We start from the raw sequence: 115,343 nt of genomic DNA, 5'->3' as shown, positions 1-115,343 counted from the left end.
TTTTTGCATTTTTAGAGTCTTTTGCAGCTAGGTAACGGTAAGAGTTCAACATATTGTTTGTAATAGAGAACTGCTTAACGAAGATAAAGAACGCCCAAATACTAAAGATGCTTAAGTAGTTCAGGTTGTTACCTGCAACAAAGCTCCCACTTTCTGCGACTGGGAAGTTAGAGATAATTTCAGTAACGCCACCACCTTGAACAATAGCAACGGCCGCACATGTGATCGTTACCGCCATGATGATGACCATTTGCATGAAATCGGAGGCGATAACCGCCCAAGAGCCGCCAGTTACCGACATCGCAAGTACAACTAAACCGGTAATCCAGATGGTTGCTGTCATATCAAAACCAAAAATACCTGAAGCTATAATAGCAAGGGCGTTAAGCCATACACCTGCAGAGACAACACTGTTTGGCATCGAAGACCAAGTAAATACTTGTTCGTTTGTTGTACCAAAACGCATACGAATGGCTTCTATGACAGTTACGACGCGTAACTGACGAAATTTCGGTGCAAAGTAAGCGAAGTTCATGAAGTAACCAAACGCGTTTGCAAGGAAAATAATAGCGACAGCAAAACCATCATTGTAGGCTTTACCAGCGGCGCCAGTAAATGTCCAAGCAGAGAATTGAGTCATAAACGCCGTTGCTCCAACCATCCACCAAAGCATGTTGCCGCCACCTCGGAAGTAGTCGCTTGTAGTACTAGTAAAAGTTCTGAACATCCAACCTATTGCGATTAAGAATAGAAAATAGATGCCCACAATGAGAGTATTGAGTTCCATCTTTAGACCTTTGAAGTAGTTTATTGTCCTAAGTAATAGTAACGTTCGCCCTTCTTATTTGTAGTACAATAACTCAAAACCGTGACCAGTAAGGCGTAATAAACCCTTTAATTAATCATACAAGTGATCGGTGTCAGATATTGCTTTTCTCTGAAGCTGCTAAAAGTGTAGAGTTTAGGTATGGGTTCTATGAATATACTTATAAAGAATCTTAAGTCCTCTAATAAGAATGGACGCGGATTTATGCATATCTGGCAGAGGGATTTAACATCGATTGATGTAGGATTGTTAAAAAAAAGCCCATGCAAGCCTGCACTGCATGGGCCAAACGGTACTAGTACCGCGAGCTGTCGGCTGAAGTTCGCAACAGCGGCTTTACATGATTACTAACCACTACAGATGACGTTCGAGGGGACATCACCTGAATTCGGTTGTTTATGTAACGCTGCTAGATCTTCGACAATCATTGCGCACATGCAATGCTAAGCTCTCTAAAATGTAGTTATGATATGGAGCAACTAATCAGTTTACACTCGCTCTGATGTTGGCAAGTGACAATGGCTATTCGCTGCATTTTGCTAACGTCGCCCCATTAATGATATTGTATTATTAATTAAGGTAAATGCTGATGATACCAAATTGTGACAGAGAACATGTTTAGCAAATAGGCCTGTGATCTGGATGATTACAGGCTAAGCCGATAAAGGGGCCCGACTGTCGCTTTTGTCTGAGGTGCGATACGGGTTTGTTGAACTAATAGTAACTCTGCAGTTGCAATTGCATCTGCAAGTGCATTATGGCCGTTGTAAGCGGGTAACCCGTAACGTTCCCTTGTCGCTGCTAGAGTCACATCTGATTCATCGGAAGCATTGATAGCTCTTTGTAACCTTTTTTCTATTCGCAAAGTGTCTATCCAAATGAGCGGCAACTCTTTTATGTTGAAAACTCGCTGTAAATATTGATTAATAAAGCTAGTTTCGACTATACATCCGTGCGCAACAATAACTTTGTTTTCTGCTGCTTTAAAGAATGTCCGCATTGCTTCATGAATAGAGATTCCATCAGTCAGCATTTGTTGGGTAATATGGTTAACAACTATGGTTTCGGGCTTAATTTTTGAGTCGCTATGTACATAAAGGTGTTGGCTTGTTGCTAAGTCAATATGGTCTTGTCGAATCTCTACCCAGCCCATGGAAAGAATGACTTCTTCCTCACTGTCTAAGCCAGTTGTTTCAAGATCTAGAACGATGAACTCAGTGTCAAAAGCTCGTTGATTTACGTCCAGATTTGGCGAGCGAAGCAGCTTTTTAAGATAAAGAGGGATGTGCTTCTTTTTACAGTGCTTTTGTCTCTGACGATTTTTTCGTGTCAATGGATGAAAGTACTCAAGTAAGCGCTTCATTATCGGCTCCCAAAACGGAGTTTGGCGACTTCTTGTAGATCTGCAATGATGCGGAACGCGTCTTTTAAATGTTGACGTTCAAAACTACCGAACGTATTGGGGTCAATGTGGTTATTTGGCTCATCTCCACTTTTTAGTGCTTCTAATTGATGGGCAAATCGAAACGACAAGATGAATTGATATGCGTTTATTATATTTTTGTACGCGTCATGGCTGAGCAGTCCTTTTTCGTTAGCTGCTTTAAAACGCTCATCAGTTGCAGTGAGGTCACATTCAACTGCCAGACCATAAATCCTTGCAAGATCAATGATTAGATTAATCGCGTATTTTTTTACGTCGAGCGTTTTCTTGTTCTCTCCCGATTTTTGTAATACTAGGCTATTGAATATTCCTAACGGTGGGTTTGTTTTCACCGCATCGTTAACTAACATCGTAAGGAATTCTCTATTAGCGTTGATGTTAGAGTGAAGCTCATCGCGAAGTATCTGTTCAAAGTCTTTGTTTCCATAAACGGTTCGGATTTCTAAAAAGACACTGATATTGAGGAGGCGCTCGTATTCAGGATTTGCCACCCATTTCTTATAGTACTTTTTCCAAACAGAGAGAGGCTGGCACCATTTAGGGGTCGCTGCCATAAACTTCCCTGGACACAATGGATAGTTACATTTATTCAGGCCATTACTTACTATCATTGCTAAATGTTTGAAGTAGATACGGTCGTTATCTGTTGCCGAATCATCTAATACGATGGCGCTATCTTGATCTGACAGCATATGTACTTCTTGGCGAGCATGAGAGCCTGCCACAATCCAAGAGAAGTCACAGGGAGGTGTTCCCAACTTATCAATGGCTATTTGTATTAACCTACGAGTGTACGCATCCATAATCATGGTCATCACTTTACCAATGATTTCTGGTGAAACCCGTCCTTCGACTAATGCTTCAAAAATAGCTTGGCGCTCAGACGTAAAACTAGACAAAGCTTTGACACTGCCAGCATATTTGATCTTTTCAATTAAAAATATTGCTTGGACTCGATGGTTTTGAACCAAGTGCGTTGTTGTCAAAACGCCAACGACGTTATTGTCTCTGACTAGGGGTAAATTTCTTATGTTGTGCTGCATCATAATGGAGGCTGCGTGCAGAACTAAATCGTCAGGATGAATTGTTTTAGGATCAGGCGACATGACTTCGACGACTGGTGTTGAGATGCTTAATCCTTTGGCGATGACTCGCTTTGTCATATCTCGGTCGGTAATCAGTCCAACTATTTTTTTATCACGATAAACGACAGCGCAGGGAGAGCACTTATCGATCATCTCGTTGGCGACTGACTGAATGGATTGCTCAGCGGTTACAATTGCAACTCGACCACTAGCAACTTCCTCTACACGCCGAATAAACAACCCTTTTTCTTTGTTAGACCACACGACATCTAATGCTGACTTTAGCCGTACCTGAGCTTGTGATGCAAAATGTTCAGCACATTCAGGATGAGAAGTGCACAACTTTTTCAGCGCAGCATTTGGAATTACATAAACTAATGAATTTTCGATTGCAATTGCTTTGTATTCTTTCCCGCTTTCGACTTCGTTACCAAGAAAAGTGAAGCCAAACAAATCTTCCGGACCAAGTTTAGCTCTCAATATGCCATCAGATTTACGCTGTTCGATAGAGCCAGTTCTAATAATATAAAGTGACTTTTCGTTCTTAGAAGAACATTGATCAACAACATCCCCCTTGCTTAAATAAGTGATCTTAACAGATGAAGCAAGCTCGCGAAGTGCACCTTTAGGTACCTTGTCAAACGGATCAATCTGGCTGATAAACTGTATGATATTTGGCAGTAGCGAGTCGGTCATAACACAACATTCTCAAAATACATTTGTATTACTATATATCAAAATATTGATGGTGTGCCATAAAGAATTGGAGGAAACGAAATTAAAAAAGCACGCGAGATGCGTGCTTTTGCCTAGTTATTAGATCGCCCAAGCCCTAAGCTTAACTGGCTTCGGGTAAGCGATGTTTTGACTCCAACAAGTGGTTAGCCGAAGCTTGACGTGCTTTTTCAGCATTGCCTGCCATTATTGCTTCATAAATCTCACGATGTTCTTCGATGCACGTATTGCCTTCCTCAGATGAGTGAGCAATAAAGTTAATGAACATTGTAGTCAGAACATGCCCAAACGGTAAGAAAAAGTCGTTTCCGGTTGAGTTAAAAATAATGCTATGGAAACGAATATCTACATCCATCCAGCGCGCTTTGTCCAGTTCGTCTGCTTTAGCGACTTCCAACATATCTTGGAATGCTTCTGATAGCTGAATTCGCTGTTCCGCAGTGGCATTTTTCGCTGCGAGTGCACAAGCTTCAGGCTCTATCGCGCGTCGTAACCCCAAAAATTGATGACAGAACTGATCTATCTCTGTTAGACCGTCCATCCATTCAATTAATTGTGGGTCTAAAAAGTTCCAGTACGCTCGGTTGATGACTCGAGTACCAACTTTTGGACGTGACTCGAGTAAACCTTTTGATGTTAAAAGTTTTACGGCTTCACGCAAAGCTGTGCGACTGATACCAAACTGTTCACACAGGGACATTTCTCCTGGAAGAATGGACCCTTGAGGGATCTTGCCTGACAAAATGCTACGAGCAATTTCGCGAGCTACTTGCACATGTAAGCTGCGCTTGGAACCGGAGATAGAATGAAATTCACCAGACATAAAATCACTTATCGTTAAAATTGTATTATTTAAGCTTGGACTATATCATCCAAAGTGTAGCTCACCAAGAAGATGTTTACGTAATAACAGTTGTCTTCACAAATCCATTTTGAATCTCCGACTGCTTTATGAAGCCTTCATGATTATAATACTTAGCGTATAACAGATGAGGCCACTGATTCTTACATCATTCCTTATTTATTTGTTAGCTCAATATGTTAGTTAACTCTAGTCGCGCCTACTTATTGTACTCACTGATTTTCAATACACAGCACACAATTTGAATAGAAGATCAGGTTTCTTGTTAAATAAAGTGATATTGTATTATTATATACTAAAGATCGGTGTGCATGATGTTACTACTCGACCATTCAATATTGAGTTTGGCCAATATACCTCGCGAGTAAAAATCATATTCATAAGATCGTTAGATTTTAGACGCTAAATAACAGTGCTTTACATTTACACAGAAAGTCTCCGCCTTCAAAGCGTGTTTCATTTGGCCTTTTCTAATTATTAGTTAAACAAGTCGTTTAGGCTGCTGGCAATGAGGAATATAGATGGCAGAGTTTTCACTTCTCGGGAATTCAAATCACAAGATACATGTACAAGTAGCAAGACAGATTTCTCGCAAAATATTGTCAGGAGAATTAAGTCAAAATGAGAAGCTCCCGAGTGAAATAGAACTGTGTAAGTTGTTTGGTGTTAGTCGGACAGCACTACGAGAGTCGACGAAGTTGCTGTCTGCTAAAGGCTTAATTATCTCTAAACCAAAAGTTGGAACTACGGTACTACCAAGAAACTATTGGCATTTTCTTGATCCTCAACTCTTAGAGTGGATCCAAGATTTAGAAGATACTAAGCCGTTTCTATCTCAGTTTTTGGGATTGCGTAAAGCCATAGAACCAGAGGCGTGTGCGCTGGCAGCCCAAAATGCCAATGCTGAGCAAAGAAAGCTGTTGTCAATTGTATTTCAAAGAATGACGATGGCAGCACGATGTCACGATTATGATGAGTGGATTGCTAACGATCATTTATTTCATCAAACGATATTCCTTTGTACCGATAATCAATTCTACGTTCCCTTCAGCAATATACTTTCGACCATATTTAAGGTGTTTATTGACAAGTCAGTTGAAGGAGGGAGGTTCTGCCTTAATGAGCACCGTGCAATTTATGATGCAATTATGGTCGGAAACTCATTTCAAGCTCGTTTAGCCTCTCAAACGCTGTTAAATGATGAGAATCAGAGGCTTTCCGACGCCGTGAATAGTTAAGAGCTTGCGTACATTTTTATTGACTAAAAAGAGTTTTCTGTCGTTTCTTTTTGTCATGAACTTTGCCTAATGACAGAGCTCTTTAGTTTAAACGTTTAACCTCATTACAAAGGTTTACTAATGTTTTCCCAACCATATATAAAGAAAAACTTATCTCTTGCTTGGCCGCTTGCTCTTAATGCTTTGTTGATGCAATCAATGCTTATGATTGATACGCTGCTTGTTACGCCATTAGGTGAAGTTTCACTTGCTGCTATGGGGATTGCTACAACAATAGTTTCTTTTGTTTTAGGTATCCAAATGGCTCTAGCAAATGGGTCTCAATTGGTACTTAGCCGTGCCGTAGGCTCTGGTCATTATCTATCGTTAAATAAAGGTTTCTGGGCTGCTTTAGTTATCAACGTTCTAGTCGCATCCTTATTCTGGTTGTTGATTACTGTCTTTGATGAAGCGTTAATCAGTAAGTTGACGGATAACGTTGATCTCTATGCGGAGACAAAATGCTACCTTGCAATTGCTAAGTTCATCGTCATATTCAATGCCATTACTCAGGTTATGATTGCGGTGTTCAATGCGCTTGGACGGACCAAAGTTCCATTTAAAGGCTATTTGATTGAATTGCCAGTCAACGTGGCGATGTCTTATGTTCTGATTCACGGCCTGACTAATTTTGAAGGTATTGGCGTTCAAGGCGCCGCGGCGGGTAGTTTGATTGCTATTAGTATTCGGCTGTTATATTTAACCATGTGCATTAAGCTTGATGATTCTATCATCTTGTCTATTAAGAAGCTTGATGCGTCATTGAAAAGCAATATACATAAGCATTTTAAAGAGATTTTCCCCGTCGCGGCGAACGTCACAATGTTACAAACTGGCGCAACGATATACATGTTGCTGTACTCGCAACTGACCTTAAATGCTTATGTCGCTATGACTATCGTGATGCCTTGGATCAAAGCGGGGACTCAGTTCATTACTGCTTGGGCGCATTCATCGGCAATCACGATTAGCCAAGCAATTGGATCAAGAAAAATGGATGAGCTGCGTAACAATGTCGATATTAGTATTGATATGGCCGTGATGATCTCGTTCGTTTCAGCATTTTTCTTTTTTGCACTTAGTTTCGTGCTTCCTGATTTGTATCCCGACTTAGACCCGAGTACTTACAAAGCGTTATCCGCGATTGCTCCACTTTACATACTGCTACCGATAGTACGTGGCTATAACACCGTTCATGGTCATATTTTGAGAGCGTTAGGTAAAACAACGGAGGTGTTTAAGATTAACTTTACCGGTCAGTGGGTAATCTCAATACCGTTATGTGCTTTGATGATTTTATACTTGGACCTTTCAGTGTTTTGGGTGTTTGCAATCATGCCGTTTGAAGAAATTGTTAAGGCATGGCCATTTAGGCATTTAGCACGTAAGTCTCTGAAAGATTTCGATATTAATAAGGCAGACAAGCTAATGTACGATTGATCCTATGACTTTCGGATTAGGTCGAAAAGATTCGTAGATGCTATGGACTAAAGAGGAGTATGTATAGCTTATCATTTTGGGGTTTATCGAGTTTATAAATTGTGATCAATAGAGCACATCATAACTTCTTTCCTCGAATCATTCCTTTGTAAACCTTATTATATGTATGACAATATTACATATAATAAGGTTTGAACATGAAACTCAATCTACTCGTAGCCGCAATGGCTGTTACCTTACCAACTCTTGCTATCGCTTCTGATTTAAATAATGGCGTTGATTATCCAGTCCCTGCCGATAAATTTGATATGCGAAACTGGAAGATCACTATTCCTTCCGATATCAATGAAGACGGAAAAGTGGACGAAATCGAGGGTGTGGCGATGCTGAGTTATTCACACAAAGACTTCTTCTTCTTGAACGAAGAAGGCAACTTGGTGTTTGAAGTGCAGAATAAAGCGGTAACGACAAAAAACTCGAAGAATGCTCGCTCTGAACTACGTGAAATGCCTCGTGGCGCTGACTTTTCTATTCAAACCGATGATTTAGCAAACCATTGGGCTTTATCGAGCCACCCTCAGGCTGCTAAACACAGTCGCGTAGGTGGAACGTTGGAAGCGACCTTGAAAGTGAACCATGTTTCTGAACACGCCAAATTTCCAGAAAAAGGGCCTGCTCATTCTGTTGTTGTCGGTCAAATCCACGCGAAAAAAATTGATGCAAGAATAAAAGAGGGTAAAGGTTATGGACATGGAAATGAACCCATTAAAATCTTCTATAAAAAATTCCCAGAACACAAAATGGGCTCTGTATTTTGGAACTACGAGCGTAACCTAGCAAAGGAAGATCCAAATCGTATTGATATTGCATATCCAGTATGGGGAAATACTTGGGATAACCTTGAAGAACCAGGCCAAGCAGGTATCGCTCTTGGTGAAGAGTTCAGCTACAAGATAGAAGTTCAAGGAACTATGATGAACTTGACGTTTGAAACAGAACGCCACGAGACAGTGACTTATTCCATAGATCTCAGTAAGGGGATTGATAGTAAGGACTTTGAGCATGGCTACACAGAAGACATGTTCTATTTTAAAGCAGGAGCTTATGGTCAATGTAGCGTCAGTGAGTCTCACCCTGTGTGGGGTACAGGATGTGCGGGCACCGGTGATTTTTCAGTCGACAAGAAAAACGGTGACTATAACAGCGTGACATTTTCTAAGCTCAAGCTAAATCAAAATTGAAACTAATAGAAAACTAAGAGCTACTCGATTTCTACTTAAGCCTCATCGATTTGATGAGGCTTTTGTTTTCAGTGGAATTCTTTAAAAGGTAAGAAACAAGATAGAGCAAGCAATCACTGGGACTGGCTTGAATTTAGAGTATTGTGTTGAATTTTGTTCTTCTTAAGAGGTAAAAAAATAAAGCCAGGCTCGAAAGCCTGGCCTAGTATCAAGTGCTACAAAATAACACTAGAGTTGCTTTGAATCGATGTTATCGAAATATGCTTTTGTTGAAGCACCACTTGTGTCCCCTACGTAAATAGTTAGCTGTGATGGTGTATTCGTTGCGTCTAAGCCTGTTTCGGACTGACTTGGCGCATCAACCGTTTTTCCATTAATAGAAACGTTAATCTCATCACCATCCCAAGCTAGGGACATTGAGTTCCAAGCGTCAGTCGTAATAGTGCCTATTTCTACGTCATCTGATCCTGCTTCTGCTTCAACTTTACCACTGCCCGAAATTCTCAATTCGTAGTAACGATCTGAGTTGTTTTTACCTGAGCCAACATTAATGTATGTAGTTTTTTCGTTGTCTGACGGAATGTAAACATCGAATGACACGCTACCGTTTGATGTTGCTCCGTTTGAAAACTCGCGCGTAACGTATGGTTTGTTGGTCGTATCTGTGTCGGATATTAGCAGAGAGTTAGCGCCGCTCTTTGATACGTCATCACTTACTACAGCCACGGACGTCAAGGTGGAGGAGTCATCAGCAACCGTATTGTATTCTTTCCAACTAGAGTTTGCTGAACTGATATTTGTTCCTACTGGGTATGAGTCAAAGTTTTCACTCACGTCTTCTGACGGTTTATCAGGATTAGAACTTCCGTCTGAAATGACAACCGCTTCGCTTGATGCACTGTTGTAAATTGTCGCGAGGTCTAAGCCTGGAATGTAGTTGTCAAAATCCTCTTCTAGAACCAACACTTCAGAGCCCGAATCACTAGAGTAAATCTTCAAGTTGTCTGCATTTAATTCAAAGTTTGTAGTGTTGCCATTATCACCTAGTCTCAGTGATACATAGGTTACAGCGGTGCCATCAGCGACAGGTAACATTTCACCTATTTGTTTACCGTTAACCGAAAAAGAGAAGAAGTTTTCTATCCAACTGACTTCTATCGCGAGGTTTTCACCTAACTCAAACGTGTCGCCTGTTTCCGTCAAGTTTCCACTTGCATCGCGGTATTTGATTTTGCCGTTTTCAAATGCCACTTCGCCATGCAAGTTGGAATTCGAGGTTTTTGCTGCATAAAATGAGATGTAAGCATTGTCACCAGAACCGTCGGCTTCCTGTTCTGTTTCTTCATGATGCTGGTAAGTTAGATCTACAGTTAGTCGGCCTGTTGAAATTTCTGAAACACTCGTTGAATCAGACAGCTTGATTCGTAACTCACCGGTGTCTTCTTCTGTTCCACCTTTATTGGTATCCAAAATTTGTACGACGTTGTTATCGCCAGCGTCATTATTTGCCGCTGCAACTGCATCTTTCACCGCATCGTTTTCTGATTCATCGTTACCGGTGAAGTTTCCGTCATTTGTTCCTGAGATGGTTAACATGCCGTTTGAAACTTCATAAGTCCCTGTTAACTCGGTAGGGTTACTTAGATCGCTCTCGTCATAAAGGTTGAATGTAAGCGTCTCTGTATCTTTATCTTCGGTATAAGTTGAAGTGTAGATTGTGTAAGTACCGAAGTTACCATCATCGTTATAATACTTTTGCGTACCGTCTTCAAAGACATAGACGTTTGGCAGGTCGTGCTCATCATCGGATTTCGCCACAGTGGCTGGTGTTGAAATATCCCACATACCTTGGCTCAACTCAGACTCAGTTTCTGTTGGTGGGGGAGCCGATGGTGCATCCCTTAAATCAGTGTTACATCCGGTTAACAAACCTGTGGAAATAGCAATTGCTGCTGCAATTTTTGTTACTTGCATGGTAGGTACTCACTTCTATGTGTTTTTATTTATGTAATATTGTTAGACAAATAATTTCTGTCATCTAGATGGTTTTATCAATAGAATGATCCGACTCACACTAGATACAATGATTGCTCACTGAAGTGATGAATAAGTCACACAAAATAGTTGAATATTAACATCAATAAGAGCTGAACCTTTATGAGGTTGACAGCTTTCTTTATAGAGGAACAGCAAAAACTAAAGGTGATTTAGGAAAGAAATTTGATTTTACATCAAGATTTTTTATTTTAAGTCATTGAAGTTATTGCTGTTTATATTTTTTAATCTTCTTCTTTATCATATGAAACGAGTTAAAACATTTCTCTGTAAGTGATGTCTACAAAGGTCGTTTTAGAATCAGACATAGCTAACACTTTCGAATATATAATAATACAAATTGTCAGTTAAGGGGCACTTACATGATTAATATCACAGAACTCTCATGATGAATTAACTAGTATTTGTCATACATTAATTCAATAGTGTTGAATCAAATCCAGGGATTTAAGTGGTATCCCAAAAAATATATACAGAGAGATATAATCATGAAAGCAGTTACAACAATGTCCCTATTCGTTGCTTCCACATTAATGGCGGGAGCGGTTTCCGCAGCAACTTTAGACTATCGCGCAGAATATAAGCATGAGAGTGAAACTTATGCCCAACGTATCAAAATTAGTGGTAGTTCTAAAATTAACGATCAGACCAAACTGAACTTTGGTGTTGAACAAAAATTCCATAGTTACGACAACTCGCATTTTTGGGATCAACTCGTTGCTGGTGATTCTGAGTTTGATTGGGGAGTTCGCTACCAAATAAATAAACAATGGTTTATCCAACCAGGGATGCCTATTACTTTTGGTGATGATGACGAAAAAACCACTTATAAACCACAAGTTCGTGTTGGTTACAAATCCTCTTTTGGCTTAAGTACCGCTTTACGTTACCGACACGAATTTCAAGTTTATTCAGATGGTGCAGGTAACAAAACACTAACGGATGGTACTTCGGTAAGCGTTGCTGGGAAAACAGTTGAACAAGGTAAGTGGACACTGACAGGCTCTTACGATATGCGTCAGTTTGATAACGAGTACCTTGATAACGTCAAGCTGAGCTATGAGATCAACTACAACAAAAACTATGACGAAGTGCGTTTATCTGATTGGAAAGATTCTGAGTGGGATGCTGGCTTAATTGTTGGTTACCAAATGGGAGATTTCCGTCCTTACTTTGAATTGTGGAATGTCAAAGGTAAGGATGGTTCAACCACGGATGACCGCCAATTGAGAACACGCCTTGGCCTTAAATACAGCTTTTAACCCGAGTGTTATTGCTTAATTGTTGTTACAGCAAAAGAGCTGTTAATTCATTTTTATATTGTAGGTGTTAGATTACATGAAGCATATTTTCTTCAAAAGCTTGTTAGCTTCTTCTATTTTACTTGCTGTGGGCTGTAATAGTACGGCGACCATGGTAGATCCATTTCCAAACAACCAAGAAACTGGTGCTGATATTCTGACTCCCGTTACGATAACGGCGAGTAGTCATGATGGTAATGTTCCAGAGCAGTTGTTTGACCAAGATATTATGACACGTTGGTCAGCAAATGGTGATGGTGAGTGGGCGATGTTGGATTACGGCTCGGTTTATGAGTTCGACGCAATTCAAGCCTCGTTCAGCAAAGGTAACGAACGCGTCAGCAAATTTGATGTTCAGTTTAGTACTGATGGTGAAAACTGGGTGACGGTTATTGAGGGTGCGCAAAGCTCTGGTCGCGCACTTGGCTTAGAGCGCTTCCAGTTTGAGCCTGCAGTAAAAGCACGCTATGTTCGTTACGTTGGCCACGGTAATAGCAAAAACCAATGGAACTCAGTTACTGAGTTAGCGGCAGTTAATTGCGGAATTAATGCCTGTCCGGCAAGTCACATCATTACTGATGACGTCGTTAACGCTGAAGCGGCTATGATTGCGCAAATGAAAGCGGAGCAAAAGGCACAAAAGGATTTACTCAAAAAGAATCGTAAAGGCGACTTTGGAGCACCAATCGTCCGTCCTTGTGAAACGACTGTGACGTGTGATCTTTCTAAAGCGATGCCTTACCCTACGTTACCGAAAGAGCCACTCGCGACAAATGCACCGGGTGAAAACTTTGACTTAACACGTTGGAAACTGACGACACCTTTCGACCATGACAAAGATGGTCGCGCTGATGATATTGATGAGTGGGACTTGGCTAACGGCTTCCAACACTCTGATATATTCTACACAGCAGATGATGGCGGAATGGTATTCAAGAGCTATGTGAAAGGCGCTCGAACTTCTGAAAACACTAAATACGCGCGAACTGAGTTACGTACCATGCTTCGTGCTGGTGATAAGTCTTACAGCACAAAAGGTGTAAATCCTAATAACTGGGTATTCAGTTCTGCACCAGTTGAAGATCAAAAAGAAGCGGGTGGTGTAGACGGTACGCTTGAAGCTACTCTGAAGATTGACCACGCAACCACAACTGGTCAGTCGCATGAAGTTGGCCGCTTTATTATCGGCCAGATTCATGACAAAGATGATGAGCCAATTCGTCTTTATTATCGTAAGCTACCAGACCAACCAACAGGTACAGTTTACTTTGCTCACGAAAAAACCAAAACTGGAACAGAGGATTACTACAGCTTAGTGGGTGATATGACTGGTGAAATCGGTGACGATGGCATCGCGCTAGGTGAAAAATTCAGCTACATCATTGATGTGAAAGGCAACACAATGACAGTTACGGTAAAACGTGATGGTAAAGATGATGTTGTTCAAGTCGTAGATATGAGTGACAGTGGCTATGACGAAGGTGGCAGATATATGTACTTTAAAGCCGGTGTCTATAACCAGAATATGTACGGTAATCCAGATGATTACGCACAAGCTACTTTCTATAAATTAAAACAATCTTTTGGTAAGTACCAAGGCTAGTTCTATCACTTTTAGTTGATTGAAGTCCTTTGCCCTCAGCTTTGTAGCTGAGGGCTTTTTTTCTATAGAAGAATAAAACAGCTCAAATATTATTTTAATTGACATAGATAAATTAATTTAAAAATTTATCACCATAGATAGGTAATAATTATTGATTGCTTTTATCTTCTGACAATGTTTATTTTTAAGTGCGAATGTATATTAGAGTAGTTTAATTGGTTAAATTTAAAATAACTCAGCGTTAGGGTAGATAAATATCTCATGAAACTATAGAAGCTGTTTTTAAGCTGCCTAAGTGGAGGTTGATTTATATATTTATCGTAGAAGGAAACACTATGCGTGAAGCGATTTGAATTGTGGTGTTCTAAAAGAAGAGGCCACGAGAAAATAAATTTCCCGTGGCGGCAGTATGAGCTTTGTTCGTTGCTTTAGAGCAAAGTAGCAAGCCTATTGCTAAGAGATTGAAATGACTATTGATGAAGAGTGCTCAAAGCACTAAAGCTCACATCAAAGATTTCTCCTCGATATGCATTATCAGGTTTAAACTGAGGGTAAATTCCGGCTTTGAAGTAAAACGCAATATCAGGCGACGCCCATCTTTCAGTAAGAGTATAGGACTTGTTGTTAGCGGTGTCTGAGTATGCTTCTCCCCACTTCAGTGTGTGCGAGATCATATTACTGCCATCTGCATCGTAGGTGGCTAAAAACAGTCCTTCCTTATCGGCACGGATCGTATATTGCCAGTCTTCGTTTACCGCGTAGGTACCAAGCTTAACGCTGAATGCGTTGCAATCAGTACAGTCTTTGTTGTTATCAAGTTTGTAGTTATCGTTCAGAATAACTCGGACTGGCTTATTGTCACCTTCCCAAAGTAGCTTCACGAGTGCTTGGCTGATTTTCCAACCATGTATCTGGCCTACCACGACTTTTGGTAATTGACCGTCGATTTTAGGGTATTCGTTGATTCTTAGTGTTGCGTTTAGCGTATGCGAAGTTGCACCGGTACGACTATCTTCAATATACCAACTTGTCTCTTCATCGCTGGTGCTGCAATCCGGGGAGTTAGTACTGATGTAGAGCTCTCGCAACTCTGAACGGATGTAACTGGAGTTGGCCGTTGACGTGCCGTAACCCATATCGGCGCGGAAATGCATGCTACCGTCAATAACATTGAAGTATGATAAATCAATCTCGCGTTGGTAAACGCTCTCTTCGTTAGACAGAGGATCTTTACTTGAATTACAACGCTCAGGCTCTAATTCAGCCGCGCTGTCACCGCCAAAACCATACCAATCATTTTTGCTTGCAGGAATGGTTAATTTCCAATCGTCAATATTCCAGGCTATTGAATCAGTATGGTCAGTTTTGGTTAGTCCTAACTGCTTAAATTGTACCTTTGCTTCACCGTTTTCAAACTGGTTGTAAACTCCGGCTTTAAAGTAGCTCAGGAGGTGCTGCCAGTAGGATACATCTACATTTACCTTTTGTTCATCGTTCACTTTAATGGTTAATGTGTTTTCTCCGATTTTTACTTCGAATCGCGTGAATGCGTTGAGATCGGCTTTTCCTAAGTCATAACGATCATATGATGTTGCATAACAATCTGATGCGCTAGAAGGTAGACTGCAATCTATGGCATTGTTCTTTACTACCGCCCAGTAATGACCAGTGATACTGTTTCGTTCTTGTTCCCAAACGATTCGTAACAAAGGGTGTGGGATAGCACCTGTACCAGAAGTATCTGTGCCTTTGTTATGAATTTGCAGGAAAGTGACTTCATCATGGTTTGCAGGGGAGCTAGCCATTGCAAGGTTAATCTCTGGTAATCGAACATCTGCATACAAAGTTCTAGAGACGCCTTGTTCTGAAATGTTGAAGTTTTCTCGCTCACGAACTTCTGAGCGCATTTTGTAGTTCGACATTTTAAAGACAAGGTAATTGGAATCCTTTTCTGCGTAAAAGTGGTCACTCTTATAATCCGAGAATGCTCCATTTTTGACGTCACTGGTTTTATTTCCCTCCTTCCCATCGGGATCTGATACTTGTAAATCTGAATTTCTCAATATGTTTTGAAATTTTGCTATTGAGTATGGTGCTACATGCTCTTGGTGCGGAATATTTGGTTTATCATCTTGGCTTGTAGTGGCGGTATTTCCTCCACAACCTATTAATCCAAGCCCAGAGAAGCTTATTAGAAGCAATTTAGTTGATTTTATAAACACAGTAGTAAGCCTCTTACACTATTTAATATTTGTAATACAATATCATTTTAGTGTTATTGGGGAGTAGTTTAGTCATAAGTTAAATAGTAAAAGTGTTAATTAAATCTCAGAAGAGTTCTATATCTATAAGTGGTGTCTTTGATAAGGCGTAAGGTTAAGTTATGTCTGTTTTTCCTAAGAGTTATTAACGGTTTTACTATGATTAAACGCTAATTGATAAGTTCATCTAGAGTCATGTAAACAATCAAAAAAAGCCGAACATGACGTCCGGCTTTGAATTAGTTCCCGATTTTTACATTAATTTTTAGTGACTAGCTAAAGATTAAATTTGTGCGAATGCGCCTTCCCAAGTGTAAGTCACACCGTCGAACTCAACGCGATGTGCCGCGTTCTGTTTGTCTTCGTCTAGGTTGCAGATTGCGAAGTGGTAAGCGTTGCCTGTTGTGGTTTGCAGACGAATCACGGTACCCACTTCGTTGTTACCAACGACGGTTACTGACTCTACTAGGCCACGAGCGCCAACCGATGCTTCAATAGACTCGTTGAAGTAACCGTGTGTCTCTAGCACTGAGGCAAACACGTGGTTCTGACCCGATTGACGTAGGATCAGTGCTGGTTCGCTCTTCAAGTTGAAGTCTGGATCATTTGCGCCAGTGCGAGTGAAGAACACTTTGCCGCCGTTTGTTGCGCTTGTGATTAGCGAGTAGTAGCTGTTGTCGTGCAACCAACTTACCAGTGAGCTGCCTTGAACTTGGCCTGAACCCACATTCCATAGATGTTGGTAGCCGTTGTCTTCGCCCATTGGGCGTAGCGTGCTTTCTACGTCGTATTCAAAATCCGTACGGATGATTTGACCAGAGTAGTGCACTGGTAGGTCGTATTGGTGCTCTTGATCTGCTTCGATGCGGTAAACATCAATCACAAGTGGTTTTTCGAATTCTGGCAATTCAGCAAGAATGATGCTGCGCTGCATGTCTACACCGTTGTAGTAACCAGAAATACGACCGCTCATGCCTTGCAGTTTTTCGTCATCAGCTTTGAAGAAGTGCTTAGAACCGTATTTTGATTCCGCTAGAGCCGTGTCGAAGTTGTTTTGCGTCTTTTGGTCAACCGTTACTGTGTTGTGCGCGACCGTCTGCTTACAGTAAGACTTGTTCTCTGGAATGTAACGACCGCCAAACTTAGGCTCAACGTTCACCCAGCGGCCAAAGCCGTAATCGTGCAGCACTTCATGACCGCGGTTAAACACGCTCAGGTGTAAGCCATCGTAGTGACCGTGGTCTAACGCTGAATGGTACTGGTGATCGGAGCCGTGCTGACCAAACCAGATAAGCGCCATTGTGTCGTCGTCTTGCTCGTCACGGTGACGAAGAATGCTTACGCCGCCTTTTTCGCCTTCTGGCCCGTCTGTTACGAATAGGCTACCCCAGTTGAATGGTTTGATGTTGTCTGTTGCTGCAACCGTGTCAGACAATGTTTTGCCTGAGATATGAACCCAAACGTCTTGCTGGTGGTCTGCCATGCCAAGTAGCGTTTCAGACTGCTCGTAACGGTGGAAACATACTGACGTTGCCATGATTACGCCTTCATCGTTAATCGAAATCGTCTTCGATGAATCGTTCAGTGCAGGCAAAGTGCCATCTGGGAATGCCGTCTTAAATACTGCGTAAGACGTGGTCTTGATGACCGAATCGTTGAACTCGTAAATACCAAGCTCAGGCTGACGACGTTCAATCGCTTCTGCGAATAGGTAGATTGGACGTAGCGAGAAGCGGTGGTAGTAAGGACCTTCCATGTAGTAGCCGTCTGGCGAGAACAATTGGTCTAACTGAGCTAGGAAGCCGCCGCTAACTTTGTCCAGTTTCAAGCCGTAAAGCGCTTTGTCTACTGCATCTTGATCGTTAATTGCGTAACCACAGATACCGACTGCTGCAACTGCCCACAGACCGTGGTTGTGTACGATGTCGAAGTCGTGACCGTAAGTAACTACGAACAGCTCAATCATTTGTTTGAACAGGTCGTTTTCAATCAGTGTTTTTTGCTCTTCTTCCAACGTGTGGTAAATGCAGCTGTACGCACAAGACGCGTATAACATCCACATGTTCTCGTTCAGAGTTTGGTGGAAGATCTTACCCGGAGGGTTAGAGTCACGGCTGGTGTTGCTCTCTAGCGTCGGGTAAACCTTCGCATAAGCCGTTAGCATATCGACGATGTAATCGCGGTATTTCTGTTCGCCAGTGATAAGGAATAGGCGACCCGCTAGATCAATGTGGATGTAGTTTTGCTTGTGGCGGTTGTGCTCGTAACCGCCGCCTTCGCCGTGACCTGGAACTTCAATGCCGACCTCGGCCATGTAAGCGTCAGTTTGTTTGATGTCACGTGCTAGTGCGTTTCCTAATAGGCTATCCGTGCCAAGTGCTTTGCTTAGTTCTGCCGCTTCTTCAAAGTTCATTAATAGTGGTTGGTAAGACTGGGTTTGGTAGCTCATTATTATTTCTCCTGCCCGAATGCGTTCACTTCTAGAGAGTAGAAGCCATTCCAGCTGTAGGTTTTACCGTTCAATTCTACTTGGTGTGGGGTTTGGTCGTCAGCGCCTAGAACATTGCTGATCATCACAGTAACCAGTGATTTTTCAGTCGTGATTTCTACGATGCTGCCAACGGCGTTGTAACCCACGACGCGGATATCTTTCACCTGACCACGTGCATTCACCGATTGCTCAAACTCTTCGTTGAAGTAGCCGTGTGTTTCTAGCACAGAAGCAAATAGCGTCGATTCGCCCTTGCTGCGTAGAATGAATGCCGGTTCGCTACGTAGGTTAAAGCTTGGGTCATTGGCGCCAGTGCGAGTGAAGATTACTTCATTATCGCCGTTCTGTTTCGCGCTGCTGCTTGTGCCTAACCAAGTGTAGTAGGTGTTGTTTTGTAGCCAGCTAACCAGCGCCGTATCTTGCACTTTGCCGCTTGCTACTTTCCAAAGGTGTTGGTAACCGAAGTCATCGCCAAGCGTACTCAGTTCACCAAAGCTTTGGTAATCAAAGTTAGTACGTACGATTTGACCATCGTATTGATGAGAGTAGTCGTACTGATGTTCGCCTTCACCTTCGATGCGGTAAAGGTCTAGCAGTAGCGGTGCTTCAAGCTCATCTAGGTTAAGCATGAACACACTGCGCTGCATGTCTGTAATCGGGTAATGGTCGTTCGCAAACGCACTCATACCGTTGATTTCAGTGCCTTCTACTTTGAAGAAGTGAGGCAAACCATGCACTGAATCAGCGCGGTCTACATCGAAACCGTTCTGACATTGCTCATCAATCGTTACCGCGTTGTGCGCGATAGTTTGACGTGCGTACGATTTGTTTTCGTCTAGGTAACGACCGCCGAATTTAGGCTCAACGTTTACCCAGCGACAGAAGCCGTATTCACGCAGCACTTCTTGACCACGGTTGAAGAAGGTAATGCCAAGCGTATCGAAGTTACCATGTCCCATGCCGTGTTGACCGTAGTTCATCACAAGCTGTGACACATCACCGGTTTTATCCTGCATACGGATAAAGCCTTGTGCTCCGTTGTTACCAGTTGGACCTTCGTTGAGCTCCACACTTGGCCAGAAAGGCATGCCGATTTCACGGTCAGCGATGGCTTTATCGTAGGCTTGAGAAAGCTCAAGACCACAAGGGTGCATCCAAACGGCGTTTTGAATCTTCGCCATGCCTAGGATGTTGTCATCCATACCGTAGTGTTTGCTGTAAACGCTCACTGCAACTTGAACACCCATGTCGGTAATGCTCATGGTACGAGATGCATCGTTTAGGGCAGGGAACTCACCATTCGGGTAAGCCGTTGCCAGCATCGCTTGTACTGTGTTGCCAATCACTTTGTCTTTGTAGTTGTAGATGTCTACTTCAGGCATGTGACGGTGTACTACTTCTGCAAATACACAAGTTGGACGAATCGCATAACGATGGTAGTACGGACCTTCCATGTAGTAACCAGAAGGGGCGAATAGCTGTGAGATTTGCGCTAGGAAGCCGCCAGTATCATCACGGTCTTGACCGTATACCGACATCTCTAGGTATTCAGGTTTACCAATAGCTAGGCCACAAATACCAACAGCTGCAACTGCCCAGATGCCGTGGTTGTGAATACGGTCGAAGTCGTGCGCGTATTTCACTGTGAACATGTCTAGCATTGGTTCGAAAATTCGCTCAACAACGGCTGTGCGCTCTTCTTCTGTCATCACTGATGCCACGCAAGAGTAAGCAAGGCTAGTAAACATTAACCAACAGTGTTCATTAAGGATCTGGTGGAAAAGACGACCTGTTGGGTTAGTGTTTTTCTGTACGTGGAAATCAAAAGTTAGGTACTTCTCTGCGTAAATAGCGAGAAGATCTTTAACGAACTGCGCGTACTTTTCTTCTTGAGTGATCAAGAACAAACGACCCGCTAAGTTCATGTAGGTATAGTTTTGTTTGTGGCGGTTGTGCTCGTAGCCGCCCGCTTCGCCGTGACCTGGTACGTCTAGAGGCAGACGCATGAAGGCTTCAAGTTCCTTGCGATTCGCTTCAATGGATTTGCCCATTAAGCTCGGCTTTCCGACTTCCTTTCTTAGTAGTTCGACTTCTGCTTCAGTCAACAAAATCGGTTGTGTAGTCATTTCTTTACCACCCTCAGATGAAGTGTGTTGTTTTCTTAAACTCCCTATAAAGTAATACAATATTAAGTTTGGGTGTAGTTTTTGTGGCAAAAAGGGAGAGTGAAATCACGCGAATTTAGCTAACCCATTGATTTATATTGTTGTGGTAATCTTTGTTGTGACTGATGTTTCGGCTTTATCAATCGTTAAGTGGAATGCTTTAACGAGCACCGTTTGATGAATATCACATATTTTTAGATATATTGTATTACAATTAAAATAGATCGGATATGCTCGTTACCAATTCGACAGCAGACCCTTTCGCTTCGCGTTTCACTTTTATCAATACGACGCTTTTTTAAGAGGACCTTTTAATTAAGAATGAAGTGCCGTAGGGTTCGCTTTAATAGAGACTTTTTAGGAGTATGACGATGAATTCTTTCTTTGTATTAGATGATAACCCGTGGGAAGAACTAGGCGGCGGTATCAAGCGTAAAATTGTTGCTTACACAGATGACCTGATGGCGGTTCACCTATGTTTTGATAAAGGCGCGATTGGCGCTCCACATACTCACGAAATCCACGATCAAATCGGTTACGTAGTACGTGGCAGCTTTGAAGCGGAAATCGAGGGCGAGAAGAAAGTACTAAAAGAAGGCGACGCATACTTTGCTCGTAAGCACATGATGCACGGTGCGGTTGCACTAGAGCAAGACAGCATTCTTCTAGACATCTTTAACCCAGCACGTGAAGATTTCTTAAAATAATCTATAGCGCAACCTCAGTTGCTAAGGTGACAACATGAAATCATTAAACATCGCGGTCATTGGCGAATGTATGGTTGAGCTACAGAAAAAGGAAGGTCAGCTAAAGCAGTCATTCGGTGGTGATACGTTGAATACCGCACTGTATTTATCTCGTTTGACCAAAGCTCACGATATTAAAACCAGCTATGTAACGGCTCTGGGTAACGATCCTTTTAGCCAAGAAATGCTATCAGCATGGCAAGAAGAGGGCATCGATACTAGTCTGGTTCTTTCCGTTAAAGAAAAGCAACCAGGTATCTACTACATCGAAACCGATGAAACTGGCGAACGTTACTTCCACTACTGGCGTAACGAAGCGGCCGCTAAGTTCCTATTCGAGCAAAACGAGTCTCCGCTATTAGTCGACAAACTTTACTCGTACGATGCGGTTTACTTGAGCGGTATTACATTAGCGATCCTTACTGAAGAAGGTAAGACGCAACTGTTTGGCTTCCTTGAGCGCTTCAAGGCACAAGGTGGTAAGGTTATTTTCGATAACAACTACCGTCCTAAATTGTGGGAAAGCCGCGAGAATGCCATGTCTTGGTACCTTAAGATCCTTAAGCACACAGATATCGCACTGCTCACATTTGAAGATGAGCAAATGCTTTACGGTGACGAGCATCTAGAACAGTGCATCGAGAGAACCTCTGCACTGGGCGTGGATGAAATCATCATCAAACGTGGTAGCAAAGATTGCTTGGTTGTGGCGAATGGCGAAGCGCAATACGTGGCGCCAAACAAAGTCGACAACGTGATTGATACAACAGCGGCTGGTGATTCTTTCAGTGCGGGCTTCTTGGCGAAGCGTTTGACTGGCGGCAATGCTGCGGAATCGGCTTACTCTGGTCACTGTATGGCTGGCGCGGTAATTCAACATAAAGGTGCCATCATTCCACGTGAAGTGATGCCAGATCTTCCTTTGTAATTCTTTTGCGGAGCGTTGATTAATCGGCGCTCCGCAGTGATTTATTGAACTCAAGTTAACGACGACGAGTACACTCTTATGACGACATTAAACGAACAACTAGCAAACCTAAAAGTAATTCCTGTTATTGCCATCAACAAAGCAGAAGATGCGATTCCTCTAGGTCGCACTTTGGTTGAAAACGGTATGCCTTGCGCTGAAATCACGTTCCGCACAGAGTGTGCTGCAGAAGCGATTCGTGCTATGCGCGCTGAGCTCCCAGAAATGCTGATCGGTGCAGGTACTATCCTAACTAACGAGCAAGTTGACCAAGCAATCGAAGCTGGTGTGGACTTTATCGTAAGCCCTGGCTTTAACCCTCGCACGGTTCAATACTGCCTAGACAAAGGCGTGGCTATCGTACCTGGCGTAAACAACCCAAGCCTAGTTGAGCAAGCGATGGAAATGGGTTTGCGTACACTTAAGTTCTTCCCTGCTGAGCCATCTGGCGGCGTTGGTATGCTTAAAGCATTAACGGCGGTTTACCCAGTGAAATTCATGCCAACAGGTGGCGTGAGCCTAGGTAACGTAGACGAATACTTGTCTATCCCTTCAGTACTGGCATGTGGCGGTACTTGGATGGTGCCAACAAAACTTATCGATGAAGGTAAGTGGGATGAACTGGGTACACTGGTTCGCGACGCAGTAGTTCACGTAGCATAAGTGTCGTAACACCCCGATACAACAAGCGAATAGAATGAAAAGCGAGCCTCAGGGTTCGCTTTTTTTGTTTGAAAGTTTGAAAGAAGCGAGATTGGAGAGGAGAGAGTTTACAGCGCTGAACTTTCCCTGCGTCATTCTCGAGAGCGACGAAGGCGCGAGTCGGGGATCTTGCTTGTTACATTCATCTAAATCCCACTTTCTATCCAATTCCTTCGAAACATCTCATTACGTTTCCTTCAAAGAAATGCCGCGCATTTTTGATCTTCAGACAAAGCGCGAAGAAGAAAAATACTCCATACTCAAATAAATTTCAATTAGACAATTTGTATTACAATATGTTGAGGTGTTCTGAGTGGCAATTATCTCCTAGAAAGCCATTGCCCTAAGAAAGTAAGGGGTTTTACGTGTTTTTTCGTTGAATAACTTATGCTTTAGATCACAGTTAAAGCTTATTGTAGTACAAATGAAGTTGTGAGAAGAGTAGTCTAGACATTAGAAAATGATCAAACTTGAAAGGCTGAAAAAATGACTATTGATACTCTTGTTGTTCTTGCCTACTTCTTCTTCTTAGTTGCAATTGGTTGGATGTTCCGTAAGTTCACTACCTCAACCAGTGACTACTTCCGAGGGGGCGGTAAGATGTTATGGTGGATGGTAGGTGCTACCGCCTTCATGACGCAATTTTCAGCATGGACGTTTACAGGTGCCGCAGGACGCGCGTTCAACGACGGTTTCGTTGTTGTAATCCTATTCTTAGCCAACGCATTTGGCTACTTCATGAACTACCTCTACTTTGCTCCAAAATTCCGCCAATTACGTGTAGTGACGGCGATTGAAGCGATTCGTCAACGTTTTGGTAAGACTTCAGAGCAGTTCTTCACTTGGGCTGGTATGCCAGACAGCTTGATCTCAGCCGGTATTTGGTTGAATGGTCTTGCGATTTTCGTGGCAGCGGTCTTCAACATTCCTATGGAAGCGACCATCATCGTTACGGGTTTAGTGCTAATGCTAATGGCGGTAACGGGTGGCTCTTGGGCAGTTGTTGCATCTGACTTTATGCAGATGCTGGTTATCATGGCAGTGACGATCACTTGTGCGGTGGCGGCATACTTCCATGGTGGCGGTATTGGCAACATCGTGTCGAACTTCCACGGCGACTTCATGCTGGGTAACAACCTGAACTACTTCAGTATCTTTATCCTTTGGGTTGTGTTCATCTTTGTTAAACAGTTCGGTGTCATGAACAACAGCATCAACGCTTACCGCTACTTATGTGCAAAAGACAGTGAAAACGCACGTAAAGCTGCAGGTCTTGCATGTGTGCTGATGATTGTTGGTCCTATCATCTGGTTCCTACCACCTTGGTACGTTGCGGCATTTATGCCTGATTTCGCAGAGCAATACGGCTCAGTAGGTGGTGATGCAGCATACCTAGCATTCGTACAAAACGTAATGCCAGCAGGTATGGTGGGTCTTCTGATGTCAGCAATGTTTGCGGCGACCATGTCTTCAATGGACTCTGGTCTTAACCGTAACGCGGGCATCTTTGTGATGAACTTCTACAGCCCGATTATGCGTCCACAAGCGTCGCAAAAAGAACTGGTTATCGTGAGTAAAGCAACGACTATCGTGATGGGCTTCATCATCATTGGTATCGGTCTATTCATTAACTCACTACGTCACTTGAGCCTGTTCGATATCGTACTGAACGTCGGTGCATTAATTGGCTTCCCAATGCTGATTCCTGTACTACTTGGTATGTGGATTCGTAAGACGCCGGATTGGGCTGGTTGGGCAACACTGGTTGTTGGTGGCTTTGTTTCTTACATCTTCGGTATCTCACTACAAGCAGAAGATGTAGAGCGCCTATTCGGTCTAGAGCAAGCGTTTACAGGACGTGAGTGGGCAGACCTAAAAGTTGGCTTGAGCTTAGCGGCACACGTTATCTTCACCGGTGGTTTCTTCTTGCTGACAACGCGCTTCTACAAAGGTCTATCACCTGAACGTGAGAAAGAAGTGGACCAATTGTTCGAGAACTGGAATACGCCACTTGTGGCTGACAGCGAAGAGCAGCAGAACCTAGATACAAAACAGCGCGGCATGCTTGGTAAGCTTATCAGCGTAGCGGGCTTCGGTATCCTAGCTATGGCTCTAATTCCAAATGAACCATCTGGTCGACTACTGTTTATCTTGTGTGGTGCGATTGTTCTCTCGGTGGGTGTTCTATTGGTGAACGCAGCCCGAGGGCCTAAAAGCCCAAAGTTAGCTAACGCGAAAAGCTAACCAAAGTTAAAGACTCTCAATGAAAAATCCCGCGGTGTTAAAGCCGTGGGATTTTTTGATCAAGCTGACTGAGAAAGCGTGGCGCATCGTTTGTTGTTATTCGTTGTATTGGGGAACTCCCAATAAGGTGCGACTATATTCACATTAGAGTCGTCAGCCTAAAGCGAAAAAGCAATCTAACTTTCTTTGCACGCCGTGTTTACACTTTACACCCCAAACCTGATGCTTTGTCTATTTAAATAAATATGTGTGCCTTCTTAGCAAAGAAAAAGCATTAAATCAGACGTAGCTTTAATGAGGCGTACGCCAGAAATAGGAGAGAGGTTTTGAAGTGTGAGTGGAAAATATATAAGAGAATTGGAAGAGGCTGCCCTGCAAAACTTTAAAGGAGTGGCTAGGGTATCAAGGAGTGATGAGCGTCTGGGGAAAAACAAAAAAGCCCAGCTACATTGGTTGCTGGGCTTTTAGTTGCAACTGAGTGTGACTAAGCTTCTAGCTCTGCAAAGTAGTCGAAGATGACTGGAACGTCATTTTGACCAAGGCCTTTATCAACTGCCGCTTGTAGACTCTTAGAAGTGCCCTCTGCAATTAGGGAAGTTGTACCAAGCTCTTCGCATAGAGCAAGGAAGTAACCGAGGTCTTTGTTTGCGTTTGCGACAGAGAAGCCTAGTTTTTCTTCGCCATCTACGGCGTAAAACTTACAGAATTGCATAAATGGTGAGTTTGATGGTCCTGCAGACATGATGTCGAATAATTGTTGGCCATCAACACCAGCACGTTTAGCAACAGCAAATGCCTGAGACATGGTTGCTACGGTTGTCATACCCATAAAGTTATTCACAAGCTTAGTTACGTGACCAGAGCCTAGTGTGCCAAGGTGGAATACGTTTTCACCTTGATCGTCCAGTACTGGCTTAACCTTATTGAATGTTTCGACGTCGCCTGCGGCCATGATGTTCAGTAAACCATCTTTTGCGTGGGCAGGTGTACGACCTAGAGGCGCATCAATCATACCAGCCCCTTTCTTAGCAAGGTCAGCGCCAATCTTCTTCGTTGAAGCTGGAATAGATGTACCGAAGTCGATGAGTGTTTTACCTTCTGACATGCCAGCTAGAACACCAGTGTCTCCGTAAACAACTTTTTCGACAACTTCAGATGTTGTTAGGCACAGCATCACGATATCACTTTTCTCTGCTAGCTCTTTACCTGAAGAAGCTTCAGAAGCGTTTCCACGAGCTAGTACTGCGTCAACAGCATCTTTATTGAGGTCCATTACAGCAACTTCGTAACCACGTTTCTGTAGGTTTTCAACCATGTTTCCGCCCATCAAGCCTAGGCCGATGAAACCAATGATAGGTTTAGTCATTTTAACTCCAAAAATACTATTGTATGATTATATTGCTTGTTGGTAATCATAATGACTATTGTGGCTTTTGCAATTGAAAATTGTGAGCATAGCGGGCTTGGGATGGATTTTTTCTAAAAGTGAGATGTAAGTAAGGTTTGTGAGGGTTTTATTCATCAGAGTATATAAGAAAAGCGGATTCCTCACGCTTCCATTTTTATCGTGAACAAAGCCTTTAGGAGGCTTAAATAACGTAAAAATAAAATTTATTGTAATACAAGTGATTTTGTTTCAGCTAGAGGAATACTGTCCATACCAAAAAATGGGTGAAACGTTACAGATGGGGTGAAAGGCGAGGTGGTATAAGGATAAGCCGCAGTACAAACATACTGCGGCCGTTATCAAATCAGTACTAAAGCGCACTTACTGATAAGTAAAAAGACTTATTGGTACTAAATGCCTAAAGCTTGACCACCACCAATTTGCAGTGTTTCTGCGGTAATGAATGATGCATCTTTACTTACCAGAAAAGAGATAGCAGAGGCGACTTCCTCTGGCTTGCCTAGGCGTCCAAGCATAATACTGTCTGCCCAAGAAGCAAATACTTCAGGCTTGGTTGCTTTGATTTGAGCATGGAATGGTGTATCGATAGTGCCAGGAGATACTGCATTGACTCGAATTCCAGCCGGAGCTAACTCTTTAGCTAAAGCGCGAGTTAATGCATGAACGGCGGCTTTTGATGTACCGTAAATACCTGCACCTGGACCACCTGCATTCCAAGCAGCGTTTGAAGTGAAGTTGATAATTGATGCGTTATCAGACTTTTTTAGAAATGGAATCGCTGCGCGTGATACGAAGAATGCACTATCGAGGTTTAAAGCCATGACTTTACGGAAAAAAGCAGTTTCCATACCTTCAATAGGACTACGACCACCAAGACCACCTGCGTTATTAACGACAACATCGATTTTGCCGTATTTTTCACCAATAGCATTGATGTTTTCATCGACGGCATGTTCATCTGTAACGTCAAAACCGTAGTATTCAGCCTCAATTCCTGCGTTATGTAGTTTGGAGACACACTCCGAACCTTTTTCATCTTCAATGCCGTTTAGAATGACCGTGTATCCATCCTGACCAAGACGCTTTGCTACTTGGAAGCCGATACCGCCAGTAGCACCAGAAATAAATGCAATTTTAGTAGACATAATGGTGTTCTCTCATGTTTGTAGAGTTGGAAAGGATTTTTTATTTAACATAGAGTATTATTGTAATACAAATAGTTTTAATAAACAGAGAAACACCAACAATGAGAAGTCGATCACGTACTTTCTTGAGATGCTGACTCATCCAGTGGTATATATCGACTTTTACGGTCGTGTATGGTTTGTAATTAGTCAGGATAATTGGGATGTATAAACAATTGAGCTTATAGCTGCAGGCTTAGCTCGTTGGGCTGAGGTTTGTTTCTAGTGGAAAGAAAGCTGATTAACCGTGGGTCTTTGTTGCCAAACTTATGATTTCATTTAGGCTTGCCAAGTGATGGTTGGAGAACTTTGTCGAGAGGTTGAGTTTTAAGCGGGTAGGGAACCTTTTTAGGATCTTAAGTCTTTCAAGGTCATTCTGAATAGCGAGGGACGAGCGTGATTTAGAATCTCTTGCCCGAGCACGCTGTTATGATATATGACGCCGTTTCGCCAAGCGTTATTTATCACCATTATTCTGAAGAGTCGAGTTAGGACCTATTGGATAATGATTTTGACTAAGCTGAGATAAAAATGCCCGCTAAATCAGCGGGCACTTTTGTTTGCGTCATTAATGATGCATGTGTTTTTCCATGTGGCCTTGTTTCTCAACCGCCATTTCCACTTCAACCTTACCTGCGTTTTTGAAGGTTAATGTCATAGGGAAGCGGTCACCCTCTTTAAGAGTTTGTGTTGGGTTAAAAATCATTAAATGGAAGCTGCCTGGTTTAAACAACACAGACTCATTGGCTGGAACGCGCACTTCGTCAATCTTAATCATTTTCATCACACCATCTTCTTTCTTATGCGTGTGAATTTCGACATGCCCTGCAATAGGGCTTTCTGCTGCGATCAATGTATCTTCACTGTCACCGTGGTTGGTTAGTTGAAAAAAACCACCGATAACAGGTGCGTTTGGTGGCGCTTCTCGGCTCCATGGATGGTCAATATGAATTTTTCCTGCTTCATAATCGTGCGCTAAACTCAGTGGGCTAGCGATGACAGCAATAAGCGCGATAGCGGCGGTTTTAAATGATTTAAGCATGTGTTTTTCCTTTTGAATGAATAGCTTCTCTGAATGGACAACAAACAGAGTCATCGTTATTTTTGGATAAAGTTGTTAATGATTAGATGCCTGTTAGGCAGGAAAAACACTCGGCGGAGAGTGCTTAGGCGCGATGTGTTTGTAAACGAGCTTATCGCATTTTGAAAAGTGATAAGTCGTCAGTGCATACTTTACTCGGCGCAGCCAATGGATGGTTGTCAGGTAAAGCCCAATCGCAACCAAAAGAAAGAATTGAACAGCTTGAAGAAGCGGGCATTCAAACTGAAAGCCGTCGTGTAAGTTAAGATCTTGGATGAGCTTAGAAGAAGATTGAGCGTTAGCCTCAATCAACGTATTGACATCCACCCATTTGAAACCATCTGCGGTACACAGTAAAACCTTTTCACTTTGGACTTTGTTGAGCCAAGTTGTGCTGTGAACTTGTGTAGGGTTAAGAGCGGCTGTGGACGCTAAATACAACTGAAACAACACCGCGATAATAACCGCAATAGCGTGCAAGCGATGGTGTTTGTGCTGTATTAGAGTGTTTTCCATACAATTGAGTGCTTATCTTCTTCGGCGCGGGATACTAACAAATTAACCAAACAATGTAATTATCAGTTTACTAAAAGGTGATGCAAGTGTGCATTATTTGTTTTATTGCCTATTTTTAACGCTTTAATGTCTTGATTAGGCTGACATTCACAACCTCCAATTCAACTTGTCAGTCTTGCCTAGTCGCTTTTGAAGATACCGAATTAATCTCTCTTATATGCCACTGAAGCTTCGGTTAGTGGGTGTCGTGGTGGTGTTTTTACGTGCTAGATTTGGCTGATATCGATTCAAAATGCACACCGAATCTTCACTTGTTTTCCATTAACGGAATTATGACAGTAATTTAATAAAGGATACGGTATTCTGCGCTCCTTTGTACATGCCAGAAACGTCCGTCCTACTTAGTAGGAGGGGCGATTAATCTTAAGAAATTTCTCAAATGAAATACGAACAACAGATTGGATATCGATACCCTAAAGGTCGATTTGCCATGGTGAGTGTATACGCATTCACTGGTGCTGCGATTTTAGCATCGACTATTTTTTCTCTATTGCTATTTTTGTCTATCGACGAAAATCCGATGATGCAAACCTTATTTGGTGGTTTAGCGATCATTTTTGAAGCGGGTAAATTTTACGCTTGGTATGAATACGGTGAGCGCCGAGCCCATCGCAACTACACAGGAGCAGCAACCGCTCTCGTGTTTTATTTAGTCTTAGCTGCGATTTCCATTGGCGGTAGTATTGGTGGCATTAATAGTGCAACCAATAGTGCACAAAGTCATATTTCGGTAGAGCAGGCGAAAGTGGAAGCGTTTAATCGTCAGATTGCGGCAATCGATAAGCAGATTGAGCTCAACAATATGGCAGCGCAGAAATACATCGAGATGGAGCGTATCGCGACTGGTGTAACTCGCATTCAGGATCAAAACAAAACCTTACGTGAAGAGCAGCAACGCTTGGCTATGGAGCGTGATAGTTTACCGCCGGTGACGCAAGGCTCAGTGATTGGTTTGATTGATAGCCTAGCCAACGCATTTGGTACCACCTCTCAACAAGCTCAGCTTGGCTTGGTTGTATTTCTTTCGATTCTTTTGGACTTCTTTGCTGCATTTTTTGTTGGCTTGATTGGTGAAGAGCAACGGTTCCGATATTTCTATCGCAGAAATGAGGGCATGATATTGAAAACAGTTCGCGATATAGACCCAGCGCCTGCGGGTTATCTTCCTCATATAAAAGAGGAAGAAGAGCAAGAAATACCAGTAGCGCCGGAGCCAGAAGAACCAAAGGAACCGAAAACCTTGTTAGAGCAAGTTAGCGATGCACTTAAAACGCATCAAATTACGTGCACCAAAAAAGCCGTTGCTAAACAGTTTAGGCTGTCTGCGGAAGAGGTAGACGAGGTATTTGAAGAATTGGCAGAGCTCGGTTTAGTGGGGAAAAAAGCCAACCACCATTATCATTGGATAGGTGAAGCAGAGACCGCATAATTGGTTATCTATTAGAGTTCGGAAAGAGCGTCAATCGGCGCTCTTTTTTTGGGGGGGAATTTTCGCTGCTAAAGTTAACTACAAGAAAGCGTATCAATCTTTATTGAGCTTTTTGGTTACGTCTTTCACCGTTTTCTTCTCTTTTTCCGGTGTCATTGCATCAACAGCTTTACCCGCCATCCCTTCATCTGGCAATTTGTCTTTTCCTGCATCAACTGCGGTATCTTTCAGTGCCTCTTTAGGCGTACAGCGACCACCAACACCAACCACGGCTTTTGTCGCAGCGGCTTTAGCTGCCTTTTCTGCATCGCAGTCAGGATCCATAACGCTAGCTAAGCTCGTGGCTGAACCAAAAAACAAGATTAACAAAATGAGGTTGCGTTTTTTCATAGTTGTCACCAATGTTGTGAAACATAGGTAAAGTGTAACGGAGAGAAAAGGCTTTGGCTGAGAATTTGTTGGTTTGAGCTTGGGAAGCAAAGTAAGGTGAAAAGAAAAAGTGCCATCGAAGTGACACTTTTTCTTAAGCGTAGAAGGGATTAGTTGTCGTAAACGTCTAACTCCACTTCACGGGCAATATTTTGGTCGTTAATGATCACACCTTCGACTTCGACACGAGCACCATTTAGGTTAAGTTCTTCAATGCCTTGGAAGCGTGTTTGTGCATCAATCACAACGGTCGTGTTGTTTAGCAATTGATCTGCGTCGTTTTCGCAACGCTCGATTTCAAATGTTCTTGCTTCAGCATCGTAGTTTGATACGTATCCTTCACATTCAAATTCTTTACCTTGCCATTGGTTGTTATCGTCAAAGTCTGGTTGCTCAAACTCAATAACGGTAGCGATGCGTTTGCCATTTTTCATGACAGACGTTACTTCCACTTCTTGGCCTTGTTTTAGGTTCGCTTTGCTGCCATCTTCAAATCGTGTTGCGTTATCGATGAAGAATGCACCTCGGTAGTTTAGTGAGAACTCACTGTAGTCATTTGCAACCCATGTGACGATGCCTTCCACATCGCTGTCATTGCTTATGACGTCGTAGCCTTCAACTTCTACCTCATTTGCCATGAAGATGCCGTTTTGCATTTCACCTTCTACTTCCACCCATTGGCCGATGCTAAGTTGGCTAATGTTGTCGTAAGATACGGTTATATTTGTACCAAGCTCAAACGTGCCAGCATTTTCATCGGTATTAGTAATGCGACCTTCCAGTTCGTAGTAGCTTCCAAGGGCTGGGTAATCGTTATCTACGTCGATTTCGACCACAGACAACACTCGATAACCCGCATCCGCAGTCGGCAAGGATGACACCATCACCCAGTCGTTGATCTCTATATCATCACTTAAACCGTCAAACTGCAGATCTACGCCGTTTACCGTAAATGTTTTCTTCACATAATCAATTGCTGTAACACGTCCAGTAATGGTTGGTTCAAGTGTGACTCGGACGCCATTGTCCGAAGCTTGCCGAATATCTGACCCCACGCGAACCACCATTTTTGGTTTTACATCGGCCAATTGCACTTGTGTGTCGTCATAAACCACCTCAGACACACGATACGTATGTCCATTGACGGTTAACGTGCTTTCTTCAGCGTTGACCGCTTCAACAGAGCCAATCGCTACACTTGGTTTCACTGCTGGTTGAGTTGGTGTGCTATCGCTATTGCTGCCACCACCTGAACCACCACAACCAGACAATGCCAAACCTACTACAGAAATAAGAGCGAGTTTTTTCATTGTATTAACCTCAATTTACGAGCGAGTTTAGGAAATTGCCTGTATCTTATTGGGCATATCGTGAAGAGATCGTGAAGAAATGTGATTTTATGAAAATTTTAATTGTAGATGACAACCATAACGTCTCGGAGACGATTGCAGACTATCTTGAGCTAGAAGGCATGATTATCGATTGTGCGTTTCATGGAGAGGCTGCGATTAAGTTAATCGAGGAAAATCATTACGATGTAATCATCATGGATATCATGATGCCAAAGCTCGATGGCATCAGCACGGTACAGAAGCTTCGACAAGATAAGTTATGTGGAACGCCAATTCTCTTCCTAACGGCAAAAGATACGCTAGATGACAAAATCGCGGCTTTTAAAGCGGGGGGAGATGATTATTTAATGAAGCCATTTGCGATGGAAGAGCTCAGTTTGCGTGTTCATGCTTTGGCTAATCGTGGTCCAAGACAAGATATCGGAACGCTCAAATTTGCAGATATTTGTTTAGATGCGCGTACAGGAAAAGTAACGAGAAAAGACAAAGAAATTAAGCTGAGTCGAATTCAAACTAAAATTTTAAAATTGCTCCTCCAACGTGCTCCAGCAGCGGTCTCGCGCACAGAAGTGATCGATAGTGTGTGGGGAGACGAACCACCCGGAAGTGATGCACTTCGTAGCCATATTTACGGTTTAAGAACCGCGCTAGACAAAGGTTTTGAAGAATCACGATTAGAGACTATTCATGGACAAGGTTACCGACTTAAAGCATAACGAATATCCAAGCATTTATCGCAAGATCCGTTGGGGTTTTGGGGTCATGACGTTTGTGATGTTTACTCTTTTTTGGTCGCTGATTTATGTGGCAGAAAACAAACTGGAAGTGCTGAGTTTACATCACTGGCTCGATACTGAAGCTGCGCTTTATAGTGAGAATTTCGAGAAACAGGGCTGGGATGCGCCATTGCCAAACGTATTGGAGTTCAACTCATATTGGAGTGAAGCTCCGACACCGGATTGGTTGCTCTCTTTTACTTCACCTGGTTTTTATGAATACCTGCTTGGTGAAGAAGATAAACACTTTGTTGTATTGAACCATCCCTCAGGGAAGGGGCTTATGTACATTGTATTTCAAGATGACTCAGATGATTACTTGGACGAATACGAAAGCTCGCTGCATCAGTTTACGCTGCTGCTCGGTGGTTTGTTTTCATTTGTCATGGTTGGGTATGGCATTTACATGGTGCGAATATTGTCTCGGCCATTAGCGCAAATTGAAGACAAAATTAGCCAAATGTCACCGGATCAACCCGCTTTCCAAGTTGAAACTAAGTTCAGCGAAACACGCCAGATAGAGCAGACTTTGCTGGATAATAAGAACGATATCGCGGGCTACTTCAAACGAGAACAAGAATTTAGCCGTTTTGCATCGCATGAGTTGAGAACGCCAATCATGGTGATTAAAGGCTCAACAGACATTCTGACGCGTCTTCCTGATCAACCTCGAGTTGCGCAAAAAGCCATCACGAGGATGCAGTCAGCTTGTGACGAGATGCGTGTACTGACAGAAGCGTTTCTCTTACTTGGTAAAGAGAAAATAGAGCCTCAACATTACGGAGAGCATCAGCTTCTCACTTGTTTACAAAAACAGTTGGAAGAGCTAGCGCCTTTATTTGCCAAGCAAGATTCGAATTACGCTTTGCACGAACAACATAGCGGTGTAGTGAAGGCACCAGAGAGTTTTGTGGCCATTGTTATCAACAATCTGATTAAAAACGCCTTTAGCTATAGTGTGGGAGATATTGAAATTGAGTTGAAAGGTCATGCGCTTAAGATCCTAAACCGTCACGATGGCAACGAGACGTACAACGCTGGTTATGGTTGTGGGCTTGTTATCGTACAACGAATATGTGAACGGATGGGGTGGGCGTTAGTACTGGACGATGATGGTGTTCGATTTAGTGCAAAAGTGGAGTTCTGCTCTTAGCTTTGCGCGTATTGATTCAAGTGAGAATTAACGCTCTGGATTTTTCTTGTCGTACGCATCTAACCCGCAGTCAAACAAGAAAAAACTGGAATTTGAATTAGACTGAAGTTAGTGAAGCGGAAACTCGAGGAACCGTTATGCTCTCTTATCAGGTCAGCCGAAGTATTGAAATTAATAAGAATCAAAGTGAAATTATTGGCTATCTCAAGAACTTCAATAACTGGCCCAGCTGGTCACCATGGGTCATTCTTGAACCAAGCTGCGAGCTGACATTCAGTGATAATCAGGGCCACGTTGGAGCTGGTTATCAATGGAATGGTCAGCGTATTGGGACTGGCGCGATTGTACTGGAAAGTACTCAAGAGCATCGATTAGATATGGAGCTGCATTTCTTTCGCCCAATCAAGAGCCATGGAAAGGTGACTATAATCGTGACGCCGTCACAAAATGGCTGTTTAGTCGAATGGCAAATGCAATCTCGCGTCCCTTGGTATCTGTTCTTTCTGAAAAGTATGTTTAAGTCGATGATAGAGATGGATTATCAACGTGGGTTACGCATGCTCAAAAGTAAGCTTGAAACCGGAAGAGTGCATTCAGACTTAGTCGAAATAGGTAACCGAACGTTGCCTCAAATTCATTACATTGGGATCAAGGGTGTGGCTAGCTTGCAGGAATTAGGTTCGGTAATTGAGAAGCATGTTCAGCAACTAGAACAGTTAATTAGTGACGAAACCCTATCCGTGAATGGTGAATTGTTTTGTTATTACCAGTCGATGGATATGCAGAAAGGTACATTCGAGTTTATCACTTGCTTTCCTCTTCATAACTCAGTACCAGCGCCTCAAGGGGCGGTTACTGGTACCATTCCTGAGAGTGAAACATTTGTCGTTGAACACCGAGGTGAATATCAGTTTTTGGGAAATGCATGGGCTTTAGCGATGAACTTGGTTCGTCAGAGTGGCATGAAAGTCAAAACCAGTCCTTTAGGAATCGAACGCTACCTGAATAGTCCGAAGGAAACCACGGAAGAAGAGCTAAGAACGGAAATTATTTTGTTTAAGAAATGACAGGCGCAGGCGAGTAGGGTGTTTAGGTATCATACTAGTTATGCGAAATGTTACTAAAGAATAATAGCGTATCTGTTCCTACCCATAAAAATGCCTCAGCAATCGCTGAGGCATGGTTTTACAGGCCAACTTCTCTTGTTAGAGAATTATTGTGCACGGTATTTACCGCTGTTTAGTTCAATTTTAGACGCTTTTACCCGGCTGTCTGCATTTAGGTAGTCGCTAATACTTAGCAGATCTTGATCTTGAGATGCTTTTAACACCGCTGATTCCCCCTCTGCGAAGATAACTTCTAATTTTAACTCTTTGGCGACTGCTTTCGCTTCGTTAGGATTGTTTACGGTGATGTAAACCAGTCCAGTGGCTTTGGATACGTTACTAAACGCATTCTTAAACACCTCATCACCCGCTTGAAGTTTTACGTCTTCAGATAGGGTTCTAACAGTGCCAGTTTGCACTTTTCGATAGTCTTGGCCATTAATCTCAACCGCTTCTGATGGCACAAACAGTTCTGGTGCAGGTTGTTGAGAGAGCTGTTGCTCTGCGTATACACTCGACGTCATGATAACGAGAGCCAGCATAGAAAATGATTTGTATTTCATGTTATTGACCCCTTAGTGTCCAAATATGCGCATCGACCAGTTCTTAATAACACCGGGTTGAGCGTTGTTTGCCATCGGAACGTCATAGATGGTGGAAGAGTTGAAATATGCAATGTAAGAATAGGCTTCATCGCCGTTCGTATCTATTGCTCGCAACGTCCATTCGCCTTTTGCATCTTCGCCATAAAATTGGTTAGACAACATTAATTGATCTTTGTAGCCAGTAATTGTTGGATCAAGAGATTGACCAACAAGACCATTGCGCGGTGTTTGCAAAACAGAACGAGTCCCTGATGGCGAAATGAGCTCGATAGCTAAGTCGGGCAGACGAGCGTGGTCCAATGTCAATGTCACTTGAACGGATTCTACTGTCAGCTCATCGGCAATGGCGATACTTGAAGAACCACCAACTAGACTTGCATCGGGTACACTTACTTCTGTAGCGTTATTAACCCATGGCGTAATGACTTGAGCTGGTAAAACACGATTCGTCATGCGAGCACGTTGCATCGCTTCATCCAAATCTACAGCGCCGAAGCCATAAAAAGTATGGAAATCTACGCCTGCTGCGTTTTTCTGCCAAGGGGCAATTGCCTCGTAGCTAACCTGTTCACCTTTATGGTTAGTAAATTCAAGCTGTACGCCTGGATGCGCTTTATCCGTTACTTTTGCTGTCTCCGCTAGTAAAGCACGTACATCACGAGCAGAAAGTGCGTGGTTGGTTGACATGATTGCCGCGATGGCACCCGATGTGTTTGGCGCAGCCGATGAGGTTCCGTTCATCGTACTGGTATAGTTACAGTTCGGATCGAGCTCCGTTCCGCCGTGTAACCCATTAATGCCAAGGCCTTCACTGGTATTTTGCCCTTCTTCACAACCCATTAAATCAGTGGTCACCATAGCAGGGAAATCTTGCCCATATTCACCTGCTGGTGCTGCAACCCACACGTTCGAACCCACCGATGAGTAACTCGCTCGCGTACCATCCGCTCGTAGTGCACTAGTGACTAAATTGAAGTAATTGGCGTTATCATAAGACTGAGCAGAGTTGTGCATCGGTAAGCCTTGATTGTCTCCACCAGCAAAGAAGTTACTTGGCAATACGAAGAATCGCCCTGCATTGAAATAGCGGTAACCATTACCTGCTGACTTTACAAATACAGCACCTCGACCCCAGGCGTTACTCTCGCTGACGTTTTTCATCACGTCCATTTCAAGTTTTAGTTGAGGGTCGCTTTCATCAAAAGTAATCGGGTTTATAGGGCTGAAACCGTAACTTTGGTTAAATACGCGAACATCACGTGTTGCTGGGTCCATGCCATGGGAGATTAACCAACCTTCTAATGTCTGGTTGGCTAACCAGTTAAAACCAATGAGGGAAGAGTGAGAAGCGACACCGCGTCCGCCTTCACCGTTGTTGCCGACGGCGCTAATCAAACCGGCTACAGCAGTGCCATGACCATTAGTATCAACCGGATAACTTAGTGGGAATGAAGAGTCTTCGACGAAGTTTCTGCTACCTATAACTATATTACCTGCAAGGTCGGGGTGATCGATCTGCACTCCAGAATCAATGACGGCAACTTTCACACCAACACCTGCAATCCCCATTGCCTGAGTGAGCTTAGTGTTTAAGTCGTTCCCAGCAACAGCAGGATTAGCCGCAAACGCAGTTTGCCCCGTGTTGTCTAAGTGCCATTGTTCAGAATAGAGTGGATCAAACGCCGAGACGGCAGGTGCAATGCCTACTGCCAACATAGCGGCAAATAGGCGATTAATGCGTATTTCCATTTTTGACCTCATGTCTTTGTTTGGAATTTTTTAGTTCCTGTTTCATATTCCGCTAACAGGAACAAACAAAGCTAACGACAAAGAATAAGGACGAAAACCATTTACAACTTGTTTACATTAAAAGTTCGATGGACAACATAAGTCTTTGTTAATTTACTGAAACCATGAGGTTTTTATATGTCGCATCGAACATGCATGAAAAGTGAAAAGCAGAAAATACTAGTGTACCGTCTGCTTCAAGAGGGGGGTTATTTAGTTGAAGCGGGTTGAATAGTTGCCATTGGTTTCTTAGGTTCGGCTTTTTCCTTAGGCAGCACATTATCAATCCACTTTTTAATGTACAACTTATCGAATTCTTTATCACACCACTTTTTGTTTAATCCACGTCGATTGAACTCAGCACCAATCGCCACTTTGGTTTGGTTGGTTGCACGGTTGTAGTAGAGAGTTTCACATAGTTGAGTGTTACTCATTTGCTGGGCATATACGTTGACACTGCTGCTGCGCATTCCCAGTTGAGATGCTTGCTGATTACTGCACGCCATAAGAAATAGAGGCGCAAAAGTAATAATGATTAGATTTTTTTTCATGTGTGCTTTTTTATGATGTAGGGTGAATGATGAACTGGTTTCTGCCAACTTGCTTCGCATCATACAAAGCTTGGTCTGCCAAGAAAAACCACTGATCCCATTCTTGTTTAATTGTTTGTGCCGACAGTTTGTCCACTGCTCCAAGGGAAATTGTCGCGCTTAATGGTTTAGAGTCAACCACCAATGGTGTGTTTTCAACAGTATATCTCAATCGCTCCAAAAACTTAGCGCAATCTTCAACTCGCTGTACTTCGAATAATAGGACAAACTCTTCTCCACCCCAACGAATGAGTAGGTCACCAGAGCGGGTGGATTCATTAAATAGCGTGGCAATATGAGTCAGCATTTTATCGCCAATATCGTGTCCATATTGATCATTAAAGGTTTTAAAATGATCGACATCTAAAACGGCTAAGGCAAATGTTCTATCTGGGCTTCTACGAGCCATTTTGTCCAACCAAATGTGAAGATAGCGACGGTTATGCAGTTGAGTTAATGGATCGGTAGTATTTTCTTGAGTGAGTGCTTTATTAATACGTCTAACGCGCAGTACGTAACGAAAACCAACGACTCCAATTGCCGCAATAGCGATAAAGTAGAACATTTCTCGATAGCGCTGTGAACGCAGTTCAGAGGCTTGTAGCGCATTTTTTGTTTCTAGCAATTTGAGTTCTTTCTGGGCTAACTTAGCTTCGAGGTCAAACTTAATGTTAATCATCTCTTCACCATGAATATGATGAGAAAACTCAGCCTCTAGCTCTCTTAATTGGGTTAAATAATGAAAAGCAGCTTCATAGTCATTAAGAATTTGATGAGCGTTTACCAGTACCGAAAGCATATCAATACGCTGCCGCAGCTCTAATTCACTGGTTGATTTGGTTTGTTCTAGAACGTTAAGCGCTGTTGTAATAGCTCTATCGTATTGTTTGTTTGCGAGGTAAGCCTCTGCAAATGCCTCGTAACAAGACGTTTTTAGCATTTCTAGATTTTTTGGAATGGGCAGGTCTACGCAACGTTGTGCGACCATTAATGCATCATCAATTTTTCCTACCGAGCTCAACATTTGTGAAAAGCTGGATAAAGAGTGGTGCTTGACTGTGTCCGACCCCGTTTGCATTGAAAGTCGAATGGCTTCATTGAAATAATATTCCGCTTTTTTGTTATCTCCGAGGCTCGAGTGAACGATGCTAAGGTTTGCGTAGATAACCCCCATAAAAAAGCTATTATCGTATTGATATTCGCTCTCTAGGTAAGTGTCGAGAGCTTGCGTTAGGTAGCTGTTGGCCCGAGCCCAATCTGATGCGTCGATGTAGACCGTCCCAATGTTGTTCAGTGTCATCGCGACTTGTATTTCAAATACTGTTTTTTCTAATAACTCATAGGCATTGCGATAATATTTTAGGCCACTGCGTAGTTGATTTCGAGATACTTCTAGATTGCCTAACCAGCGGTAAGCACGGCCTTCTAATGCTAGATAACCAAGATCACGGGCTGTAGAAACAACGTCATGGAGTAACAATTCTGCGTTCCAGTTATCGTCTTGCTCAATCATTGTTACAGCCTTATTGAGCTGTGCTTCAGCGACGACCCATTCCAAATGGTGCTTTTTACCGAATTCGATTAAATCGGGCATATCTTTCGGTAATGGAACGCCTTCGTAACGCTTAAGGTACTTTCGTGCAAAGTAATACAGAGCAAGAGACTCCGCTGATGCATTCTGTGGCGCATTTAACTCATCTTTTTGAATTGATCGCGGCTTACCCATCGAGCGAAAGTAGAGTTTTAACATGGGCTTGCTTTCTGCTGAAATGTGTTCTTCCAGATAAGCTTGCTTTTCGGTACTCGCCAGTACGACGTTGGTGGGATGCAAGAAAAGTCCAAGTGCAGTACAAAGTGCGCAAGCCAGTGTTTTAATTGAGAAGTGCATGAGCGTATTAATAAAATGTGATCTCTTAACCGAATACCAGTTAAGTCTACCATTTCTTGTTGGTTAAGTGCGGATGGATTCCCAGTGGCAAAGTGTTTTGGGAGTGAGATACGAGAAGTATCTCTATAATATTATGATTTATAAAAACAAAATCTATTGAAAACTTATGTAATGATTGGAAGATGGCATAGGTAGGGTAACGATGGAAGGTAAGTGAGCATATTCGGTGGACTCAATCTAGTGGTTTAAGCCGCGGATTCATCGCTCGAAATCAGGGTGAAGTGTAAAAAATTACGTTTCTGTCATAAATATTTAATGTTTGTATGGGTTGTTAAAAAACTGGATATTAGACATAGTGTTACTAAGCCAATAAAAAATGGCTTTTATAATAAATAGGAGATTAACTATGCATAATGAAATGATTCAACCTTCGCACTTCGGCATTATCGGCCGTACCTGCATTGCTTCAGTACTTATGATTGCGGGTGTTTTCGCTCTTATTTAAGAGTCAAGGGTAACGATGATTACCTTTTAAAGAGTAAGAAAATTCAGGGAATCACCTTAACCTTGTGTAAGGTATTCCCCTGAAAATCCAAGCTAGTCTTTAGTTATTAGCTGAAGAAGCTAAAAATCAATGCACTTACCGCCACAATGCCTGCTGCTAGAACAAAGTAAGTAGAGACATTTCCTCGATATTGTTTCATCGCCTCGATTTTATACACCGCTAACATTGGCATAATAAATAAGATCATTGCAATAACAGGCCCTGACAATGCTTCCATCATACCAAGAATACTTGGGTTCATGATCGCCGCCGCCCAGATTGAGAAGAACAGTGCTGCCACGCTGATACGATCAACACGCTTCTCAGATAGGTTAAAATGCTTGGTAATTAAACCATTTAAGCTTTCACGCGCACCTAAAAAATGCCCAAGGAAAGATGAAGTGATAGCAACAAACGCTACTAAAGGACCAAGTGTTGCAATAAATGGATTATCGGTTGCGTTCGCTAGGTAAGACAATACGGATACGTTTTGTTCTTTTGCTTGAGCCAATTGTTCAGGTGACAGTGTTAGCACACAGGAAAATACAAAAATAAGAACAAAGGCAATCAGCATGATGCTAGTGCGGCGAAGAATAACTTCGGATTTGGCATCTGCCTGCTTACCGTAATGGCGACGTTGTACATTTGCAAAGCTTGAAATTGCAGCTGCGTGACTAAACGAGAAAATCACTACAGGAACTGCTAACCACATAGTGCTAGCAAAAGCTGACGCTTCTGGCACATCCATGACAGGCATGGTCCAGTTCGGTATTAAGTAAAATGATAGAAAGGCAAGAATGGCAACAAGTGGGAACACCATAATGGCAAAGGCCCGTAGCATTACTTTTTCACCCGCCATCATAATAGCAATTAGTGCAAACACTAGTACGCCAGAAAGCAAAGGTCTAGGTAAAGAAGCCATATCAGCCTGATTTACCATGAAGCTATCTACTGTGTTTGTTATCCCAACCCCATATATCAACAGGATCGGGAAGATCGAAAGAAAATACAGCAGTGAAATAGAACGACCTGCTTTTGCGCCGAAGTGCTCTTCCACTACATCAGTGAAGTCTGCGTTTTTGATCTTAGAAGATAGTACAAAACGAGCTAAGCCACGGTGCGCAAGATAGGTCATTGGAAAAGCAAGTACTGCCATCGCGACTAAAGGCCAAAAACCACCAATCCCAAGGTTAATTGGCAGAAACAGGATGCCTGCGCCAACGGCTGTTCCAAATAGGCTAAGAACCCAATGTGTATCATGTTTTGACCAAGCTGTGGTTGTGTTTATTTCACTCGGATTTAAGGCATTTCGAGATTCTTTCACTTTAAAACTCGCTTTTATAAAAATAATAATGCTGAAAATGGTAAAGGTTTTAGTGTTTATTATCACATGCGAAGCTTGGTGAATAATGCTGTGGATTTGGGGTGGTTGTAAATTATCCAACTATGAATTTTTCAATAAACCAGAATAAAGTTCTTAATTTTAATGCATTTTATGGTTGTATGTATTGAAATTTTCATCTTGTGTGGTTTTTGATTTTGCGGTTAAAACTTAATCACGGATGTATGTTCTAAGTGAGTTAGGCCTAATTTTCAGGAAGAATATTACATTTCTTAAGCACTTAATTGAGATGTTTGTGTCCCGTCATTTAGATGAGATTTAGGTATACTGCTGCCATTCATGTTAAAGAAGGAGTCATTGAATGGACATCTTGTCTGCGCAAAAAGAGGACTTATTTGCCATATATAAGCTCGAAAATACTTTATTTGGAGAACACGCCTATCCTCAATTTTTCTTTCGGCAAGCTTTTGATTGTTGGGGAGAGAGTTTACTGGTAGCAAAAGAGGGAGAGCAGGTCGCAGGGTATATATTGCTAACGACTAGCACAAATGCACATCAATATTGGATCATGTCATTGGCCGTCGATATTCAACATAGAGGTAAAGGTATTGCGCGTTCCCTCCTAGAAAACGTTATTGCGTCGTTGACGTTAGGCTCAAGCGTGAAATTGACTGTCGATCCTAAGAACCAACCTGCATTGTCTTTATACCTCTCCCTTGGCTTTAAAACGTTAGAAGAAGAAGCGCATTATTTTGGTGACGAAGAATCCAGGTTAGTTATGGAATTAGTAAAGTAATACTGCACGATAATGACCGAAATTTGCACACAATCAGTGCGTAGCATTACGTTGCTATAATTGGTTTTAAGCTAACCATTTGTATGGTAAGGGTTTTTAATCTTGGCACCTCACTTGCTTTACATAAACGTTCATCGATAACTCGATGCGCCGCTCTTAATAGCAGGCGAGAGCGGTATAGGGTATTACTTTTTGAAAATGTACTAACAGCGTTAAAGGCATTGCTGCCTCTCTCGATTCGGGAGAGGCTTTTTTTTGCTAGTAAGTTGGGCTGAATCGCACTGGAGGTGTTATGTCGCAAGGATGCAAAAAAACCACTTGTCCCTATTGTGGTGTTGGATGTGGTGTCGAGGTCAATGCGAAAGGAATCGTTGGGGATGCGTGTCATCCTGCAAATGCGGGATCACTGTGCGTGAAGGGTGTCGCGCTGGCAGAGAGTTTGAATATGCCTTCGCGCTTGTTGTATCCAAAGCTTATCACCAAGCAACGACCTCAAGGGCAAGAGGTGCAATGGCAACAAGCCACGGATCTGATTGCTGAAAAGATTCATCAAGCGAAAGCGGAGTTTGGACCGGATTCCGTCGCGATGTACGTGTCAGGGCAGTTGTTAACGGAAGACTATTACGTCGCCAACAAACTCATGAAAGGCTATGTTGGCAGCGCAAACATCGATACGAACTCGCGTTTGTGTATGTCTTCGGCGGTTGCGGCTCATGTACGAGCATTTGGTGAAGATGTCGTTCCCGTCAATTACGACGATATTGATAAGACTGAGCTATTGATCATTTGCGGTGCTAATACCGCTTGGACGCACCCTGTTTTATTCCGACGTATTCAACAAGCGAGAGAAAACAATCCTAACCTCAAGCTGGTGGTCATTGACCCGCGTGAAACGGTCACCGCACAGCAAGCGGATTTGCATCTACCGATTAAAAACGATGGTGATGTGTCACTCTTCAATGGGCTGCTCAAGTTTCTTATTGAACAACAATTGATTGATTCTGAATACATAAATTCTTATACCGACGGATTTAATGCACTTAGAGAAGAAGTTTCTGATTTGCGTTACGATGTCACTAATTTGACGTCTTCCATTGGCATTTCAGAAGAAAAACTCACGACATTCTTCCAATGGTTTGCGCAAAGCCCAACCGCAATTACGTTGTTTTGCCAAGGGGTAAACCAAGCCGAAAATGGCGTCGACAAAGGCAATGCAATCATTAATGCACACTTGGCGACGGGTAAAATTGCCAAGTCAGGTTGTGGGCCGTTTTCTATTACAGGTCAGCCCAATGCGATGGGTGGGCGAGAAGTCGGTGGATTGGCAAACCAGTTAGCGGTTCATCGTGCTTTTGACGCAAAGTCTATAAAGCAAGTGCAGGCGTTTTGGGATTCACCAGAAATTGCCACTCAGCCCGGTTTAAAAGCTGTTGAACTGTTTGAGGCGGTAGAACGTGGTGAGATTAAAGTTCTCTGGATCATGGCAACCAATCCTGTTGTCTCTTTGCCAGATAACCAATTGGTAAAACGTGCACTAGAGATTTGTCCGTTTGTGATTGTTTCCGATATCACAGCGGATTCGGATGTAGCGCATTACGCGGACCTATTGCTACCCGCCGCTGGCTGGGGGGAGAAGCAAGGCATGGTGACCAATTCTGAGCGTCGACTTTCAAGGCAGCGCCAGTTTCAAACGCCTCCCGGTGAAGCAAAATCAGATTGGTGGGCGATAAGCCAAGTTGGGCAAGCTCTGTGTGCATTGGAAAAGACACAAAATGGCTTTGCGTTTACTTCTGAGCGGGCGGTATTCAGGGAATATGCCGCGATGACAGGCATGAATGCAGATTCGCCATTGAAGCTAGATCTTTCTCAATACGCCAACTTAACCGAGCAAGAATACGAAGAGTGGGTGCCGACACAATGGGGAGGAGAGCGCCCTTTTGCTGATGGCGTCTATTCACACCCAGATGGAAAAGCGCGTTTTGTCGTGACCAGTGAATCTCCAACGCGTTTAGAGAGAACAAAAGGCTGGTGGCTCAATACGGGCAGACAACGCGACCAATGGCATACCATGACGCGCACAGGGCATATCGCCCACCTTGCCGCCTCTGAGTTAGAACCAACCGTGTACATGAACACTCTCTCTGCTACTCAAAATCGCTTAAAAGCAGGACAACTCACCAAGCTGTTTCAGCCTACTTCAAACACCAGTATTTATGCCAAAGTTGCCATTGATGAAGGTTTGGGTTTTCAAGAGCTATTTATGTCAATGCACTGGGCGGGTCGATATGGCGGTGAAAGCGGTGTTAACGCAATAGTAAACAGCGCAAAAGACCCTATTTCTGGGCAGCCTGCGTTTAAGTCATCTTATGTTGAAGTGCAAGATTCGGCGGTAAAAACCTACGGTATGTTCATCGGTACACAGTTTGATTCCGGTAAATTTCTCTACAGCGCATTTCAAGCAGAAAGCAATTTGGGCATTTGGCGCTTTGCACACGATAAGCGACCAAAGAAGCAGAGTTTTTGTCGAACGGAAAAGAGCTGCAGAATTACGATAGATATTGCCCAGGGTTGGCTAGCGGTGGATTACGACCTTGTTGGAGACGTTCGTATCATTCGCTCTGTTTTGGTGGTGTCTAGTGAACCGATTCAAACCGACTACACCAACTTTACCGGCTTGATTGGCAAACCGATGGAGCTATCGCAACTGCTTACCATCACTCAATCGCAAAGCAGTGCCAAACTGGTTTGTAGTTGTTTCCGTGTCACCGATAAACAAATACATGACGCGATGGAGAAACAAGACTGCACGTCACTGACTCAACTTCAAAACAAACTCAAATGCGGCACTAACTGTGGCTCGTGCGTTTCTCAAATCAAACAAATGGTCGACAGCCATCAGCATCAAAAGGGCAAACAGCAAGCGAACCAGCAAAGTCTGGCGATTCAAATAAAGTAAGTCATAAAGAGGATAAGCACATGGAAGCGCCTTATCAAAAGTCTTGGTTTAAGAAAGGACAAGCGAGTCAGAATCAAGAACGCTCGTCTCGCTTTTCTAAGCATGACCAAGCAAGCAAACTGAACCAACTCTTAGAAGACCATTCACTAGACCTCGACGCGAACCACAAAGGTTTTGTGTCGATAGTCGGAGCAGGGCCGCACGATCCTGACTTGTTAACGGTAAAGGCTGTAAAAGCGATTATGTCGGCAGAGGTTCTGTTGTACGACCGTTTGGTTAACAAAGATATTTTGGAGTTGGCTTCGCCACAAGCCGATTGGATTTACGTGGGCAAAAGATGCGGACAACCCAGTATTGGTCAGGAAGAAATTTGTGACTTGATGGTGTCGCTCGCTCAGCAAGGAAAGCGAGTTGTACGCTTAAAAGGGGGAGATCCTTTCGTATTTGGCCGTGGAGGTGAAGAGGCGTTAGCACTCGTCAAACACTCAATCGCTTACGAAGTCATCCCCGGCATTACCGCTGCGATTGGATGTTCAGCAAACAGCTTGATTCCGCTGACTCATCGTGGCGTTGCTCGCAGCGTTACCTTTGTGACAGGGCAAGTGGTAACAGGCGCATTTGAAGCTTGGAGCCAACTGATGCAAAGTGGACAAACATTAGTCTTCTATATGGGGTTAGAAAAGTCATCGCAAATACAAACGGGTTTATTAGGCTCTGGTTTGAGAGCAGATTTCCCAGTCGCGATCATCACTCATGGTTGCAGCCCTCAGCAACAAGTTCATGTTACCCAACTCAATCAGCTCAATGATTTATCGATTACACTTAAAGGCGTGAGCCCAGCATTGATTGTGATGGGAGAAGTTGTCAAACTGCGCGAACAACTAATAGAAACCGTACAGTCAGTGACGGAATACGAGGGAATATGAGCAGCATTTTGGAATGTATTAGAACAGTCGGTCGTGGCGAACGTGGTAGAAAACCACTGAACTTTGACCAAGCGTTTCGAGTTATGGATGAATACCTAAACGGTGAGTGCGACGACGATCAGATGGCAATGTTATTGATGCTGATCCGTGTACAGAACGAGACTCAACAAGAAATCGCTGGCTTTGTGAAAGCATTCCAATCCCGCATGCCTGCTATTGGTGCAGACATAGACTGGCCATGTTATGCAGGCAAACGTGAAGCGGCAGGTCAGCCTTGGCATCTGTTGGCAGCGAAGATCCTTGCCGATAATGGCCACAAAGTGCTGATGCACGGCTATCATGACCGTCAATCTGGTCGTTTGCATGCCGAAGATTACCTCGATAAGTTTTCTATCAACAAAGCGGAATCAGCAGAAGACGCAAAGCGTGTATTAGAAACACAAAACATTGTGTATCTGCCGCTGAGTGCGTTTGCTCCTCAAGCAGAAACCATGATCGGTTGGAAGAATCGTTATGGGCTTAGAACGCCGATTAATACCGTGGTTCGAGCATTGAATCCGGGGCAGGCGACGGTTGGTATTCGTGGTAGCTTCCATCCTGGGTTCCAACAACTTCATGCTGAAGTCGAATACGAGATTGGTCAAACCGCTCATGCCGTTGTGTCATTCAAAGGACAATCGGGTGAGTCAGAATACAACCCGAAAGTAAGTCAAACCGTATGGTTAAGCCAAACAAGCGGCGTGACATCGCACTACTGGACGGAGCAAATGCTGTCTGAGGTGCCAATGCCTGCGAACTGCCCATTTGGGACGTCAGAAGATGACATGAACCAAATGGCGAATACGGTTCTCGCCACAATGACAGTGGTCTTGTTTGCACAAATGCACGACAGGGAAAAAGCATTCGAACGAGCTTTCTCTTACTGGCAAGCCTATTGCGGCCAGCAATAAGATACTATTGTCAATTAATGTAAAACCAACGACGCAAAGTTGTTGAATCTGAATCCATTATCTATTGTTTGAAGAAGGTAAAAGATCCTAGCTCGCCAATGATGTGTTTCACCACCTTGCTCCGTATCAGAGTGGTGAAACCGCAGTTTTAGCCTCAATCGCGTTCGTTTCTCGCTGCGCTTTTGAGAATGAGAAATTCCCATATGGTAAGACACAGAGGACATGGATAATGGTTCTAAAGCATACCACTCCTAGTGAAAAGGCTTCTCACCCGATCCCGCAAGAAGCCTTCGATTGGTACGACGAATACGCCCACGGAAAAATCACGCGCCGTGAGTTTCTTAATAGGCTGGGTGGCCTTGCTGTGCTCGGCTTTAGTATGACAGCACTGGTCGATGCGTTAACCCCGAATTACGCACTCGCAGAACAAGTTTCATTTAACGATCCTGACATCAAAGCAACTTACGAAACCTTTCCATCTCCAAATGGGCATGGAGAAGGGCGTGGTTATTTGGTGATGCCACAGAAGAAGACCTTGAAATCGCCGACCGTGTTGGTGATTCATGAAAACCGAGGTCTGAACCCTTATATCAAAGATGTCGCAAGACGACTTGCAAAAGATGGCTTTATTGCTTTCGCTCCAGACGCGCTTTATCCACTCGGCGGCTATCCGGGGAACGACGATGAGGGTCGCGCGATGCAGAAAGAGATGGACAGAGCCAAGATCGAACAAGACTTTATTTCAGCGGCTAACTTCCTTAAGCAATACGAGGGTGGTAACGGTAAATTGGGCGCGGTTGGATTCTGCTTCGGTGGATACATTGTCAACATGCTTGCAGCAGTTATGCCAGAAGAACTCGATGCAGGTGTGCCATTCTATGGAACACCCGCGGCGCAAGAGATCCAAAAGCAAGTCAAAGGGCCATTGATGATTCACTTTGCAGGGCTCGATAAACGTGTTAACGACACATGGCCTGCTTATGAGCAGCAATTGATCGCAACCGACGCACAGTATCAAGCGTTAATGTATGAGAACGTCAACCACGGCTTCCATAACGACTCAACAGCACGCTACGCACCGGAAGAAGCAGCACTCGCTTGGGAGCGCACACTCGGCTTCTTCAAAGAACATCTCGCCTCTAGTTAAAACGCGTCTACTTTAGTTGGCACATTCCTTGTTATGTCTCTCTTAGTGAGTGAGATATAAACAAGGAATGTGCATGACTCAATCAACGTCAAAAACACCCATCATAGTATGCTGTGATAGCCTCCAAGAGCAGGCTCGATTGTCCGGCTTATTGAGCAAAGATTACGACAACATTATGGGTTGCCAATTGGCACAATTAGAAACGCTTATGCAGCGAGAACCGTCAGCAAGCGTTGTGGTTGGATGGCAGCAACCAACCGCGGAACTGCGTTTGATCGTCGATTTCTGCCGCAGAAAATCGGCACCACTTCTTATCGTCTTAAAGCAATTATCATCCAATGATATCAATCGGTTATCAGAAAAAATGGACTATGTGCTCATGCCGCACGATAGTGAGTTTGCACTTCAACCTTGGATTGAACATGCGACATTAGTGAGAGCGAAATTCGAAAGTATGCAATCGGAAATTGAATTACTGACCAATAAGATTGAAGAGCGCAAGCTGGTGGAAAAAGCGAAAGGTCTTCTGATGAAGATGCACAGCGTTGATGAAGATCAGGCTTATAAAGCGCTAAGAAATTCAGCCATGCAATCGAGCCAAACGCTCGCACAAGTTGCCAAGAATTTGATAACTACTTTGGAGGTGCTTGATTAGTCGTTCTACCACTTTGGGGTTATAGTGCGTTTTCTAACGTGGTGCGTGTTGCACTATCAGCAAGCAATAACAGGGAATAACAAACGGCAAGATATACTAATCTATTGTATTTACTGTGAAAAATAAGTTGGCACAGTAATTGGATTAGAAGAATTGGGTTTATTGTTGAATCGCTTATCTCAATTATCAACGGCGGTAATTGTAGACTTAGCAACGGCGCTACTGCTCTTCGGAGTAGTGGCGCTTTTTTTATGGGAGCAAACCAATGAAATGGAGTTCGATGCTGAAAGTGTCAGCAATTTCGTTATCGGTATTCACCACGGTCAGCGTAAAGGCAGAGTTGGGTGAACCAGAAATTGAAGACCTGAAGTTTGGTTTTATTAAGTTAACCGATATGGCACCGCTTGCGGTTGCTTATGAGAAAGGCTTTTTTGAAGACGAAGGCTTGTACGTCACTTTAGAAGCGCAAGCAAACTGGAAGGTGCTTTTAGACCGAGTCATCGATGGTGAGCTTGCTGGCGCGCACATGCTTGCTGGTCAGCCATTGGGCGCGACGATTGGTGTCGGCACAAAAGCAGAAGTGATTACCGCGTTCAGTATGGATTTGAACGGCAACGCAATCACGGTTTCCAATGATACTTGGGAGCAGATGAAGCAATACATTCCAAAGCAACCAGATGGCAAGCCAGTTCACCCAATCAAAGCGGATGCACTGAAGCCTGTGGTCGACAGCTATCTGGATAAAGGCAAACCGTTCAACATGGGGATGGTGTTCCCTGTATCGACGCACAACTATGAGTTGCGATACTGGTTGGCAGCGGGTGGGATCCATCCAGGTTTTTATGCCCCAGAATCAGGCGATAACAGTGGCCAGTTGGATGCTGACGTTCTATTGAGTGTTACACCGCCACCACAAATGCCAGCCACAATGGAAGCGGGCACGATCAAAGGGTACTGCGTAGGCGAACCATGGAACCAGCAAGCCGTATTTAAAGGCATTGGTACGCCAGTCGTGACCGATTACGAGATATGGAAGAACAACCCAGAGAAAGTGTTTGGTGTTTCCAAAGCTTGGGCTGAGAAGTATCCAAACACGCACATTCGCGTAGTAAAAGCCTTGATTCGAGCGGCACATTGGTTGGATGAAAACGACAATGCCAACCGCCATGAAGCAGTGAAGATGCTATCAAAAAGCGAATACGTTGGAGCCGATGCCGAAGTTATCGCCAACTCAATGACCGGCACGTTTGAATACGAGAAAGGCGACAAACGAGACGTGCCAGACTTTAACGTGTTCTTCCGTCATAACGCCACGTATCCGTATTACAGCGATGCGATTTGGTACCTGACCCAAATGCGTCGCTGGGGACAGATCTCAAGCGAGAAATCCGATGATTGGTACATGGATGTCGCAAAAGAGGTTTACCGTCCAGATATCTACCAACAAGCGGCTCAAGCGCTAATTGAAGATGGTGTGTTGAGCAAAAAAGACTTCCCAGATTTCAGTGCTGAAGATGGTTTTCGTGCGCCACAAACACACTTTATCGACAACATCGTTTATGACGGTCGTGAGCCAAATAAATATCTAGAGAAGTTCTCTATCGGGCTTAAAGGAAAAGACAAGGTTTAACCATAACGATAAACGCCACAGGCGAGGGAATTCGCTTGTGGCAACAAGGATGTAAATTTCTTAGGAGTGAGTATGTCTAGTAATGTCATTTCCCTTTTTCCTGCTAAGCAGGTAGTGAACCGAAGTCGGCTGGTGCTTTTGCCCGTCATTGGCTTGCTGATCTTTTTGGCAATGTGGCACTTAGCAGCGAGAGAAGTGCAAACTTCATTAGGTACGCTACCGGGACCTGTGCAAACTTTTCAGCAGTTCAGCAACCTTGTCGATGACCATTGGCAAGAGCGAGAAAAGGAACAAGCGTTTATCGAGCGTCAGGAAAAACGTAATGCTGCGAAGTTAGCCAAGAATCCGGACGCGGAAGTGAAGATTCGTCCCTACACAGGTAAACCGACGTTCTTCGACCAAATCATAACAAGCTTAGTGACCGTAACTGCGGGCTTTTTGCTGGCGACGGTTATCGCGATTCCGCTTGGCATCGTGCTTGGTCTTAATCAAGGGCTGTATCAAGCGTTCAACCCAATCATTCAACTGCTCAAGCCCGTATCACCTTTAGCTTGGCTGCCTATCGTCACTATGGTTGTAAGTGCCACTTATGTGAGTGATGACCCAATGTTTGCTAAGTCGTTCATCAACTCTCTGATCACTGTAGCGCTGTGTAGCTTATGGCCGACGCTGATTAATACCGCAGTGGGTGTAACGAGCGTTGATAAAGACTTAATCAACGTGAGTAAAGTGCTTCAACTTTCGTGGTGGCAGCACATTCGCACTATCGTTTTACCTTCAGCCATTCCAATGATCTTCACAGGTTTACGTCTCTCTTTAGGTATCGCTTGGATGGTGTTGATTGCGGCAGAAATGCTCGCTCAAAACCCGGGGTTAGGCAAGTTCGTTTGGGATGAATTCCAGAACGGCAGTTCAGCATCATTGGGGCGCATCATGGTGGCTGTCATCACAATCGGCTTTATTGGATTGATGCTCGATAGAGGCATGTTGCAACTTCAAAAGTGGCTGTCTTGGAATAAACAACAAGCGTTGAGATAAGGGAAACGATCATGGAAAAAGCATTATTAGATCTAACGCGTTTAGGGATGCGATTCCCAACGCCAGATGGCGAGTTCATCGCGCTTAAGAACGTTGATTTACAAATCAATAAAGGTGAGTTTGTATCGCTGATTGGCCACTCTGGCTGCGGTAAATCAACGGTATTGAACTTAGTCGCAGGGCTGCACATGCCAACAGACGGCGGCGTGATCGTCGATGGACGAGAAGTAGCTGGACCGGGACCTGACCGCGCAGTGGTGTTCCAAAACCATTCATTGTTGCCTTGGCTCACCGTATATCAAAACGTTGAGCTCGCAGTAAAACAAATTGCTGGCAAAAAGGGCAAAGCGTGGATTCAGGAGCAAGTGAATCACTATTTAGAGCTGATTCAAATGCAGCATGCCGCGCACAAAAAGCCGGATGAAATCTCTGGGGGCATGAAGCAGCGAGTCGGCATTGCGAGAGCACTGGCACTTCAACCAAAGGTTTTGTTGATGGATGAACCATTTGGCGCATTGGATGCGTTAACTCGTGCGCATTTGCAGGATGCACTGATGAAGATTCAAGCCGAGCTAAACAACACCGTCATCATGATTACTCACGATGTGGATGAAGCGGTGCTGCTATCTGACAAAATCGTGATGATGACTAACGGACCGGCAGCAACCATTGGAGAAGTGTTAGAAGTAAATCTACCTCGCCCTCGTGAGCGTGTCGCACTGGCAGATGATGCGCAGTATCAGAAGTGTCGACAAGCGGTGCTGAAGTTCCTTTACGAGAAGCAATCCAAAGTCGAGATTCCTGCTTCGAAAGAAGACAAACCCAAAACCGCAGCGCAAACGGCATAAGGAGGCAGCGATGAACAGTCCTTTAACGATTCCAGTAAAGAACGCATTGAGCCATATCGTTGTGGTAGGCAACGGTATGGTCGGGCAACATCTCGTCGAGCAATTAGTGCAGAAAAACGCGCATTTGGAGCACCGAATTACCGTTATTGGTGCAGAGCGCTTTATCGCGTATGACCGTGTACAGCTGTCCTCTTTGTTTGCGGGTAAGTCTCATGATGATTTGATGCTGAGTAACCAAGAATGGTACGACATGCATGGCATCCAACTCGTACTTGGCAGCCAAGTAACAGGCATCGACAGAGAGCAAAAGCGCATTCTGCTTGATGGTGAAGATGTGCTGGGTTACGACCAACTCGTGCTCGCGACCGGCTCGTACCCATTTGTGCCGCCAATTGAAGGTAAAGACCGCGACAGCGTGTTTGTCTACCGTACGCTTGATGACCTTTCACAAATCAAGAAGGCATGTGAAGGTGCAAGAACAGGTGCAGTGATTGGCGGTGGCTTATTGGGTTTAGAAGCGGCAAACGCACTCAAACTATTGGGGTTAGAAACTCACGTCATTGAATTTGCGCCTCGCCTGATGCCTGTACAGTTAGATGATGGTGCTGGCTTAGTGCTAAAAGAGAAGATTGAAGCGCTAGGGCTAACCGTTCACACCTCAACGGGTACGGAACGAATCTGCGATGGTGAAACGGCTAAGCATCGTATGGTGTTTAAAGACAAAGATCCTCTCGAAGTGGATGTGATTGTCTTCTCCGCAGGCATTCGTCCTCAAGATGAGTTGGCAAGGCTGGCTGAGCTAGAAATAGGCGAGCGAGGCGGCATTGTGATTAATAACCAATGCCAAACCAGCGATGAGAACATTTACGCGATTGGCGAATGTGCCCTTTGGGAGCAGAAGATCTTTGGTTTAGTCGCACCCGGTTACACCATGGCGAGAACCACTGCCGATGTCTTGACTGGGATGCCGAGCGAAGGTTTTAAAGGTGCAGACATGAGCACCAAGCTCAAGCTACTTGGGGTGGATGTGGCGTCTATCGGCGATGCACAAATGCAAACCGAAGGTGCTCAAGAAATGGTCTTGCAAGATGCGGTCGCAGGCATCTACAAAAAGCTGGTGGTTGATGCGAGCGGTAACCAATTACTTGGTGCGATTCTCGTCGGTGATAACAGCGATTACGATGCGCTCTTACAGTGTTATTTGAACAAAACGGTTCTACCAGACCACGCCGCGAACCTGTTGTTTGATACCGGAATGCTTGATGGAGAGATGCCAGACAGCGCCATCATCTGTTCTTGTCACAACGTCACAAAAGGTGACTTAGTTGCCGAGATTCAAGCCGGCACTACCAACCTGACGGACCTTAAAGCCAACACCAAAGCCGGTACTGGCTGTGGTGGTTGTAGCAATATGGTCAAATCGGTATTGGATACTCAATTAGCAGCCATGGGGGTAGAGGTTAACAACCACCTTTGTGAGCACTTTGAGCTCAGTCGCCAAGAGATGTTTCATATTTGCCAAGTGGAACAAATCAAAGACTTTGACACCTTAATTGCACTGCATGGCAAAGGGTATGGGTGTGATATCTGTAAGCCTACGGCAGCATCTGTGTTTGCTTCTTTGTGGAATGAACACATCATGGAGCCACAGCATCAATCTCTGCAAGATTCTAATGATGCCTTTATGGCAAACCTGCAAAAAGATGGTTCTTACTCGATTGTGCCTCGTGTTCCGGGCGGCGAAATCACACCAGACAAACTTATCGTGCTAGGTGAAGTTGCTCAGCAATACGATCTGTACACCAAGATCACTGGCGGTCAGCGCGTAGATTTATTTGGTGCGCAGTTAGAACAGCTTCCTGAAATCTGGCAAACCTTGATTGATGCTGGTTTTGAAACAGGGCACGCCTACGGCAAATCGGTGCGCACTGTGAAATCTTGCGTCGGTTCTACTTGGTGTCGTTATGGTGTTGATGATTCGGTTGGGTTAGCCATTGAGTTAGAGAACCGCTACAAAGGATTGCGAGCGCCCCATAAGCTTAAGTTTGCCGTATCGGGCTGTACTCGCGAGTGTGCAGAAGCGCAAAGTAAAGACATTGGGGTGATCGCCACCGAAAACGGCTGGAATCTATACGTTTGTGGTAATGGCGGCATGAGACCACGACACGCTGATTTGTTTGCATCTGACTTATCCAAATCAGAGTTGATCACCATGATCGACCGAGTATTGATGTTCTACGTCAGCACCGCAGATCGCTTGCAGCGCACGTCGGTGTGGATGGAGAACATGGAAGGGGGCCTAGATTACCTTAAACAAGTGATTTTGGATGACTCTCTCAACCTATGTGATTCTTTGGATGAACAAATGGCACGAGTCGTAGATACGTATCAATGTGAGTGGAAGAGTACGTTGGATAATCCTCAGAAATTGCAACGCTTCCGTCCTTTCTTGAACAGCACGTCGGGCAGCAAAGTCTTGCCGTACCAACGTGTGCGCGGTCAGCGTATTCCAGTGAAACAGGAGGTGTAAATGGCAGCTTTAACCAAAGTGAAATTGTGTCAGCTTGATGACTTAATGCCGTTTATCGGTGCTACTGTATTGATTGAAGGCGAGCACGTTGCGCTATTCTACATTCCAGATAGCGGTGTTTACGCCGTTCAAGATTTGGATCCAATTGGTAAGGCTTATGTGATGAGTCGAGGGATTGTCGGTGATATTGATGGAGAGATGTGTGTTGCGTCACCACTGTACAAACAGCATTTCAGCTTAAAGAGCGGGCAGTGTTTAGAAGACGAAGCGCACTGTCTAAAAACGTGGCAAGTAATGGTCGACGATAATCAGGTTTGTTATTTAGTCGAAGAGTGATCTCCGAAGTTAGCTTGCTCGATATGAGTGAATTCTTCGCGTGAGAGACATGCGAATAAAGCTCCAGATACACCACAGTATGGTTCTGGAGCTTTTTACTATTTGGAAGGATTCACTTGTAGTTCGGTATAGCCAGTCGAGTCGTCCATCGCTCTAGTGAACTCAAGTTCTGAGTAAGAATGGATGATCAATTCTGCGGTAGTATCAATCACTGTGCCTTCCAGCAAATGCCCACCGCAAACTAGTCCATCACGATCAGACACCGAGATATGAACGTGCTGATGCTCAGGCGTTAGTGTTCCCATCACAGAGACGATTTCAAATGGCTCTTGTTTGGTTAACGTACTCTCTGCACCTGCCAAACGAACGTTGAGGTCAGAGATACAGCCAACGCATGAGGAAATCGAGCCTGCTTTGATACCATGCTGCTCGACCAATTTCGCTAGGCTCAGCTTTAAGTCCATGCCTTTGGTAAGGCGTACCGCTATCACTTCAATCGACATATTATTTCCTAATCAAAACCAGCAAGCAGGAAAGCGCCGTATCCAAGTCTGCATAACGTTTGGCTTTGCCAAGTACGCGCATGCCTTGCATGTTGTTGAGAACAAAACGAGCGAGTTCTTCTGGTTTCAGCGTTTTCGGCACTAAGGTTTCTTTCTGCGCATTGGTCAGCGCATCCGCAATGATGTCGATAAGATGGTCAAACAAAAAATGCCCTTTGCGCAGTACGTCATCGTCTTCGCCAGCGTGCTCAATCAACGCATTTTGAATAAAGCACCCACAGTTGCGTTTGCGTTGCAGCTCAGCAAAAGATTTAAGGAACGATTCCAACTCAGGTAAAGACGCATCGTCTTTTTCTAAATCATTCAGTGACGGTAGCGAGACCTTTTTTAAGTAAGTATCGAGCGCTTCGTAGTAGAGCTGTTGCTTGTCACCATAGGTGTTGTAAAGACTGAAGCGGTTGATGTTCAACTCGTCGGTGAGATCCGAGATAGACGTGTTCGCAAAGCCCTTGCGCCAAAACACATCCATAGCCACGAGAAGCTTTTCATCTCGGTCGAAGTTGGCTTTTCTTGCCATAAATTACCTGCCTGGGTTTGCTTATCGGGTAATTAAATTGCTTTGGAGGGATGGTACAGAGAACCTCTAGCGTTCGAACTGAACCAATATGGTGAATACCCATCTATTCTTGGGTATCAGCCCCCAAATTCATGTGAACTCACAAACGGCATCAAAAATCTCGCTCAGCAAACAGCCCCACAACTGTTTGAAAATTTTTGATAGTGAAGTTCTTGACTGATCGTTTATAAACTGGCTACAGTATATCCTAACCAATCGGTTAGAAAAAGATAAAAGGATGTGAAATGAAGCTCTATGAAACCGCAATGACTCCAAGTTGTAAGCGAGTTAGCATTTTTCTAAAGGAAATCGGTGGCGAGGTTGAGCGAATTGCGCTGAACGTTCGTGAGGGCGATAACCTATCTGAACCGTTTAAATCGAAAAGCGTGAACGGTAAAGTGCCTCTACTAGAACTGGATGATGGTACGACGATCTGTGAAAGCGTGGCGATTTGTCGCTACCTAGATGAAGCGTTTGAAAATGATCTGGCGCTGTTTGGTGCTAACCAGCTCGAACGTGCTCAGGTGGAAATGTGGCATCGTGTGGTGGAGTTCCAAGGACTAAATGCGGCATTTCAGGCGTTTCGAAACATGACCGGAGTTTATGGAGACAGAGAACGTTGCGTTGAAGCATGGGGCGAAGAATCAAAACAACGCGTCTACGAATTTCTGCCTGTCTTAGACAAGCGTCTTGAACATAATGATTTTATCGCCGTAGACCATTTTACTATTGTCGATATAACAGGCTTTATTTTGATCAGTTTCGCAATTAAAGGCCTAGAAATTGATGTGCTATCGACGTCGCCAAACATTGCTCGATGGTATAACCAAATTTTAGCTAGACCTGCATTTCAGAGTTAATGTATTGCAGCGAGTGGATGATAGCTCGCTGCTACTACCTTACCGATTCTTAACTCAGCAGGATATTCAAATTTTTTCAGATTTTTCTTATTTTTTCTCCTATCGCCTATAATTGGAAAAACAACCTCAATTTGCTTCGTTGCGTTTTAGAGCCTCGAGCTCTTGGTCCGTAGACGCTCTCTTTCATCATGGAAAGTCTAATAATAGACAAGGAGAGGTCATGAATATTCAAGTGAAAACTATCAATAATATTCTAATAGCCCTGTTAATGGTTTCGGTTTTTGGTCTATTCGCACTGTACCTCAATTACACACAGCAGAATGAACAGATTGAAAGGCTGCAAAGTCAGTTAATCGAAAAAGAGCATCAGATACTAATTTCTAATGAAGCGTTGTCTTACACTCGATATCAACACCAATTATTAGCCGAAGACTACAGCCGTTTTAGAAATGAGCAGTCAGTGACTAGTGTTTTGCGTTAGCCAGTATAGCAACCACTTTAAGGAGGCAGATGAAACCCATTCTTTTGGTCGATGACAGTAAAACAGTACTGCTTTACATCAGCAGTGCATTGGAAAAGCAAGGCTATGAAGTGCTTGCTGTTGAAGACGGACGAGCGGCGCTCGAAGTGCTAACCCACCGCCCTGATATTCAGTTTGTGCTGAGTGATTTAATGATGCCTGGAATTAATGGTATTGAATTGTGTCGCCAATTAAAATCTAAAGTTAGCGAACGTTACATTTTCTTTGTTCTACTGTCTTCTAGAAATGACCAAAGTTCGATCGTGAAAGGCATTGATGCTGGCGCAGATGATTTCGTAGATAAGAAGACGTCTGTAGAGGAACTTCAGGCCAGAATCCGTGCGGGGTTTCGTACTTTAGAACTGCACAACAAACTCGTTGAGAGAAATAAAGAGCTAGATGCGGCCTATCAAACAATCCACCAAGACCTACAGTCTGCGAGTCATCTGATGGAGCAACTACTCCCTTCTGAATCAACTATCCAAAATATACAGTTTAGTTATGTCTACAAACCATGCTCCCAGATTGGTGGTGATATGTTGGGGTATTTGGAGCTCGATGAACAACATGTTGCGTTTTATGTATTTGATGTTTCTGGTCATGGTATTTCTTCAGCTTTGATGGCTTTTTCTATTCAACAGACGCTATCTCAAAGTCAGGGGCCTGATTCGATCACGATGGAGTTGAGAGATGACGGCTATTGCGTAAGTGAGCCTGCATCTGTGATTGAACGGCTAAATCGGCGTTATCAGCAAACTAGAAACAGTCAACTTTACTTTACTATGGCTTACGCCATTCTTAACACAAAATCAGGGCAACTTAGCTATTGCACGGCTGGCCACCCCAGGATCTTAGTTTGGCGAGCGAGTACGAAAACGATGGAGCAGATAGGTGATGATAACTTTATCGTTGGTGCAATGCAGCCGATGGAATATAGCGGTAACCAAATTAGTCTAGATGAGGGCGATGCATTGTGGCTTTATTCGGATGGTTTGATTGAAGCGAGGCAGGGTGAGGAGATGTTTTCACTACAACGATTGGCATCGAGTATAAAAGCTGTTTGCACGCTGCCAGTTGAAGATCAAGTGGGAGACGTCTTTAAAAAAGTACAATCTTGGCACAACGAAGATGAGTTTGATGATGATGCCAGCCTTTTACAGGTAAAATGGCATGGTGAGAGGCTCGATTTTAAGGAAAAGAATGTCAAAGAGCGAATTTAAACGAACTTACGGGAGCTCCCTTACTCACTCACGAAGTGCGAGCAAAGACGTTGTTCGGTTTTTGATGGGTCATCAAATCCCCTTAAATGCAATTCAATCATTGGAGCTTTGTGTCGTTGAGCTCATGAATAACGCTTATATTCATTCTTACAGTGAAATAGAAGGCCTGCCAATTGAAGTGGAGTGTAGGGTTGGGGATGACCAAGTGTCCGGTTTCGTGGAACTGAGAGTCTCTGATTGCGGAGCGCCGATCAATGAAAAGACGTTCACCCAACATAAAAATAAACAGATTGAGGCACCTAACTTAATGGATGACGATAGTTGGTCCTCCTCTGGTCGCGGACTGATGTTAGTCGCTCAATTATCTGACCTGTTTAAATTGGAAAAAGGTTTCGAAAACAATACGTTTGTTGTCGTGAAAAGGAATTGGGAGAGAAACTAACAACCAAGCAAAGTCGATTTGCTTCACTTGGTCCCTAGCGTTAATCTGACGGTTGCGTTGTATATCATTGTTATTTTGTATTCGTTGTTGGTGCTGGTGATAGTAACGCCTCCAACTCTTCTGGTGTTAGAATATCACTGATGTTTAACATATTACTTTCATCATCTAGCGCCATCTTTGTACGGCTAAGTAAGTACCTTTTTTGAGTTGGTGTTAGGTCTTTGAGAGACTCAATCAACTCCCTGAAATTGCTATTATTCATTGCCATATTTCCCCCAGTTAAGCCTTGAATTTCTTTATTGCATATTCTTCAAGTAAGCGAAGATTTGTTGATTAATTGCAGCTAGCTCTTTAGTAACTATAGCTATATCTGAGCTATCTGGCGCTGTATCGTTTCTGGTTTTTTCTTCTATTCTTTGAAACGCAATGACCGCGGTGTCTTCTCCGAAACTCTCTAGAATGCCTTTTAAACTATGAGCTAATAGATAGAGTTCTGACCAACATCTGCTTGCATATAGCTCATCTATACGCTCTATATCATTCGTGTGATCTTCAAGGTATGTAGAAAAAACAGTGACGATCAGATCTACGTCGTTATCCATGTATGTATTGAGAACATCAAAATTAATCATGTATACCCCTATTAAACGTTGAGGTAGAGGAATGTTTCGGATAATGAAGGCTTAGCCGAAGGTATGAATGGCATAACCAGTATTTGAGCAGAAATAGTTTGCTTGTCGCTTGAGATAAACTTACAAAAAGAAAGTCATTGTTAAAGATATTTTGACTTATATCCAAACGGCAATGGTCGAAATGTAGGGATGAAAAAACTTCAACTCGTGTGTTTTTAACACAAGTAGCAAAGGGGACGTTTCCAAGTAAAACGGCGAGTCGGTAAGTGTCTTGCAGTCCTAGTTTAAGGCTATCGTTACATACGGACGCCAGACGTTCGCCAACTTTGACTATTCCTTCAGTCAAGGCTAACTCTCCTCATTAAGTACAAGTATAAATTAGCAATCTAGTTGCATATTGGCAAGTAATCTGCGGCAAAAAAGGGACTCGCGTCCCTTTTGTATTACTAGCTTTGCTTAGAGTCCTGTTCTATTTGCTTCATAAGCTCGTTGGCTTTCTTCATAGCGCGTCTTGCGCTTGAAGTCCTTCGCTTATTAAGTAATATATCGGAGAAGCGTAAGTATTTATCAGCAGTTTTGAATCTTAAATCGTTAACATCCTGAAAACCAATAGGAAAGTTTTTCGAGAACAGATCCACATCCTTCACTAAGTTATCGAGATGAGTTGTCGTCCTTGCCTTTTCTAGGCGAGAATAAAAGTTTTCAAACTCTTCTTGGAACAGGATTCTAGCGGCATCTTCTGGAAACGGTAGAGGGCTGTTGGAATCTAGCGCTGTCTCATACAATTTCATTTCCAGCACTGCATCTTTCATCGCATTACTTATCTGTAAGTTCTCTTGATGCTCTTCTACGTTTGAAAAGAAGGTGTTCCCAACCTTAATAAGAGCAACAAGTGCAGCTGCGTCTTTCTTTTGGAGTGCTTCAGTGAGGTGCTGACCGAAAACATCGCTAGATAACGAACTTGGCGTGAAAGGATAACCTTGATGAATCTGATTTAACTCATCCTTGAGCTCATAGATGGATTTACTGCCATCTTCTTTACTGTACCGAGACTTTTCTAGTTGACTGTTGATTTGCCTTGCTATCGAAAGTAACGTGGAGTGCTTGCTTGACTGAATATCTAAGGCAAGAACTTCTATTTTATGTGAGTCAGGGTAGTAGGTTTTTGCTTTATCAAGTATGGACTCAATTTCATCATAATTCGGGTAGTTGTTGGCATCAGAATTCAAAACCTGATCAATTTCAGATTCAAACTCGCTGAGAATATAGGTCTTGTGTAAGCGTAATAAGCCAGCCTTAACGACTGGATGTAAGCTTTTTTCACTATCAATCAGTGCCAAACTTTTTTCTGCTGGCGTATCAAGCTGCCACTCTTGTCCGGCAATTTGATCATTTTGCTTGCTAATAACGCTTTCCAAAGTGGCGATGGTTTCTTGTTGCTGCTGATAACCAAATACTATGCCGCTAACTAATAATATACTCGCTGCCGCGCCGCTAGCGATAGGCCAATAGCGCATATTCAATTTGTGTTTCAACTGCTCAGGGGTCAGCTCGTTCGGAATGATGCCAGTTGAAAATACGCTTGAAAATATTGGCCACTTAGATGCAGGCATGTTAGTTGGTTTAGAGACCTTGATCTTCTTTTTGAGAGCTTCATTAACTGGAGTTCTTGCGTAAGGGTGTTTGCAACTCAATAACTCGTAAGCAATACAAAATAGAGCAAACATATCGTCGCTTAAGTTCGGTTCCTTACCGGATAACAGGTTGAGTGATGCATAGTTGGGAGTATAACCAAGCGTTTCAACATTTTCGGATTTACGTTTAGCCGCATATTGATCCTGCTTTAATTGATGAGTTTTAGATACACCAAAATCAAGCAACTTAACGTTACCATCAGACGTTAAAATCACATTAGCGGGCTTTAGGTCGGCGTGCACTACACCAAGAGAGTGAGCATATGAGAGTGCATCGAGTACCTGATTTAGGATTGATAAAGTTGCATTAAACTTCAGCCCATGGGGCCTAGAACGCTGTATTAAACTCTCTAATGTTTCTCCGTTAATATACTCCATAACTAAAAAGTATATTTCGCCATCAACACCAAAATCAAAAACCCTAATGATATTAGGGTGGCTTAACCTTTGAGTTTGTTGAGCTTCACGTATTAACATGCGTGCAGTCTCTGGTTGAGAAGCAAACTCTTTCTGTAATATTTTTAACGCAACGTAGGGTGTTTCTGAACCTGAAGATTCAAGAATCTTATCTTTAGCTAAGTAAACATCGCAAAGCCCACCATGCCCAATAACCGACTCAATTTCATACCGATTTTTAACGGTCGTTCCTATTAAGCTTTCGTTAATAACATCTTTGTTATTATTTAATGAGTCATCTTTATTGTTTTTTTTCTTATTAACTAACGGAGTGTTTTCTTTTTGAGACAGTTTTGTATTTGTTTCATTTTTATTTTTAACGGAGGTTTCATTATTAGTGAGTTTGGTTGATTTAATTGCATTGTCTCGTTTTTGAGTCTTTACAATTTTAGTTTTATCTCCGCTTTCTTTGTTATTTATAGAATTGTTTTTATTACTGTCTTCCATCACAAGAACTCCGTATAAATGATGGGGGAATATATACCTTTCTGCTCAATGAAAAGTCATTATGTTAGAATTTCTCGGCCAAACTAACATTCGTTTTTTTATTGATGAAAGTCTAAGTGTCAAAAATTTGAACTTGGTTGGATAATTAAAATTGTTGAACAATACGTGATTGCTTTGATAAAAAAATGATTCATTATTCCGTGCATGATTTTCAATGGCAGTATTAAGGTTTTTATTAATCTTACTGTTAATAAGAAAGCAGTTAATAATAAAATTAAAAATAATATCTAGCAGGTCTTTGGCGAGGTTTACATGAAGTTGGTTTTAACCATAACAAGTTTTCACAAATTTACTCCAGAGATTGAGAGTGAGTTCGTGTTTGAATCAAGTGATGAACATGCCAAGGTTACATTTGGTAGGTCTGAACAATGTGATTGGACACTACCAGATCCTGAAAGAGTGGTATCCGGAACCCACGGAGAACTGATTAAGTTTGGTGACAAATACTTGATAAAAGACCTCTCAACTAATGGTACTTTTGTAAATAATGCTGTAACTCCTGTGGGTCAAGGAAATGAAATAGCACTAAGCAATGACGATATGGTTAGCTTAGGGGATTATCAAATTTCAGTTTCTGTTCAAACAGATACAGATGTATTCAGTCTTGAGACAAGCAAAAGTCTTTCTAGCGCCCCCCCTGAAGTAGTCTCAAGTCCATCGGAAGAGGAATTTGTTGACCTAGGCCTTAGTGCTAGTGAACTCTTAAACGAAAGTGTTCCTTCTGACTTTCAGCTAGATATTGGTTTAGTCGATGATTTTATTGATATCCCAAAGCCCGAAAAACAGAGCACCGTATCTGAAACTTTACCGAAAGTTAACCGACAATCAGAGCACCTATCGACTCCCAACTTTGATACCAATGGGGGTGAACTTGCGGCTTTTGTTAGAGGGGTGGGTATAGATCCAATGATGATTCCCAGCGATAACCGAGAGGAATGGTTTGAACAACTGGGGGAGTCATTTTCTTTGATGCTAGTTGGCTTAATGGAAACACTGCATAACAGAGCAGTGTTTAAACAAACAAATCGACTTAGTCATACCGCATTTCGTAAGTCAGAAAATAACCCTTTAAAGTTTTCTGCAAACTTAGAAGATGCGATTCATAACTTATATAACCGTCAAGCTGCTAGCTTCTTAAAGCCGAATGCAGCCATTAAAGAAGCATTTAATGACATCGAAAGTCATGAGCAAGCCTTAATGAAAGGTGTTGAAGGTACGGTTTCAAGTGTTATGTCACTTGTTGAACCTACTTCTATATACTCAGATGCTTTAGCGAAAGACACGGTTATTAATAAGGTTATTCCAGCTAGAAAATATGCTCAAAGTTGGAAGAGGTTTGAGGATATTCATGAAAAGCTATCCGATGATATTATCAATAAAGAGTCTCCGTTCTATTTAGAAGACTTCGCTAAGCACTATGAATTAGCATTAAAAAACAAAGGCTAGGAATTAGGGTGATGAAAAAGTTTTACCAATATATTTTGTTATTAATTTCAATGGCTTTATTTGGGTGCTCAGCAGCGAACCTAGTTGTTGATCCATACTCAGATTTAGAAATAGCAGCAAGTCATAACATTAATCCTGATTCAAACGGCAGGCCTTCTCCTGTAGTGGTGTATGTATTTGAATTAACGTCAAATACCATTTTCGAAAGCCAGGACTTTTTTTCTATTTATGAAGAAAGTGAAAAAGTCTTAGGACCTGATTTAGTGAATAAATATGAAGTTTCATTAACTCCAGGTCAGAAAGAAACATATCAAGCAAGTATGTCTCCAAAGACAGAATATTTAGGCATTGTCGTCGCGTTTCGAGATATTGAAAACTCAAATTGGCGACAAGTCATTAAAGTGGATAAGACCGGTTACAACACATATCAAGTATTGTTAGAAGATCTGTCTTTGGTCGTTAAATAACGTTTAGTTGGCTAATTATAAATGACGCAATACTCCAAGACGGCTTGGTGCGAAGGAATGTTTTTACGTCCCCAGCACTTCCAACAACAAGAACGCGCAACCTCTCAAGAATTCAAGGGCTTACATCAGTTAGGTGGGGCTTACAATTGGGGAGTTTGGAAATGTCGAGTAAAAAAACACGCGCTAAAAGATGGTCTTATTGAACTTGAGCATCTTGAAGCTGTTTTGCCAGATATGACGTTGGTTAATACGTTAATATCCAACGATTCAGTTTCGCCTCTACTTATTGATAAAAACACTGAAAATACGTTAGTAAAAATAACTCTCCCTCTTTCAAGTGTTACAGGTAAAAACGTTTCGGATGTAAGCGAATCGATCGTCTCTCGTTATGTACTTCAAGATATCGACGTGATAGATAACCTTACAGGACAAGATGAGGAAACCATCCAAGTTGCAGCCCTTAACCTAGAGTTGAAAGCGAGTAATGACAAATTAGCGGGTTATGTGGAGTTACCTATCTTAAGGATCAAAGAGGTAACTCCTGAAGGGGAAGTTATACTAGACGATGAGTACGTTCCTCCGCTTATCAATCTCCTTAGCGACAAAGTTATGTCAGCCTATCTACGTAACGTTATCGCGATGACAAAGATGCGTGCTGACGTTATTGCGCAGCGCTTGATTAAGGGTAAATCTGCATCGGCATCTGCTGTTGATTTCATCATGCTCCAAATGCTGAACCGATATGAGGCTAAGTTAAAGCATTTCAGTGAGTTAGATAGGTTACATCCACTGGAATTAGCGACGACACTTAAAGGTTACATTGGTGAGTTAGCCACTTTTTCTAATAAAACTAAAAGAGTCCCAAGTTTGCTTGCGTATGATCACTTAGATGTATCAAGTGTCTATAGCGAGTTGAATCAGATACTCAGTCAGTACCTCAGTGTTGTTCTTGACCAAACTGCGACCAAACTTCCGTTGGAGCCTCGCCAGTACGGTATTCAAGTGACGCCACTTCCAGATAAACGCTTGCTTGAGTCATGCCAATTTGTGCTAGCAATTAAAGCAGATACCACAACAGATGAAATAAGACGCCTGGTCCCAGCGCAACTCAAGTTTGGCCCCGCAGAACAGATTCGCGATCTAATTAATAATCAGATCAACGGTATAAACGTAGTGCCGTTGAGTGTCGTCCCGAGACAGATTCCTTACCAAACGGGCTATGTCTATTTCGAAGTTGTCAAGAAAGGGCCATTTTGGATGAGGCTAAAAGATAGTGGCGGTATTGCGCTTCACCTATCAGGGCATTTTCCGAATGCTGAACTTGAGCTTTGGAGTATTAATCAATAGGCGCGCTCAGTATGGAACAAACGATCGTAAAACCAACACCGGGTGGAAGAGCACCCGCATCGAAACCACAATCAGAAAAGTCACTGGATAATACCGTAGTTATCTCAAAAAGCCCTGAATTGGTGAACAATGATTCAGTGGTCGCTTATGGGAATAACTCTCTACTAGCAGAGGCGAATGGCCTGTTATCTATTATCGGTCAAATTCGGTCGACAGCGACTCATTCCGATCCGTTGTTTCTAAAAGAGACATTGGCACAAAAGCTTAGAGATTATGAGAACCGATTACGTCAGCATGACGTTGATTTGGATACCATTGATACAGCTCGTTATTGTTTATGCTGTTCACTAGATGAAGTTGTCCTTAACTCCAATTGGGGTGGGAGTTCATTCTGGAGTCACGATTCATTACTTAGCTCCTTCTATGCTAGCAGTCAAGGTGGGGAAGCGTTCTTTAAGCATCTTGATAAGTGCATGGCGAAACCAGATGCGAACTTAGATTTGCTTGAACTAATGTATGTGTGCTTATCTCTCGGGTTTCTGGGTCAATACCGTTTAGAAAAAAATGGACTAGAATCGCACCGGAAATTGAGAAGACAGGTTATTGCTACTCTTAAGTCTTATGGGAGAGGAGTCCCTCAGGAGCTAAGTAATAGTATCGACCAACACATTTTGAATGGCTCAAAAGCTTCTGATAGAGCCCCTCTTTGGGTTGTATGTTCTGTAACGGCGGCATTATTGGTCTGCATATATATGTATTTTAGCTATGAGCTAAATAAGGCATCCAATCGCACCTTTTCTCAATTAGTCAATTTGATTCAACCGCAACAACTTAACCAAGATGCAACGTCAGAATCAAAATCAGCGCCAATTGCAGAAAAGATTTCAATGTATCTAGCAACTGAGATCGGTAAGGGGCTAATCAATGTTGAGCCGCTGCAAGACAGGGTAAGAATTTCGTTAAAGTCTCAAGATCTATTTGAATCAGGTAGTGCTGATGTTGTCGCTTACATCCAACCCGTTATTTCTAAGCTTGCGAGAACATTGGAGTCGACCCAAGGCAAGATCATTGTTACTGGTCACACCGACGATAGGCCTATTTTCACGAGTAAATATCCCTCGAACTGGCACCTATCATTAGCTCGAGCCACTGCTATGTCTGAACAACTGATCTCGAATAGTGCATTAGAAGGGCGAGTGATACCCGAGGGATTGGGGGATGCAAGACCATTAGTTGAAAACAGTAGTGATGAAAACCGAGCTATTAACCGCCGGATTGAAATCGACCTTCTTGTCGCGAATTAATAATAGGTAGATAGAGATGCGTATTAAAGAAATTGGCAGAATATTTACTCAAAGATGGTTTCTCGGTCTTATCGGTGTCGCTGCTTGTTCTATTTTCATTTGGGTTGTTGGTCCACTTATTACGATAGCGGGATATGAGCCCCTAAAGAGTGACTTTCAACGGCTAGTCACTATTCTAGTGTTGGTGTTGCTTTGGGCGATATTTAACGTTACCAAGCAGCATAAGCAAAAGGTGAAAGAAGACGAAAGTATTCAAACGTTGCTTGAGGTTGATAGCCAATCAGATAAAGAAGCGGCAAGTGAAATTGACTTAATGCGCGAGCGTATTGAGCAAGCTGTCAAAGTAGTGACAAAAACACACAAAGGCAAGAGAAGCTTGTATGACTTACCGTGGTATGTGTTGATTGGCCCTCCTGGAACGGGGAAAACAACCGTATTAAAGCAGTCGGGGTTAGAGTTTCCATTAGGAGACAGCCTTGGCTCTGACTCTATTGCCGGTGTAGGCGGCACTCGCCACTGTGATTGGTGGTTTGCAAATAAAGCAGTTCTTATAGATACGGCTGGCCGGTATACGACACAAGACAGTCAAGAAAAGGTCGACTCTAAAGCGTGGCATGGTTTCTTAGGATTGTTGAAAAAGTATAGAACGCAAAGACCAATTAATGGTGCGATTGTTACGATAAGTTTAGCCAGCGTGATGTCTCAGACTCGAACCGAGCGAAGTCTTCATGCTCGAGCAATTAAGTCGAGACTTCAAGAACTGAAAAACCAGTTAGGCATGCAGTTTCCGATTTACGTACTGCTCACCAAAATGGATTTAGTTGCCGGTTTCAATGAGTTCTTTGCCGATTTAAGTAAGGAAGAGCGAGAGGAATTATTTGGTTTCATGTTCCCTCGTGAAGTGGATGATGAAAGAGGCGTTATTTCTCTATTCAACAAAGAATTTCATGGCATGTTGGAGCGCCTTGATGCCCGTATGCTTAGAATACTTGAAACAGAGGACGATTTAGATAAACGCGCGCTTATCTTTGAATTTCCAAAGCAATTAAGAGTGCTACAAGCTAATCTTGACGAGTTTTTAGCTGAAATTTTTGCACAAAACAGTTTTGAAGAGCCTGCCTTGATTCGTGGTGTGTTTATGTTGAGTTCGGTCCAAGAAGGCTTACCAGTCGATAAGCTGATGAATGAATCAACCAATGGACTTGGGTTAAATCGATTAGCTCTAGCAAAGAGTCAGACTGGTTCTCATAGTTATTTCGTAAAGAATCTTTTTGACAAGGTTATTTTCAAAGAGCAACTGTTAGGAACAGTTAATCGTCACTATCAAAAGCAGTCAGGTTGGATGCGTCGAGGTGTTTACATTGGATGTACAACGCTACTGCTCGGAGCTTCTTCGCTTTGGTTTATGAGTTATAAGTGGAACTCACAGTTAATTGTCGACACCAATGAACAAGCTAGCCATATTGATGCAATGATTGGCGCTCAAAGTTTAGATTTTGAAGCGGATATTGTTTCAGCTGTAGAAACATTAGATAGGTTGATGACGCTTCCTCTCGGAAAGCAAAGCAACTACGGTGATGCCGACTCTGTAAAGAGGTTTGGTCTCTATCAAGGAGACAAAGTATCTCAGGCGGCAAGCAATGCATATTCTGATGCTTTGACCCAATATTACGCCCCTTTGCTTCTTGATAGCCTGGTGTCAGAAATGGAGAGCAATCAACAGCATCGTGAGTATTTGTACGAAACGTTAAAAACGTATTTGATGTTATTCAATCCAGACAAATATCAACAAGATGAAGTGTTGGCTTGGTTTAACTTTTATTTCGAACGTCAATATCCGGGTGAGCTAAACGCAGACTTAAGAAGACGCTTGTTACAGCACACTCAATATTTATTAGGCAACGATGGACAAGGCTTTACTTACAACACTGCTGCTGTGACGAGTGCTCGAGAAGTGTTGACTCAAATGTCTCTACCTGAACGTGCTTATCAGCGAATGAAAATACAATTTTCTAAGAGTCATGTACCTTCATTTCGCTTGACTGATGTATTGGGACCTAAAGGGCTTGAGCAGTTCGAGCGAGCTAGTGGAAAACCGCTATCACAAGGCATTTCGGGCTTCTACACGTACAATGGTTTTCATAGCATTTTTCAGATTCAGATCAACCGTACAGTAAAAAGCCTAATGGAAGAGAACTGGGTTTATGGTGACGATCTTAAGGCTCATGAAATTGATCAAGATAGTGCCATCCAAGGCGTTCAGTCACGATACTATCAAGATTATGTTAATGAATGGAAAACGTTGATCGAAGATATTCAATTGAAGCAGGCTCCGAGCCTAGAACTTGCGACAGAGCAAGCGAGGGTTTTATCTGGAGTTGAAAGACCAATCGAATCTTTGTTGAGAGCAATCCAAAAAGAGGTTGCTCTATCAAAAGTATCATTGTCAGAAAATCAAAAAGCCGCTTCTGAAGTTGCTGGTAAAGTTGCCAAAGTTAAGTTTTCAAATACGGCAGATAGACTAGACATGTATTTACCTGAAGAAAACGGTTTCAATGTTGCTCTGCCAGGTAAAGAAGTCGAATCGCATTTTTCAGAGATCTTACGCCTTGGTGAGCAAGACTTTGATGATATTCAACAAGCAATGGTTAACTTGCGTTCGTATTTAAGTGACTTATCAAGCTCTGGTAACAATCAGAAAATTGCCTACAAAAGTATTTTAGATGGAACCGTTACACAAGATGTCGCAGCTTCCTTTGCTCGTGCTAAAGAACTTTTGCCGAGACCATTTAATCAATGGCTAGGTGAGCTTTCTCAAGAGTCGGTTAAGTTTGCGGAGAGCGGTTCGAAGGATCATCTAAATCAACTTTGGGTAACACAGGTGGTCCGCCCTTATCAGCGGACTATTGCTGGCAGATATCCATTCGAGCCCAACGCGAGCAGAGAAGTTAGATTGAAAGACTTTAAGCGATTCTTTGGTTATGGAGGTACGCTTGACGCATTCTTCCAAGAATACCTCGAACCGTTTGTGGATACTTCGAAAAGTCGTTGGCGATTAGAAAAGGAAATTGGAGTTCGTCCAGAAACACTAATGGTCTTTCAAAGAGCGCAACGTATCAGGCAGTCTTTCTTTGAATCTGATAATTCCTTACGCGTAGAGTTTGGGATGAAGCCTGTTTATCTAGACCAGCACATTACTCGATTTGTCTTAGAGTTGGGTGGACAAGATTTGGTTTATAAGCATGGACCAGCAAGAGCTAAATCGTTGAGTTGGCCTGCCGGTCAAGATCAGACTCGAATTGTGTTCACACCACCTGAATCTAAACGCGAAATTGCGCATACCTATGAAGGTGAGTGGGGCATATTCAAGCTTTTGGATCAATCACTTAAAGCAAGGCCAGAATCGCGTAAAGACAATATAGTTATGATTGATTTAAAGGGAAATAAGGTGCAGCTAGAGCTTATTCCTTCCAGTGCCATTAATCCGTTTTGGTCAAATGAAATGGAGAGGTTCAGATGTCCACGAACCTTATAACATCAGGCTGGGGCTATATCGGTAAAATGCCTGCAAAAGGGGACTTTGTGAAAGATGGTTTATCACAAGATTTCTCGGAGCGTTGGCATGATTGGCAACAGGCGGTTATTGCAGTCAGCAGGGAACAACTGGGTGAAAGCTGGAATGAGCACTTTTTAACGGCTCCTGTGTGGCACTTTGCTTTGGATATTAGCTATTTAGAAGACTCAACCTACATTGGTAGCATGATTCCTAGTGTTGATGCATGCGGTAGATACTTTTTCTTTACTATAGCTCGTGCCGTAAAAGGTGAAGCTGCGCAATATTGGGGTGACAGAGCTTGGACAGAGGACAGTGCCGCTCTTGCTCTTTCAGTACTTGAGGACGACTTTGTCTTTGATGTTTGGCATAAGAGTACTCAAGAAAAAAATGACCTCGTTGCGAATGTAACAAGTGAAGTGAGGCCTCTAGAGTTTCTTTATCAAAGCCAAATATCTACAGTTTTTCATGATCACGGCAATACTGATCAAAATACGCTTTTGAATTACCTCATTAAAGAAAAATTGAGTAAACCATGTTTTTGGTGGACTGAAGGTTCAACGAAGGTTGAACCATGCATGTTCATTACTAGTGGATTTCCTTCAATTGGTCAGTTTTCAGCCATGCTTGATGGCGGCTGGAAAAAGTGGAATTGGTAGGATAGAAGAATGAATTGGAACTATTTTACCTTTGCTAAATCGCACGCAGGAAAAGTACGCCCTTATAACGAGGATGCTCTGTTGGATATGACAGAGCAGCATATTTGGGTGGTTGCCGATGGAATGGGTGGACACAGTGCTGGCGATATAGCAAGCCAGATGCTAGTGGATAGAGTCGCGCGCCACATGCAGGATGTCTCCAATACTAATATCGATGATATCCGAAGAGTGGTTCAAGAAGCGAACTTAGAAATTTACCAATACGCACAAAATCACTTAGACGGTAAAACGATGGGAACAACACTTGTTTTGTTGTTTATTCAGGATGGGTATTACCACTGTCTTTGGGTGGGGGATAGCCGAATTTACCAGCTTAGAAGTGGTAATTTTGTCCAAAAAACACGTGATCATAGTCAAGTCATGGACTTAGTGGATCAGGGCTTATTGGCATTTGAAGATGCCGAATCTCACCCTCTTGCAAATGTTATTACCAGAGCTGTTGGGGTCGACGAAAGTGTCACTATTGATCAAGTTTCAGGGCAGTTGGCTGACGGCGATCAGTTTTTACTCTGTAGCGATGGGCTCTCTAAGGAACTTACGAGTGATGAAATTCATCGGACATTGTATGCAGACTCAGTCAACCAAGCTGGATTAGCGCTCATGCATTCGGCTTTGGTTCGGGGCGCAAGTGATAACGTAACTTGTGCTTTGATCAAAGTTCGCCAAGCGCAAACGGAGTGCGAAACAGTAACTAGAGAAGACGCGACAATACCTGTCTTTCTAAGAGGGAGAGCTTATGAGTAATGAAATGTTTGATTGGTATGAACAAGCGTTGGCTCCTATATCTCAAGAAAATCCTACAGGTGTTGATCCTAGAGAGGATGTATCACCACAGTCTGCTTACTATCGGTTGAAAGATCAGCGTATGGCCGCCCGCAACGCTGAACGTAACGCTCTTATAGAAGAAGAAAGTATCTATACCCACAGTAATTTATGGCGAGTATTTATTGAAGATGTCCCAGAAATACTCACGAATCAGTCTAAAGATTTGGAATTTGTTGCCTGGCTTATAGAAGCCCTAACTCGATTGTATGGTTTTCGTGGTATGGGCGTTGGCTACAAACTCGCAACCAGTTTAATTGAGAACTTTTGGGATGATCTGTACCCAATGCCTGATGAAGATGGTATTGAGACAAGAATATCGGCGATTATTGGCCTCAATGGTATCGATAGTGAAGGAACACTTATTTTTCCAATTGCTTGTATACCATTGACTGACTTAGGCGTAGAGCAAGCTTATGCCTATTGGGAATATCAGCAAGCTATAGAGCTTGAGCGCTTAGACGAAGATAAGCGCCGAAATCGAGTCGAGCTTGGGGCTGTTGAGCTATCTGAAATTACAACTACGGTTAAGTCGACTTCTGATACGTTTTATCGAGAATTAATCACGGATTTGGAGTTCGCTACGGAATCATTTAATGAATTCAGTCAGCGATTAGATGAAGCGGTCGGTGATGTGACTCCTAGCTCTTATATATCAAAAAGACTTGAATCAATACACTCGGCATTAAAGCACCTTCTTGGAGACCGTTTTAATCAACCACAAGCAGTGATTGAAGAGCTAGAGGATCTTGATGAATCTTCTTCTGAACAACCGTTAAGTGCACAAAGTTGTGACGCATTATTAGCGACAAACATGAAATCACGAGAGCAGGCAATTAGACAATTGCAGCAAGTAGCTGATTTCTTCCGAGAGAGTGAACCTCACTCACCAGTTTCTTACTCCATCGAACAGATCATTCGTTGGTGTGGGATGCCTCTGCCGGAGTTACTGGCGGAACTTATCTCCGACGGGGATGCAAAGAAAAGCTACTTCCGTTTGGTTGGCATAGCAGAACAAAATGAAAATTAATAAAGGGAGAATGGTATGACGAGTATCCACTCGAAACTATCACGAGTACGGAAGCCTCGTGTCCACATTACCTATGATGTTGAAACTGAAGGTACAACTCTTAAGAAAGAACTGCCTTTTGTTGTAGGTGTAATGGGTGATTTCGCTGGTCAAAACACAGAAGCGTTGAAGCCATTAAAAGACCGCCGTTTTATTCAGATCGATCGAGATAACTTTGACGATGTACTCAAAAAAATGAATCCATCGGTGAAGTTTAAAGTTGCGAATAAGCTTGCGAATGACGATTCACAGTTTGAGGTCGATTTAAACTTTAAATCAATGCAAGACTTTGAGCCTGCTGCGATCGTAAATCAAGTTGATCCACTACGCCAATTGATGGAAACGCGTAATAAACTGCGTGATTTGATGACAAAAGTTGACCGCTCAGAAGAGCTTGAAAATATCCTAGAGGATGTTTTGAACAATACGGACAATCTGGCAAGACTTGCAGGCGAGTTAGATCTTGACAAGAAAGCGAAGTCAGACAGTACTGAAGGAGCGGAATAATGACGACTGAAGCTGAAAAACAGTTAGATCCAACAGTTAATGAACAGACAACTTCATTCTTAGATCAAGCTATTGGTGCGACAAAGCAGACCGAAGCTTCTCGTGCTGAGGAGCTGATTAAAACGCTCGCTGAAGAAGCAATGAAAGGGACAGTTACTTGGAACAAAAACCTAACAGTAACTTTTCGTGAAGCGATTAATTTGCTCGATAGGCAGATTTCTGATCAGTTGTCTGAAGTAATGCATCACCCAGAATTACAGAAACTCGAAGGTTCTTGGCGCGGCTTAAATTATCTAGTGATGAATTCAGAGACCAGCTCTACTCTGAAAGTTCGCATGATTAGTATGACCAAGAAAGAGCTACATAAAGACTTGAGCAAAGCTGTTGAGTTTGATCAAAGCCAGATCTTTAAAAAGGTTTACGAGTCTGAGTTTGGTAGTGCTGGTGGTGAACCGTATGGTGCATTGATTGGAGACTATGAGTTTACCAACCACCCAGAAGATATTGAGTCGTTACGCCTAATGTCAAATGTAGCGGCTTCTGGTTTCTCTCCATTCTTGTCCGCGGCTTCACCAGCACTATTCGGCTTTGATGAGTGGACTGAGCTGTCAAAACCACGCGACCTAGATAAGGTATTTGAATCACTAGAATACGCCCAATGGCGTTCGTTCCGCGAGAGTGCCGATTCGCGCTTCGTTAGTCTGACGATGCCAAAAGTCCTTGCTCGTTTGCCATACGGACAAGCTACCGCTCCAGTCGAAGAGTTTGGGTTTGAAGAGTTCGAAGTAGATCCTGTTTCAGGTATTGCTGTTAACGCTGAACATAACGACTACTGTTGGATGAACTCTTCGTATGTTCTTGGTGTTAAGTTAACCGACGCATTTTCAAAATATGGATTTTGTACTGCCATCCGTGGTGCAGAAGGCGGCGGTCGAGTGGATAACTTGCCAACGCATTTCTTCATGAGTGATGATGGCGACCCTGATATGAAGTGCCCAACAGAGATTGGTATTACCGACAGACGTGAGGCGGAGCTTGGTAAGCTTGGTTTCTTACCGCTTTGTCACTACAAAAACACCAACTATGCAGTGTTCTTTGGTGCGCAAACCTGTCAAAAACCAGCGAACCATGAATCCCCTGAAGCAACGGCCAATGCGGCCATTTCTGCCCGCCTACCTTATATGATGGCAACATCTCGTTTTGCGCATTATTTGAAAGTAATGGCTCGAGATAAAATTGGTAGCTTTATGGAAGCAGAAGACGTTGAGTCTTGGCTGAACCGCTGGATCCTAGGTTACGTCAATGCTTCTGAAGGCGGTGGTCAAGAGATCAGAGCGAAATACCCTCTAGCAGACGCTCGTGTTCAGGTTAAGGAAATTCCTGGCGCACCTGGTTCTTACAATGCCGTAGCATGGCTGAAACCTTGGTTGCAAATGGAAGAACTGACGACATCTTTGCGACTTGTGGCCAAGATCCCTCAGTCAGGTGGATAAGAAACGAATTGGCTGGTCGAAAGGCCAGCCATGACCAATCTTTATGTTCTAGATGGAATTAGCAGTGTCACTTAACTTTCGCGACCCTAGCAAGCTAAAACATGAGTTCAGTACCGGAGGCTACGCTGAACTTGATAGCCCGTGGTTGACTCGATTCAATGAATCTTCTGATCTTGTATCGTCAGCGCGAATTTGGCTAGAAGGTACACGTTCAAGAGATTTAGACAGCTTTCGTCATAGTGTGATGAACACAATTAACCGCATTGATGAGCTATTAGAATCTCAACTAAATGAAATATTACATCATCCTGAGTTTCAACAGCTCGAAAGGGGGTGGGTTGGAGTTAGGTATTTATGTGAACAGGTTGATTCTCGTTCATCGGATTCTGTAAAAGTTAAGGTTTTAACGGCGACATGGAATGAAATCAGTAAAGATGCTTTAAAAGCCATCGAGTTTGACCAATCAGCACTATTTAAGTTGCTCTATCAAAATGAATATGGGATGGCAGGGGGAGAACCCTTTGGTGTGGTGGTTGGAGATTATCAGCTTCGCTGTGATCCTAGTAAAAATTATTTTGATAGAGATCTGTCTGTGTTGAGTAAGATTTCTCAGTCTGCAGCTGCAGCATTCAGCCCATTTATCATGTCTGCATCGCCAGAGATGTTTGGTGTTGATAGTTTCGCTCAACTCTCTGCGATAAGAGATATAGCGGCCCAATTTGAACAGGAAGATTATGCAAAGTGGCGTAGTTTGAGAGACAACGATGACGCTAAATTTATTGGTTTGACTGCACCTAACGTCTTGTTCCGTCAGCCATACAAAAGTGATGGCTCGCGGAATGATAAATTCAATTTTCAAGAACACATCTACGACTCTAACCGAGATTTGCTATGGGGGAGTAGTGCGTACTGTTTTGCTGCCGTATCAATTAGAGCATTTCAGGAACATGGTTGGTTCACGCATATGCGAGGGATTAAACAAGGCGATTACAGTCAGGGTATTATCGTCGCTCCTACAAGGAGCAAGATGCGTGTTAATGGCAAGAATGATCGTGAAAGATGTCCGTTAAACTTGAAAATCTCTGAGAGAAAAGAACAAGAATTGTCTGAGTGCGGTTTTATTTCTATTTCTCCAATACCTGAGACCGATATGGTGGGGATGACCTCGAATGTATCTCTCTACAAGCCCAAACAATACGCAGAAAAGCATATTTCAACGAATGCAAAACTGACATCGATGTTGCAATACACATTGTGTGTATCGCGAGTCGCACATTATCTCAAGGTTATGGGGCGTGACAAAATTGGTGGGTATCAAGACGCAGAAAGCCTAGAGCGTGACTTTCAACGCTGGTTACATCAGTACACTACCGCATCAGATGAAGCGTCTGATGAGCTTCGAGCTAAATACCCCCTAAATGAAGCGAAAATTACAGTTCGAGAGAAAAGAGAAACTCCTGGACATTATTACTCAGTTATCCATTTGCGACCGCATTTTCAACTCGATCAAATGGTATCTAGCATTAAATTAATTACCGAATTATCACCAGAGCACATGGTGTAAGGAAATAACAATGACTCAATGGAAAAATGCTTTGTCCCAAGGCCTATTGCAACACGCTCTAGAGCAATTAATTGATGAAATTAAAGCAACCCCTAAAGATGCGAGCTTGAGAAGTTCCTTCATTGAGCTTCTTTGCATTGATGGGGACTTCGAGCGTGCGGACGCTCAGCTCATGCAATCGATTAAATTGTTTCCTGAGTATCTGCCTGGTGCAAGTCAGCTACGACATTTAGTGAAAGCAGCTCAAGCTAGAAAGGATTTTATCAATGGTGCGGCTAGTGCCAAAGTATTAGGTGATGAGGAATTAACTAAAGAGCTTGTTCGATTTAATCTTGCTCTCGGAAATCAAGAGTACGAAGAAGCGTCACGTCTATCGCATCGCATTGAAGAGCATCGTACTATTAAAGGGTTTAACGTAAACGGCACAAACTACGAAGATGCTAGAGATATTGATGATCGTTTAGGTGGTTACATTGAACTGTTTTCTACAGCAGGTAACTATTTTCTTGTACCCATATCGAGCATCCATACGCTAGAAGTTAAAGCACCTACTTCTTTGTTAGAGAGTATTTGGCGACCTGTCGAGTTTGATATCGATGGACTTGGTGAAGGCGAAGGCCATATGCCGTTGACATATGTTGACTCAGAGACCGATGCGCAAAAGTTAGGTCGAGAAACGGATTGGAAGCAGATTGGTGAGCAAGAATCTTTTGTTGGCTTGGGTCAAAAATGTTGGTTAGTCGGTGACTCAGCGCTTCCAATCTGTGATTTGACTACATTATTAGAACAGAAACAAATAGCGTAGAAATATCATGTCGTTAACCGTTTCTCTGCTCGACAAATTGATAGATAGTGATCCTCTCACTCGGGATGAGAAAGACTTCCCTGCAAGCCAGCAACAGATGTTGAGCAGCTTACTTAGAGATCTAGAGTCGATGCTGAATAGTCGTATTGGATGGAAAAGTATTCCTGATGATCTTCTAGAGGTTCGCTATTCAATATTGAACTATGGGCTGCCAGATTTTTCCTCAATGCCCTATAGCAGCCAAGAAGGGCAGAATCAGCTTTGCGACATTGTTCATGATGCAATTAAAGAGTTTGAGCCGAGGTTAAGGAACCCTCATGTCCAGATTTCGGACGAGAAAAACGCTATTGATAGGGTATTGAGGTTACAGATAAATGCCACTTGCTTAATTGATAACAGTATTCATGAAGTGCGATTCAATTCTGAAGTAGAGCCGGTAAATTTAGGTATGAAACTGAGTAGAGCAAAATGAGTGAAGAGTTTCTCAAGTACTATAATCGCGAGTTAGCTTATTTGCGTCATAAAGGGCAAGAGTTTGGGGAGCAGTATCCTAAGATTGCTGCGAGACTTCGTATTAGTGAGGAACAGGTTGACGATCCACACGTAGAAAGATTGTTAGAAGGCTGCGCATTTCTAACAGCAAGGATTAGACAAAGCTTAGACAATAGTTACCCTCAGTTTACAGAGTCTTTGATGGGACAGTTATATCCGGATTTTCACGCCCCAATCCCGTCAATGTCAGTCATTAAAATGAGCTGTTCTAACTCCACTTCCTCTTATTTTGATGTAGAAGAAGGCGAGCGAGTTGTTATCGGTGCTCCTGGATATCATGAGTGCGAGTTTAGAACTTGTTATCCGGTCAGAATGTATCCTGTTGATGTGACCTCTGGCGTTTTTAAAAATGCGCCTTTCAAGCCAGTTGGCTCACGATGGGAAAGCAATGCTCATTCAGTTTTGAAAGTACAGCTCACGGCTCAAGATGAAGAGACTCCTCTTGGTGAAATGGGGGTAGAACGGCTGCGCTTCTATTTAAACGGTCAATCTCAATTGACTTTTAAGCTCTACCAAATGCTGTTTCAAAACCTAATTGGTTTATCTGTTGTTGTGGATGGCAAAGAAGTTCGTCCTTTAACCCAAAGACATCTTTCTGAAGTGGGATTTTCAGAAGATGAGAAAGTTGTGCCATACAGTAAAAGAAGCTTTTCAGGAGCAAGATTACTTGTTGAGTATTTACACTTTCCTGAGAAGTTTATGTTCTTTGATATCACCGAACTTGGATTATCAGAGCTAGATCTTAGAGAGCAAGTCGAACTGTATTTTTACTTTGATACCAACGATGACTGGCTTCCAAAGCAAGTGGACGAAGAAAGCTTAATGGTAGGCTGTGTGCCTGTGATCAACTTATTTAAAAGTATTATGGAGCCTAAGCGTATTCTACCAACTGAATACGATTACCACTTGTCTCCACAATACCAAGAAGCTGAAAGTAATGAGGTTGTCTCAATTTCTGACGTAACGTTGAGAAATTGGAACAAAACGTACCACAATTTGCCATGTTATCACGCTGGTGAGCACACGCATTACACGAGCACTAGTGAGATTTATTGGTTGATGAGACGTGAGGATAAGAACTGGGCTGGTGGGTATGATGAGCCCGGTAGAGAAACTTACATTTCTTTTGTTGATAAAAAACATCAATTGTTCAGCCCGGATAGCCGGGAAAACTGGTTAATGTACGTGGAAGCTGAGTGCTGTAACCGCAACTTAGCGCAGAAACTTCCATTTGGAGGTGGGCTGCCGCAAGTATCTTTACCGGAGGTAAATGACAATTTCGAATCTGTTCGTTGTTTAGTTTCTTTATCAGAAACCATTCGGCCAGAAATGGATGAAAGCACACGATGGCAGTTAACTAAGCTTTTAACTTTAAACCATTTTACCGAGGAAGATGGTTTAGCAACTTTGAAGCAGACCCTTAATCTCTATGCATTTTCTGGGACAGCAGAAACGAAAGCGGTAATCGATGCTTTAACTAAGTTAGAGTTTGAGCCTACTACAGGAAGAATTAGTCAGAAAGGCAAAGTTGGATTTGCGCACGGTATAAAAATTACTTTGACGGTTTCTGATCAAATTTTACCTAAAGAGCAGATCTTTCTCTTAGGTAGTGTTTTATCTGTTTACTTCTCGCAATATGCTGAAATTAACATTTTTACGCAGTTAGAAATAAGACTTAAGTCCACGGGAAAGTCTTTCCACTTATGGCCCGCATTAACTGGCGATAAGGTGTTGCTATGAGCGCAGAACAATTTTATCGAGAATTAAAGCAACATCCATTGTTTGAAGCGATTCATCTTATTGAACACGAAGTTCTGCAAGCAGAGGCGCAAATAGGAACAGATGCGTTACCGAAGCATGAAAAGCTAAACTTAAAGGTTAATCCATCATTAGGTTTTGAAAATGCTCAGCTTTGTGAACTGAAAAATATAGATGACAACAAGTTAGAGATTGAGACCAATTTAATAGGCCTAACGGGTGAGCAAGGTGTGCTTCCCCAGCACTATAGTGAATTAGCTTTACATCGCCAAAAAGAAGGCGATACGGCTATGGTGGACTTCTACGATATTTTCAATCATCGCTTATTATCTCTTTATTATCGATGTTGGCAATTGAGTCAACTGACTGTTCAGTCTCGTGCGCATGCGCAGGGCGCGCGTTCGCCGTTAGAAAGCTGTAAATCGGCATTAACTGGGAAAGGGAGTTCACTGTCCCGGCACTATGGTGGTGTGTTTGCTTCACCAGTGAGAAGTAAAGGTGGACTAAAAAGTATTCTTGAATGTTTATCTGGATGCCAAGTAAAAGTTCATGAATTTCAAGGACAATGGTTACACCTTACGAAAGAAGAGCAAACACGCCTTGCATCCCGAACTATGCCTGAAGGGCAGTTTGCTCAACTTGGTGTAGGAGCTTCTTTGGGTTCGAAAGCATGGAATATCAACGCGGGGACAACAATAGAATTTCTGCCAAAAGATAAACAGCTAGTTAGTAAATTGCTTCCTAACCAACCCAATATAGCAATCATTAAGAACGCTGCTTATGAGCTGATTGGAAAACATAAACAACTGAAGTGGCAGCTCACCACCAAACATAGTTTGCTACCACAAGCTTGTTTATCGAAACAGCAGGGGCAGTTAGGTATTGGTTCTGTGCTTAAAAAACACGAACGTACAAAAGATCGAACTATAACAATTACTATTTAAAGGAAATGTAATGGCTTCACTCTCACTTTCAGCGTTGGTCGAAAGATTGTCTCCTCAGGCTAAGGAAACACTTGAACAGGCAGCTGCGATGGCAAGCTCCCGAACTCATCACAGTATTGAAATGTCTCACTGGTTAATGATGATTATCCGCCATCCTGACGATATTTACTCTGAAGTTTTTGACGAATTTGATGTCGATAAAATCAAGGTTGAAACCGATATTCAAAAGGCATTAGAAAAATACAAAACAGGATGCCAGTCGGTGCCTGGGCTATCAGCACATACGGTGACTGTTATGCAAAATGCCTTGTTATCTGCAACCATTGAATTCAATCAAGAACAGTTGGGGTGCATCCATCTTTTATTTGCCTACTTGTCTGATGATACGTTAGTCAACATGGCTGGTTCGATTAGTCCTGAACTAAACAAGATAGAACCATCTCGCTTATTGAACTTTAGAGAAAGTAATGCGCCTCAATCAAGATCGAATGACTTAGCACAGTCAAACGCGAGTTCCGCCTTGAATCAATTTACAACAGACCTTACTGAGCAAGCTAGGGAAGGTAAAATAGATCCGGTGATTGGTAGAGATAATGAAATTCGCCTAATGATCGATATTTTATTAAGACGCCGACAAAACAACCCGATTCTTACCGGAGAAGCTGGTGTTGGAAAAACAGCCGTTGTTGAAGGTTTGGCGCAAAAGATCATTGATGGCGATGTACCTCCCGCTCTGCAAAATGTGGCAATTAAGTCTCTGGATTTGGCGTTACTGCAAGCCGGCGCAGGCATGAAAGGTGAGTTTGAAAACAGGCTTAAGAACCTTGTGAAGGAAGTAAACGACGCTCCACAGCCTATTATATTGTTCATTGATGAAGCTCATGGCCTAATTGGCGGTGGTGGGCAAGCGGGCCAAGGTGATGCGGCGAATATTCTGAAGCCAGCATTAGCGAGAGGTGAACTCAGAACGATCGCAGCAACAACGTGGGCAGAGTATAAAAAGTATTTTGAAAAAGATGCAGCTTTAACTAGGCGTTTTCAAGTCGTAAAGGTTGATGAGCCAGCCCCTGAGCTCGCGATCGAAATGTTACGAGGCTTACTTGATGTAATGGCACAACACCACGATGTTCATATCACTAACCAAGCTCTCAATGCAGCGGTCCAACTCTCAGCTCGATACATTAATGGTCGTCAACTGCCAGATAAAGCGGTTTCTGTTTTAGATACGGCCTGTTCTCGAGTTGCGTTAAGTCAGTCATCTACACCGGGAGGCCTAGATGCGAAAAGAAACAAACTTAAAGCAAAGCAAGCTGAATATGAGCATCTTAGCCAAGAGAATCGGCTAGGAGCATCTCTTGATGTGCAGGTGCAAGGTGTCCGAAAAGAGATTGATGCGCTATCTAATGACATTATTGAATTAGAAGTACTTTGGGAAAAAGAAAAAGAATGGGTAAGTGAAGCTAAGTCACTTAGAACCCAAATAATCCAGGAGGGTTCTGAGACTGCGAGAGACAAGTTACAAGAGCTTGAAAATAACCTCTCCGCTAACTCACAGCCCTTAGTTTTTTCGCATGTAAATGAAGCGCTAATCGCAGAAGTTATTTCGGATTGGACCGGTATACCGCTGGGTAAACTTCAGGATGATGAAATCCAAGCAGTATTGGGTTTGAAAGAAAGTTTGTGTAAGCGAGTTGTCGGGCAGGATCACGCTTTAGAGCTCATGTCTGAAGTGATAAAAACCGCGAGTGCGCAGCTCACGGATGAGACACGACCAAATGGTGTATTTCTCCTAACCGGACCAAGCGGAGTGGGTAAAACCGAATCGGCTTTGGCGATTGCAGAGAAAGTGTATGGTAGTGAAGAAAATGTCACGACTATCAATATGTCGGAATTTAAGGAAGAGCATAAAGTCTCATTGCTATTAGGTTCTCCTCCTGGTTATGTCGGTTATGGAGAAGGAGGTGTACTGACTGAAGCTGTTAGACGTAAACCTTATAGTGTAATTCTCCTCGATGAAATGGAAAAAGCGCACCCTGGTGTTCAAGATATTTTTTATCAGGTATTTGATAAAGGCTCAATTAAAGACGGTGAAGGTCGAGATATAGACTTTAAAAACACTATTATTATTATGACCGCGAACACAGGGACCGAAACGACGATGTCTTTGTATTCTGATCCTGATTTAGCGCCTGAGCCGTCAGCACTAAAAGATGCTTTACGCGATGATTTGTTGGTTGACTTTAAACCAGCATTTTTAGGGCGTGTGAATGTATTACCTTATTTGCCTCTATCAAGAAAAGTATTGATAGAAATAACAAAATTAAAGTTGGATAAAATTACGAATCGTATTCGTAAGCACTATAACGCTGACCTGTTTTTTGATGAGGAACTAATTAATGATATTGTAGACAATAGCAATGAGTCTGGGAGTGGTGCGCGTGTGGTACAAACAACCATAGAAAATACATTGCTTCCGAAGATTTCTCATGAAATATTGCATGCAATTCTTAATGATAAGACGTTTGATGAAATTATTGTTAAAGGTACAACTAGTGGACTTGATGTCTCAATAGTTTAACATCTTTTACACTCTCAATAATAATTGGGAGTTGGTTCATATTAACTATTATTTTTTATAAAAAACGCTTAAATTAAATCTTATTTAAAGATATAACAGGGCGTATTTAAAATGAAGTTTTTGATACATTAATCACTAATTATCACCAAACGTCAGATAATTAAATTATTACGATATATGTCAATTAATAATGCTATAGGAGATTAGCATGCAGTCTAATACGTATCTTAAATACGCAGATATTAAGGGTGAGGCAACAGCCGAGCAATACAAAGATTTGATTACACTACTATCTGTAGATTGGAGTGTAGGTCGTGAGATCTCATCATACACTGGTACAGCGATGGACCGTGAAGCGAGCGCTACTCGTCTATATGATTTGACTATCACTAAACTTCAAGACCGTTCTTCTCCTGACTTATTTAAAGAAGCGACGATTGGTAAAGGTAAACCAGCGGTTTTCCATATTACTAAGCAGGGTGAGAAGGTTGAAGAGATCATGAAGATCGAACTGACTGATGCGATGATTTCTAACTACTCAGTTTCTATCCAAGACGATCGTCCAGTTGAAACTATCACAATTTCTTACACAGAAATGATGATGACAGTGACTCCTACTGACGATAAGAACAACACTTCTGCTCCATTGGTATACGGCTACAGCGGTGTTAAAGGTCAACAAATGTAATTTTCATGCGGGGGAGTATTCCTCCGCATTTTTTTGAAAGAAGTATTTAATGAAAAGAGCAACTCAAGATAACAATTTCATCCGAATTTCTTCGCCATTCGGTAAAGATGCCATCATACTAAACTCGTTTGAGTATAGAGAAGAGATCTCAGAACTTTTTTCATTGCGTGCTAAAGCTTACTTTAATGATCAACGAAGTGAGTTAAACGAAATTATTGGTAAGGAAGTTACCATTACCCTTGAAAATAATGAGGATGTTTCTTCAAATCCTCGTTATATGCATGGTTATGTTTCTGCTGCAAGATTAGAAGGGAAAAGGGTTTCTAATACACATAAAGGCGAAAATTATAAAAACATAGAATTATTAATAGAGCCTAAATTACGTTTCGCTGAATATCGAAAAAATTGCAGAATATTTCAGCATAAAGATATAAAGGAAATTATCTCTGAAGTACTATCGGAGCATAGTGTTGCCTTTAGTTTTGAGTTAACCAAGTCCTATCCTAAATACACATACAAAGTACAATATGAAGAATCAGATCTTGAATTTGTTCGACGTCTGTTATCGGAGGAGGGGCTATCATTTAGTTTTACACATACTAAGTCTGCCCATACGCTCAATATTTTTGATGACATCAGTTTTTATAAGCCGGGTACTGAGTTTTTAGTCGATTTTGATACAGGTACGGCGAAATCTAGCCACATTTCTTCTTGGCATGAAACGCAAATTCTGACTACTAAAGCGAGTCAAAAGTCAGGCTATAACATGCTCAAGCCTTCTTCGAATCCTAAAAATACTGCAAAGGGTGAAAGTGATTTTTTTACAGTACCTGGAAGCGAGTATTTTGAATACATGGGTGAAATGGAGAGCAATGATCAATACGCACTGAGAAACACGCATGCAATAGAAGCACTACAGCAAAATGCATATTTGTGTCGTGGCGAGGCTACGTGCAGAACATTCAGTGTGGGCAAGTGCTTCAAGTTTAAAAAGCATGAAGATAAATCTCGAGTCGGCAAAGAATATGTACTGTCTTCTGTTTTTTTGTCTGCTGCTGTTTATAACCAGACTGGTCAAGGTGGGACCGGTGCGCAAGGTGTCAAAGTCTCGTTTAGTTGTGTTGACTCAAAGACAATCCTGCGTCCTTCAGTTAACTACCCGAAACCTCAGATGAAAGGTTTGCAAACCGCAGTAGTTACGGGGAACAAAGATGGTGAAATTTACATAGACAAACATGGCCGTATCAAAGTTCAGTTTCACTGGGACCGTGTTGGTAAATACGATGTAAATAGTTCATGTTGGATTCGTGTTGCGCAAAATATTGCAGGTAACGGATGGGGGTCGGTGTTTCACCCTAGAGTCGGACAAGAGGTCATCGTCGAGTTTGTTAACGGAGACCCTGATCAACCAATCGTTACGGGGTCACTATATAACGGTAGTCAACTCCCTCCTTACGCTTTACCAGAGCAAAGTTCTCAGAGTGGTTATAAATCACGCTCTGTACAAAAAGGTACATCCAATTTTAATGAGTTGCGCTTCGATGATAAGCCTGGTGAAGAGCACATTTATCTTCATGCTGAAAAACTGTTCCAAATGCTAGTTGAAGACTGTGTTGATATCGCCGTTGAAAACAGTAAAACCGAAAAAGTGACCAATGATGTTAATCAAGAGGTTGGTCAGAACGCGAGCTTGAAAGTAGGTAAAAACTTTTCGAATGAAACGGGTGAAGTACTGTCTTTTAATGCAGGAAAGAGCGTCGAGATCAAAGTAGGTGGTGCTTCTATTCAGATGTCTAGCTCTGGAGAAATCAATATCAAAGGTAATAAAATATCCATTAACGGCTCAGCTATTGCTCTTAAAGCTGGGCAAATTTCATTGAACTAAGGTGATTTAAAGTGGGTAAACCAGCCGCAATTTTGGGCAGCTTTCATCTTTGCCCTAAAAAAACAGGAAAGATACCGCATGTCGGTGGTCCCGTCGTTGTTGGTTCACCAAACGTAACGATTGGCGGGATACCTGCGGCAAGACAAGGCGACAAGCTTATTTGTATCGGTCCTCCGGATAGTATCTCAGCAGGTTCTTCTAGCGTAACAATCAACGGTAAACCAGCCGCAAGAGTCGGCGATTCAACGTCTCATGGTGGCAAAATTCTATCTGGTATGCCTGCGGTTTTAATCGGAGGCTAGATGCCACTCGCATTTCAAACGCATCTTCTATCCTTTAATGGCCGTTCACACACCGTTCGCGAGATAGCTGATGATTCTTTTAGATTGTCCGAGGAAATCCGACCCCCTGACTTTGCTCAATCAATAGATGAGCATATATTAAGCCTCGTGCGCTCTGAGCGCGAGAGTCTTGAGCAAGTTGATATCAAAGGGAATCTCTGTGTTCTTTTACCATCTTCGGTAGACAAAAGCTTGCTTAAAGCATTGATAAGCGAGCTTTCTATTTTCGTTGGCCAAACTGTCAATACTGAAATTTACTTTTATCCTTATGGCCAAGCTGCATTTTTGATGGCACTAAATCGGATAAATCGTGAAGTTAATGAAACGCAAGCGACTTGGATACTGGCTATAGAGGTTACGAGCGATGTAGAAGGGCATGTCAAACCTCAAAGCTCTATCATTTTAACCAAGTGTTTTTTTCGACATTCAGGTCTTGTGCCTGATGTTGTTCGAATTGATTTAGATGCCAAACAACAACGCATCGCCGTGGACAAGGTGTTTAAGCAATTAGGAGTAAGTTGTGAACATCCACTCAGTCAATTGTATTTATCCGTTAATGAGGAAGAGCCGCAATGGTTAAACTCAATGCAATTCTTGTCTCCGTGGGTGACCGATCAAACTCAGTATCAATTTGTTGATATAAAACTTGGCGGATTGGGTGCATGTGGCGGAGTTTTAAAAGCGTTAGTGATTGATGAGCTTCAAAGAAGCAGTCCCTGCCCAGACTTTCACGTGTTGCAAGCCGACATCGAGCCAGATGGCTATGCGGTAGGAGTAATATACAATTGGCGTAGCGAATAGGTCTGGCTATTGCTTTTCCTTCTAGTAGCTGAGGTTTTAGTGATGCAAATGTTATGGGGGATTGACTCGAAACTGGCCCTTTAATGATGTTTGGACAATGACTAGGCGCAGCTTGCTTTTCAAAATAGCTTTGCTCACCGCGTTTTTACAGTGTTCTTCTCGCTTTCTGATTAAATAGCCAGCCATAGAACACAAACCACATGAAAAGCTGTTCGACTCAAGATATCCTTACCGAAATAAAATAACTTGAGTTTTGGCTTGTTCGAGATCCCACCCGTGACGCATTCCTTTTTATAAACGGTACATGGACTCTGACAGAAGCAAGCCTACTCATAGAATTGGCGGAAAGTGAATTCGAATGAAGTTTATCCACACCTCAGATTGGCATCTTGGTCGACAATTCCACAACGTATCACTACTCGAAGATCAACAAGCAGTACTCGAACAACTGATTAACTATATTGAACGCAACCCCGTCGATGCAGTTGTAGTGGCGGGAGATATCTATGACCGTTCGGTGCCACCAACGGTTGCAATAGAACTGTTAAATCGAGTCGTGAAACGCATTTGTACCGAGTTAGAAACACCAATGATATTGATATCTGGCAACCATGATGGTGCAGAAAGGTTAGGTTTCGGCTCAGAGCAAATGAAAAATGCAGGTCTCCATATTGTTAGCAACTTTGAAGAGATGCTCACTCCCATCATCATAAAAACGGACTCTGCGGACGAGGTCGCGTTTTATGGTATGCCTTATAACGACCCTGAACAGGTCAGGTTTGCCTACAAAGCCTCGGTATCCACTCATGATGAGGCTCATCAATTGCTTGTTGAGCAAATTAAAGAGCGCTTTATCTCTAAGCAAAAGCGCGTGCTCGTGAGTCACTGTTTTGTTGATGGGGCTATCGAGTCAGACTCTGAACGACCATTATCTATTGGTGGTTCTGATCGCGTGAGTCATGAACACTTCTTAGATTTTGACTACGTCGCACTTGGTCATTTGCATCAGCCTCAAAAGAAAGGCGCAGAGCATATCCGTTACTCTGGCTCTCTCATGAAGTATAGCTTTGGTGAACAGAACCAGAGAAAAGGTTTCACGTTAGTTGAACTGGACAAGAAAGGATTCGTTTCTGCAAAGCATATTGATCTTACGGCTCCTCATGAAATGCGTATTGTAGAGGGCGAGCTGGATAAAGTTATTGAGCAAGGGAAAACAGACCCCAAGAATGAAGATTATTTGTTAGTTCGTTTGATGGATAAACATGCGATTTTAAACCCAATGGAAAAACTTCGTTCAGTGTATCCAAACGTTTTACACCTTGAGAAACCTGGCATGTTAATTGGGGTAGAGCAGGAAATGGCGCAAGCAAAGTTGGCGCGAAGCGAAATTGATATGTTCCGAGATTTTTTTATTGAGGCGCAAGATAGCCAGTTGTCTAAAGAGCAAGAGCAAGCTGTTACTGACATTATTAAGCAATTATCACAGCAATAGGGACCAAAGATGAAACCAATTAAACTAACCATGCAAGCCTTTGGTCCGTTTGCAAAAACTGAAATCATTCATTTTGAGAAGCTTGGCAGTAACCCTCTATTTTTGATTAATGGTCCTACAGGTTCCGGTAAAACGTCGATCTTAGATGCCATTTGCTTCGCCCTTTATGGTGAAACCACAGGTAATGAGCGACAAGGTATTCAGATGCGGTGTGACTTATCCGCGCAAGACTTACCAACCGAAGTAGTTCTCGAATTTTCGTTACACGGCAAACAATACCGAGTTGTTCGATCCCCTGAGCAGGAAGCGCCCAAGGCCCGTGGTGAAGGGATGACGATTAAAAAGCACACTGCGGCTCTTTATGAACTCGGTGAGACTGAAACGCTTATCACCAGCAAGACGACTCAGGTTAAAACTGAAGTTAGCAATATTATTGGCTTGAATGAAACTCAATTTCGTCAAGTTATGGTGTTGCCTCAAGGAAAATTCCGAGAACTGTTGCTTGCTAGCTCTAAAGAGCGTGAAGAAATTTTTGGCCAGCTCTTTCAAACTGACATATATAAAAAAATTGAGTACGCGCTCAAAGATAAAGCGAGTGCAATTAGTAAAGCGAAAGGCGAATTTGATAATCAAATTCGAGGTGCTTTACAAGTTGCAGAAGCGAGTTCTGAACAAGAACTATTACAACAACTGGAACAAGTAACTAAGCAATTAGAGTCTGATAAAAAGAATGAGCAAGCAGCGTTAGATAAGCTCAATACTGCTAAATCTGAATTGCAAAAAGCGGAAACCTTGAATGGAGAGTTTTCGAAACGAGAGCAAGCAGAAAGCGCACTCAAGCTGCATCTAGAACACTCAGATTCGATAAAAGCTCGTCAACAGCAATTAGAAAACGCTAAAAATGCCAATAAGATAGAGTTGCCCTACATCTCATTACAAAATGCAAAAGCTCAAACGCAAGAGCTTAGGCAAAAAATCGTAGCTTTGAAAGAGAGTCTCGAAAAAGCTCATGTCGTTGCGAGAGAACAAGAAAACTTGCAGCAAAGTGCAAAAGAGGCCGCGGCAAAGGTCCCGCAGTTAACGCAACTGCAGTATCAGCTTGAAAGTATGAAAAACAAGTTGGTCGAGAAAGACAATTTGGAAAGTAAAATAACGGCGGGTTATCAACAAAAACAACAATTTGAAGCAACGTTAAAACAGTACATAGAACTAAAAGATAAGTTAACGTTACAGGCCCAGCAGCGACAGAAGGAGCTAGAGAAAGCACGAGTTGATGTTGCGCTTATTGGCAGCATCGATGCGGAAATAAAACAAAAACAACGGCTGTTACAGGATCTACAAAAGCTGCATGATCTTACTTTAGAGCTCTCTAAACTCAATGCGCTAACTGTAGGCAAGCAGCAGTCACTACACGAAGCCAGTCAGCGCTATATGCAGTGTCAACAAGACGCTGATACGATAGAGCTTAAGTGGCACAACGCTCAAGCAGCAGTATTAGCGCAGCGACTAAAAGCAGGTGAAGCATGCCCGGTGTGTGGTAGCGAAACGCATCCTAACCCCGCAACGTTTGTTGAAGAAGCCGTTACAAAAGAGCAAGTTCAGGCGGCTAGGGCGAAAGAGCGAGAAGCTCAAACCTTGTTGAACCAACTAAGCAATCAGCTAGAACAACATAACGTTGTCATTAGTCAGTATCAGAATCAGTGTAACCAGTTGAAAGAAGAGTTGGGTGAGCATGCTACATCTGAGATCTCGACGGTTCAAAATGATTTGCAAGCGCTTAATGCTCAACTCCTACGTCTACAAGCTATTGATATTGAAAAGCTAGAAAAGAACGTTGAACAGCTTAATCAACGCTGCGTCGTGGGTGAAAATAAAATTCATGAGCTGCAGAATCAAATGGCGGCAAATGCATCAACCGTTAAAGCGAACCAAGAACAATTGGCTCAATTACAAGCTTCTATTGACCCAAAATACAGTTCCGCTGACTTGCTTGAACGTGAAACTTTGCTGACAAACGAGCAAATTCTGAGTTTGAACAAAGGCTTAGAAAAGGCGCAAAACGCTTTGCAGCAAGCGATATTGGAGAAATCAAATGCGGAAAGTCACTTAGCGACGAACAAGCAGTGGTTATCTGAGTCAGAGCAAAAACTTAGCCAAGCAGAATTAGCGTGGAATGAGGCACTACAGGCGAGTAAATTTGAGGATGAAAGCCATTATCTAAGTAGTCGAGTGGGAGATGATGAACTTCAAGCCTGGCAGCAAGAAATAGACAGTTTCAAACAGGCACAAACCAAGCTTGAGCAAACACTACATGATTTAAATCATGCATTGAAAGATCTTGAAAGGCCTAATTTGGAGTCGTTTAACGACAGGTTAACCACTCTGCAGGCGCAATATATTGAAGTAAGGAATCAACTTGATACCACACGCTCAATATTTGAACGTCTTGAAAAGGTTCGTAAAGATATTGCCGTGTTGCATGAGAAAAATAGTAAGTTAGAAGAAGAATACAAAGTCTTTGGTACGTTGTACGACGTTGCTAGCGGTAAAACAGGCAGCAGGGTTAGCCTACATCGCTTTGTTCTTGGTGTACTGTTGGATGATGTGCTGATCCAGGCCTCTCAACGCTTAAGCCTTATGAGTAAAGGGCGCTATATTCTTGCTCGAAAAACAGAGGGCTTCAAAGGCGCAGCGGGTCGCGGCTTAGATTTAATGGTTGAAGATGGCTACACAGGAAAAACGCGTGATGTTGCGACACTTTCCGGCGGTGAATCATTTATGGCAGCGCTTGCTCTGGCACTTGGTTTGTCGGATGTTGTGCAATCCTATAGTGGCGGTATCCGTTTAGACACTTTATTTATTGATGAGGGCTTCGGTAGTTTAGACCCAGAGTCTTTAGATCTTGCTATTCAAACGCTAGTGGACCTGCAACAGACTGGGCGCATGATCGGTGTTATTTCTCACGTTTCTGAGCTGAAAGAGCAAATGGCGCAGAGGATTGATGTTGAACCATCAAGACTTGGTTCAACGGTGTCGATTAAATCTCAATGTCGCTTCGCTGTCTAATTCAGTGACTACTGTTAGATCAAAAAGCCCCTATTGTTAGGGGCTTTCTGACTAAGTCGCTACTGTTCGCAAAAGTGGCCTTCTTTTGGTGATTGGGTAATCGCATATTCGCCATCAAGGTTGCGATAAACAATCGTGTTCCAAACAGAGCCATCATCCAATTCAAACTCAATAGCATAGTTGACGCCGCTAACGATTTGCGCGTGAACATTCAGTATTCGTTTAAACGACGCTATTGTGTCCATTTTCTTTAAAACAAAGGCCATTGCCTTTTGTGCATCAGGGGTCGCGTTAAACTCATTCCACCCACCTGGCATGTTTCCTTGTGCATTACATACATCTGCCGAGGTCGTTAATTGTGTCGTTTCGCTCGGCTTTTCCTGCTGACAACCTGCAAGTAACACCAAAAGTGCACAAACTGACACTGTTTTTAATTTCATAACAATAACCTCTGTCTATAACGCAACGTATTATAGGAGGGTGATATGCCTACGAATGTCTATGTTGTGCAAAGTTTCTATATGCATAGGGTTAAATGCTGACAAAATGTACAAGCATGGTCAGCTTGTAAGTCAAAAATAGAGCAATCTTGTTATCGATTTGCAGAGATGACGAGGTTTCGGTGTTCAGCGCGCTATTGATGATGAAGAATTGTGATGTGTACCTATGAGGGCGATGGTGCGGCTTAGTGATCGATTTGTTATCTTCTAGAGTAAAATCAATCACTAATTAAAATTTAGGTGTTGTATGAAATCGATAAAAATATTTTTACTTTTGTCACTTGCAACTTTATTTGGTTGTACCTCGAAGCCGGATGGGGTGGAACCCGTGAATAATTTCGATTTAGAGCCATATCTAGGTAAGTGGTATGAGATTGCACGCCTAGACCATTCATTTGAGCGAGGCTTATCCAACGTTACCGCTGAGTATCAGGTTCGTGAGGATGGTGGGGTCAAGGTGATAAACCGTGGATATTCCGAAGAAGAGCGACAGTGGTCAGAAGCTGAAGGCAAAGCTTATTTTGTTGAAGATAAAACGGTTGGACACTTAAAGGTTTCCTTTTTTGGGCCAATATACTCTTCTTACATTGTTTTTGAGCTAGGTGAAAACTATGACTATGCGTTTGTTTCCGGTTACAACCACGACTATTTGTGGCTATTGTCTAGAACGCCTAACGTTGATGAGAAAGTAGTGGAGCGCTTTAAGTACGTAGCTAAAGAGAAAGGTTTCGCTATCGACGAGCTCATTTTTGTTGAACAAGAGAAACAAAGACAGCTTTAAGTTCATCAGCGTGGCTGAAAAAGCGGACAGAGGGGAAGCTTCCTAATTAAGAGCTCAGTTTGTCATTTCGCTTAACAGTAATTTGTTACGGCGTAACTTAATGTGGTCAAAATGGATATAGCCCCATCATTTGTGATTACTCGTGATGGGGCTTATATAAATTTGAGTGAGCGTCGAAAGGTTGATCTATCAACAAACGGTTATGGTTTACTTAATCAAACGAACGATCAGGGAACCTGGTGCTCGAATAGATTCAACATTGTGGCTAAGTACTGTGCCGCTTGTTGGGGCGGTGTAGCGTTTAATCTCAGCGCCAAAGCTGTCGTATTGAATCGCAAGAAGTTGGCCTTGCTCGACAAAATTCATCAAACTGACATGAGGCAGTACAAAGCCGCCGTGTGTCGCTTTCACACTGACGATTTCGTTTCCTTCCAAGCATGACGTAATAGGGTCCATATCACCTTCAACAATGTTATGCTTTTTCAGCACATTAAAAATGCCTGTTACAGTTCGACTGATAAGTTCTTGCTCGGTGTATCGCCCCATACCTACTTCAACAGTAATGCTTGGGACACCATGGTTATTCCAGACCGTTTCAAGGACGCCAGCATCTCCAGGATCATTTAAAATCGCATCAGGATTAATGAGGCGAGCCATTTCTAATGATTGCTCGATTCGGAAATCTGCAAACACGTAAAGTGGATAGGCCGCACCACTGGTTTGAGTGTGAAGGTCAATGGCTAAATCAGCATTTGGCTTGAGCAAATCATTCCACAATGCATATAAGTAACGTTGGGCCTCATTGCCGTTTTGGTCACCAGGAAAAAAGCGGTTTAAGTTTGCAGGAGACGCATCAGGGTCTGCGGAATAGAAATCGCGGCTGTGGTTTAGCATACCTGGCATGTTAATGGTTGGAACAATAGTGACAGTACCAGCGACTTCAGTGCCGATGAGCTCTCGAGCAGTTTTCTGCGCTGCTAACACACCATTGTACTCATCACCATGAACCCCTGCGGTAATCATGATCTTCTTGCCAGGTTTTTCACCTTTGAACACTAGCACAGGTAGGTGTTGCCACTGAGAGAGAGCATTCGTTGCGATGCGAAACCAAAACTTATGCTCGCCCGAATTTAGGTCTGCTACATTGAGAGATTGAATCACTTGATGACCCTGAATCACGTCATCGAGAAATTGTGTTGCCATTAAAGTTACCACTCCAAAACCATAAGCTAATCTAAAACCTTAGCGTCGTCATACCATGAATGTTAATAAGGCGAGAACATGTCTCGCCTTAATTACCAATTGGTTTCGTTTTACGCAAAACCCATAATATGAGCTGCGATAACGACGATACTTGATAGGGTAAAGAGTAATAGAATAAATCGCCAGCAGAATTTTGCCCAGTCACCCCAGTCGATACGGCAGACACCAAGCGTTGCCATGAGAGATGCCGAAGTAGGGACGATAACGTTAGTAAAGCCATCGCCAAGTTGGAATGACAAAACTGCCACTTGGCGTGTAACGCCTGCAATGTCTGCCAGAGGGGCCAGTAGAGGCATCGTTAGTGCCGCTTGTCCTGAGCCTGAAGTGACAAAGAAGTTGAAGATAGATTGGAATACATACATTAACCATGCCGCAGCCACGTCAGGAAGCCCGCTAATCACGCCGCCAGCACTGTTTAGAATTGAATTCAGTACACTCGCTTCATCAGTTGTACCACCACCAAGGATCAACAATACACCTTTTGCACAACCCACTAATAGGGCAGGTGCAAGCATAATAGCTGCACCTTCTTTAAATGCATCAGCTGCGCAGTTTAGCGTCATACCGTTTAGGCGGAAAATCGTACCGATGATCGCGACAACAAAGCCCATAGTGAAAAATTGAGAAGCGATTTCTGGGATGTACCATGCGTTAGCGACTACGCCCCAAACGACCCACACCGTGGTCGCAATAACCGTAAGGATAACGAGTGTGTCACCTAGGTTCCAACGAGAATCTTGATTGCCAAGCTCTTGCTGACGGAAATACTGGTCTGTGCGATGGCTGTAAGAAAGTTTAGGATTTGACTTCACACGAGCGGCGTAGATCATTGTGAAAGCGATACCGATTAACGTAAAGCCAGCCCATAACCCCATGCGCACTGTCATGCCGGATAAAACAGGTACACCCGCAATGCCTTGCGCAATAGCGACGGAAAAAGGGTTCATCCAAGAAGTAGCGAAGCCAATTTGAGTCGCAACATAGGTAACCATTACCGTAGTGATACCATCATAACCAAGGCGAACCATAAGCGGCGCGATAATAATCGCAAATGCTACGGCTTCTTCACCCATACCAAATACCGCACCGCCTAGCGAGAACAGCAAAAATAGCACTGGAATGAATAGTGCTTCGTTACCTTTGGTCTTATCGATAAGGCGCAGGATACCGTTATCGATTGTGCCTGTGCGCATTACAACGCCGAAAGCACCGCCTATAACCAACATGAACATAATCACGCCGATTGCGCTGCCCCATTTAGAGCCAGAAACTAGCCCTTCGAAAGGGAAGTTCATCAAACCAATGCCACCACCAGAAGCAAACAGGCCAACCTTGTTGTAAACCAATTCACCGTTTTCGTCGGTTGCATAAGAGAAAGAAGAAGGATCGATAACTGTGCGAGTTTTTTCTGCACCGTCGACCATGTAGGTCACCTGTTGGCTATCAAAATGACCAGCAGGAATTAAGTAGGTAAGAATCGCAGCAAGAATACCAACAATGAAGATCAAAATGAGGGTATCTGGCATCTGCCACGACTTAGGGGTAGCAACCGAGTCTGCTGGTTGCGCATGTGTGTGAGACATAACTTACTTCACGTCAAATTCAATAAAGCATGAAATATCGATAAAATAGAATAAAAAGTCAATATTAATGCTTATGTTGAACTATAAATTCATCAAATATTTGAAGTGAAGTTAATTTGATTGTTTTGTGGTCAAATGTTGGGTTAATGTTTCAATATGCGTTGAGTTTGGATGATTCACGAGCTTTCATAGTCATCTGCGGGTGATCTAATCACTTGATTTCTGTCTGTTCTGCATAAAAAGCAGCGACATCACGAAGGTCTTCATCATTTAACATTTTTAACTGTGCTGCCATCATTTCTGCAAGTGGCCCTTTACGCTCACCGGCTTGGTAAGATTTCATTGCATTGTAAAGGTACTGAGCGTTTTGACCAGCAAGGCTTGGATAGGTGTTGTTCGTTGCGATGCCTGTAACACCGTGACAATAGACACAGCTAGGTGATTTGATTTTACCTTTATCAGCATTACCAAACGGCTCGGCATGGATAGCGGAAGAGAAAATAAAAGAGATTAGAAGTACAAATCTGAGCATGGAGGTTATCTATTCGCTAAAAATCATGCCGATACAATAAAGCTTCCCCTTAGGGGAAGCTCAATGATCAAAATCAAATTAAAGTAGAGATTTTATACTTGATAAGAAAGTGTCGATGTCTTTCGCTGAAATATCTTTATGAGTTACAAAACGAATTGGATTTCCAGGGGTTATCGTGATGTTTTGTTCCTTTAGTTTCGCAGCGATACTTACTATGTCCACTTGAGGAGCAAGCTTCGCGAACACGATGTTCGTTTGAACAAATTCAGGGTTGACTGAAAAACCAGGCAGTTCTGCTAAACCTTCCGCTAAGGTTTTTGCGTTGATGTGATCTTGTTTTAGCTGTTCCACTTGTTCGGTAAGGGCAAGTTTGCCTGCTGCGGCAAGAATACCCGCTTGACGCATACCACCGCCGACCATCTTTCTTAAGCGACGTGCTTTTGCGATGTAGTCTTTGCTACCAAGCAGTAGCGAGCCAACAGGGGCAGCCAGACCTTTCGACAGACAGATCGTCATTGAATCAAAGTACTGACCGATCTCTTTTACCGGAACATCAAGTGCAACGGCTGCATTAAAAACGCGAGCGCCATCTAGATGCATCTGCAAGTTATGTTTATTCACGAAGTCACGTGCTTCTGCTAAGTAAGACATAGGTAGAACTTTACCATTAATTGTGTTTTCTAAGCTGAGAAGCTTAGTGCGAGCAAAGTGACAATCATCTGGTTTAATCGCAGCAGCCAGTTTATCAAATGGTAGCGTGCCATCTGGGTTATTTTCGACTGGTTGAGGTTGAATTGATCCCAAAACCGCCGCGCCACCAGCTTCGTATTTGTAGTTATGTGCTTGTTGCCCACATAGATATTCATCTCCCCGCTCGCAATGCGCCATTAAACCGAGCAGATTGGCTTGAGTGCCTGAAGTGGTAAACAAAGCTGCTTCGAAACCAGCAAGCTGCGCAGCAAATTTTTCAAGCTCATTGACCGTAGGGTCATCACCATAAACATCATCCCCAACGGGGGCCTTAAACATGGCTTCTCGCATGGCTTGGGTGGGCTGTGTAACGGTATCTGATCGAAAATCCACGAATGTCTCCTTGGTCAAAGTCCTAAATATATCCGCAAAGGCGCGCTTTGCTTAAGCAAGCGATCGTTTTGGCATCGGTGATCGTGCCATCGACAATCTTTTCTTCGAGTTGATTGATTGACAAGGTGACGACCTCAATCACTTCGTCTTCATCGCACTCGTAACGGTTTGTTTTATTGAGCTTTTCGGCAACAAATAGATACTGTATCTCATCACAAAATCCGGCAAGAGGGGTGACTTGGCCGAGAGACGTGAATTTCTCTGCACTAAACCCCGTTTCTTCCTCTAGCTCTCTTTTGGCGCAGCAGAGTGGCTCTTCGTTGCCTTCCCTGGTACCAGCAGGAAGTTCCAATAGCCATTTATTAAGTGAAGGCCGAAATTGGTGGACAAGGACAATCTCACCCTCCGCTGTAATAGGGAGAATCACTGCAGCGCCCGGATGATGGATTGTGGTGTGCGTAATTGCCTGTCCTGTAGGAAGCATAACGTCTTCTTCAATCAGAGAAATTTGCTTCCATTTATGAATTATCTTGCTCATGCAGTTATGAACCCTAGCTGTTACCGCATTTTTGACGTTTTTCGACATTAACCACAAATGGTGGGAAACAAAAGCAAAAAATACTGCAACACGACGAAAGCGTTTGCACTTTAAGTGAGCAATGTCTCATAAATGGAAACTTTGATTGCTTCGTCAAGAAGGGGAAAAGCATCTGCTATAAGGGGAATTCGACAAAATACATTTGTAACAAAGTTATAACAAGTGTATAAAAATGTTAACGCAATACCACTTCAGCAGCCGGAGAACGTATGACACAAACCTTATTTGCCTCAAATGCCGAAAAAGCGCTTCTCTCAGAACGCATCAATAAATTGGCGAAAGCGTTAACGGATGGCGTTTATGAGCGTGAACATACGATCAAGCTCTGCCTTCTTGCTGCACTTGCTGGTGAAAGTGTTTTTCTTTTAGGTCCCCCTGGTATTGCAAAAAGCTTAATTGCCAAACGACTCATCCAAGCGTTCGATAACAGCAGTTACTTCGAATACCTGATGACGCGCTTCTCAACCCCTGAAGAGGTGTTTGGGCCACTGAGTATCCAAGAGCTAAAAGACAACGGCCGTTATGTTCGCTTAACTAAAGGGTATTTGCCAACTGCACAAGTCGTATTTTTGGATGAAATCTGGAAGGCGGGCCCTGCAATTCTTAATACATTGCTGACAGTGGTTAATGAGAAAACATTCAAAAATGGCAGCGATATCGAGCGTGTGCCAATGCGCTTGTTGGTATCGGCTTCCAATGAATTACCCGATGAAGATAGTGGATTGGATGCGCTCTACGACCGCATGTTGGTGCGTGTGTTTGTGAATCGAATTCAGAATAAACAAAACTTTAAGTCGATGTTGACTGTGGGCACATCGCAAGAGGCACAAGTACCAGAAGGCCTAGCGATAACTGATGAAGAATATCATCAATGGCAACAACAGCTCGACAAATTGACGTTAACCGACAATGCATTCGAAAAGCTTTTCCAGCTTAAAACGATGTTAGAAGCCAAAGTTGAAGCTCAGTTTGGTGATGTGGCCAAGACCGACATGTATGTCTCTGACCGCCGCTGGAAGAAAGCCGTGAAGTTGTTAAAAGCGAGCGCGTTTTTTAATGGTCGCGATGAAATCAATCCGCTTGACCTTCTACTGCTGCAAGATTGTTTATGGAACAGTCCTGAATCGCGAGATGTGGTACGTGAAGTGGTTCAAGAGTTCGCCTTAAAACATGCATTTGATCAACAAGACGCGGAGCAGGAAATTGAGTACTGCCGAGAGTCTTTGGTTGATGTTCAACATGAACTTGAAGATGCCTACCGCATGACGTTAACGTCTGAAGCGGCAACGGGTATTTTGCGTAAAGAAACCATGCGCTTTGATACCTCTAAAGCCAAGATGTACAAAGTTGGCGCAGCCGTTAACTTAGTTAAATTGGTTGTCTTGCAAAGCAACATGTCGGTTTCAGAATCAGAAAAAGGTGATAGCCGCTGGGTTTATGTACCCAAAGATGAGTTAGATCGAGTCATTAAAGAGGGAAGCGGTGATGTGTATGGTTACGTCAATCAAAACACCAACATGTGCCGTTTACGATTTGACGTTGACGCGGCGAATAACCTAGCTATCCGTGATATCGCGAATCGAGGCATTTTGGTTAGCCTAGTGACTCAAGAGGGCTTGGATGTAGAGCTTTACCAAAAGTGGTTAACGCAGAGCGAAAAAGCCGTAAATCAGCTTAGTGAGGCAGAACACCATATGCGCAAGGTGAAAGCGAACTTTCATGATGCGCTTCCGCATAGCTTTGTTGATCCTGAACTACCCCGCCTAATGGAGTCGAGTCTACAACAGGTTAGTCAGAGACTTGAATCAATCCAAGCAGAAAGTGAAAAAGTTATCCAACGCTTTAAAAACTTAAATCAGTTTTTCTCATAAGGAGACGACATGCTAGGTGCAGACGGACTTAACCTCGCGCTGATGGTGGCCGACTCTGGCATCATCGATAGCGCAGTTAATGATTTGATGGCGCGTTCACAAGTCATGATGATGGCAGAAAACCGAGGCGTTAAATCTTCGGTCAAAGGTCACTTGTTAAAGTGGCGAGGCAGCGTTAAAAAACGGATCACCAAGGTATGTGAGACAGAGCGTTTCCAACAAGAGCTGTCTTTATATCAAGAGGTCATTCACTGGGATGAAGAGGCGTTTTTTGAAAACATCGAAGATGTGATTAAAAAGCTGGAATGGCACTCTGCGTTTTACATGCAAGCTCGCCGAATGATGGAAAAGAACAAAGGGATGAATAACCCTATGTTCCCTCATTACTTTTGTGATCAATGGTACCAAAGCCTCACCGATGCTATAAAACAAGCGCAAGTAAGCGAGCTTGAAGCCAATAAAGAAAAGGTGCTGAATGACCTGTATCAACGTATGGAAACCATGCGTAATATGGATAAAGTCACGGAGTCGGGTGACGCTGAAAGTGTAGGGCGCCTGTGGGATATGGCATCTGCCAAGTTGAGTAAAACAGACTTAACGGTGATGAAACGCCATGCTGAGTTTCTGAAGAAGCACCAAGGCTTGCAAGAAATTGCGGAGCAACTCGGTCGTATGGCGGGGCAAGTAAATGATCCTGAACTAAATCGTGCGCCCACTGAAGAACTTCAATTGGTCGAAGAGAAAAGTGATGAGGCGACGGATGATATTGTCGGTATTCACGAAAGCGATGATCTAAATAAGCTGCTTCCCAACGAAACGATGTTTTTGGCGTATCCTGAACTTGAAGTTGTGTTCTATAAACACTTAGTTGATAAACGGCTCATGAACTATCGTACACAAGGCAAATCGCGCACGTTACGTAAAGTTAAAGCTCACCGACCTGACCATAAAGCGGTAGATATCGAAAAAGGCCCCTTCATTGTTTGTGTGGACGCGTCCGGTTCCATGAGTGGCTTTCCTGAGCAATGCGCCAAAGCCATGGCTTATGCTCTGATGCAAATCGCACTAGCGGAGCAACGTGATTGCTATGTCATTATTTTTTCTACGGAACACATTACCTACGAACTAACCAAACAAGATGGTCTGCGCGAGGCGGCGGACTTTCTAACTTATAGCTTCCATGGTGGTACAGACTTAGAGCCAACTTTGATTAAATCTATCGACTTGATGAGCGGTGATAAATATAAAAACGCAGACATGGTAGTCATTTCCGACTTTATCGCGCCAAAACAACAAGACGAGTTACTGGCCAAAGTGGATGCGCTCAAAGCGAAGAAAAACCGTTTTCACGCGATTAGCTTATCGAAATACGGAAATCCTGCATTAATGTCGATGTTTGATCACACTTGGTCTTATCACCCTAATGTTGTGGGAAGATTGCTAAAAAGGGTCAGCAACTATTAAACGCCTTAATGTTTCATGGGACAAAACGAACTGAAAGCGAGATTTATATTGCTTCGTTTTAAGCCAATAAGATCGAACTTTGGTCGAATTGACTTAAAAGAAATCAAACGAACAGAAAATGAAATGTTTTTGTTTGACTATCTTCCCTCAATCCGTAAAGTAGCCACCAACGCAACGGGGTAGAGCCCTGAAGTGTAATAAAAAGGCGCCTTGGCAGAGTGGCTATGCAGCGGATTGCAAATCCGTGGACCTCGGTTCGACTCCGGGAGGCGCCTCCATTATTCTTTTGAGAGCGAATGGCTTTCGAGAATAAATGCGACACTAGCTCAGTTGGTAGAGCGCAACCTTGCCAAGGTTGAGGTCACGAGTTCGAACCTCGTGTGTCGCTCCAAATTATTCAGATATGGCCATGGCGGTATCTCGATGCCAAGTGCATCAACTTAAAACCAGCGAAAGCTGGTTTTTTTGTATCTGAAGACTGATAAATTCACACCATCTCTTTTTCATTACCTGTGAGCTTAGCAACCCCATCTCTGTCACGAGTTTCTGATATTAAGTGTGACCTGATGTTTCGCACCTCAGCCAATTTCAGTTTACAATACGGGCTTCCAAAGGATTTGACGAAGACGCATGAGAAATACCGACGATTACATCATTTTTTATCACTTGATCGAGCAAGGTTCATTCAGTGCAGCCGCGAGACATATGTCACTGACTAAATCGGTCGTCAGTAAACGCATTGCCAAGCTTGAACAAGAGCTTGGTGTACAGCTTCTCTACCGAACAACGCGAACGCTAACGTTGACTGAAGCAGGACGAGCGTTTTTTACTCATGCAAAAGCGGTTTATCAAGCGGTGGCAACGGCGGAAGAATCCATTGTGGGTTTAGGTAAAAACTTATCTGGAAACATTAAAATTTCGGTGCCTACTATCTCTGGTGAATTAATTCTTCCTCAAGTGATTAATGAATTTAATCAGAAATACCCAGACATCAATATCGATATGGATCTAGATAATCGTTTCGTCGATATCGTGAATGAACGTTTTGATTTGGCAATTAGAACGGGTGTGTTGCCAGATTCTAGTCTGATTGCAAGAAAGCTGGTGGATGCGAATTGGATCATTTGCGCGTCACCCCAATACCTAGCTAAACATGGCATACCTAAACAACCTCAAGCCTTGGCTAAACACAATTGTTTAGTCTATTCCTACCAAGAAACCGGAGCGCATGAGTGGGCGTTTAAAGATGGAGACGAGGTATATCAAATCACCGTCGACGGTAACCTCTGTACCAACAATTCTTCTGTATTGAGAAATGTGGCGCTGTTAGGGCAGGGAATCATCTATGTGCCGCGTGTCTTGGTTTATGAAGACTTAAAACAAGGCAGTCTGATTCAGTTATTTAAAGACGAAACAGCCAAATGTTTGGGTATTTATGCGGTGTATCCCTACACTCGTCAGCAACCAGAAAAAATTAAGATCTTTATCGATCATCTATACACAAGCTTTCAAAGTCAAAACCATCGATTTTAAGCCAATAACTCAACACCGATCGTTATGTTGGTGTTGAGCTTATGTTTCCATCTTCATTTCTAAGAGTCCTCTTAAATTTAGGAGCTTACGCTTCTCCTCGTTTTCTTCACTAATATTGATAACAAGATACCCCGCACAACTGTTAACAAATGGTTTTGCTATTGTTTCTTTTAAGAAACGGTCTGTTTCTTACGTTAAATTTCTCAAATGTGAAAGATAAGTAACAGAAAAATAAAGAATTATTTTGTTTGTTGTTTATTGATTACGTATTGTTCGTCCGCCTGACATAGACGCAGAGAAATGGACTGCTTATAGTGGCTCAAACGCCATGCCTGCCGCTAAGCGGTGTTGTGAGCGAAGTACAATAACTAGAGATACGGATATGAAACAAAAGCAGCTGATTGAAGAATTTAAAACCATCGTGGGGGAAGAAAATGTTCTAACCGACGAGGTTAAAACGAAATATTACCGCTCGGGGTTTCGTTCGGGTAGTGGTAATGCGCTTGCTATCGTGTTTCCTAACACTCTTCTAGAACAATGGAAGATTATTAAACAGTGTGTTGAAGCAAACTGCATCATTATCATGCAGGCGGCTAAAACAGGTTTAACAGAGGGCTCAGCTCCGAGTGGTAATGATTATGATCGCGATGTGGTTGTGATCAATATTACCAAAATCAAGAAGATTCACTTATTAGATGGTGGTAAGCAGGCGGTTTGCTTGCCTGGTGCGAGCTTACACTCTTTGGAGAAAGAGCTGAAGGCAGTGAACCGAGCACCGCATTCTATCATCGGCTCTTCATCGCTAGGTGCCACTGTGGTCGGTGGTATCGCTAATAACTCAGGCGGTGCGCTAGTTAAGCGTGGTCCTGCTTATACGGAACTGGCGATCTACGCGCAGGTCGATAAGCAAGGCCAGTTACATTTGGTGAACCACCTTGGTATTGAAGGATTAGGTGAAACGCCAGAAGAAATTCTAACAAACCTGCAAGAAGGGAACTTTGACCCAGCGAAGATCATTCATGATGAGCGAATGGCATCAGACAAAGAATACGATGAACGTGTTCGAGACGTGACTTCTGACATTCCTTCTCGCTTTAATGCCGATGAACGCCGATTATTTGAAGCCAGTGGCTGCGCTGGCAAGTTGGGTGTTTTTGCCGTTCGGGTTGACAGCTACCCAGTACCCGAAAAAGAGCAGGTTTTTTACCTTGGCACCAATGACCCTGCGAAACTAACGAAGTTGCGAAAAGACTTCTTATCTACGTTTGATAACTTGCCTGAGATGGGAGAATACTTGCATCGAGATATCTTCAACATGGCAGAGAAGTACGGCAAGGATGTGTTCTTATCCATCGACTTGTTAGGCACAGATAAGCTGCCAAAAATGTTCGCACTTAAAGCTAAGGTAGAAAACTTCTTAGAGCGCATCCCGTTTGTCAGCAAATATCTGCCAGACACCATTTTGTACTACGCGAGCAAGTTGTTCCCACAACACTTACCAGAGCGAATGCTGGATTTCCGTGACAAGTATGAGCATCACCTGGTATTGAAAATGAGTGATGGTGGTATTGCTGAAGCACAAAAATACCTCAAAGAAGTTTGGGCTGTTGAAGACGACTGTGATTTCTTCGAGTGTACGCCGGAAGAGGGTAAAAAAGCTTATTTACATCGCTTTGCAGCAGCAGGTGCAGCAATTCGTTACGAGACGATTCACCGAAAAGACGTAGAAGACATCGTTGCACTTGATATCGCTTTGCGACGTAATGATGAAGAGTGGCTAGAAACTTTGCCTGAAGAGGTAAGTAAGAACCTTGTTCAAGCGCTCTATTATGGTCACTTTATGTGTTACGTCTTCCATCAAGATTACATTTTCAAAAAAGGGACTGACACGAAGTTGATGAAAAAGCTGATGCTAGAGCACCTCAATAGCCGTGGTGCCAAATACCCAGCAGAACATAACGTGGGTCACTTGTATGAAGCCGAAAACTCGTTGCAGAAGTTTTACCACGAATTAGACCCAACCAATACCTTTAACCCTGGTATTGGTAAAATGGACAAATATAAGCGCAATTGTAACTGCTGTGCGTAATGTGCTGTCTCTCCATGATTAATAATCGTTGTTCATCATTCAAATGATGAGCATAAGATAAGCCCTGATGATACTTGTGACATCAGGGCTTTGTGTTTTGGGTCTTTTTTATTGACGACTGGTATCGGCGTTGAAACAGCGACTAAAGAGCACGTACTGCAGCGGCGGCGATGATGCCTGCTGCAATTGCGGGTAGAGGCTTTTTCACGATGAACATGACAACGGCAGTAGAAAACAGTGCTGCTCTAGCACCATTATCACCCTCTACTGCTAGCGGAGCTAAAAGCGCAACCAGTACGGAACCTGACATCGCAGTAATGAAACGTTGAACCCGTTCGCTAATTGGAATGAATGACATAACATACACTCCGCCCCAGCGGGTTATGAGCGTGACTAACGCCATAGCGATGATGATAAGCAGTGTGCCACCTAAGGTTGTTTCGATGTTCATGCTTTCTTCTCCTTCCAACAAGCACCCAATACTCCGCCAGTAATGGCGCCAACCACTACGTGGCTATTCTCTGGCAAATACCAATACGCCAACATAGAAGAGGCTGCTGCTATGGCCCAAATCGCAAAGATTCTTAAGTCTTTCGGCCCGGCCACCACCATAGATAGCAGGAAGCATCCCATAACCATATCGAGCCCGAGGCCCACCGGATCTTTGATTGCGCTACCAAAATAAATGCCGATCCAGGTGCCCACAATCCAAAAAGACCACATCGCTAAGCCGCCACCAACAAGCAAGCCAAAGCCTGGTTCTTTTCTACCAAATGCATTGAGTGCCATTGCCCAGTTAGCGTCTGATGCAACCAGCATTACACCGTAACGTTTTGTTGGTGGGAGTTGTCGTAACCATGGATAAAGTGTGGCTCCCATCAAGAGGTGACGAGCATTAATAGCAAATACAGTAATAAGAACTGGAATGAGAGGGACTTCTGCTCCCCACATTTCTAACGTGGCAAATTGTGAAGCACCGGCGAAGACCAGTGTGCTCATCAACATAGTGGGAAATACATCTAGTCCAGTCTGTACGGCAGCAACACCGAAAGCGAGGCCAAATATGACCACGAACATAGAGAGGGGTAAAAGTTGGGTGAATCCGTTCCAGACGTCAAGCCGATTAAATTCGTGCAACTCAGCGGAGGAGCGTTGAAGATGTTGAGTATTTTCTGTCATAGAGATACCTAGCTAGCAGGCAAAGGGGCAGTGCCATACGAGTGTGTTTGTTATTCTTTTGTAAACTTCATGTTTAACATCAATTAGAGAGGCTTTCAAACACTAAGTGCTATATAAAAATGAGCCATCCAAGCGGCTTTAAGAAACAGAGTGTAGAGAGTCGCACTTGGTAGTGCTAAAGGAGATTAAAACAACAGAAATAGTAAGCTCTGTTTAATTGATAACATCACGAGCTAGTACAGATTAGTAAATAAGAAAGAAAGCGAGCACGAGGCTCGCTTTTTCGCTCTGTTACGAATAACTGAATAGGTTTATTTTACGTAGACACGAGGGTTCGCGCTTCCCCAAACCGTGTATAGTTCAGGGAAGATGACTTCTGCGTGTTTTTCCATCTCAGCAGCTGAAATCGTTTTGCCTTGTTGGGAGCCAAACAAAACAACTTCAGAACCAGGCTCAACATCTTTGATACCTGTAACATCTACCATTGTGGTGTTCATTGAAGCAACGCCCGCAACTTTTGCACGTTGGCCATTGATCAGAACTTCTGCCGTATTCCCCATTTTTCGTGGATAACCATCAGAGTAACCAACAGGAATGTTCGCCATTAAGCTTTCTTTGCTTGTTGTGTAGCTGCTGTCGTAACCGACTGTGCTATTTTTTGGCAGGTGGTGAACGGATGCCACGCGTGTTTTGAAAGACACGATAGAAGGGTACTCAGGGTTAGTCGGTAGGTCTCCGTATAAAACGCCACCAGGGCGAACCATATCAAGCTGCGCTTCAGGAACATTAAGCGCGGTGTAAGAGTTTGCTACGTGCAGTAAAATGTTGTCGCGTTTTAGATTCGCTTCTTTAATCAGCAATGCAGAACTGTCTTTGAATGAAGCTAACTTTTGGCGCACGTCGTCTGCATTGTAGTTAGGGAAATGAGTCATGATACCAACAATATTAACGCCAGCTTGTTGAGCGATTTCTAGCGCTTCTTTCTTGCCCGCTTCTGTCGTCATATCAACACCATTACGTCCCATACCACCGTCGTTCAGAGCAAGGTGAGCTTTGATTTCTTTACCAGCTTTCTCGGCTAGTTTAGACAGTGCTTTAGCTTGCTCTGCTGTGCCTATCAACTCTTCGACATTTAGGTCGATTGCGGCTTCAATCTCGCCAATATCCGCTGAGCGTACACGCATAAGTTGGCCTTTAAAGCCACTGTCGCGAACAGTTTGTGCTTCGGCGTTACTTGCAACGGCAACGCAAGGAATTTGTTGCTCGATAATAGTCGGCATCAGGCCTGCGATACCATTGCCGTATGCGTCGGCTTTCATCACGGCACAAATTTTCGTTTTGCCATCCATGTGCGATTTAAACTGCTCAATATTATCGCGGAACTGACCTAAGTTTATTTCTAGCCAAGCGTTAGCACCTTGAACTTGCTCTGCTTTTGCTGCTGTATTGCTAATTTGAAGAGGAGCAGCAGTAGCTTGCATTACAGGAACCGCGATTGCAGCAGCGATAGTCAGTGATAGTAAGGTTTTATTTAAGCGCATAAAGTCTCCGTACGCGTTTTTTGTATCGGTTATGTTATTGAGTACTTGGGGAAAGTACCTGACGAAGTAAAACGCTCCAAGTGGTGCTTTGGAGCGTTTTGTTAAGATAGTGATTGAATATATACCTAAATATACCTCAGTGATGACATTCTATTTAAGCAAATCGGGATTGATTTGGTATCTACTAAGGTATCCACTGAGTTTAACTCAGTTTGAAGCGGCTCATTACATCTTTAAGAGAAATGGATAGCTGGCTTAGTTCGCGGCACGCCTGTGCGGTTTGCTCCGAACCTTGCGAGACCTCTTGAGATGCCAAATGTATGTTTTCAATGCTGCGGTTAAGCTCTTCCGCAACAGAGTCTTGCTGGTTACAAGCCGTGGCGATTTGGGTACCCATGTCTGAGATGTCCGAAATCGAATGCTCAATGTCGCTCATCAGCTGTTTTGATTGAATACCTTGTTCTGCACATTCTGAAATACTGGTTCTAGAAAGTTCAGTGGCTGATTTTGCGTCTTTTGCAAGTGATTGTAGCTGCTCAATGATCGAAGTGATTTCACTCGTTGAATCTTGCGTACGGCCGGCAAGAGTTCGAACTTCGTCTGCAACGACGGCAAAGCCACGACCAGACTCACCAGCACGCGCCGCTTCAATGGCTGCATTAAGTGCAAGTAGGTTGGTTTGATCGGCAATGTCGCGGATAACATCCACGATCACGTTAATTTTATTCGATTGCTGTTCAAGCTCTGCTACGGTATCGCCTGCAGCGCCAATTACGTTTGAAACTTCTTGAATCGCGTCAACCATACCTTGGGTTTCACGAACACCGTGTTGTGTGCGGCGGTTTGCTTCGTTAGCTTGGTTCGCTGAGTCTTCAGTGTTACGAGCAACATCGGCTACGGCCGCTTTCATTTCTGTCATTGCTGTTGCGATGTGCGTAATTTGCAGCTGTTGATCTTTCATACCAGACGCAGAAATATCGGAGATTTGATTCATTTCTTCGACAGCGCTGCTTAACTGAGTAACTGCAGCAATCACGTTATCGATAACTTGGCGTAAGTCGTCTTGCATCTTAGTGGTCGCGTCTGCCAGTTCACCAAGCTCGTCATTGCCGATTGCTTTACGGTCAATGTCACTTGATAGATCACCTGTCGCGATGGCATTTGCTTGCTCAACAACAAGTTTAAGTGGGCCACAAATTAGGCGAGTCAGCACGTATGTCATGCCTACCATGATCAGTAGAATAATCACGTTACTTGCAATTGAAGAATTACTCAATCCATTTACAGAGGACAGGATATGAGTTTTGTTGCTATCCATAGCTTCTTTAAGGAGACGGATTAGTTCGCCTAACTCTGAGTCAACCGCTTCGAAAGCAGACAAAGAGTTCGCCAAAATAGGGTGGGCCTTGCTTTTGTCGTTAGCTAGCATCGCTTCATTGTACTGGTCCATAGTAACCAAGTACTTTTTCCACTGACGCATAAGACGCTGGTAAGTTTGCTGCTCTTCGCCAGGCCAGATAGTTTCACCGTAAGCGTTGAGCTCTCTAGTGATCTTTTCGCGTTCTCTAATATTGTTAGAAATTTTAGTTTTGACTTGGTCTGCGTCTTCATAAGTGTACGCAGCAAATTGAGCTCGGCGCCAGCGAGACAAGTGGTCTCGAATCGAATCGACCCTTTCCATTGCAGGAAGCGTATCATCGGTATAGTTTAAAAGCTCAGATTTGATGCTTTTGAGCTCTGTAGATAAAAACACGCCAAATGCAATGTTGACGATGGCAATGAGTAAAAACGATAGCGATATCTTTTTCGCTATAGAAAGATTCTTGATAGACATTAGTGATATACCTTGTTTTTCTTATGTTGTGTCGCCAAAGTAAACCACATCCTTATATGTGATATATGTCCATTAAATTACTGCAACTCGTGTAACGTACCATTATTTATTGATATTTTCGATAATGAATTGAGCTTTGTTTGAAAATAAAAAAAGTCAATGATTTTATAAAGGTACGACCACATTCGATATAAAGTTATCGGTAACAAAATATGATGTTCTGTACGCAGTCGTGCCAAGAGTAGGGAATCAAATTGTTACAGATGTTACAGCGGTGAAAAGATCAGCGTTCATAACGTGATAGTCGCGTGTTTACCTCGAAGCAGTTACGGGCACTAGTATGCGTATGACTTAATAGACAATGAAAGGGAACGGGTGCTTATTGGTCTAATTGAATGCCAAATGTACTAGTCAGATCGCTTTTTAAGCACTTAAATCAAAAAGATAAAATTTATTGTTGACCAGATAAATTAATCCGTTAAAGTACGCCTCGTTCTCACGGCAAAGGTCGCTGAGACAGATGGTGTCTAACCCATCGCATGATTGCGTTGCCCTGGTGGTGGAATTGGTAGACACAAGGGATTTAAAATCCCTCGGCGTTCGCGCTGTGCCGGTTCAAGTCCGGCCCGGGGCACCATCAAAATCTTTGGTGACAGAGATACAAAATCAGAAAGGCGCCTTGGCAGAGTGGCTATGCAGCGGATTGCAAATCCGTGGACCTCGGTTCGACTCCGGGAGGCGCCTCCACTATTTCGAAAGCTAGTCTTAAATGACTGGCTTTTTTCGTTTGTAGTCCGCCTTTTCGTAACCCTTCGCGCTTTCCTAAAGTCTCCCATGTTTTGATCACCATTCAATATTTTTAACGCGCTAATCATTGATTTTGTAAATGTTAGACAACTCAATAATTGTATAGTGTGATTGGTGATAGTTTCTCTTCGATTGTAATCCGAACTTTTTGTATTACAGGCAGCAACCTAGCTAGCGTCATAGTTAGTATCGCTTGGTGCGTATATGCAGAAAGGAGGATTCTAGTCCATAACGTGAGAGAAAAATAATGAAAACATTCAACCTTAAACCTACACTTTTACCCTTAACTTTGCTGCTCAGTTCGCCTGTAATGGCGGCACAAAATGGCACCATGATGCAGTATTTCCATTGGTATGTGCCAAATGACGGTGCACTCTGGACACAAGTTGAAAACAACGCGTCGGCACTATCTGATAACGGCTTTACTGCGTTATGGTTACCACCCGCCTATAAAGGTGCTGGTGGTAGCAACGACGTCGGTTATGGCGTTTATGATATGTACGATTTGGGAGAGTTTGATCAAAAAGGTTCGGTGCGCACCAAGTATGGCACCAAAGATCAGTACCTAAGCGCCATCAATGCTGCCCATAAAAACAATATCCAGATTTATGGCGATGTGGTGTTCAACCATCGCGGTGGTGCGGATGGAAAGTCTTGGGTTGATACCAAGCGAGTAGATTGGAACAACCGAAATATTGAACTTGGTGATAAATGGATTGAAGCGTGGGTAGAGTTTGATTTCCCTGGGCGCAACGATAAGTACTCAAACTTTCATTGGACGTGGTACCACTTTGATGGCGTGGACTGGGACGATGCTGGCGAAGAAAAAGCTATCTTCAAATTCAAAGGTGAGGGTAAGGCATGGGATTGGGAAGTGAGCTCGGAAAAAGGCAACTACGATTACCTTATGTACGCTGATCTAGACATGGATCACCCTGAAGTTAAGAAAGAACTTAAAGACTGGGGTGAGTGGTATATCAACATGACTGGTGTTGATGGGTTTAGAATGGACGCGGTGAAGCACATCAAATATCAATACCTGCAAGAATGGATTGATCACCTACGTTGGAAAACAGGGAAAGAACTATTCACGGTCGGAGATTACTGGAACTACGATGTGAATCAGCTGCATAACTTTATCACCAAAACCTCTGGCAGCATGTCTTTGTTTGATGCACCGTTACATATGAACTTTTATAATGCGTCTAAATCGGGTGGTAGCTACGATATGCGTCAAATCATGGATGGTACGCTGATGAAGGACAATCCAGTCAAAGCGGTTACCTTAGTAGAAAACCATGACACTCAGCCTTTGCAGGCGTTGGAATCAACCGTTGATTGGTGGTTCAAGCCGCTCGCTTACGCGTTTATCTTATTGCGTGAAGAAGGTTATCCATCCGTGTTTTATGCAGATTACTACGGCGCGCAGTACAGTGATAAAGGGCATGACATCAATATGGTCAAAGTGCCTTACATTGAAGAGCTAGTAACACTGCGTAAAGATTATGCGTATGGCAAACAACATTCTTATCTCGACCACTGGGATGTAATTGGTTGGACTCGAGAAGGTGATGCAAAGCATCCACATTCAATGGCCGTGATCATGAGTGATGGACCTGGCGGCTCGAAGTGGATGTATACGGGTAAACCAAGTGCTCGCTACGTAGACAAGTTGGGTATCCGAACTGAAGGAGTTTGGACTGATGCGAATGGTTGGGCTGAGTTCCCAGTAAACGGCGGATCTGTCTCGGTTTGGGTTGGCGTTGAATAATCCATTCCTGTGATTTTGATACAGAGTAGGCAATTCTTAATAAAACTTTTCAATGAATCAATGTGTTATTTGATATTCATTCGACAAATGAGTAACTTATATTTGAGCATAATCTAGAGGAAGATAAAGAATGGAATCTATTGCTGATGTATTGGTTGTGGCTATTGTGTTCGGTGCCATATTTGGGGGCGGGATAATAAAGTTAATCTTGAACCATCGTAAAGAAGTAAGAGCATTGGAGATATCTGAACGTAATACGATGAGCCGAGAAGAACAAGATAACCTTAACAAGCAAATTGGTGACTTGAAGCGACGTGTTGAAGTGTTAGAGCGAATTGTCACAGATAACAAATATCAACTTGAAAAAGAAATTGCCTCTCTGTAGATCACCACTTAATCGTAAAGCCGGCGAAGTCCGGCTTTTTCGTGTCTGTACGTCAGACCTTTCGGATGTTTAACTCAGCGTTCATCAAAAAAGTCTTTGTCGCGAATGTATTTACTCATAAAGTGATAAGAGAACGGTCGCATTAACCAACTAAATAAGGAGCGCCCAAGCCGTATGAGCGTTGGGGTGTTCTCGTATATTCTCCCGTTATATAACCATAGCATTTTGCCTACATGCCAATACAAAAAAGGTACGGGCGGCATAAAGGTCACGATGTCGATGTCGCAACAAATCCTGTATGTTTTGTGCCCCAAACGGTAGCGTTTCTTAAACGTCCAATCCCCGACAGCGGGCTGTCCGAAAGTGACCACGCGTTTAATGCTTTTTGGGTATTTTTTCTCAATATAGTCAGCAAAAACACTGCCAATCGCGCCACCTGAAGAGTGGCCAGTAATAGTGATTCTTTTTCCCCTAAGAATGAGCGGTACAACGATACCTTCGAGGCGTTCGATCACGGTCAACCCTAACCGATCTTCATTCCGGCTCGGTAAACTTTCTTGGAATAACAGATGATAGAAACCCGCGTGAATGCGATAGTTTAGTCCCAACCTTCGACAGCTTCTCGTCCACATCGCGAAGTTCAACAACCAATCACTGATACTGTGTGAGCCTTTAATCACTACGACCACTTCACTCTGTTTTTTACTCCAGAGCACGCGAATCATAATCTTACCGTGTTCATTTCTAATGACTCGTTGCCCATTAGGATCGAACCCGTATTGAGTTTGCCTGAAGACGCGAGGGTAGGCGAGATTACAAAGCACCGCATAGCGCTCGTATTGGTATCGTTTTAATGGTTTCACGTTAACTTTCTTAGTGGAGCCTAACGGTTGACTGTAATTAATGAATATTAAAAATACGTGAACCTTGATTTAGGGTCGGTAGAGATTCTGTGTATTGGTATCGCGAATGAAAGACTCAAACTGGCTTAAATGCGTCAAGATGGTTTGGCGAGAGAGTTCATGATGTTCGCTAAGTACGTTAATTAGCTTTTTCAAAGCCTTACGATCTTGTTTATTGAGATTTGCTGTCTCTTTGAGTTGTGCGAAAAATTCAATTTGACTTGAAGTGTCGTTAAAGTCACCGAGCTTGTCTTGCAATAGTTTTAGTTGTTTCACGTTGTTTTTGTGCTGTTGGGAAGGATAGAGCGTGGAAAATCCTTCTAACAAATAACGCAGCGCTTTGCACTTTATCCGCATCGAATGAATCACACTGTCACGACTTTTGTCCGAGATCTTGCGTCGTGCTTTATCAACTTTTTTAAATTGATCGGAGATTTTTTGGCTTGCGAAGAGTAACGCAGGTACGTT

Annotated in this window: 93 protein-coding genes and 4 tRNA genes (2 of these 97 cut by a window edge); 61 read left to right on the top strand and 36 right to left on the bottom strand. The window is 43.0% G+C overall.

The window, feature by feature from the left end; all coding sequences use genetic code 11:
• From NL626_RS06455 to NL626_RS06440, 4 genes are all read right to left on the bottom strand, one after another.
• Positions 1 to 787 carry the 5' end (the start) of a transporter gene (locus NL626_RS06455; protein ID WP_031781211.1) on the bottom strand. The gene continues 995 nt to the left of window position 1, outside the view, so 787 of the gene's 1,782 nt are visible here — the first part of the coding sequence; its start codon is at positions 785 to 787; the stop codon falls past the left edge of the window.
• A 685-nt stretch (positions 788 to 1,472) separates the two neighbouring features.
• Complete coding sequence (locus tag NL626_RS06450) at positions 1,473 to 2,189, bottom strand: 3'-5' exonuclease (protein ID WP_253657129.1); 717 nt, start codon at positions 2,187 to 2,189, stop codon at positions 1,473 to 1,475.
• Entirely contained in the window at positions 2,189 to 4,051 is a 1,863-nt protein-coding gene (locus tag NL626_RS06445) for a putative nucleotidyltransferase substrate binding domain-containing protein (protein WP_132936392.1), read from the bottom strand. The genes NL626_RS06450 and NL626_RS06445 overlap by 1 nt, the downstream gene beginning before the upstream one ends.
• Before the next feature lie 142 nt (positions 4,052 to 4,193).
• Positions 4,194 to 4,913, bottom strand: a complete 720-nt coding sequence (locus NL626_RS06440) for a FadR/GntR family transcriptional regulator (RefSeq protein ID WP_005388529.1) — start codon at positions 4,911 to 4,913, stop codon at positions 4,194 to 4,196.
• Positions 4,914 to 5,473: 560 nt separating this feature from the next.
• On the opposite strand from NL626_RS06440, the gene NL626_RS06435 reads away from it, so the two are divergent.
• From NL626_RS06435 to NL626_RS06425, 3 genes are all read left to right on the top strand, one after another.
• Positions 5,474 to 6,190, top strand: a complete 717-nt coding sequence (locus tag NL626_RS06435) for a FadR/GntR family transcriptional regulator (protein ID WP_017634231.1) — start codon at positions 5,474 to 5,476, stop codon at positions 6,188 to 6,190.
• A 120-nt stretch (positions 6,191 to 6,310) separates the two neighbouring features.
• Complete coding sequence (locus NL626_RS06430) at positions 6,311 to 7,669, top strand: MATE family efflux transporter (protein ID WP_253657128.1); 1,359 nt, start codon at positions 6,311 to 6,313, stop codon at positions 7,667 to 7,669.
• Positions 7,670 to 7,866: 197 nt separating this feature from the next.
• Positions 7,867 to 8,910, top strand: a complete 1,044-nt coding sequence (locus NL626_RS06425) for a polysaccharide lyase family 7 protein (RefSeq protein WP_253657127.1) — start codon at positions 7,867 to 7,869, stop codon at positions 8,908 to 8,910.
• A gap of 228 nt (positions 8,911 to 9,138) precedes the next feature.
• On the opposite strand, the gene NL626_RS06420 is transcribed toward NL626_RS06425, so the two are convergent.
• On the bottom strand, positions 9,139 to 10,884 hold the full coding sequence (locus tag NL626_RS06420; RefSeq protein WP_253657126.1) for a LamG domain-containing protein: 1,746 nt from the start codon (positions 10,882 to 10,884) through the stop codon (positions 9,139 to 9,141).
• A gap of 569 nt (positions 10,885 to 11,453) precedes the next feature.
• Here NL626_RS06420 and NL626_RS06415 point away from each other — a divergent pair.
• Together NL626_RS06415 and NL626_RS06410 are read left to right on the top strand one after the other, a co-directional pair.
• On the top strand, positions 11,454 to 12,227 hold the full coding sequence (locus NL626_RS06415; protein WP_017634227.1) for an oligogalacturonate-specific porin KdgM family protein: 774 nt from the start codon (positions 11,454 to 11,456) through the stop codon (positions 12,225 to 12,227).
• 76 nt (positions 12,228 to 12,303) lie between these two features.
• Positions 12,304 to 13,869 carry a polysaccharide lyase family 7 protein gene (locus tag NL626_RS06410; RefSeq protein ID WP_017821221.1) on the top strand — a complete coding sequence of 522 codons (1,566 nt, stop codon included), beginning with the start codon at positions 12,304 to 12,306 and terminating at the stop codon, positions 13,867 to 13,869.
• Between the two features lie 470 nt (positions 13,870 to 14,339).
• Here NL626_RS06410 and NL626_RS06405 read toward each other — a convergent pair whose 3' ends face one another.
• The 3 genes from NL626_RS06405 to NL626_RS06395 all read right to left on the bottom strand — a co-directional run bounded on the left by NL626_RS06405 (position 14,340) and on the right by NL626_RS06395 (position 20,747).
• On the bottom strand, positions 14,340 to 16,091 hold the full coding sequence (locus tag NL626_RS06405; protein WP_253657125.1) for a polysaccharide lyase family 7 protein: 1,752 nt from the start codon (positions 16,089 to 16,091) through the stop codon (positions 14,340 to 14,342).
• 322 nt (positions 16,092 to 16,413) lie between these two features.
• Positions 16,414 to 18,579 (bottom strand): heparinase II/III family protein, encoded by a 2,166-nt coding sequence (locus NL626_RS06400; protein ID WP_253657124.1) that lies wholly within the window; start codon positions 18,577 to 18,579, stop codon positions 16,414 to 16,416.
• 2 nt (positions 18,580 to 18,581) lie between these two features.
• A complete protein-coding gene (locus NL626_RS06395) occupies positions 18,582 to 20,747 on the bottom strand; it encodes a heparinase II/III family protein (RefSeq protein ID WP_253657123.1) in 2,166 nt (721 codons plus the stop codon).
• A gap of 410 nt (positions 20,748 to 21,157) precedes the next feature.
• Here NL626_RS06395 and NL626_RS06390 point away from each other — a divergent pair, with 410 nt between their 5' ends.
• The 4 genes from NL626_RS06390 (at position 21,158) to NL626_RS06375 (ending at position 25,445) form a co-directional block, all read left to right on the top strand.
• On the top strand, positions 21,158 to 21,493 hold the full coding sequence (locus NL626_RS06390) for a cupin domain-containing protein (RefSeq protein WP_005388511.1): 336 nt from the start codon (positions 21,158 to 21,160) through the stop codon (positions 21,491 to 21,493).
• A gap of 34 nt (positions 21,494 to 21,527) precedes the next feature.
• Complete coding sequence (locus NL626_RS06385) at positions 21,528 to 22,460, top strand: sugar kinase (protein WP_005437155.1); 933 nt, start codon at positions 21,528 to 21,530, stop codon at positions 22,458 to 22,460.
• Between the two features lie 78 nt (positions 22,461 to 22,538).
• The gene (locus NL626_RS06380) at positions 22,539 to 23,162 is read left to right on the top strand and encodes a bifunctional 4-hydroxy-2-oxoglutarate aldolase/2-dehydro-3-deoxy-phosphogluconate aldolase (protein ID WP_253657122.1); all 624 of its coding nucleotides are present in this window, start codon (positions 22,539 to 22,541) and stop codon (positions 23,160 to 23,162) included.
• 525 nt (positions 23,163 to 23,687) lie between these two features.
• Positions 23,688 to 25,445, top strand: a complete 1,758-nt coding sequence (locus NL626_RS06375) for a sodium:solute symporter family protein (RefSeq protein WP_213960734.1) — start codon at positions 23,688 to 23,690, stop codon at positions 25,443 to 25,445.
• A gap of 484 nt (positions 25,446 to 25,929) precedes the next feature.
• Here the strand turns inward: NL626_RS06375 and NL626_RS06370 are convergent, their stop codons facing one another.
• The 4 genes from NL626_RS06370 to NL626_RS06355 all read right to left on the bottom strand — a co-directional run bounded on the left by NL626_RS06370 (position 25,930) and on the right by NL626_RS06355 (position 29,634).
• Positions 25,930 to 26,811, bottom strand: a complete 882-nt coding sequence (locus NL626_RS06370) for an NAD(P)-dependent oxidoreductase (protein WP_064369209.1) — start codon at positions 26,809 to 26,811, stop codon at positions 25,930 to 25,932.
• A 431-nt stretch (positions 26,812 to 27,242) separates the two neighbouring features.
• On the bottom strand, positions 27,243 to 27,998 hold the full coding sequence (locus NL626_RS06365; protein WP_213961052.1) for an SDR family NAD(P)-dependent oxidoreductase: 756 nt from the start codon (positions 27,996 to 27,998) through the stop codon (positions 27,243 to 27,245).
• A gap of 607 nt (positions 27,999 to 28,605) precedes the next feature.
• Positions 28,606 to 29,079: a copper chaperone PCu(A)C gene (locus tag NL626_RS06360; protein WP_085568981.1), complete on the bottom strand. Its 474-nt coding sequence runs from the start codon at positions 29,077 to 29,079 to the stop codon at positions 28,606 to 28,608.
• A 93-nt stretch (positions 29,080 to 29,172) separates the two neighbouring features.
• Positions 29,173 to 29,634, bottom strand: coding sequence for a hypothetical protein (locus NL626_RS06355; protein ID WP_167415985.1), 462 nt, complete (start codon positions 29,632 to 29,634; stop codon positions 29,173 to 29,175).
• 439 nt (positions 29,635 to 30,073) lie between these two features.
• On the opposite strand from NL626_RS06355, the gene NL626_RS06350 reads away from it, so the two are divergent.
• Positions 30,074 to 31,123, top strand: a complete 1,050-nt coding sequence (locus NL626_RS06350) for a Preprotein translocase subunit SecY (protein WP_253657121.1) — start codon at positions 30,074 to 30,076, stop codon at positions 31,121 to 31,123.
• Between the two features lie 93 nt (positions 31,124 to 31,216).
• Here the strand turns inward: NL626_RS06350 and NL626_RS06345 are convergent, their stop codons facing one another.
• Both NL626_RS06345 and NL626_RS06340 read right to left on the bottom strand, forming a co-directional pair.
• The gene (locus NL626_RS06345) at positions 31,217 to 31,513 is read right to left on the bottom strand and encodes a hypothetical protein (RefSeq protein ID WP_017634219.1); all 297 of its coding nucleotides are present in this window, start codon (positions 31,511 to 31,513) and stop codon (positions 31,217 to 31,219) included.
• A gap of 149 nt (positions 31,514 to 31,662) precedes the next feature.
• Positions 31,663 to 32,862 carry a DUF5666 domain-containing protein gene (locus NL626_RS06340; protein ID WP_213914824.1) on the bottom strand — a complete coding sequence of 400 codons (1,200 nt, stop codon included), beginning with the start codon at positions 32,860 to 32,862 and terminating at the stop codon, positions 31,663 to 31,665.
• Between the two features lie 89 nt (positions 32,863 to 32,951).
• On the opposite strand from NL626_RS06340, the gene NL626_RS06335 reads away from it, so the two are divergent.
• The 3 genes from NL626_RS06335 (at position 32,952) to NL626_RS06325 (ending at position 35,900) form a co-directional block, all read left to right on the top strand.
• Positions 32,952 to 33,620 (top strand): response regulator transcription factor, encoded by a 669-nt coding sequence (locus NL626_RS06335; protein ID WP_025767686.1) that lies wholly within the window; start codon positions 32,952 to 32,954, stop codon positions 33,618 to 33,620.
• Entirely contained in the window at positions 33,592 to 34,833 is a 1,242-nt protein-coding gene (locus NL626_RS06330) for a HAMP domain-containing sensor histidine kinase (protein WP_213897650.1), read from the top strand. The genes NL626_RS06335 and NL626_RS06330 overlap by 29 nt, the downstream gene beginning before the upstream one ends.
• 137 nt (positions 34,834 to 34,970) lie before the next feature.
• Positions 34,971 to 35,900 (top strand): SRPBCC family protein, encoded by a 930-nt coding sequence (locus tag NL626_RS06325; RefSeq protein ID WP_238975465.1) that lies wholly within the window; start codon positions 34,971 to 34,973, stop codon positions 35,898 to 35,900.
• Positions 35,901 to 36,046: 146 nt separating this feature from the next.
• On the opposite strand, the gene NL626_RS06320 is transcribed toward NL626_RS06325, so the two are convergent.
• The 5 genes from NL626_RS06320 to NL626_RS06300 all read right to left on the bottom strand — a co-directional run bounded on the left by NL626_RS06320 (position 36,047) and on the right by NL626_RS06300 (position 42,678).
• Positions 36,047 to 36,502, bottom strand: a complete 456-nt coding sequence (locus tag NL626_RS06320; protein WP_025767689.1) for a hypothetical protein — start codon at positions 36,500 to 36,502, stop codon at positions 36,047 to 36,049.
• Between the two features lie 12 nt (positions 36,503 to 36,514).
• A complete protein-coding gene (locus NL626_RS06315) occupies positions 36,515 to 38,293 on the bottom strand; it encodes a S8 family peptidase (protein WP_213915497.1) in 1,779 nt (592 codons plus the stop codon).
• Positions 38,294 to 38,541: 248 nt separating this feature from the next.
• Complete coding sequence (locus NL626_RS06310) at positions 38,542 to 38,883, bottom strand: hypothetical protein (RefSeq protein ID WP_033906993.1); 342 nt, start codon at positions 38,881 to 38,883, stop codon at positions 38,542 to 38,544.
• 10 nt (positions 38,884 to 38,893) lie between these two features.
• Positions 38,894 to 40,810 carry a tetratricopeptide repeat-containing diguanylate cyclase gene (locus tag NL626_RS06305; protein WP_253657120.1) on the bottom strand — a complete coding sequence of 639 codons (1,917 nt, stop codon included), beginning with the start codon at positions 40,808 to 40,810 and terminating at the stop codon, positions 38,894 to 38,896.
• A 611-nt stretch (positions 40,811 to 41,421) separates the two neighbouring features.
• Positions 41,422 to 42,678 (bottom strand): aromatic amino acid transport family protein, encoded by a 1,257-nt coding sequence (locus tag NL626_RS06300; RefSeq protein ID WP_005375868.1) that lies wholly within the window; start codon positions 42,676 to 42,678, stop codon positions 41,422 to 41,424.
• A gap of 379 nt (positions 42,679 to 43,057) precedes the next feature.
• Here NL626_RS06300 and NL626_RS06295 point away from each other — a divergent pair, with 379 nt between their 5' ends.
• The 11 genes from NL626_RS06295 (at position 43,058) to nirD (ending at position 56,508) form a co-directional block, all read left to right on the top strand.
• A complete protein-coding gene (locus NL626_RS06295) occupies positions 43,058 to 43,492 on the top strand; it encodes a GNAT family N-acetyltransferase (RefSeq protein ID WP_017634213.1) in 435 nt (144 codons plus the stop codon).
• Positions 43,493 to 43,784: 292 nt separating this feature from the next.
• The gene (locus NL626_RS06290; RefSeq protein ID WP_253657119.1) at positions 43,785 to 46,448 is read left to right on the top strand and encodes a nitrate reductase; all 2,664 of its coding nucleotides are present in this window, start codon (positions 43,785 to 43,787) and stop codon (positions 46,446 to 46,448) included.
• A 20-nt stretch (positions 46,449 to 46,468) separates the two neighbouring features.
• Positions 46,469 to 47,374 carry a uroporphyrinogen-III C-methyltransferase gene (cobA, locus tag NL626_RS06285; protein ID WP_213963802.1) on the top strand — a complete coding sequence of 302 codons (906 nt, stop codon included), beginning with the start codon at positions 46,469 to 46,471 and terminating at the stop codon, positions 47,372 to 47,374.
• Positions 47,371 to 48,324, top strand: coding sequence for a glycosyl transferase family protein (locus NL626_RS06280; RefSeq protein WP_158173112.1), 954 nt, complete (start codon positions 47,371 to 47,373; stop codon positions 48,322 to 48,324). Before cobA ends, NL626_RS06280 begins: the two co-directional genes overlap by 4 nt.
• A gap of 229 nt (positions 48,325 to 48,553) precedes the next feature.
• Positions 48,554 to 49,471, top strand: coding sequence for a dienelactone hydrolase family protein (locus NL626_RS06275; RefSeq protein WP_253657118.1), 918 nt, complete (start codon positions 48,554 to 48,556; stop codon positions 49,469 to 49,471).
• A gap of 73 nt (positions 49,472 to 49,544) precedes the next feature.
• Complete coding sequence (locus tag NL626_RS06270) at positions 49,545 to 50,126, top strand: ANTAR domain-containing response regulator (protein WP_253657117.1); 582 nt, start codon at positions 49,545 to 49,547, stop codon at positions 50,124 to 50,126.
• A gap of 265 nt (positions 50,127 to 50,391) precedes the next feature.
• Positions 50,392 to 51,756: a CmpA/NrtA family ABC transporter substrate-binding protein gene (locus tag NL626_RS06265; protein ID WP_253657116.1), complete on the top strand. Its 1,365-nt coding sequence runs from the start codon at positions 50,392 to 50,394 to the stop codon at positions 51,754 to 51,756.
• A 72-nt stretch (positions 51,757 to 51,828) separates the two neighbouring features.
• Positions 51,829 to 52,794 carry an ABC transporter permease gene (locus NL626_RS06260; RefSeq protein ID WP_005375889.1) on the top strand — a complete coding sequence of 322 codons (966 nt, stop codon included), beginning with the start codon at positions 51,829 to 51,831 and terminating at the stop codon, positions 52,792 to 52,794.
• 11 nt (positions 52,795 to 52,805) lie between these two features.
• A complete protein-coding gene (locus tag NL626_RS06255; protein ID WP_005450080.1) occupies positions 52,806 to 53,642 on the top strand; it encodes an ABC transporter ATP-binding protein in 837 nt (278 codons plus the stop codon).
• Between the two features lie 10 nt (positions 53,643 to 53,652).
• Positions 53,653 to 56,172, top strand: a complete 2,520-nt coding sequence (nirB, locus tag NL626_RS06250; RefSeq protein ID WP_253657115.1) for a nitrite reductase large subunit NirB — start codon at positions 53,653 to 53,655, stop codon at positions 56,170 to 56,172.
• Positions 56,173 to 56,508: a nitrite reductase small subunit NirD gene (gene nirD, locus NL626_RS06245; RefSeq protein ID WP_253657114.1), complete on the top strand. Its 336-nt coding sequence runs from the start codon at positions 56,173 to 56,175 to the stop codon at positions 56,506 to 56,508.
• Between the two features lie 98 nt (positions 56,509 to 56,606).
• Here the strand turns inward: nirD and NL626_RS06240 are convergent, their stop codons facing one another.
• Both NL626_RS06240 and NL626_RS06235 read right to left on the bottom strand, forming a co-directional pair.
• Positions 56,607 to 57,011, bottom strand: a complete 405-nt coding sequence (locus tag NL626_RS06240) for a PPC domain-containing DNA-binding protein (protein WP_253657113.1) — start codon at positions 57,009 to 57,011, stop codon at positions 56,607 to 56,609.
• A gap of 1 nt (position 57,012) precedes the next feature.
• Positions 57,013 to 57,588, bottom strand: a complete 576-nt coding sequence (locus tag NL626_RS06235) for a TetR/AcrR family transcriptional regulator (protein WP_005375904.1) — start codon at positions 57,586 to 57,588, stop codon at positions 57,013 to 57,015.
• 284 nt (positions 57,589 to 57,872) lie between these two features.
• Between NL626_RS06235 and NL626_RS06230 the strand changes: the two genes are divergently transcribed.
• The 4 genes from NL626_RS06230 to NL626_RS06215 all read left to right on the top strand — a co-directional run bounded on the left by NL626_RS06230 (position 57,873) and on the right by NL626_RS06215 (position 60,669).
• Positions 57,873 to 58,487, top strand: coding sequence for a glutathione S-transferase family protein (locus NL626_RS06230; RefSeq protein WP_005375905.1), 615 nt, complete (start codon positions 57,873 to 57,875; stop codon positions 58,485 to 58,487).
• A gap of 220 nt (positions 58,488 to 58,707) precedes the next feature.
• Complete coding sequence (locus tag NL626_RS06225) at positions 58,708 to 58,968, top strand: hypothetical protein (protein ID WP_005375908.1); 261 nt, start codon at positions 58,708 to 58,710, stop codon at positions 58,966 to 58,968.
• A 29-nt stretch (positions 58,969 to 58,997) separates the two neighbouring features.
• A complete protein-coding gene (locus NL626_RS06220; RefSeq protein WP_054730367.1) occupies positions 58,998 to 60,227 on the top strand; it encodes a PP2C family protein-serine/threonine phosphatase in 1,230 nt (409 codons plus the stop codon).
• Entirely contained in the window at positions 60,208 to 60,669 is a 462-nt protein-coding gene (locus tag NL626_RS06215; protein WP_054730369.1) for an ATP-binding protein, read from the top strand. The genes NL626_RS06220 and NL626_RS06215 overlap by 20 nt, the downstream gene beginning before the upstream one ends.
• Positions 60,670 to 60,739: 70 nt before the next feature.
• Here NL626_RS06215 and NL626_RS06210 read toward each other — a convergent pair whose 3' ends face one another.
• From NL626_RS06210 to NL626_RS06200, 3 genes are all read right to left on the bottom strand, one after another.
• Positions 60,740 to 60,931, bottom strand: a complete 192-nt coding sequence (locus tag NL626_RS06210; RefSeq protein ID WP_025767706.1) for a hypothetical protein — start codon at positions 60,929 to 60,931, stop codon at positions 60,740 to 60,742.
• A 34-nt stretch (positions 60,932 to 60,965) separates the two neighbouring features.
• Positions 60,966 to 61,301, bottom strand: coding sequence for an Hpt domain-containing protein (locus NL626_RS06205; RefSeq protein ID WP_025767707.1), 336 nt, complete (start codon positions 61,299 to 61,301; stop codon positions 60,966 to 60,968).
• A gap of 446 nt (positions 61,302 to 61,747) precedes the next feature.
• The gene (locus NL626_RS06200; protein ID WP_238854899.1) at positions 61,748 to 63,898 is read right to left on the bottom strand and encodes a serine/threonine-protein kinase; all 2,151 of its coding nucleotides are present in this window, start codon (positions 63,896 to 63,898) and stop codon (positions 61,748 to 61,750) included.
• A 312-nt stretch (positions 63,899 to 64,210) separates the two neighbouring features.
• On the opposite strand from NL626_RS06200, the gene tagH reads away from it, so the two are divergent.
• From tagH to NL626_RS06090, 22 genes are all read left to right on the top strand, one after another.
• Positions 64,211 to 65,404 carry a type VI secretion system-associated FHA domain protein TagH gene (tagH, locus tag NL626_RS06195; protein ID WP_238854900.1) on the top strand — a complete coding sequence of 398 codons (1,194 nt, stop codon included), beginning with the start codon at positions 64,211 to 64,213 and terminating at the stop codon, positions 65,402 to 65,404.
• Between the two features lie 11 nt (positions 65,405 to 65,415).
• Entirely contained in the window at positions 65,416 to 65,871 is a 456-nt protein-coding gene (tssJ, locus tag NL626_RS06190; protein ID WP_017820223.1) for a type VI secretion system lipoprotein TssJ, read from the top strand.
• Positions 65,872 to 65,892: 21 nt separating this feature from the next.
• Positions 65,893 to 67,218 (top strand): type VI secretion system baseplate subunit TssK, encoded by a 1,326-nt coding sequence (tssK, locus tag NL626_RS06185; protein WP_080276943.1) that lies wholly within the window; start codon positions 65,893 to 65,895, stop codon positions 67,216 to 67,218.
• An 11-nt stretch (positions 67,219 to 67,229) separates the two neighbouring features.
• Entirely contained in the window at positions 67,230 to 68,522 is a 1,293-nt protein-coding gene (tssL, locus tag NL626_RS06180) for a type VI secretion system protein TssL, long form (protein ID WP_053303683.1), read from the top strand.
• A 16-nt stretch (positions 68,523 to 68,538) separates the two neighbouring features.
• A complete protein-coding gene (tssM, locus tag NL626_RS06175; protein WP_154203881.1) occupies positions 68,539 to 72,057 on the top strand; it encodes a type VI secretion system membrane subunit TssM in 3,519 nt (1,172 codons plus the stop codon).
• On the top strand, positions 72,039 to 72,734 hold the full coding sequence (gene tagF, locus NL626_RS06170; protein ID WP_005387528.1) for a type VI secretion system-associated protein TagF: 696 nt from the start codon (positions 72,039 to 72,041) through the stop codon (positions 72,732 to 72,734). The genes tssM and tagF overlap by 19 nt, the downstream gene beginning before the upstream one ends.
• 9 nt (positions 72,735 to 72,743) lie before the next feature.
• Positions 72,744 to 73,538, top strand: a complete 795-nt coding sequence (locus NL626_RS06165; protein ID WP_005375947.1) for a PP2C family serine/threonine-protein phosphatase — start codon at positions 72,744 to 72,746, stop codon at positions 73,536 to 73,538.
• Positions 73,531 to 74,646 carry a type VI secretion system protein TssA gene (tssA, locus tag NL626_RS06160; protein ID WP_017635624.1) on the top strand — a complete coding sequence of 372 codons (1,116 nt, stop codon included), beginning with the start codon at positions 73,531 to 73,533 and terminating at the stop codon, positions 74,644 to 74,646. Before NL626_RS06165 ends, tssA begins: the two co-directional genes overlap by 8 nt.
• A 15-nt stretch (positions 74,647 to 74,661) precedes the next feature.
• A complete protein-coding gene (tssB, locus tag NL626_RS06155; protein WP_005387524.1) occupies positions 74,662 to 75,192 on the top strand; it encodes a type VI secretion system contractile sheath small subunit in 531 nt (176 codons plus the stop codon).
• A complete protein-coding gene (gene tssC, locus NL626_RS06150) occupies positions 75,192 to 76,685 on the top strand; it encodes a type VI secretion system contractile sheath large subunit (RefSeq protein ID WP_149192234.1) in 1,494 nt (497 codons plus the stop codon). The genes tssB and tssC (NL626_RS06150) overlap by 1 nt, the downstream gene beginning before the upstream one ends.
• Before the next feature lie 52 nt (positions 76,686 to 76,737).
• Entirely contained in the window at positions 76,738 to 78,249 is a 1,512-nt protein-coding gene (gene tssC, locus NL626_RS06145) for a type VI secretion system contractile sheath large subunit (protein ID WP_025767712.1), read from the top strand.
• 10 nt (positions 78,250 to 78,259) lie between these two features.
• Positions 78,260 to 79,054, top strand: coding sequence for a type VI secretion system accessory protein TagJ (locus NL626_RS06140; RefSeq protein WP_017635622.1), 795 nt, complete (start codon positions 78,260 to 78,262; stop codon positions 79,052 to 79,054).
• A 7-nt stretch (positions 79,055 to 79,061) separates the two neighbouring features.
• Positions 79,062 to 79,526: a type VI secretion system baseplate subunit TssE gene (gene tssE / locus NL626_RS06135; protein WP_154203880.1), complete on the top strand. Its 465-nt coding sequence runs from the start codon at positions 79,062 to 79,064 to the stop codon at positions 79,524 to 79,526.
• Complete coding sequence (tssF, locus tag NL626_RS06130) at positions 79,523 to 81,346, top strand: type VI secretion system baseplate subunit TssF (RefSeq protein WP_238854902.1); 1,824 nt, start codon at positions 79,523 to 79,525, stop codon at positions 81,344 to 81,346. Before tssE ends, tssF begins: the two co-directional genes overlap by 4 nt.
• Positions 81,343 to 82,308, top strand: coding sequence for a type VI secretion system baseplate subunit TssG (tssG, locus tag NL626_RS06125; RefSeq protein WP_238854903.1), 966 nt, complete (start codon positions 81,343 to 81,345; stop codon positions 82,306 to 82,308). The genes tssF and tssG overlap by 4 nt, the downstream gene beginning before the upstream one ends.
• Positions 82,309 to 82,318: 10 nt before the next feature.
• On the top strand, positions 82,319 to 84,886 hold the full coding sequence (gene tssH / locus NL626_RS06120) for a type VI secretion system ATPase TssH (RefSeq protein ID WP_253657112.1): 2,568 nt from the start codon (positions 82,319 to 82,321) through the stop codon (positions 84,884 to 84,886).
• Positions 84,887 to 85,094: 208 nt separating this feature from the next.
• A complete protein-coding gene (locus NL626_RS06115) occupies positions 85,095 to 85,574 on the top strand; it encodes a type VI secretion system tube protein Hcp (RefSeq protein WP_005375967.1) in 480 nt (159 codons plus the stop codon).
• A 49-nt stretch (positions 85,575 to 85,623) separates the two neighbouring features.
• Positions 85,624 to 87,459, top strand: a complete 1,836-nt coding sequence (tssI, locus tag NL626_RS06110; protein WP_206949029.1) for a type VI secretion system tip protein TssI/VgrG — start codon at positions 85,624 to 85,626, stop codon at positions 87,457 to 87,459.
• A gap of 11 nt (positions 87,460 to 87,470) precedes the next feature.
• Positions 87,471 to 87,761: a PAAR domain-containing protein gene (locus tag NL626_RS06105; RefSeq protein ID WP_253657111.1), complete on the top strand. Its 291-nt coding sequence runs from the start codon at positions 87,471 to 87,473 to the stop codon at positions 87,759 to 87,761.
• Positions 87,762 to 88,601, top strand: a complete 840-nt coding sequence (locus NL626_RS06100) for a hypothetical protein (protein ID WP_054578967.1) — start codon at positions 87,762 to 87,764, stop codon at positions 88,599 to 88,601.
• 358 nt (positions 88,602 to 88,959) lie between these two features.
• Positions 88,960 to 90,093 (top strand): exonuclease SbcCD subunit D, encoded by a 1,134-nt coding sequence (locus tag NL626_RS06095; RefSeq protein WP_005375971.1) that lies wholly within the window; start codon positions 88,960 to 88,962, stop codon positions 90,091 to 90,093.
• A gap of 9 nt (positions 90,094 to 90,102) precedes the next feature.
• A complete protein-coding gene (locus tag NL626_RS06090) occupies positions 90,103 to 93,159 on the top strand; it encodes an AAA family ATPase (RefSeq protein WP_253657110.1) in 3,057 nt (1,018 codons plus the stop codon).
• A 59-nt stretch (positions 93,160 to 93,218) separates the two neighbouring features.
• Here the strand turns inward: NL626_RS06090 and NL626_RS06085 are convergent, their stop codons facing one another.
• Positions 93,219 to 93,599 (bottom strand): cystatin domain-containing protein, encoded by a 381-nt coding sequence (locus NL626_RS06085; RefSeq protein ID WP_025767719.1) that lies wholly within the window; start codon positions 93,597 to 93,599, stop codon positions 93,219 to 93,221.
• 307 nt (positions 93,600 to 93,906) lie between these two features.
• Between NL626_RS06085 and NL626_RS06080 the strand changes: the two genes are divergently transcribed.
• On the top strand, positions 93,907 to 94,440 hold the full coding sequence (locus NL626_RS06080) for a lipocalin family protein (RefSeq protein WP_017820207.1): 534 nt from the start codon (positions 93,907 to 93,909) through the stop codon (positions 94,438 to 94,440).
• A gap of 207 nt (positions 94,441 to 94,647) precedes the next feature.
• On the opposite strand, the gene NL626_RS06075 is transcribed toward NL626_RS06080, so the two are convergent.
• From NL626_RS06075 to NL626_RS06055, 5 genes are all read right to left on the bottom strand, one after another.
• The gene (locus tag NL626_RS06075) at positions 94,648 to 95,643 is read right to left on the bottom strand and encodes a succinylglutamate desuccinylase/aspartoacylase family protein (RefSeq protein ID WP_054574303.1); all 996 of its coding nucleotides are present in this window, start codon (positions 95,641 to 95,643) and stop codon (positions 94,648 to 94,650) included.
• Between the two features lie 110 nt (positions 95,644 to 95,753).
• Positions 95,754 to 97,286 carry a putative basic amino acid antiporter YfcC gene (gene yfcC, locus NL626_RS06070; protein WP_005387492.1) on the bottom strand — a complete coding sequence of 511 codons (1,533 nt, stop codon included), beginning with the start codon at positions 97,284 to 97,286 and terminating at the stop codon, positions 95,754 to 95,756.
• A gap of 211 nt (positions 97,287 to 97,497) precedes the next feature.
• Positions 97,498 to 97,818, bottom strand: coding sequence for a cytochrome c (locus NL626_RS06065; protein ID WP_054574302.1), 321 nt, complete (start codon positions 97,816 to 97,818; stop codon positions 97,498 to 97,500).
• A 78-nt stretch (positions 97,819 to 97,896) separates the two neighbouring features.
• Positions 97,897 to 98,901 (bottom strand): low-specificity L-threonine aldolase, encoded by a 1,005-nt coding sequence (ltaE, locus tag NL626_RS06060; RefSeq protein ID WP_054574301.1) that lies wholly within the window; start codon positions 98,899 to 98,901, stop codon positions 97,897 to 97,899.
• Positions 98,902 to 98,923: 22 nt separating this feature from the next.
• Entirely contained in the window at positions 98,924 to 99,439 is a 516-nt protein-coding gene (locus NL626_RS06055; protein WP_213961080.1) for an NUDIX hydrolase, read from the bottom strand.
• Positions 99,440 to 99,708: 269 nt separating this feature from the next.
• On the opposite strand from NL626_RS06055, the gene NL626_RS06050 reads away from it, so the two are divergent.
• From NL626_RS06050 to dld, 6 genes are all read left to right on the top strand, one after another.
• Positions 99,709 to 101,370: an ATPase RavA domain-containing protein gene (locus tag NL626_RS06050; RefSeq protein WP_253657109.1), complete on the top strand. Its 1,662-nt coding sequence runs from the start codon at positions 99,709 to 99,711 to the stop codon at positions 101,368 to 101,370.
• A gap of 9 nt (positions 101,371 to 101,379) precedes the next feature.
• Positions 101,380 to 102,834 (top strand): ATPase RavA stimulator ViaA, encoded by a 1,455-nt coding sequence (gene viaA, locus NL626_RS06045; RefSeq protein WP_033907023.1) that lies wholly within the window; start codon positions 101,380 to 101,382, stop codon positions 102,832 to 102,834.
• A 204-nt stretch (positions 102,835 to 103,038) separates the two neighbouring features.
• Positions 103,039 to 103,112 (top strand) — tRNA-Cys (locus NL626_RS06040).
• Between the two features lie 37 nt (positions 103,113 to 103,149).
• Positions 103,150 to 103,225, top strand: a tRNA-Gly gene (locus tag NL626_RS06035).
• A 239-nt stretch (positions 103,226 to 103,464) separates the two neighbouring features.
• Positions 103,465 to 104,367 (top strand): LysR family transcriptional regulator, encoded by a 903-nt coding sequence (locus NL626_RS06030; protein ID WP_017633645.1) that lies wholly within the window; start codon positions 103,465 to 103,467, stop codon positions 104,365 to 104,367.
• 382 nt (positions 104,368 to 104,749) lie between these two features.
• A complete protein-coding gene (gene dld / locus NL626_RS06025; RefSeq protein ID WP_042520979.1) occupies positions 104,750 to 106,456 on the top strand; it encodes a D-lactate dehydrogenase in 1,707 nt (568 codons plus the stop codon).
• 142 nt (positions 106,457 to 106,598) lie between these two features.
• Here dld and NL626_RS06020 read toward each other — a convergent pair whose 3' ends face one another.
• From NL626_RS06020 to NL626_RS06005, 4 genes are all read right to left on the bottom strand, one after another.
• Complete coding sequence (locus NL626_RS06020; protein ID WP_017820198.1) at positions 106,599 to 106,907, bottom strand: AzlD family protein; 309 nt, start codon at positions 106,905 to 106,907, stop codon at positions 106,599 to 106,601.
• Positions 106,904 to 107,635: an AzlC family ABC transporter permease gene (locus tag NL626_RS06015; protein ID WP_054865294.1), complete on the bottom strand. Its 732-nt coding sequence runs from the start codon at positions 107,633 to 107,635 to the stop codon at positions 106,904 to 106,906. Before NL626_RS06015 ends, NL626_RS06020 begins: the two co-directional genes overlap by 4 nt.
• Positions 107,636 to 107,946: 311 nt before the next feature.
• On the bottom strand, positions 107,947 to 109,176 hold the full coding sequence (alr, locus tag NL626_RS06010) for an alanine racemase (RefSeq protein ID WP_253657108.1): 1,230 nt from the start codon (positions 109,174 to 109,176) through the stop codon (positions 107,947 to 107,949).
• A 202-nt stretch (positions 109,177 to 109,378) separates the two neighbouring features.
• Positions 109,379 to 111,010, bottom strand: a complete 1,632-nt coding sequence (locus NL626_RS06005; RefSeq protein WP_005375988.1) for a methyl-accepting chemotaxis protein — start codon at positions 111,008 to 111,010, stop codon at positions 109,379 to 109,381.
• Between the two features lie 550 nt (positions 111,011 to 111,560).
• Between NL626_RS06005 and NL626_RS06000 the strand changes: the two genes are divergently transcribed.
• From NL626_RS06000 to NL626_RS05985, 4 genes are all read left to right on the top strand, one after another.
• A tRNA-Leu gene (locus NL626_RS06000) sits at positions 111,561 to 111,647 on the top strand.
• Positions 111,648 to 111,683: 36 nt separating this feature from the next.
• Positions 111,684 to 111,757, top strand: a tRNA-Cys gene (locus tag NL626_RS05995).
• A 307-nt stretch (positions 111,758 to 112,064) separates the two neighbouring features.
• Entirely contained in the window at positions 112,065 to 113,588 is a 1,524-nt protein-coding gene (amyS, locus tag NL626_RS05990) for an alpha-amylase (protein WP_253657107.1), read from the top strand.
• Between the two features lie 130 nt (positions 113,589 to 113,718).
• A complete protein-coding gene (locus NL626_RS05985) occupies positions 113,719 to 113,973 on the top strand; it encodes a hypothetical protein (RefSeq protein WP_005375990.1) in 255 nt (84 codons plus the stop codon).
• A 74-nt stretch (positions 113,974 to 114,047) separates the two neighbouring features.
• Here NL626_RS05985 and NL626_RS05980 read toward each other — a convergent pair whose 3' ends face one another.
• Together NL626_RS05980 and NL626_RS05975 are read right to left on the bottom strand one after the other, a co-directional pair.
• Positions 114,048 to 114,836, bottom strand: coding sequence for a lipase (locus tag NL626_RS05980; RefSeq protein WP_005375991.1), 789 nt, complete (start codon positions 114,834 to 114,836; stop codon positions 114,048 to 114,050).
• 69 nt (positions 114,837 to 114,905) lie between these two features.
• Positions 114,906 to 115,343: the 3' end of a CHAD domain-containing protein gene (locus NL626_RS05975; RefSeq protein ID WP_167416011.1), read on the bottom strand. Its footprint extends 492 nt past the window's final position; only the last 438 of its 930 coding nucleotides appear in the window; the start codon falls outside the window, past its right edge; it ends in the stop codon at positions 114,906 to 114,908.

It is taken from the genome of Vibrio sp. Y58_MX_L22, assembly GCF_024181865.1.
Lineage (GTDB): Bacteria > Pseudomonadota > Gammaproteobacteria > Enterobacterales > Vibrionaceae > Vibrio > Vibrio alginolyticus.
This window is presented reverse-complemented; position numbering and strand designations above follow the sequence as displayed.

Excerpts from the sequence above, each read along its gene's own strand:
- NL626_RS06140 (WP_017635622.1), top strand. The coding sequence starts at position 78,260 with ATGACTCAATGGAAAAATGCTTTGTCCCAAGGCCTATTGCAACACGCT.
- NL626_RS06345 (WP_017634219.1), bottom strand. The coding sequence starts at position 31,513 with ATGAAAAAACGCAACCTCATTTTGTTAATCTTGTTTTTTGGTTCAGCC.
- NL626_RS06330 (WP_213897650.1), top strand. The coding sequence starts at position 33,592 with ATGGACAAGGTTACCGACTTAAAGCATAACGAATATCCAAGCATTTAT.
- NL626_RS06210 (WP_025767706.1), bottom strand. The coding sequence starts at position 60,931 with ATGAATAATAGCAATTTCAGGGAGTTGATTGAGTCTCTCAAAGACCTA.
- cobA (WP_213963802.1), top strand. The coding sequence starts at position 46,469 with ATGGAAGCGCCTTATCAAAAGTCTTGGTTTAAGAAAGGACAAGCGAGT.
- tssL (WP_053303683.1), top strand. The coding sequence starts at position 67,230 with ATGGAACAAACGATCGTAAAACCAACACCGGGTGGAAGAGCACCCGCA.
- NL626_RS06370 (WP_064369209.1), bottom strand. The coding sequence starts at position 26,811 with ATGACTAAACCTATCATTGGTTTCATCGGCCTAGGCTTGATGGGCGGA.
- NL626_RS06430 (WP_253657128.1), top strand. The coding sequence starts at position 6,311 with ATGTTTTCCCAACCATATATAAAGAAAAACTTATCTCTTGCTTGGCCG.
- NL626_RS05985 (WP_005375990.1), top strand. The coding sequence starts at position 113,719 with ATGGAATCTATTGCTGATGTATTGGTTGTGGCTATTGTGTTCGGTGCC.
- tssA (WP_017635624.1), top strand. The coding sequence starts at position 73,531 with ATGAGTAATGAAATGTTTGATTGGTATGAACAAGCGTTGGCTCCTATA.
- NL626_RS06425 (WP_253657127.1), top strand. The coding sequence starts at position 7,867 with ATGAAACTCAATCTACTCGTAGCCGCAATGGCTGTTACCTTACCAACT.
- amyS (WP_253657107.1), top strand. The coding sequence starts at position 112,065 with ATGAAAACATTCAACCTTAAACCTACACTTTTACCCTTAACTTTGCTG.
- nirB (WP_253657115.1), top strand. The coding sequence starts at position 53,653 with ATGAACAGTCCTTTAACGATTCCAGTAAAGAACGCATTGAGCCATATC.
- tssK (WP_080276943.1), top strand. The coding sequence starts at position 65,893 with ATGACGCAATACTCCAAGACGGCTTGGTGCGAAGGAATGTTTTTACGT.
- NL626_RS06355 (WP_167415985.1), bottom strand. The coding sequence starts at position 29,634 with ATGGAAAACACTCTAATACAGCACAAACACCATCGCTTGCACGCTATT.
- NL626_RS06290 (WP_253657119.1), top strand. The coding sequence starts at position 43,785 with ATGTCGCAAGGATGCAAAAAAACCACTTGTCCCTATTGTGGTGTTGGA.
- NL626_RS06115 (WP_005375967.1), top strand. The coding sequence starts at position 85,095 with ATGCAGTCTAATACGTATCTTAAATACGCAGATATTAAGGGTGAGGCA.
- NL626_RS06005 (WP_005375988.1), bottom strand. The coding sequence starts at position 111,010 with ATGTCTATCAAGAATCTTTCTATAGCGAAAAAGATATCGCTATCGTTT.
- NL626_RS06445 (WP_132936392.1), bottom strand. The coding sequence starts at position 4,051 with ATGACCGACTCGCTACTGCCAAATATCATACAGTTTATCAGCCAGATT.
- NL626_RS06095 (WP_005375971.1), top strand. The coding sequence starts at position 88,960 with ATGAAGTTTATCCACACCTCAGATTGGCATCTTGGTCGACAATTCCAC.
- NL626_RS06200 (WP_238854899.1), bottom strand. The coding sequence starts at position 63,898 with ATGGAAGACAGTAATAAAAACAATTCTATAAATAACAAAGAAAGCGGA.
- alr (WP_253657108.1), bottom strand. The coding sequence starts at position 109,176 with ATGCGCTTAAATAAAACCTTACTATCACTGACTATCGCTGCTGCAATC.
- tssC (WP_025767712.1), top strand. The coding sequence starts at position 76,738 with ATGGAATTAGCAGTGTCACTTAACTTTCGCGACCCTAGCAAGCTAAAA.
- NL626_RS06280 (WP_158173112.1), top strand. The coding sequence starts at position 47,371 with ATGAGCAGCATTTTGGAATGTATTAGAACAGTCGGTCGTGGCGAACGT.
- dld (WP_042520979.1), top strand. The coding sequence starts at position 104,750 with ATGAAACAAAAGCAGCTGATTGAAGAATTTAAAACCATCGTGGGGGAA.
- NL626_RS06215 (WP_054730369.1), top strand. The coding sequence starts at position 60,208 with ATGTCAAAGAGCGAATTTAAACGAACTTACGGGAGCTCCCTTACTCAC.
- NL626_RS06275 (WP_253657118.1), top strand. The coding sequence starts at position 48,554 with ATGGTTCTAAAGCATACCACTCCTAGTGAAAAGGCTTCTCACCCGATC.
- NL626_RS06265 (WP_253657116.1), top strand. The coding sequence starts at position 50,392 with ATGAAATGGAGTTCGATGCTGAAAGTGTCAGCAATTTCGTTATCGGTA.
- NL626_RS06335 (WP_025767686.1), top strand. The coding sequence starts at position 32,952 with ATGAAAATTTTAATTGTAGATGACAACCATAACGTCTCGGAGACGATT.
- NL626_RS06295 (WP_017634213.1), top strand. The coding sequence starts at position 43,058 with ATGGACATCTTGTCTGCGCAAAAAGAGGACTTATTTGCCATATATAAG.
- NL626_RS06165 (WP_005375947.1), top strand. The coding sequence starts at position 72,744 with ATGAATTGGAACTATTTTACCTTTGCTAAATCGCACGCAGGAAAAGTA.
- tssF (WP_238854902.1), top strand. The coding sequence starts at position 79,523 with ATGAGTGAAGAGTTTCTCAAGTACTATAATCGCGAGTTAGCTTATTTG.
- NL626_RS06350 (WP_253657121.1), top strand. The coding sequence starts at position 30,074 with ATGAAATACGAACAACAGATTGGATATCGATACCCTAAAGGTCGATTT.
- NL626_RS06365 (WP_213961052.1), bottom strand. The coding sequence starts at position 27,998 with ATGTCTACTAAAATTGCATTTATTTCTGGTGCTACTGGCGGTATCGGC.
- tssM (WP_154203881.1), top strand. The coding sequence starts at position 68,539 with ATGCGTATTAAAGAAATTGGCAGAATATTTACTCAAAGATGGTTTCTC.
- NL626_RS06255 (WP_005450080.1), top strand. The coding sequence starts at position 52,806 with ATGGAAAAAGCATTATTAGATCTAACGCGTTTAGGGATGCGATTCCCA.
- NL626_RS06450 (WP_253657129.1), bottom strand. The coding sequence starts at position 2,189 with ATGAAGCGCTTACTTGAGTACTTTCATCCATTGACACGAAAAAATCGT.
- NL626_RS06380 (WP_253657122.1), top strand. The coding sequence starts at position 22,539 with ATGACGACATTAAACGAACAACTAGCAAACCTAAAAGTAATTCCTGTT.
- NL626_RS06375 (WP_213960734.1), top strand. The coding sequence starts at position 23,688 with ATGACTATTGATACTCTTGTTGTTCTTGCCTACTTCTTCTTCTTAGTT.
- NL626_RS06360 (WP_085568981.1), bottom strand. The coding sequence starts at position 29,079 with ATGCTTAAATCATTTAAAACCGCCGCTATCGCGCTTATTGCTGTCATC.
- tssG (WP_238854903.1), top strand. The coding sequence starts at position 81,343 with ATGAGCGCAGAACAATTTTATCGAGAATTAAAGCAACATCCATTGTTT.
- tagH (WP_238854900.1), top strand. The coding sequence starts at position 64,211 with ATGAAGTTGGTTTTAACCATAACAAGTTTTCACAAATTTACTCCAGAG.
- NL626_RS06325 (WP_238975465.1), top strand. The coding sequence starts at position 34,971 with ATGCTCTCTTATCAGGTCAGCCGAAGTATTGAAATTAATAAGAATCAA.
- NL626_RS06435 (WP_017634231.1), top strand. The coding sequence starts at position 5,474 with ATGGCAGAGTTTTCACTTCTCGGGAATTCAAATCACAAGATACATGTA.
- tssH (WP_253657112.1), top strand. The coding sequence starts at position 82,319 with ATGGCTTCACTCTCACTTTCAGCGTTGGTCGAAAGATTGTCTCCTCAG.
- NL626_RS06305 (WP_253657120.1), bottom strand. The coding sequence starts at position 40,810 with ATGCACTTCTCAATTAAAACACTGGCTTGCGCACTTTGTACTGCACTT.
- NL626_RS06420 (WP_253657126.1), bottom strand. The coding sequence starts at position 10,884 with ATGCAAGTAACAAAAATTGCAGCAGCAATTGCTATTTCCACAGGTTTG.
- NL626_RS06320 (WP_025767689.1), bottom strand. The coding sequence starts at position 36,502 with ATGAAATACAAATCATTTTCTATGCTGGCTCTCGTTATCATGACGTCG.
- nirD (WP_253657114.1), top strand. The coding sequence starts at position 56,173 with ATGGCAGCTTTAACCAAAGTGAAATTGTGTCAGCTTGATGACTTAATG.
- NL626_RS06090 (WP_253657110.1), top strand. The coding sequence starts at position 90,103 with ATGAAACCAATTAAACTAACCATGCAAGCCTTTGGTCCGTTTGCAAAA.
- NL626_RS06065 (WP_054574302.1), bottom strand. The coding sequence starts at position 97,818 with ATGCTCAGATTTGTACTTCTAATCTCTTTTATTTTCTCTTCCGCTATC.
- NL626_RS06075 (WP_054574303.1), bottom strand. The coding sequence starts at position 95,643 with ATGGCAACACAATTTCTCGATGACGTGATTCAGGGTCATCAAGTGATT.
- NL626_RS06225 (WP_005375908.1), top strand. The coding sequence starts at position 58,708 with ATGAATATTCAAGTGAAAACTATCAATAATATTCTAATAGCCCTGTTA.
- NL626_RS06055 (WP_213961080.1), bottom strand. The coding sequence starts at position 99,439 with ATGAGCAAGATAATTCATAAATGGAAGCAAATTTCTCTGATTGAAGAA.
- NL626_RS06395 (WP_253657123.1), bottom strand. The coding sequence starts at position 20,747 with ATGACTACACAACCGATTTTGTTGACTGAAGCAGAAGTCGAACTACTA.
- NL626_RS06015 (WP_054865294.1), bottom strand. The coding sequence starts at position 107,635 with ATGACAGAAAATACTCAACATCTTCAACGCTCCTCCGCTGAGTTGCAC.
- NL626_RS06270 (WP_253657117.1), top strand. The coding sequence starts at position 49,545 with ATGACTCAATCAACGTCAAAAACACCCATCATAGTATGCTGTGATAGC.
- NL626_RS06390 (WP_005388511.1), top strand. The coding sequence starts at position 21,158 with ATGAATTCTTTCTTTGTATTAGATGATAACCCGTGGGAAGAACTAGGC.
- NL626_RS06400 (WP_253657124.1), bottom strand. The coding sequence starts at position 18,579 with ATGAGCTACCAAACCCAGTCTTACCAACCACTATTAATGAACTTTGAA.
- NL626_RS06385 (WP_005437155.1), top strand. The coding sequence starts at position 21,528 with ATGAAATCATTAAACATCGCGGTCATTGGCGAATGTATGGTTGAGCTA.
- NL626_RS06340 (WP_213914824.1), bottom strand. The coding sequence starts at position 32,862 with ATGAAAAAACTCGCTCTTATTTCTGTAGTAGGTTTGGCATTGTCTGGT.
- NL626_RS06080 (WP_017820207.1), top strand. The coding sequence starts at position 93,907 with ATGAAATCGATAAAAATATTTTTACTTTTGTCACTTGCAACTTTATTT.
- viaA (WP_033907023.1), top strand. The coding sequence starts at position 101,380 with ATGCTAGGTGCAGACGGACTTAACCTCGCGCTGATGGTGGCCGACTCT.
- NL626_RS06085 (WP_025767719.1), bottom strand. The coding sequence starts at position 93,599 with ATGAAATTAAAAACAGTGTCAGTTTGTGCACTTTTGGTGTTACTTGCA.
- NL626_RS06410 (WP_017821221.1), top strand. The coding sequence starts at position 12,304 with ATGAAGCATATTTTCTTCAAAAGCTTGTTAGCTTCTTCTATTTTACTT.
- yfcC (WP_005387492.1), bottom strand. The coding sequence starts at position 97,286 with ATGTCTCACACACATGCGCAACCAGCAGACTCGGTTGCTACCCCTAAG.
- tssJ (WP_017820223.1), top strand. The coding sequence starts at position 65,416 with ATGAAAAAGTTTTACCAATATATTTTGTTATTAATTTCAATGGCTTTA.
- NL626_RS06050 (WP_253657109.1), top strand. The coding sequence starts at position 99,709 with ATGACACAAACCTTATTTGCCTCAAATGCCGAAAAAGCGCTTCTCTCA.
- tssB (WP_005387524.1), top strand. The coding sequence starts at position 74,662 with ATGACGAGTATCCACTCGAAACTATCACGAGTACGGAAGCCTCGTGTC.
- NL626_RS06440 (WP_005388529.1), bottom strand. The coding sequence starts at position 4,913 with ATGTCTGGTGAATTTCATTCTATCTCCGGTTCCAAGCGCAGCTTACAT.
- NL626_RS06260 (WP_005375889.1), top strand. The coding sequence starts at position 51,829 with ATGTCTAGTAATGTCATTTCCCTTTTTCCTGCTAAGCAGGTAGTGAAC.
- NL626_RS06230 (WP_005375905.1), top strand. The coding sequence starts at position 57,873 with ATGAAGCTCTATGAAACCGCAATGACTCCAAGTTGTAAGCGAGTTAGC.
- tssC (WP_149192234.1), top strand. The coding sequence starts at position 75,192 with ATGACGACTGAAGCTGAAAAACAGTTAGATCCAACAGTTAATGAACAG.
- NL626_RS06205 (WP_025767707.1), bottom strand. The coding sequence starts at position 61,301 with ATGATTAATTTTGATGTTCTCAATACATACATGGATAACGACGTAGAT.
- NL626_RS06235 (WP_005375904.1), bottom strand. The coding sequence starts at position 57,588 with ATGGCAAGAAAAGCCAACTTCGACCGAGATGAAAAGCTTCTCGTGGCT.
- NL626_RS06100 (WP_054578967.1), top strand. The coding sequence starts at position 87,762 with ATGCCACTCGCATTTCAAACGCATCTTCTATCCTTTAATGGCCGTTCA.
- NL626_RS06310 (WP_033906993.1), bottom strand. The coding sequence starts at position 38,883 with ATGAAAAAAAATCTAATCATTATTACTTTTGCGCCTCTATTTCTTATG.
- NL626_RS06030 (WP_017633645.1), top strand. The coding sequence starts at position 103,465 with ATGAGAAATACCGACGATTACATCATTTTTTATCACTTGATCGAGCAA.
- tagF (WP_005387528.1), top strand. The coding sequence starts at position 72,039 with ATGTCCACGAACCTTATAACATCAGGCTGGGGCTATATCGGTAAAATG.
- NL626_RS06240 (WP_253657113.1), bottom strand. The coding sequence starts at position 57,011 with ATGTCGATTGAAGTGATAGCGGTACGCCTTACCAAAGGCATGGACTTA.
- NL626_RS06415 (WP_017634227.1), top strand. The coding sequence starts at position 11,454 with ATGAAAGCAGTTACAACAATGTCCCTATTCGTTGCTTCCACATTAATG.
- NL626_RS06315 (WP_213915497.1), bottom strand. The coding sequence starts at position 38,293 with ATGGAAATACGCATTAATCGCCTATTTGCCGCTATGTTGGCAGTAGGC.
- NL626_RS06020 (WP_017820198.1), bottom strand. The coding sequence starts at position 106,907 with ATGAACATCGAAACAACCTTAGGTGGCACACTGCTTATCATCATCGCT.
- tssE (WP_154203880.1), top strand. The coding sequence starts at position 79,062 with ATGTCGTTAACCGTTTCTCTGCTCGACAAATTGATAGATAGTGATCCT.
- tssI (WP_206949029.1), top strand. The coding sequence starts at position 85,624 with ATGAAAAGAGCAACTCAAGATAACAATTTCATCCGAATTTCTTCGCCA.
- NL626_RS06220 (WP_054730367.1), top strand. The coding sequence starts at position 58,998 with ATGAAACCCATTCTTTTGGTCGATGACAGTAAAACAGTACTGCTTTAC.